Below are 114,533 nucleotides of genomic sequence, written 5' to 3'. Positions count from 1 at the left end.
CGCCCACACGCCAACGATCCAGATCGACAGGGCGCACTACGTCCAACTGCTTTCAATCGTGTACCAAGGGAACGCGATGATCACGCCCGGCGACTGAACAGCGACAAGGCAACGGACCGATCCGGCACATCCAACACTTGCGTTCGACAAACACCTGTGTTCCCGCACGCGGCAGTGGACGACCACAGCGCGTGCGTGAATACGGGGGCCGGTGCCTACATGGCGGAGGAGGTGCCGCCCACGCGGTGCGGGTAACGCGCGAAGATCTCCGCGATCGTCGCGTTGACCCGGGCATCGCGCTCGGCGGGGCTGTTCCGGCCCACCCGGCCAACCGCGATTCCCTCCCACACCAGCCGGTTCTGCCGGCGATCGACGATGTCCACGTTCATCGTGCCCTCGGTATAGCGGTGCACGTGGGTACGCTCGTTCCAGTACGGCACCGCGACGTAGCCGCGGCCGCGATAGCTGTAGTAGTAGGCGTAGTCCACGGTGGGCGTGGTCGAGACGTCGGTGCGACGCTGCAGGTAGGCGTTCACGTTGACCCAGATGTCCGGGTCCTGCGGCTGGTACCGGTAGCCGCGGCTTTCCATCTGCGCCCGGATCGCCGCCTTCGCGACTTCGCTGGTCGCGGTTTCATAGCCATGGCTTTCCAGCGCGAGCGGCGTGTAGAAGGCCCACGTCCGGTACCGCGAGAAGTCGGCGCGCGGATCGGCTTCGGTGCTGACGCGTGGGCCGGTCGCGCAACCGGCGAGCAGCGCGAGCGCGCACAGGCCGAAGAGCCAGGCGGCGAGACGACGGGAGGTACGCATGGCAGGTTCTCCTCGGTGACTGGCAGGGCGGCCACGCCGCTCCGTGGCATGACCGTACCGGTGCCGCCGTCGACTGCATGCGACGGCGGCATGCGACGTTCAGCGCCGGTTTGCCGTCAGCCCGGCTGGTACACCTCGCCGCCGGCGGCCCGGAACTCGTCGGCCTTCGCCTGCATGCCGGCGGTGAGCGCAGCCTGCGCATCGACCCCCTGCGCAGCCGCATAGTCGCGCACGTCCTGGGTGATCTTCATCGAGCAGAACTGCGGGCCACACATCGAGCAGAAGTGCGCTGCCTTGTGCGCGTCCTTCGGCAGCGTGGCGTCGTGGTACTCGCGGGCGCGCTCCGGGTCCAGACCGAGGTTGAACTGGTCCTGCCAGCGGAACTCGAAGCGTGCCTTCGACAGCGCGTTGTCGCGCGCCTGCGCGCCCGGGTGGCCCTTGGCGAGATCGGCGGCATGCGCGGCGATGCGGTAGGCCATCAGGCCTGCGCGCACGTCCTCGCGGTCGGGCAGGCCGAGATGCTCCTTCGGCGTCACGTAGCAGAGCATCGCGGTGCCGTACCAGCCGATCAGCGCCGCACCGATCGCGCTGGTGATGTGGTCGTAACCGGGGGCGATGTCGGTGGTCAGCGGGCCCAGGGTGTAGAACGGCGCTTCGCCGCAGGTGGCGAGCTGGCGCTCCATGTTCTCGCGGATCAGGTGCATCGGCACGTGGCCGGGACCTTCGATCATGGTCTGCACGTCGTGCTTCCAGGCGATGCGGGTGAGCTCGCCAAGGGTGTCGAGTTCGGCGAACTGGGCGGCATCGTTGGCATCAGCGATCGAGCCCGGGCGCAGGCCGTCGCCAAGCGAGAAGGCCACGTCGTAGGCCTTCATGATCTCGCAGATCTCCTCGAAGCGTTCGTAGAGGAAGCTCTCGCGATGGTGCGCCAGGCACCACTTGGCCATGATCGAGCCGCCGCGGCTGACGATGCCGGTCACCCGCTTCGCGGTCAGCGGCACGTGCGCCAGGCGCACGCCGGCGTGGATGGTGAAGTAGTCCACGCCCTGCTCGGCCTGTTCGATGAGGGTGTCGCGGAAGATCTCCCAGGTCAGCTCCTCGGCGCGGCCGTCCACCTTCTCCAGCGCCTGGTAGATCGGCACCGTGCCGATCGGCACCGGCGAGTTGCGGATGATCCACTCGCGCGTCTCGTGGATGTGCTTGCCGGTGGACAGGTCCATCACGTTGTCGGCACCCCAGCGGATCGCCCACACCAGCTTCTCCACTTCCTCGGCGATGCCCGACGACACCGCCGAGTTGCCGATGTTGGCGTTGACCTTGGTGAGGAAGTTGCGGCCGATGATCATCGGCTCGCTTTCGGGGTGGTTGATGTTGCACGGAATGATCGCGCGGCCGCGTGCGACCTCGTCGCGGACGAACTCCGGCGTGACCCGCGCCGGGATCGACGCCCCGAATGACTGCCCCGGATGCTGCGCGGCCAGGCGGGGATCGCCCAGCGCATCCAGGCGCTGGTTCTCGCGGATGGCGATGTACTCCATCTCCGGGGTGATGATCCCGCGCCGGGCGTAGTGCATCTGGGTGACATTGGCGCCCGGCAGCGCACGGCGCGGCCGCGGGCGGTTGCCGAAGCGGATCGCGTCGAGCTTCGGGTCCGCCTCGCGCCGGCGGCCGAAGTCGGAGCTCGGCCCGGGCAGTTCGACGGTGTCGCTCCGTGCGGCGATCCAGCCTTCGCGCAGCCGCGGCAGCCCGCGAGTGAGGTCGATCGATGCTTCGGGATCGGTGTACGGGCCGGAGGTGTCGTACACGGCAAGCGGCGGGTTGTCCTCGCCGCCGAACAGCGTCGGCGTGCGCTCGAGGACGATCTCGCGCATCGCCACGCGCACGTCGGCACGCGCGCCGGTGACGTGGATCCTGCGCGAACCCGGGATGGGGCGTACGACGTCGGCGGACAGCTGTTCGGCCTGGCGGGCCAGATCGGAAGACACGGCATTCATGGCGGGGTCCTGCTTCGAAGGGATGGCCGCGATCGCGGACGCACGAAGCAGGAGCACACGGACCCCCGGCACGGAGGTCGCGCGAAGCTTCCCTACGGCGGTATCAACCGCATCAGGTTCGAAGGGTCTGTCTCAACCGGCGCCATGGCGCCGGTGCCCCCGCTTCGGCGGCGATTGGAGCATGGCGACCGCGCAAAGGCCAGCACGCAGGACGGATGCGAGGGCGCTCCTTCCGCAACGCGGTGTGCAACCGGGACGCCGAACGGATCACACCACGACGGCCGTCGCGCTGGCGCCGGCGGTCCTGCGGATTGCGCAGTGGTATCACGCGCCGAGCCGGTCCTGCTGCGGACCCGCCCCGTGACCTTCAGAATGTGCGCATGACATCCAGCGCATCCCATGCACCCACGCACGCCGAAGCCTTTTCGCCTGGTGGCGTCGGCAATATCGGCGTCGGCTTCGACCTGCTCGGCCACACCGTCCACGGCCCCGGCGACCGCGCCATCGTGCGGCGCGTGCCCGCCGTGGGCGTTCGCATCACCGGGGTCCATGGCGATGCCCATGGCGCGTCCGCGCTGCCGCTGGACGCCACACGCAATACCGCGGGCCGCGCGCTGCTGTCGTTGCTGGAGGCGACCGGCGCCGCGCATGGTTTCGAACTGGAGCTGCACAAGGGGATCGCGCTCGGTTCCGGGCTGGGTGGTTCCGCCGCCTCCGCGGTTGCCGCCGTGGTTGCCGGCAACGCGCTGCTGCAGGCACCGCTGCCGCGCATGGCGCTGTACCCGCATGCGCTCGCCGGCGAGGCGGTCGCCACCGACAGCGTGCAGGGCGACAACGTCGGCCCGATGCTCACCGGCGGCATCGCGCTGGCGACGCCAGACCTGCTGTTGCCGTTGGACGCGCCCGAGCTCTGGTGCGCGGTGGTGCATCCGCATTTCGTGCTGGAGACGCGCCACGCGCGCGCGGTGCTCGCCCAGCCCTACCCGCTTGCCCAGGTGGTCCGGCATGGCACACACCTGGCGCTGTTCCTGACCGGACTGGCACGGGGCGACCATGAGCTGATCGCCGCCGGCCTGCAGGACATCCTGGTCGAGCCGCGACGTGCGCCGCTGGTACCCGGTTTCGCCGCGGTCAAGGCCGCGGCGATGGATCACGGCGCGCTGGGCGCCAGCCTGTCCGGTGCCGGCCCGAGCGTGTTCGGCTGGTTCGCGACCCGCGACCACGCGGCACGCGCGCTGCAGGCGATGCGAGGCGCGTTCGCCGACGCCGGCCTCGACAGCCAAGGCTGGGTCGGGCCGGTCAACGGGCCACGCGCGGAACTGGTCCGCAGCTGGACCGGGGGTTAGCAGGCAGCACGTGCGTGTGCGGGAGCCGTGGCCGGCGCCATATCCGGCGGCTCCGGATGACGGTCCAGGCCTCGTGCGGGCGACGCGACCATCGTGTCGCCGGTATCAAAGCCGCTCCGGCACCGGCACCCGGAACCACGCGGCGTACAGCGCCGGCAGGAAGATCAGTGTCAGCACCGTGGCCACGGTGAGGCCGCCCATGATCGCCACCGCCATCGGCCCGAAGAACACGCTGCGCGACAGCGGGATCATTGCAAGGATCGCGGCCGCCGCGGTCAGCACGATCGGGCGGAAGCGGCGCACCGTCGCATCGATGATCGCGTCCCAGCGCTCGTGGCCGGCGGCGATGTCCTGCTCGATCTGGTCCACCAGGATGATCGAATTGCGCATGATCATGCCGGCCAGCGCGATCGTGCCGAGCATCGCCACGAAGCCGAACGGCACCCGGAACAGCAGCAGGAACAGGGTGACGCCGATGAGGCCCAGCGGTGCGGTCAGCAGCACCAGCAGGCTGCGCGACAGGCTGCGCAGCTGGATCATCAGCAACGTGACCACGACGAACAGGAACAGCGGAAGGCCGGCCTTGATCGATTCCTGCCCGCGCTCGGAATCCTCCAGTGTGCCGCCGGTCTCGAGCAGGTAGCCCTGCGGCAGCTCCGCGCGGATGTCGTCGAGGGTCGGCAGGATCTGCGCGACCACCGTCGGTGGCGTGGTCGCATCGCGGATGTCGGCACGCACGGTGACCGTGGGCAGGCGATCGCGATGCCAGATGATGCCGTCCTCGAACCCGTATTCGAGCGTGGCGATCTGCGACACCGGCACCGGCTGTCCTGACGGTGTCGGCACCGCCAGGCTGCCCAGCATGTCGAGGTCGGCGCGTTCGTCGCCGCTGCCGCGCATCAGCATCTCGACCAGTTCGTTGCCTTCGCGATACACGCTCACCCGCAGGCCCGACAGCGAACCGGAAAGGAAGTGCGCGACCTGCTGCGAGCTCACGCCCAGCGCACGGGCGCGGTCCTGGTCGATCACCAGCCGCACCACCTTGCTGGGCTCGTCCCAGTCGAGGTTGACGTTGGTGGTGTGCGGATTGGCACGCACGCGTTCGGCCACCTCGCGCGCGATCCCACGCACGCGTTCGATGTGTTCGCCGGATACGCGCAGCTGCACCGGATAGCCCACCGGCGGGCCGGTTTCCAGCCGGGTGACGCGCAGCTGCAGTTCCGGGAAGCGCGGTGCGATGTCATCGATCAGCCAGTCGCGCACCTGCTCGCGTGCTTCGGGGTCGGTGGTCATCACCACGAACTGGGCGAAGTTGGCCTGCGGCAGCTGCTGGTCGAGCGGCAGGTAGAAACGCGGTGAACCGGTGCCGACATAGGCCACGTAGTTGGCGATGCCGGGTCGGCCTTCCAGCATCGCTTCCAGCCGCTCGGCCTGGGCCCGGGTGGCACGCAGCGAACTGCCCTCGGCGAGTTCCAGGTCCACCATCAGCTCCAGGCGGGTGGAATCCGGGAAGAACTGCTGCGGCACGAAGCGGAACAGCAGGATGGATGCGACCAGCATGCCCGCGGTCGCGCCGATCACCAGCCAGCGGTGGCTGAGCGACCACTCCAGCCAGCGCCGGAAGCGGCGGTAGAACGGGCGCTGGTAGGGGTCATGGTCGTGCGCGCCAACCGGCTTCGGCGCCAGCATGTCCGCGAACGCCGGATGGCGGTCCGCCGCGCGCTCGCGCCAGGCGCGCACGCGCGCGGCCAGCGAGCCCGGCTTCGGCGGCTGCGGATTGGCGAGGTCGGGCAGCATCTTCTCGCCGAGATACGGGATGAACAGCACGGCCGCGATCCACGACACCACCAGCGCGATGGTCACCACCTGGAACAGCGACCGGGTGTATTCGCCCGTACTCGATGCAGCCGTGGCGATCGGCAGGAAGCCTGCAGCGGTGACCAGGGTGCCGGTGAGCATCGGGAACGCGGTGCTCGTCCACGCGAACGCGGCGGCCTTCAACCGGCTGTAGCCCTGTTCCATCCTGATGGCCATCATCTCCACCGCGATGATCGCGTCGTCCACCATCAGCCCCAGCGCCAGCACCAGCGCGCCCAGCGAGATCTTGTGCAGGCCGATCCCGAAGTAGTGCATCACCGCGAAGGTCATCGCCAGCACCAGCGGGATCGAGACCGCGACCACCAGCCCGGTGCGGAACCCGAGCGACACGAAGCTCACCAGCAGCACGATGACCACCGCCTCGGCGAGCACCTTGACGAACTCGCCGACCGAATCGCGTACCGCCTGTGGCTGGTCGGCCACGCGCCGGAGCTGCATGCCGGCCGGCAGTGTCTGCTCCAGGCGTGCGAATTCCGTTTCCAGCGTGCGCCCGAGGCGCAGGATGTCGCCACCGTCGTGCATCGACACCGCGATGCCGATCGCGTCCTCGCCCATGAAGCGCATCCGCGGCGCCGCCGGATCGGCAAAGCCGCGGCGCACCGTGGCCACGTCGTCGAGGCGGATGGTGCGGTCGCCGGCGCGGATCGGGAATGCGCGGATCGCGTCCACCGAATCGAAGGCGCCATCCACGCGCAGCTGCACGCGTTCGCTGCCGGTCTCGTAGAAGCCGGCGGGCGCCACCGCGTTCTGCTGCGCCAGTGCGTCCTGCACCGCGGCCAGCGGAATGCCCAGCGTCGCCAGCCGGGTATTGCTGATCTCGATCCAGATCTTCTCGTCCTGGAGGCCGATGAGTTCGACCTTGCCGACGTCGGGCACGCGCTGCAGTTGCAGCTGCAGCCGGTCGGCATAGTCCTTGAGCACCGCGTAGTCGAAGCCGGCACCGGTCAGCGCATAGATGTTGCCGAAGGTGTCGCCGAACTCGTCGTTGAAGAACGGGCCGATGACATCGGCCGGTAGCGTCGCGCGGATGTCGCCGACCTTCTTGCGCACCTGGTACCAGAGCGCGGGAATCTCCTGCGAACGCATCGAGTCGCGCGCCATGAACACGATCTGCGATTCGCCCGGCCGCGAGTACGAGCGGATGAACTCGTAGTCGCCGGTCTCCATCAGCTTCTTCTCGATGCGCTCGGTGACCTGCCGCGCGACCTCCTCCGCGGTCGCGCCCGGCCACGCCGTGCGGATCACCATCGCCTTGAAGGTGAACGGCGGATCCTCGGACTGGCCCAGGCGCATGTACGACCACGCGCCGACGATAGCCACGACCAGCATCGCGTAGAGCACCAGCCCGCGGTTGGCCAGCGCCCATTCGGAGAGGTTGAAGCGGCTCATCGGGATGCCCGGCCCGTCACTGGCAGGTGTGAGAAGGAGTCATTGCGTCCACCACCCCATCAATGCGTGGCAACGGGAGACAGCGGAGTGCGCGCCATCGCGGACGGAGCCACGGTGCCCCCACCCCATGCCCTCCCCCGCGGGCGGGAGAGCAGCGGTCGTGCCATGCGGGAGTGGTGTGGGTGGGGTCACGGCGCGGCGTCCGTCGCTGGCTTCGGCTGGACCGGTTCCACGGGGGCGTTGTCGCGATCCACTGGGACGACGGGCTGGCCGTCGCGCAGCAGATGACCACCGGCGGCGATCACCAGCGCGTCGGCGGGCAGGCCGGACAGCACCGCCACGCGCGATTCGCCGTACCCGCCGAGGGTCACCGCGACCGGTCGCGCAACGCCATCCGCAACGATCCACACCCGCGGGCTGCCGTCCTCGCCCCGCTGCACCGCCGAAAGCGGCACGCTGCGGTGGCCCGCATCGCCCGCGGCCAGATGCACGCGCGCGCTCTGGCCCAGCGACACCTCACCCGCGGCGGATTCCAGCTCGACCCGCGCGGCATAGGTGCGCGACTGCGGATCGGCCGCCGGCGAGATCTCGCGGATGCGGCCGGCCATCCGCACACCGGGTCGCGCCCACAACTCCACTTCGACCGGCTGGTCGATGACGAATGCACTGGCGCGTGCCTCGGGCAGCGCGATCGCGACTTCGCGTGCACCGTCGCCGGCGAAACGGTAGATGGTCTGACCGGCGGCCACCACCTGCCCGGCCTCGGCCTCGCGCGTGGCGATCACCCCATCGGCGGGCGCCCGCAGCTGCGCATAGCCGGACTGGTTGCCCGCCACCGCCGCCTGCGCCCGTGCGGCACGCGCCTGTTCCTCCGCGGCACGCAGGGCGGTGGCCTGCGCCTCCAGCGCGGACCGGCTGACCAGTTGCCCGGCCGCCAGCGCCTGGTATCGCGCATGTTCGGAGCGCGCACGCGCGAGTTCGGCTTCCGCCGCGGCGGCCTGCGCACGCGTCGCCCGGGCCTGCTGGGCGAGGTCCGCGGGATCGAGTTCGGCCAGCACCTGGCCGGCGTGCACGCGGTCACCGGCATCGACCAGCCGCCGCACCAGCTGGCCACCGACGCGGAACGACAATGCCGCTTCCTCGCGCGCACGGATCTCGCCGGCGAGTGCCAGGGCCCCAGCGCCGGCCTGCGCCGGTGCGGTATCCACCAGCACCGGGCGCGGCGGCTCCGGCGGCACTTCGGACCGGCATCCGGACAGCACCAGCACCAGCACCATCGAACACCGCAGGTATCGCGAACCCATCGGCCGCCGCCATTAATGAACTGGCGCGTAGAGTATAAATACCGAACCGATTGGTCTAGTATTTATCCGATGCCCCAATCCGCTTCCAGCCCGCCGGCGGTGAAGACCCCCGCCAGCCCCGGCCGCCCCAGGGACATGAACAAGCGCGCGGCGATCCTCCACGCCGCCGAGTCGCTGTTCGTGGAGCACGGCTATGAAGGCACCAGCATGGACCAGATCGCCGCCGACGCCGGCGTGTCCAAGCTCACCGTCTACAGCCACTTCGGCGACAAGGATGCGTTGTTCGCCGAAGCCGTGCGCGCCTACTGCGAGAAGCAGCTGCCGACCTCGGCCTTCAACCCCGACCCCGCGGTGCCGCTGCGCCAGCGCCTGCTGGCCGTGGGCCGCGCGTACTTCGCCATGATCAGCGCCCCGCAGGCGATTTCCGGCCACCGCCTGCTGTGTTCGGCGCAGATGGTCGAGAAGCGCATGGCGCGGCTGTTCTGGGAAAGCGGCCCGCAGCGGGTGCAGGACAAGTTCACCGCGCTGCTCGAGCGCCGGATGGCCGCCGGCGACCTCGCCATCGACGACGTTCCACGCGCCGCCGAACAGTTCTTCGCGCTGCTGCGTGGCGAGCTGTACCAGCGGATGGTGTTCGGGGTGACCGGCGACGCCGAGCGCGACGAGTGCGAGGCACATGTCGCCTCGGCGGTCGACATGTTCCTGCGCGCATACGGCACCCGGCCGTGACGCCGGTCGTGGTGACTTCCGGCACTCGGTGCCCCGTCGACCCGCGGCGATCCTCCTTCCACCACCCGCAACCGCTAAAATGCGCGGTCCCCGCGCTCCAGAGCCCCTGAGATGACGATCGATTACGCCTCCGCCCGCGCCGCCATGGTCGAACAGCAGGTCCGCCCGTGGGACGTGCTCGACCGTCGGGTGCTCGACGTGCTCGCCGCGATGCCACGCGAGCTGTTCGTGCCCGCGCCGTGGCAGTCGGTGGCCTATGCCGACTTCGAGATCCCACTGGCGCACGGCGAGCGCATGCTCAAGCCGGTGGTGGCCGGGCGTGCACTGCAGGCGCTGCTGCTGCAGCCGGGCGAGGACGTGCTCGAGATCGGCACCGGCAGCGGCTATGTCTCGGCCTGCCTGGGCCAGCTCGGCCGCGATGTCATCTCGCTCGAGCGCCATGCCGCCCTCGCCGTCGCCGCGCAGGCGCGGGTGCGCGAGGCCGGCCTCGCCAACATCGACGTGATCCATGCCGACGCCTTCGCCTGGAACAGCGAGCGCCGCTTCGATGCGATCTGCGTCAACGCGGCCGTCGACCAGGTGCCGTCACGTTTCATCGAGTGGCTGCGTCCGGGTGGCCGCATGTTCATCGTGCGCGGCCGCGCGCCGGTGATGGAGGCCGTGCTGGTCCATCGCCAGGGCGAGGACGTCAACGCGCCGCGTATCGAATCGTTGTTCGAAACCGAACTGGACTACCTCGCCGGCACCGAGCCGGTGGCCGAATTCCAGTTCTGATCCAGCAGCCTGCGCCACACCGGCGCGGACTGCAGCGCCGGCGCCCGAAGGCGCCGGCCCTCCACTGACGCCAAGGACCTCCCATGCTGCGCCGCCCCCTCGCCCTTGCCCTGTCCCTCGTGCTGCTGCCCGCCTCGGCCTTCGCCCAGGACCTGGTGCAGACCTATGAACTGGCACGCGCCGGCGATCCGCAGCTGTCGATCGCGGAGTCGCAGCGCGACATCTCGCGCGAGGGCGCGGTGCAGGCACGCGCGCAACTGCTGCCGCAGATCGGCGGCAGCGTGGATCTTTCGCGTCGCTACGCGGCCGGTACCGACGGCGACCAGCGCTCGCGCAGCATCGGCGCCAGCCTCAACCAGACCGTGTTCGACCTCGGCCAGATCTCCAACCTGCGCGCGCAGCGCCAGCTCGACACCGCCGCCGGCTTCGACCTGCAGGCCGCGAACCAGAACCTGATCACCCGCACCTCGGCGGCCTACTTCAACGTGCTGGTCGCGATCGAGACCCTGGCCGCCGCCGAAGCCGCCGAAGAGGCGCTGCAGAAGCAGTTCGACTTCGCCAGCCGCCGGCTGGAAGTCGGCCTGGCGCCGATCACCGACGTGCACGAGGCGCGCGCGCAGTACGACGCCGCCCGCGCCCAGGTGATCCTGAGCCGCAATTCGCTGGAGGATGCCTACCAGGCGCTGGCCGAGATCACCGGCACGCCGGTGCGCAACCTGCGCGCGCTGCCCGAGGACTTCCAGCCGGAGGTCCCGGCCGGTGGCGACGCCGAGAGCTGGGTCAACGCGGCGATCGCGCAGAACCCGTCGCTGCGCGCCGCCGAATACGCGGTGCGTGCGGCCGAGATCGGCGTCACCGGCGCCCGTTCCGGCCATCTGCCGCGGCTGTCGCTGGGCGCCGGCTACAACAACCAGGCGTACTGGGGCGAGCTCGCCGGCGTGAGCGATCCCGAGAACCCGACCGGCGCCCGCCGCAACGAGGGCCATAGCGTTGGCCTGACCCTGACCGTGCCGATCTTCAACGGCGGCGCGACCCAGTCCGGCGTGCGCGAGGCGATCGCCCGCCGCGACATCGCCGAGGACCAGCTGACCCAGACCCGCCGTGCGCTCGAGCGCAATGCCCGCAACGCCTACCAGACCGTGGTCGCCGGTGTCGCCGAGGTCGAGGCCCGCCGGCTGGCGGTGCTGTCGGCGCGCAGCGCCTACGACGCCTCGCAGGTGGGCCTGGAAGTCGGCACCCGCACCGTGGTCGACGTGCTGATCAACCAGCAGACGCTGTTCCAGGCCGAGCAGCAGTTCGCGCTGGCCCGCTACAACTTCCTGCAGAACCGGCTGCTGCTGGAACAGGCCGTGGGCACGCTCGACATCAACGACCTGCAGGACATCAACCGCCTGCTGACCGTCGAGGCCGAGAGCCCCACCACCGCCCCCACCGCGCCGATCAACAGTTCGCAGCAGTAACCCGCCGCGTCGCGCGACACCGCAGGGCCCCCGTTACCGGGGGCCTTTGCGTATCCGGGGCGCTGGCCGCGGCGGGCGGAGTGGTGCCGGCGGCACATCCAGCGCTGCAAGGTCGTCGGCCACCAGTTCCAGCGTGCGCCGCAGCGCGCCGCGACCCTCCTCCACCAGGGTGCGTGCCGCGGATGCCATCGCGGTGCGCGCCGCGGCGTCGTCGAGCAGCGCTTCGAGGGCATTGCCGACGCCGGCTGCATCCTGTTCCACCCGCACCGCGCCGGCACGGCCGAGCTGGCGGGCGATGTCGGCGAAGTTGTGCAGGTGCGGGCCGGTGACGATCGCGGTGCCGGTGGCCGCGGGCTCGAGCAGGTTGTGACCACCGATGTCCTGCAGGCTGCCGCCGACGAACGCCACCTGCGCGCAGCCGTAATAGCGCATCAGTTCGCCCAGGGTGTCGATGACGAACACGGCATCGCCTGCATCCGGCCAGCGGGTGAGCGTGCGCGTCGCGGTGGCGAAGCCGGCGTCGATCGCGGCCTGCACCGCCGCGCGGAAGCGCTCAGGATGGCGCGGCGCCCACAGCAGCAGCAGGTCCGGCCAGCGCTCGCGCAGGCGCGCGTGCAGCGCCACCACGACCGCCTCCTCCTCCGGATGCGTACTGGCGGCGATCCAGACCGGTCGCGCACCCACGCGCCGGCGGAAGTCGCCGGCGAATTCCGCCCAGGCCGGGTCGACGAACATCTCGAACTTCAGGTTGCCGGTCACGCTGACCTGGTCGGCACGGGCGCCGAGGTGGACGAAGCGGCGGCCGTCATCCGCCGACTGCGCGGCCACCCCACCCAGTGTGCGCAGCGCACGCCCGACCAGCGGCCGCAGCAACCGGTAGCCACGCAGCGACCGCGCCGACAGCCGCGCGTTGACCACATACACCGGGATGCCGTGGTCGCGGCAGGCGAACAGCAGGTTCGGCCACAGCTCGGTCTCCACGATCAGCCCCAGCTGCGGCCGGTAGTGATCGAGGAAGCGGCGCACCATGCCACCGAGGTCGTAGGGCAGGTAGACGTGCTCGACACGGTCGCCCCACAGCGCACGTACCCGTGCCGAGCCCGTGGGGGTGATGGTGGTGACGAGCAGGCGCTGGTGCGGGTGCTCGCGCAGCAGCGCGTCGATCAGCGGGGCGGCGGCGTTGACCTCGCCCACCGACACCGCGTGCACCCACAGCGTGCCCGCCAGCGGCGGCGTGGCGTACACGGCGTAGCGCTCGCTCCAGCGGTGCAGGTATTCGGCCTGGCGGAAGCCGCGCCAGATCAGGTGGTAGACCGTGACCGGCACCAGCACGCAGAGCAGCGCGGAATACAGGACGCGCAGGATGCGCTCGGTGCGGTCGACGGACATAGCGTGCAAGGATACCTGCGTGCCACGGCCGCGCCGGCGGGCCGTCGTAGAATGGCGCGATGGCTGCTTCATCCTCCAGCGCCGACGCGCGTCCGCCGCTGGGCCCCCGACAGTGGCCGGCGTGGGCCGGCATCGGCCTCGCCGCGCTCGCCGCGCGACTGCCGTGGCCACTGCAGCGCGCGCTCGGCCGCCTGCTGGGCGACCTGCTGCGGGTGGCGCTGGGCAGTCGCCGCGGGATCGCCCGGCGCAACCTCGAACTGTGCTTCCCGGAACTCGACGACGGGGCACGCACGGCGCTTCTGCGCGCGCATTTCCACGCGCTCGGCACCGGCTTCTTCGAGTTCGCCCGCGCGGGGTGGGGCACCGTCGCGCCGATGCGGCGCGACGTGGTCATCGAGGGCCTCGAGCACCTGGAGGCGGCGCGCGCCGATGGCCGTGGCGTGCTGCTGGTGTCCGGTCACTTCACCACGCTGGAGATCTGCGGGCGGCTGCTGTGCGACCACGTGCCGCTGGCCGGCATGTACCGCCCGCATGCCGCCGGCGCCATGGAATGGGCGGTGCGGCGCGGCCGCCTGCGCTATGCCGAGGCGATGTTCACCAAGCAGGACCTGCGCGGCAGCGTGCGTCATCTCAAGCGCGGCGGCGTGCTCTGGTATGCGCCCGACCAGGACCCAAGCCGCGGCGATGCGGTGTACGTGCCGTTCTTCGGCCAGCCCGCGCACAGCCTGACCTCCACCCACCAGCTCGCGCGCATGGCCGGCGCGGCGGTGGTGCTGTTCCAGCACGAGCGCCGCGCGGATGGTGGCTATACGTTGCGGCTGTCGCCGGCGCTTGCGGATTTCCCGTCCGCCGATCCGCACGCCGACACCGCGCGGGTGATGGCCGGCATCGAGGCGATGGCGCGAACGGCACCCGCGCAGTACCTGTGGATCCACCGCCGCTTCAAGCGGCAGCCGGATGGCAGCGACGTGTATCGGGACGCGGGCTAGGCGCCGGCGGGTACCTGCTGTTGCACGCATGAGGCGCCCTGGCCGCGCTTCACGCCGGGCCCCCCGAGGCCCGAGGCCCGAGGCCGCTTCCGCAGTGTTCGCGCGCTGCAGGAGCGCTCGCGAGATCTTCTCCGCATCCGTGCCGTGGCGCGTTGGGCGCTGGCGCGCTCGAACGGCGCTGACACACCGCTGGCGACGCTAGGCAGGGTCGCCCTGCGGCCGTGCCAGCAGGCTGCCGGCATACAGGGCGGCCAGCAGCAGGGTAAGGCCACCCCAGAACGTGGAATAGAACGCCAGATGGGTGTTGAGCGGGAACACGGTGACCGCCAGCGCCAGCATCGCCGGACGCGCGCGTTCCCGCGCCGCAGCGTCGGCATACCGCCAGGCCCGCCATGCCATCGCCGCACCGGCCAGCCACAGCAGCAGGCCGAGGATGCCGGTCTCCGCACCGACCTCGAGGACGATCTGGTGCGCATGCAGCGCCGGCCCCTCGCCCCAGGCCGGCGCGGTGCCCGATGCCGCATCGCAATCGTCGAAGGCACGGCGGAAGCCGCGCACGCCGACGCCGTTCACCGGCGACTCGCGCACCATGCACACCGCCGCCTGCCAGATGCGCGCGCGTCCCGACAGCGCCATGTCGACGCCCGACTCGTCGGCGGTCAGCAGGTGCGAGGTGCGCTCGACGCGGTCGCGGACCTGCGGCGAGACCGCGGCCAGTACCACCAGCGTGGCCGCGCCGGCCGCCAGCACCAGCAGCAGCCGCTTCCAGCCCAGCAGCTTCCAGCCCGAGAACACCAGCACCAGGGTGTAGGTGATCCAGGCCGCACGCGCACCGGCCAGCACGATCACCACGCCCACCGCCGCGGCGGTCACGATCCACCCGGTCGCGCCGAAGCGCCGACCGGCGACGTACAGCAGGAACGGCGACAGGCTGGCCAGCACCACGCCGATCTTGAGATTGCAGGGGCCGAGCACGCCGCTCAGGCGGTCGACCGCGGCCACGTCCTCGGCACTGCACATCGGCCGCGAGCTGACCAGCTGCTTGGCCGCGTCCAGGCCCCAGAACAGCGGGCTGGTGGCGAACAGGCCCTCGGCCAGCGCATCGAGCGTCCACACGGCCACGATCACCGCCATCCCGGTGAGGGTGATGCGCAGCCCACGCGTATCGGCCACCGCGGCCGCGACCAGCCACAGGAACGGCAGGTAGCGGATGTCCACAAGCGCCTCGCGCATGCTGCGTGCGGGATCCACCGCGCCCACCACCGAGAACACCTCCGGCAGCCAGTACGCCGCGAACAGCACCGTGGTCAGTGCCCAGGCCTGCACGCTCAGCAGGGCCTTGCCGCCGCGGAAGCGCGCCATCAGCAGGCGGCCGATGGCGATCAGCGCGCCCAGCACCATCACCCCTTCCGCATAGCCCGGCATCGGCCACAGGGCCACGAAGGCCAGCACCCAGTGCGGCGCCCAGCGCCAGCCCGGGGTATCGGTGGCGTCGGGTCGGGAATCGGTGACGGCGTCGGTCATGGGCAGAGTTCGGAATAGACGGCGAGCGTGGCGGCCTGCATGGCCGCGAGCGTGTCGGGCATCGTAGCAATCGACGGGCGGGCGGCCGGGTCGAGCAGGGTGGTGGCGGCGCGCGCGAGCGCGTCCGCGTCGAAGGGAGGCACCGCGCCGGCGGGTAGCAACTCGCCCAGCAGATCGCCCACACCGCCATGCGCCCAGCCCAGCACCGGACGCCCGACCGACAGCGCCTCCAGCACGGTGCGGCCGAAGGCCTCGGGCTTGCGCGACAGCTGCAGGACCAGGTCGGACGCGGCATAGGCGCCGGCGATGGCGTCGGTGGGTGCGGTGAGCACCAGCGCACCGCCGACGCCGGCAGCAGCCGCCGCCTGTTCGAGTTCCGCGACGTATCGCTCGCGCCCCGGCTCGCGTGCACCGGGCATCCACAGGCGCGCATCGTTGCCGCTGCCACGCAGCCGGCGCAGCAGCTCGATGGCGTCGCCATGGCCCTTCAGCCGGGTACCGCGCCCCGGCAGCAGCAGCAACGGCCCGCTGCCGGCCAGTGCCGGATGCTCGCGCGCGACCGCTGCCCGCGCGTCGGCGTCGGGCCAGGGGCGGCGCGGAAACGCCGCCGGGTCGATGCCGCGCGGGATCACCCGCAGGATGGCCGGATCGGTGGCCGGATAGTGCGCCAGCACATAGCGGCGCACCGTCTCCGACACGCAGATCACCCGCTCGCCGCGCGTCATCACCGCGCTGTAGCGCGACGGCGAGTTGAGCCCGTGCACGGTGGTCACGAAACGGGCTCGCGCGGCGACCGGCATCGCCTGCAACGCCTGCAACGCGCGCCAGCCCAGCCATGCCGGCAACCGCGAGCGGGCGTGGACGATGTCCGGCCGCATATCCGCGAACAGCCGCCGCAGGCCGCGCGCGTGGCGCAGGGTCAGCAGTGACTTGCGGCCGATATCGAGGGTGATGTGCTCCGCACCCGACGCCTCGAGCGCCGGTACCAGCCGGCCACCGGCCGACACCACCACCGCACGGTGGCCCGCGGCCACCAGCGCGCGGGCGATCTCCAGCGTGGAACGTTCGACGCCACCGGCATTGAGCGCCGGCAGCAGCTGGACCACGGTCAGCCGGCGCATCGGGCCGGACGGCACGCCGCGGTCAGTCGACGAGGACGAAGTGCGCGCCGCAATACGGGCAGTCCGCCTTGCCGCCTTCCGACTCGATCGGCAGGTAGACGCGCGGATGCGAATCCCACACGCCCATCGCCGGCATCGGACAGCTCAGCGGCAGCTCGCTGCGGCTGACTTCGTAACGGCGCTCGGCGTTGGCCTGCTCGGGAAGAGGTTGCCCTGTCGGGGCGTGGGGTGCGGACATGGTGGCGGCATCGACGACGGAACCGGCGCCCAGTCTACCGCGGCGCGCATCGCCGGTCGCGCCCGGTTCGCCCGCACCGGCCTACAGCCAGCCCTTCTGCCGCGCCAGCCGGTACGCCTCGATGCGGTTGCCGACGCCGAGCTTGCCGATCGCCTCGGACAGGTAGTTGCGCACCGTGCCGGCGGACAGGTGCATCCGCGACGCGATCTCGCCGGCCGACAGGCCCTCCCCGGCCAGCCGCAACGCCTGGCGTTCGCGTTCGCCGAGCGGATCCGGCTCCGACCACGCCTCCAGCGCCAGCTGCGGGTCGATCGCGCGGCCGCCGCGGTGCACCTGGCGCAACGCCTGCGCGAGTTCGCTGGCCGGCGCGTCCTTGAGCAGGTAGCCGGCCACGCCCGCATCCAACGCGCGGCGCAGGTACCCGGCCCGCGCGAACGTGGTCACGATCACCACCCGCACCGCGAGCTCCTGGCGCTGCACCCGCGCGGCCAGCTCCAGGCCGGTCAGGCCCGGCATCTCGATATCGGTCACCAGCACATCCGGGCGGTGGCGCTGCAGTTCCACCCAGGCCGATTCGCCGTCCACGCATTCGGCCACCACCTCGAAGTCCGGCTCCATGCGCAGCAGCGCGGCAAGCGCACCGCGCAACAGGGCCTGGTCCTCGGCGAGCAGGATGCGAATGGGCATGGAGGGCACCGGCGACACGTACGTGGTGCAGTGTAGAACGTCGTGTCCGTGGTGGATCCGTCGCCCGCGCGGCTACACCGCCGCGTGCGGCCCCGGCTGCGACCGCGCCGGCTCGCCCTGCGCCGTCGGAATCGCCTCTGCCGGTGACTGCACCAGCGGAACCCGTGCCTGGATCCGGCAACCGCTGCTGCCATCCACCACCAGGCGGCCGCCCACCGCCTGCACGCGCTCGCGCATGCCGGCCAGCCCGTTGCCGGCTTTCAGCGCACCACCGCGGCCGTCGTCCTCGATGCACAGCACCGCGTGCCCGTCCTCGATCGCGAAGGTCGCCCGCGCATGCGACGCGCGCGCATGGCGCTGGACGTTGGTGGCCGCCTCGCGCACGGTCAGCGCCAGCGTGGTTTCAACCAGCGGCGACAGGATCGCCTGCGCCATGTCGGTATCCAGGCTGTAGTCGAAGGCCACGCCATCGGCCTCCAGCAGCAGCCGCGCCGATGCGAGTTCCGCGGCAAGCCCGGCGGCGCGGATGCCGCTGACCGCCCGTCGCACCTGTCCCAGTGCCTCGCGCGCACCATGCGCGACCTCCTCGATCTCGCGCCGTGCCGCGGCCGGGTCGCGGTCCACCAGGCGCGCGGCGAGGTCGGACTTCAGGGCCACCATCGACAGCGTGTGGCCGAGCAGGTCGTGCAGGTCGCGGCCGATGCGTTCGCGCTCGGCGGTCGCGGCCAGCCGGCGCACCTCGTCCTGCGACAGCTGCAGGGCGGCGTCGCGCGCTTCGTTGACGCGCTCGACATGCACCACCAGGCCGACGATCAGGGTCACGACCGGCATCCACACCATCGCCTGCCACGGATAACCGAGTAGCGCCGCCCATCCGAGGAACACCAGGTTGAGCAGCAGCAGCCCGGCCGCCTCCATCCACGAAGCGCGCTTGCGCGACGCCAGCAGGAACACGCAGCCGAACACGAAGTAGCTCATGCCCGAGGGGTACCAGGGCAGCAACACCAGGCACAGCGCGACCATGCCCAGCGCGGATCGCCACGCGATGCACGCCGGTGCCAGCAGCACGCGGGCGTACAGGGCCAGGAACAGCGGATAGGACAGCAGCGTGAGCAGCCACCAGCGCGCGTCGTAACCCTGCGGCGAGAAGGCCGGGGTCACGAACACCCACGCCGACCACAGCACGTGCACCGCTTCCGACCATGCCGGCCGGCCGCGGCGCAGCGTATAGGCCATCACCGAATCGGCAGCCGGGGTGAACCATTTCGATCGCAACGTGGACATGCGGGGACTTCCGGCCGTGCTCGACGCAACGTTTATCAGCGCAGCTCGACCTCGTCGAGGAAGAACTCGAATCGACCGGCCGGTTGCCCGGCGGTGAACGCCACCGCGCGCAGCAGTGCGGGATCGGCACCGGGGAAATCCGCAAGCGGCAGCCGGACCTCGGTCCACTCCGGCCCGGCGACAAAGGTCTGCGTACTGGGCATGCCCTGCATGCTGGGGCCCGAGAACAGCATCGCGCTGTAGCGGCGGCCGTCGCCGCGCACGTGGAACACCAGCGCCTCGCGCGCCGACATGTTGACCGGCTGCATCGGCTCGGCGGCCGGCAGCCAGGTCATCCCCGCCCACGGGAACGCGAAGCCGGGGCGGACCTCGCCGTGGATGCGCAGCGCGCCGGCCGTCCCCCGTGCGCCGCCTTGCACCAGTTCGTGTGCGACATCGGAGTTGCCGCCCGCCATGCGGTCGGTGCTGGGCTGCCAGCTGCCGAACGCCGCGGCGAGCACGTCGCCATCGAAGTCGCCGACCAGCGTCTGCGCCGGTGCTGCGGAGGCCACGGCACCGGCGGCCGCATCGCGTTCGACGCGGTGGCCGTTCTTCCACACCGCGGCGATCGCACGCGTGGCGGTGATGTCGGCGAGCGGGTCGCCATCCACCAGCACCAGGTCAGCGCGCAGACCCGGTGCGATGCGCCCGCGATCGCTCAGGCCGAAACGACGCGCGGGGACCGCGGTGGCCGCCGACAGCGCCTGCGACGGACTCAGCTCGGCACGCACCAGCAGTGCCAGCTCACCGTGCAGGCTGGCACCGTGCGCGGTGCCGGGATTGGGCGCATCGGTACCGGCGAGGATGTCGACGCCGGCGGCATGCAGGCGCCGCACGCTTTCCAGCGCGCGCGCCAGCACCGCCGGATCCGCTTCGCCCGCATGCATCCGCGCATCCAGTGTCGAGCGCTGTTCGGCGGTCAGCAGGGCGCCGACACGGGTGTCGGCAGCGAGCGCCCCGCCCTCGCCGGCACCGGCCACCGAGGCCAGCACCGACAGCGTCGGCACCACGAACGCATCGCGGTCGCGCATCGCGGCGACCAGCTGCGCATCCGCCTCGACGTCGGCGAACAGGTGCACCAGCCCGTCGGCGCCGGCATCGATGGCATGGCGGGCATCGGCCAGCGTGGAGACGTGCACCACCGCCATGCGCCCGTGGCCATGCGCGGCCGCGATCGCAGCGCTGACCTGCGGCGCGGTGAGCGTCGGCAGGCGGCGTTCGATCGCGTATGCCGAGAGGTCCTCGACGATCAGCTTGATGAAGTCCGCGCCCTCGCCGACGCGCTCGCCGATAAAGGCATCGATATCGGTCGATGCATCCACGGTGGGCACCGGGAAGCCGTACTGGGTGCCGTGGCCCTGCGGCGCCGTGATCGCATAGCCCGCGGCCCAGAGGTCGGCCTGCCCGGTCGCGGCCAGTGATTCGCGCTGCGCACGCAACGCCTGCGCGCGTTCCGGCATGCCATGCATGTCGAACGCGGTGGTGACGCCGAAGCGCGCGGCATCGCGCTGGGCATCGCCCCAGGCATGCACATGGGCATCGATCAGACCCGGCAGCAATGTCCCACCGCTACCGTCGACGACCTCGTAGTCCTCCGGCACCTGCAGCTCGGCACCCAGCTGCTGGATGCGGCCGTCGCGCACCAGCACCGTGGCGACGCCGAGGTCGCGCTCGCCATCGAACACCCGTGCGCCGCGGATGGCGACGCCGGCATCCGGCGGGCGCGGCTGCTGCGTGGCCGGGCTGCGGCCGGTGGCCGGCGCCAGCAACAGCACCGATGCCGCAACCGTCGCCACCAGCGCGCCTGCAGCCACCATGTCGATCCATCGTTTCATCAGCGTTCTCCAGAGGTTGCAGGTCAGCGCGGCGACAGCCGGCGCAGGGCGAAGTGGGTGAATACCGCGGCCGGGACCAGCAGGGCGAGCACATGCAGCCACAGCGCCCCGCCGCTGTCGTGGCCGACCACCTTGAAGGCGATCTGGCCCAGGTGCCAGGCCGGCCACACCGGCGCCAGCCGCGCGAAGAAGTCCGGCAGCATCGACAGCGGCAGCCACAGCCCGGACAGGAACACCATCGGCAGGAACAGCACGTTGACCACGGCGATCGCGGCATTGCCCCCGAACAGGCTGCCGATCAACAGGCCCAGCGCCGCGAACGGCAACACCCCCAGCAGGTTGACCACCAGCAGCAGCGCCCATCCGGATGCCGGCAGCGACACGCCACCCAGGGTGCTGCCAACCAGCGCCAGCAGCAGGCTGATCGCCAGCGCGAACGCCATCGCCGCCACCATCTTGGCAAGAAGCCATCCACCCGCGTGCGCCGGCAGCGCACGGCGCAGGCGCAGCAACCCCTGCTCGCGTTCGTTGGCCACCCCCACGCCGATGCCGAACAGGGTCGCGCCGATGGTGCCGAACACGCCGTAGCCGGCGAGCAGGAACGCAGGGGGCGCGCCCATCCCCGACAGCAGCACGCCGAACAGCACGTAGAACAGCACCGGGAACAGCACCGCCGGCAGCACATATGCCGGCTCGCGCAGCAGCCTGAGCAGTTCGCAGCGGATCTCGATCATGCAGGCGCGCAGCGCCGATGCGCGTGCGGCGCCGGTTCTGGCGGTGGACGTGGCAATGGTGCTCATCAGGCGGCCTCGCGGACGGACGGACGGGTGAGTTCGACGAAGGCTTCGGCCAGGCCGGCGCGGGTGACTTCGAGATCCTCGAGCGCGGGGTCGGCTTCGAGCAGGCGCCGCACCACCGCTTCGGCGGCAGCGGCCACCAGCTCCAGCCGGCCCTTGCGGACCCGCACCTCGCGCACCTGCGGCCAGCCGGCCACGGTCTCCGGTGCCAGCGTGGTGATGCAGCGGATGCGCCGCCCACCGACCAGCGCGCGTACCTGCGCGATGGTGCCCTTGGCCAGCACCTGCTCGCGATCGATCACCACCACGCGGTCGGCCAGCGCCTCGGCCTCCTCGAGGTAATGCGTGGTCAGCAGCACCGCGCAACCCTGGGCGGCCATCGCCCGCACCGCCGCCCACACCTGGCTGCGGGCGCCGATGTCGAGGCCGGTGGTGGGTTCATCGAGAAACAGCAGGCGCGGCCGCCCGCACAGCGCGATCGCGAACTGCACCCGCCGCTGCTGCCCGCCGGACAGCCGACCGTAGCGGCGGGCAAGCAGGTCCTCGACCCCTGCCAGTGCCGCGGCTTCCTGCGCCGCCATCGGCTGCGGGTAATGGCAACCGGCCCAGTCGATGAGCTCGCGCACCGTCAGCCGTTCCGGCAGCACCGCGCTCTGCAGCATCACCCCCACCTGCAGGCGCGCTGCCGGGATGCACGGGTCCATGCCGAACAGCTGCACCTTGCCGGCTGCCGGCGTCTTCAGCCCCAGCAGCAGGTCCACCGCGGTGGACTTGCCGGCACCGTTCGGGCCGAGCAGGGCCAGCACTTCGCCGGCCTGCAGTTCCAGGTCGAGGCCATCGAGCGCACACACCGCGCCATGCAGGAAGCGTGCTGCGTGCAGCCATGCCGCGGGAGCCGGAATCTCGGAAGACATGGTGACTGGCATGGCAACGCTCCATCGGGATGGCCACAGCGTGGGCGCGACGACCCGCTGTCGGCAGTCGCCACCGTCAGGCGATCGACATGACAACCGTCACCTGACACCGCGTGCCGCGGACGTGGACACTGCGCGGAACGGAAATGACTTCCGGCCACTCCCGACCGGCCGCACCCCGGTCACACTGTGGCGACTCACCGCGTCTGGGCCCGCATGAACACCAAAGCCGATCTGCTGAAGGAACTGCGCATCGACCGTCGCCCGGAACCGCCGCCGTCGCGTCGCGGCTTGTGGATCGGGCTCGGCGTTGCCGCAGTGGTCATCGTCGTCGCACTTGGCGCCTGGTGGCTGCTGGGCCGCGACCGGCCGGTGCCGGTGCACACCGCACCGGTGGTGGCGACCGGCGGCGCCGGCAGCGCGCCGGCATCGGTGCTCGATGCCAGCGGCTACGTGGTCGCCCGGCGCATGGCCACGGTCTCGTCGAAGATCACCGGCCGCGTGCGCGAGGTGCTGATCGAGGAAGGCATGGCGGTGGAGGAAGGCCAGGTGCTGGCCACGCTCGACCCGATCGATGCCGATGCGCAGCGCGCACTGTCGTCATCGCAGCTGGCCGCCGCGCGCAGCCAGGCCGGCAGCGTGCAGGCGCAGCTGGCGCAGGCGGAAGCCGAGGCGCGACGGCTGGACTCGCTGGTCGGCCAGCAACTGGTGTCGCGCTCGCAGTACGACCAGGCCATCGCCCAGCGCGACGCGCTGCGTGCCCAGCTCACCACCGCACAGCGCAATGCGCGCGTCGCCGCCGACCAGCTGGCGATCGCCGACCTCGGCGTCGACAACACCGTGGTGCGCGCGCCGTTTGCAGGCGTGGTCATCGCCAAGGCCGCACAACCCGGCGAGATCGTCTCGCCGCTGTCGGCGGGCGGCGGCTTCACCCGCACCGGCATCGGCACCATCGTCGACATGGACTCGCTGGAGATCGAGGTCGATGTGGGCGAGGCCTATATCGGTCGCGTGCAGCCGCAGATGCCGGTCACCGCCACCCTCAACGCCTATCCCGACTGGCGCATCCCCGCCGAGGTGATCGCGATCGTGCCCACCGCCGACCGCGGCAAGGCCACGGTCAAGGTGCGCATCGCCATCAGGGAAAAGGACCGCCGCATCGTCCCGGACATGGGCGTGTCGGTGAGCTTCCTCGAACAGGCGGCGGCCGATGCGGACGCGGCGGATGCCGCGCCACGCAGCCTGCGGGTGCCGGCCGGGGCGATCGTGGAACGCGACGGCGCCACCGTCGCGTTCGCGCTGGCCGGTGATCGCGTGGAACGCCGCGTGGTCGGTGCCGGCGCCACCGTGGGTGCGCAGCGCGAAGTGACATCCGGCCTGGTGGCCGGCGAGGACGTGGTGGTGGATCCGCCGACCGACCTCGAGGACGGCAGCCTGGTGGTGCGCCAGTAACACACGCAGCCGTGGCCACCGCCACGGCTCCCCGGCGCGATACGCGCCGTTCGCCCGCATCGCGGGCATGCAGCGAGGTACCGGCATGGCGACCCTGGTTTCGATCAACAACCTCACCAAGACCTACCAGCGCGGCTCGGAGAAGGTGGAGGTGCTGCACCACATCGACCTCGACATCGAGCGCGGCGATTTCGTCGCACTGATGGGCCCGTCGGGCTCCGGCAAGACCACACTGCTCAACCTCATCGGCGGCCTCGACGCACCCAGTTCCGGCGAGATCACCGTCGACGGCGAGCGCATCGACCGCATGAGCGGCGGCCAGCTGTCGACCTGGCGCAGCCGAAACGTCGGCTACGTGTTCCAGTTCTACAACCTGATGCCGGCGCTGACCGCGCAACGCAACGTCGAACTGCCGCTGTTGCTGACGAAACTCTCCGGCGCCCAGCGCAAGCGCAATGCCGGCATCGCGCTGGAGCTGGTGGGTCTGTCCGACCGCGCGAAGCACAAGCCCAACGAACTCTCCGGCGGCCAGCAGCAGCGCGTGGCGATCGCGCGCGCCATCGTCTCGGACCCCGACCTGCTGATCTGCGACGAGCCGACCGGCGATCTCGACCGCCAGTCCGCCGAGGACATCCTCGGCCTGCTGCAGGAACTCAACCGCGAGCACGGCAAGACCATCGTGATGGTCACCCATGATCCGAAGGCCGCCGGCTACGCCTCGCACACCCTGCACCTCGACAAGGGCTCGCTGGTCAACCAGCCCACCTACGCCTGACGGAGGACGCGGCATGAAATACATGCACCTGGTCTGGGCGGCGCTGTTCCGGCGCAAGACCCGCACCTTCCTCACCCTTGCCTCGATCATGGCCGCTTTCCTGCTGTTCGGCCTGCTCGACGGCATCCGCACGACGTTCGGCCAGCTCGGCCAGAACGCCGACGGCGCGCAGCGGCTGCAGACCGGTTCGAAACTGTCGTTCATCGAGACCCTGCCGCTGTCGCTGCGCACGCGCATCGCCCAGGTCGACAACATCGAGGCGGTCACGTACGCCAACTGGTTCGGCGGTGCCTACCAGGACCCGCGCAACCAGATCTTCAGTTTCGCGGTGGCCGACAACTACCTCGACCTGTATCCCGAGATCGAGGTGGCGCCGGAGGCACGCGAGGCGTTCACGCGCAACCGCACCGGCGCACTGGTCGGCCAGGCGCTGGCCACGCGCTTCGGCTGGAAGGTCGGCGATCGCGTGCCGCTGCAGTCGACGATCTTTCCGAATGCAGACGGCACGCTCAACTGGGAGTTCGAGATCGTCGGCATCTTCCGCTCGCGTGATGGCGAGTCCGGGTTCACCGACGGTCTGTTCCTGCTGCGCTACGACTACTTTGCCGAATCCACCCCGTACGTGGATGGTGACGTCGGCTGGTATGTCTCGCGCGTACGCGACGTGCGCCAGGCCGACGCCGCGGCAAAAGCCATCGATGCGCTGTCGGCAAATTCGCCGCACGAAACCAAGACCATGACCGAGCAGGCGGCGTTCGCCTCGCAGCTCAAGCAGATGGCCGACATCGGCCTGATCGTGGGTTCGATCATGGGCGCGGTGTTCTTCACCCTGTTGCTCCTGACCGGCAACACCATGGCGCAGGCGGTGCGCGAACGCACCTCGGAGCTGGCGGTGCTGAAGACGATCGGCTTCTCCAGCACCAGCGTGCTGCTGATGGTGCTGGCGGAGTCGGTGCTGCTGGTGGTGCTGGGTGGCGTGCTGGGCCTGGGTCTGGCGGCGATCGCCGGTCCTGCGCTCGGCCAGGGCAGCGGCGGCGTGCTCAACCTGCCGCCGGTGGGGCTCCAGAGCTGGCTGCTGGGACTGGCGCTGATGGTTGCCATCGGCCTGCTGGTCGGCGCGCTGCCGGCACTGCGCGGCATGCGGCTGAACATCGTCGACGCACTCGCCGGGCGTTGATCCGGGATGGATTCCTCCTTCCCTTGTCTGCCAGTTGAAACCCCTCTCCCGCATGCGGGAGGGGGGCTGGGGTGAGGGCAAGGCGGCATGCCCCCATCCGCCCTTCGGAACTATCCCGACCAGACGCCTTCGAGGCAGGCCTTCCCGCCCGGCGGAGAAGGCTCAAAGTGGAGTAACGCAGATGTCCAGGATCAAATCCCTTCTGAGCGGGCTGCTGTTGGCGATCGTCGTGGTGGCCGGTGTCGCCGCGTGGATCCTGCTGCCGTGGCAGGCGCTGCTTGCGGTCGCGGTGCTGCTGATCGCCTGGATGGTGGCCACCCGCAGCGGCCGCCAGGCCGGCTCGGTCACCCATGTCGGCATCAGCACCCTGCCGCAGCGGATCGGCGCGTCATCGGTGGTGGTGATCGGCATCGCCGGCGTGGTCGGCGTGCTGGTTGCGCTGCTGGCGATGGCCGAGGGCTACCGGCAGACGGTGGCCGCCACCGGCAACGAGGACACCGCGATCGTGCTGCGCGGCGGCTCGGCGGCGGAGGTGATGTCGGTGATGGAGCGCGAGGCGCTGCTGGCGGCTGCGCAGGCGCCGGAGATCGCCCGCGACGCCGACAACCGCCCGCTGGCCTCGGCGGAACTGGTGGTGGCGGCGAACCTGCCGCGCCGGGGCCAGGCCGACGAGGACGGCAGCGTGCAGCTGCGCGGCGTCGATCCGGTGGCCTGGGCAGTGCGCCCGGGCATGCGCATCGTCGAAGGGCGTACGTTCGAGTCCGGCCGCCGCGAGCTCGTGGTCGGCCAGGGCGCGCGGCGTCAGTTCGCCGGGCTCGATCCCGGTGGCGAAATCCGGCTGGGCAGCGACGTGTGGACGGTGGTCGGCGTGTTCGCATCCGGCGACGCGCTGGAATCGGAGATCTGGGCCGATGGCGGCATCGTCGCCACCACCTACCGCCGCGGCAGCAGCCGCAACTCGATCACCGCGCGGCTCACCAGCCCGGATGCCTTCAGCGCGTTCAAGGCGACGCTCGAGGCCGACCCGCGGCTGAAGGTGGAAGCCGACACCACCGCGGAGTACTTCTCGCGGCAGTCGGAAGGCATGACGAAGGTGTTGCGCATCATCGGCATCGTGGTCGGCTCGATCATGGCGGTGGGCGCGGTGTTCGGTGCGCTCAACACGATGTTCGCCACTGTCGCCGCGCGCGCGCGCGAGATCGCCACCCTGCGTGCGATCGGCTTCCGCGGCCTGCCGGTGGTGGTGGCGGTGATGCTGGAAACGATGCTGCTGGCGGCGCTCGGCGGCGCGCTGGGCGGGCTGATCGCGTGGCTGGTGTTCAACGGCTACACCGCGTCCACGCTTGCCGGTGGCGTCGGGCAGCTCACGTTCGAGTTCAGGGTGACCCCCGAGCTGTTGTGGAACGGCCTGAAATGGGCGCTGGCGATCGGCTTCGTCGGCGGACTGTTCCCGGCCGTGCGCGCCGCGCGGCTGCCGGTGACCGACGCACTGCGCGCGGCATGAGCGCGCAAACGGGTGCGTCGGACGATCCGCGCGGCCTGTCGAACGGCGAACTCGAACGCCGCTATGCCGCGCTGCATCGCGAGGTGTTCGCGCTGTATGAGTCAGCGCAGGGCGGCGCGGGTGCCGATACCACGCGCGAGGGAACCGACGCCGCCCACCGCCAGGCACAGGCACGCGCGCAGCCGCTGGTCGAACAGGCGCGCCGGCTGCACCAAGAACGCGTACGTCGTCTGCGGCGGCGTGCACGGCGCTGGTGGTGGGCCACCGGCGCGATCACGGTGACCGGCACCGCACTGGTGCTCTGGCTCATCGCCCGCGGCTGAACGCCGTCCCCCGGACGAGCCAGGCGCTTCCGGCACCCGACACCGCCAGGGCGTCCACCGCGCGCGGGATGCGGCCTCAGCTTTGCGGGCTGAAAGGTTGCGCATGCCGTAGCCCGGCCAGGCGCAGCGCATCCGGGACGGTCGCAGGCAGGCCCTCGTCCCGGCTGCCGGATGCGGCGTCCGGCCCTGCCAGGCTGCCGCTACAGCTGCTGCGCGACGATGCGCCGTCGCGCCTGCAGGTAACCGTCGATCGCGAACACCGCCAGCCCTGCCCAGATAAAGGCGAAACCCGCCGCGCGGTCGATGCCGAACGGCTCGCCGAAGAAGAACACCCCCAGCAGCAGCTGCAGGGTCGGGCCGATGTACTGCAGCAGGCCGACCACGGTCAGCGGCACCCGCCGCACCGCGTAGGCGAAGCAGATCAGCGGGATCGCGGTCAGCGCGCCGCCCAGTACCAGCAGCACGTCGGTCCAGCCGCCCCAGCGCAGCGAGAAGAACCCGCCGCTGCCCGACCACTCCAGCCACGCCAGCACCAGTACCGCCGGGCCGAACACGAACAGGTTCTCGACGCCGAGCCCCTGCACCGCCTCGACCGCGGCAAACTTGCGGATCAGCCCGTAGATGGCGAACGAGCCCGCCAGGCACAGCGCGATCCAGGGGAAGCTGCCGTAGTTGAAGGTCAGCCACAGCACGCCGCCGGCGGCCAGCGCCACGGCCACCCATTGCGGCAGTGAAAGCCGCTCGCGCAGGAACAGCACGCCGATGACCACGTTGAGCAGCGGATTGATGAAGTAGCCGAGGCTGGCCTCGACCACGTGCCCGCTGTTGACCGCCCACACGTAGAGGCTCCAGTTGGCGGCGATCAGCAGTCCCGAAGCGGCAAGCATCGCCACCAGCCGCGGCTGGGCGACCACCTCGCGCAGCCAGCCCCGCCCGCGGCTCACGGTGAGCCACGCGGCGACGAGGATCGCGCACCACACCGCACGGTGGAGCACGATCTGCAGCGAGGGCACGTGCCGGAGCAGATGCCAGTACAGCGGCATCAGCCCCCAGATGACGAAGGCCGCGACCGCGATCCACAACGCGCGGCGGTCGTGGACCGGGGTCATGCCGGCTTCGCCGCGCGCGTGCGCGCCAGGGTGATCGCCACCACGCCGGCGAGGATCACCAGCATCGCGCCGATGTCGTGCGCGCTGAAGCGTTCCGCCGCCAGCCACGCGCCCAGCACCACCGCGATCACCGGATTCACGTAGGCATAGCTGCCGGCAAGCGTCGCGCGCACGTGGTGCAGCAGCCAGATATAGGCGCTGAAGGCGATGATCGAACCGAAGCTCAGCAGGTAGGCCACCGACAGCGTGCCCTGCAGCGTGGGCATCGTGGTGAAGCGCTCGCCCAGCAGCGCGCCGGCCACCAGCATGGCCGCGCCACCGCACAGCATCTGCGCCGCGGCGGTCATGAACGGCGCCGGCAGGTCGCGGCCGCGGCTCCAGACCGAGCCGTAGGCCCAGGCCACCGGCGCGATCAGCAGTGCGATGAGGCCCGTGGGCTCGGCGGTCAGCGAACTGCCGGCGTTGAGCCACAGCACGCCGACGAAGCCGATGCCCAGGCCGAGCCATTCCAGCTGCCGCGGCCGCTGCCCGTGCATGGCCGAGAACAGGCCGATCCACAACGGCGCCGACGCCACCGCGACCGCGGCCAGCCCGGACGACACCGTCTGTTCCGCGATGCACACCAGCCCGTTGCCCAGGCCCAGCAGCAGCACGCCCATGAACGCCACGTTGCGCCATTGCGTGCGGGTGGGTGCCGGCACCCCGCGCCAGCGCAGGAACGCATACAGCACGCTGCCGGCGATGGCGAAGCGGATGCCCGCCATCAGCAGCGGCGGATAACCGCCCTCCAGCGCGAACTTGATGCCGAGATAGGTGGAACCCCAGATCACATAGACCAGAGCCAGGGCGAACACGACGGCGAGCGGGGATACGTCGCGCGACACGAGCGGCGGCGCACTCATGGGAGATCCGGATTGGCTGGGGGAGGGAGGGACCGCACCGGCGTGGCCGGCGCGACATGTTACGCCGTTGCCCGTGCCGAGGGCGGGACACTGCGTACACCGTGACGCGCAAGTTTTTCCGGGAGCGGCCGTTGAATGCCCGTCGTCGCCGGGCAGCGGCCTCACCGACCACCAGACGCGGACGCCGCCCTGCGGCGGCGTCCGGCATCACATCAGCCTGGTGTCAGTGCGCCCAGCTGTTGGGGCGCGTGGATTCCGGCAGCACCTTCGCCTGCAGGTGGCGATCGGTATTGAGCAGGTGCATCGCGTCGGCCAGGATCGCCGCCGACTCGCGCAGCAGCGGATCCGGACGTTCCTCGGCGGCCTTCTCGCGAGCGGTGTCCACCGCAATGTCGCGCTCGTTGGCGAACAGGCCGTCGTCGGTGTCCTCGGCCAGCGGATCCAGCGGCAGGCCGAGTTCACGACGCTGCGCCTGGCGGTCGCGGCGCTTCTGCTCCTGGCGTTCGCGCTCGGCGCGACGCTCGGCCTCGTTGAGCACCACGTACTTCTTCGCCCGCTCGGCACGGAACTCCTCGACGTCCTCCACCCACCAGCTGAATTCCGCGTCCTCGGCAATGCGCGCCTCGTGCAGCACGTTGAGGCGCGGCAGCAGCGGCGCGAAGTCGCCGTAACGGGTGTGCGGCACCGCGGCGATGCGCGTCCACGGCAGCGCGTTGTCGTTCGTGCTCTCGCCGAACTCGCTGGCATCCACGGTCACCGGGAACATCACGTCCGGCACCACGCCGCGGTTCTGGGTGCTGCTGCCACCGGGCAGGAAGAACTGCGCCACGGTCAGCTTCACCGAGCCGAAACGCTGCTGCTCGTTGCCGGGCCAGCGGTCGAGATCAACCAGGTTCTGCACGGTGCCCTTGCCGAAGGTGGTCTCGCCGATCACCAGCCCGCGCCCGTAATCCTGGATCGCGCCGGCGACGATTTCCGACGCCGAGGCCGAGCCCCGGTTGATCAGCACCGCCAGCGGACCTTCCCAGGCCACGCCCGGGTTGCGGTCGGCTTCGACACTCACCCGGCCGCCGGACTCGCGCACCTGCACCACCGGGCCGGTGTCGATGAACAGCCCGGTCAGCTCGACCGCCTCGTTGAGCGAACCGCCGCCGTTGTTGCGCAGGTCCAGCACCACGCCGTCGATGCCATCGGCCTTGAACTGCTCGAGCAGCCTGGCCACGTCGCGCGTGGCCGAGGCGTAGTCGCCATCGCGGTTCCGGCGGCCCTGGAAGTCCTGGTAGAACGCCGGCAGCTTGATCACGCCCACGCGCGTATCGGCGGCATCGCCATTGCCCGGGATCTCGATGATCTCGGACTTGGCGGCCTGCTCCTCCAGGCGCACGCGCGCACGCGTCAGCACGATCTGCACCGGCTCGCTGTCCATGCCGGCCTCGGCGGGGATGACCTCCAGCCGCACCTGGGTGTCCTTCGGACCCTTGATCTTCTCGACCACGTCGTCGATGCGCCAGCCGACCACATCCTCGACCGCCCCATCGGTGCCCTGGCCGACACCGACGATGCGGTCGCCGACGCGGAACTTGCCGCTCAGCGCCGCCGGGCCACCGGCGATCAGTTCGCGGATCACGATCACGTCGTCCTGGCGCTGCAGCTGCGCGCCGATACCCTCCAGCGACAGCGACATGCTCTGGTTGAACAGTTGGGTGCTGCGCGGGTTGAAGTAGTCGGTATGCGGATCGATCGACGCGGTGTAGGCGTTGAGGAAGCTCTGGAACGCGTCCTCGCCATTGAGCTGGGCGACGTTGTTGGCGAGGTTGCGGTAGCGGCGGTCGAGCGTCTCGCGGATCTGCTCCGGCTCGCGGCCTGCCAGCTGCAGGCGCAGCCAGTCGTTGCGTACCGATTGCCGCCACACGGCATCCAGCTCCGCCTTGTCGGCCGGCCACGGCGCATCCTTGCGGTCGTACTCCCAGCGGTCGTCGCCGGTGAAGTCGAAGATGTCCTGCTTGAGCAGCTCGCGTGAATGTTCGACGCGCTCGGCCACGCGCTCCTTGTAGAGCGCGAAAATGGCGAAGGCCGGCTCGAGCTGCCCCTTGCGCACCGCCATGCCCAGTTCCGGCGCCAGCGGCTCGAAACGGGCCACGTCGGCGGCGGTGAAGAACATCTTCCCGGAGTCGAGCGCCTCGAGATAACGGCGCACGATGTCGCGCTCCATCTCGGCATCGAGCGGGCGCGGGCGGTAGGCATAGCGGCTGTCGGACAGCAGGCCGTGCACCAGCTGCGCGGTGCGCACCTGGTCGACGCTGGGCGATGCCGGGATCGCCGACTCGCCCTCGGCCCGGGCCATCAGCGCAAGCGGCACCGACAGCGCGACGGCGATCAGGGCGGCGGAGATCAGGCGACTTGCTTTCATGTATGGACTCGTTCCTGGCCGGCCGCGAGGGCGGTCCGTCACTGCAGTGTGGACGCTCGATAGACGCGATCCAGTGCCGAAAGTTGCAGGCACGGACCCACGTCATGACGCGGATTCACTCTAACCGCGGCCAGTCGCCCGCAGGTGAACGCTGGTTACGCCCCGCAGGGGACACGCGGGGGCGATCAGGCGGCCGCGACGCCTGCTTCCATCGCCTGGCGATCGGCGTGGTACGAGGACCGCACCAGCGGGCCCGACGCCACATGGCTGAAGCCGATCCCCATGCCGTATTCCTCGAGTGCCTTGAACTCCTCGGGCGTCCAGTAGCGCAGCACCGGGTGGTGGTGCGCCGACGGCTGGAGGTACTGGCCGATGGTGACCATGTCCACGTCGTGCGCGCGCAGGTCGCGCAGGGTGCCCTGCACCTGCTCCATGGTCTCGCCGAGGCCGAGCATGATCCCGGACTTGGTCGGTACCGACGGGTGCTGGGCCTTGAACTTCTGCAACAGGGTCAGCGACCACTGGTAGTCGGCGCCCGGGCGCACGTTGCGGTACAGCTCGGGCACGGTCTCGACATTGTGGTTGAACACGTCCGGCGGGTTCTGCGCGAGGATCTCCAGCGCCCGCTCCATGCGGCCCTTGCCGCGGAAATCCGGGGTGAGGATCTCGATCCGCGTTGACGGCGTGCGTGCGCGGATCGCCGCGATGCAGTCGACGAAGTGCTGGGCGCCGCCATCGCGCAGATCGTCGCGGTCGACCGAGGTGACCACCACGTACTTCAGGCCCATGTCGGCGACGGTGCTGGCAAGGCTGAAGGGCTCGGTCGGATCCGGCGGCTTCGGCCGGCCGTGGGCCACGTCGCAGAACGAGCAGCGGCGGGTGCAGACCTCGCCCAGGATCATGAACGTGGCGGTGCCGTGGCCGAAGCATTCATGGATGTTCGGGCAGCTGGCCTCCTCGCACACCGTGACCAGGCGGTTCTCGCGCAGCTTGGATTTCAGTGCCGCGACCGCGCCGTTGGACGGGATGCGCACGCGGATCCACGACGGCTTGCGCAGCACGGGGACATCGGCGAACTGCACCGGCGAGCGGTTGATCTTGTCGCCAGCCAGTTGCTTGGTGCCGGGCTGCAAACCGCTGTCCGCGGGTGCGAGCACCTGCAGGGGGATGGTCCGGTCGGCGGTTTCGGTCATGGCCGTCTCGTGAAGTCGTGGGGGAGTCGGCGGCGTCAGGCCGCCTGGAGGTCGAGCGGGCCCGCGGCGGGCTCCAGCCGCAGGCCGAACTGCGACGCCAGTGCGTCGAGCAGGACCGGCTTCACGGCGTCCATGCCCGAAGGTCCGCCCAAGTCTAGCACCGAGGTCACCTGCAGCCCTTCGTAGCCACAGGGGTTGATGCGCGAAAACGGCTCGAGGTCCATGGCCACGTTGAACGCCAGGCCATGGAAGGTGCAGCCGCGGCGCACGCGGATGCCCAGCGCCGCCACTTTGGCGCCGGCGACGTACACGCCGGGTGCACCCTCGCGGCGCGCGGCACCGATGTTCCATTCGCCCAGGGTGTCGATGACCGCCTGCTCGATGCGCTCGACGTACTCGCGCACCCCGACTTTCAGCCGCTTCAGGTCCAGCAGCGGATAGACCACGATCTGCCCCGGCCCGTGGTAGGTCACCTGGCCGCCGCGGTCGACGTGGACCACCGGGATGTCGCCGGGCATCAGCACGTGTTCGGACTTGCCGGCCTGGCCGAGGGTGAACACCGGCTCGTGTTCGACCACCCACAACTCGTCGCGGGTGTCGGCGTTGCGGGTGTCGGTGAAGCGCTGCATCGCCCGCCACACCGGCTCGTAGGGCTGGAGGCCAAGGTCGCGAAGAAGGGCGGTGGTGGCGGTCAAGGCAGCACGGTCGGGCGGCAAGGTCCGCCATTATCCGGTACCGCGCGGCAGCCCGGGACGGCAACTCCGGAACAGCGTTTCCCGGCACCGCTGCGTGCGGGAGTGTGGCTGCAGCCGCACCGGGGTGCGTCATCCGGCAGGACCATCGCCGGCGCCCGGACCGGCACAGGCGGCGATGGAACTTGCACCGGGTGCAACCGCGGATCAGCCGGAAACGTGGACCCGGTGTATCGCGGTCACAGCGTCCACTTCACTTCGGGGTGCTCACGCAAGGCGGCATGCGCGGCCTCGTATTCCTCCCGCGAGTTGGCACGGAAGCTCAGCTTCACCGAGACGAACCGGCCGCCGCTCGATCCACGGCTGCGTACCGATTCCTCCAGCACCACCAGCCCGGCCGCCTGCAGCAGCCGCGGCATCTCCGTCTCCAGCCCCGCCGATGCGGGCCCCATCGCAGTGATCTCGAACACACCGGGGAACTGGAAGCCGTGCTCGGGGTTGTCTGACCTGATGTCCATCGGCCAATTGTGGGTGCGGCGATGCGGGTTTCCAAGGGAGCCCTGCGCCCCGCGTCCGCGTCTGCGTCTGCGTCTGCGTCTGCGTCTGCGATCTACGGTGCGGCAGCCTGCCGGCGGATGGTCGGCACGATCCGGTCCCAGAGTGCCACCGCGGTCGCATCATCCATCTGCGGTGCTCCACCCGGATCCTCCTCCCGCCCCGTCGTGAGTCTCACGAGAACGCGCGGCGCTGTTGGCACCGCCCTCTGGACGGTGTTCTCCGCATAGAACCCGTGCAGCCGGCGGCCGTCCTCGACGAAGGTCCCCAGCCACTCCTCACCCGGATCGCCCGCGACCAGCACACGCCCGGCACGCAGGCGACGCGGCTTGACGCCGAGCCCCTCGAGATTCGCCTCGCCACGCCGGATGAGCGAAGGCTCCTCTGGCGGCTGTCCGAAGGTGTTGATGTCGAAACGCAGGGTCACTGGCACGCCTTTCACCTGGCCTGAGTACACGAACTCTCCCTCTTCTTCATCGCCACGCAGGCCCACCCGGATATCGCCGATGCAGTAGCCCCCGGTCGCCGTGCCTGCATCGTGCTGTGCCTCGAGTGACCCTTGGAATGCGAGGAGCCGCGCCTTGACGGCATCGATGGCGTCTTCGGAGAACGCGGTCTCCGCGAGCACGACGTGCGATCGACCCCGCAGGGCGTGCAGTTCGATCCGCAACGCCATGGTGGTATCGATACTTGCGTACGACTGGATCATCTGCAGATGTCGGTCGATACGCTGCCGATCGACCAGCATCGGGACGGACGCGGTGAAATGCTCCTGCGTCGCAAGCCTCGCCGCCCGCTGATCGACCGCAGCCGCGTATGCCTCCTCGCTGGCGACGTCGCTGACGGTGACATCCAGCTTGGTCAGGTTCTCGTCCTGCCCGAAGTAGAAGGTCGCGTCGCCGCCTGCGTCCAGCTGCCTGGCATCGCGCCCAAGCGCGGCCGGCACTTCGACAAGGTACGGGCCGAGACACACCTCGTGCATCGGGACATCCAGCTCCTGCGCCGTGTGGCGCTCCATGCTGTTCTGCGTGCAGCCCGTCGCAAGGAAACCGAGAGTGACCCAGCTCGCGGCGTGGATGAGCCTCACGATCAAGCGGCCGGCCTTGTGCGAGCCGCGATTCTTGTGGATCAAAAAAGGCGAGCCTGCATGTAGTCAACGGAGTCGCGAGGCATCAGCAGGGCCGTTGACTCGAGTCCGCCCCGACTCCAGATGGTCGTACCCACGGTACTCCACCACACATCAGTTCAACGCCGGCTCGGGGGTAGCCGTGGACTCTGTATCGACCACGTCGACGGTTCCCGGCGTGTATTTCTGTCGTCCGAAATGGATCGTCCGCCAAACGGTGAGGTCACCAGTGAACCAATGCGAGATGGAGTCATGCCCATAGCCGTCAAAGAACTCCTCGACAGCCGCCGGCAATGGCTCGGGATTCTCCCAGGCCGCGAGCATGACCTGCTCGCTCATCGTCAAACGGCCACCTCGTGCCCGCTTTCGCCGCAGGCTGTCCATACGTCGGGCGAGCGTAGACGTCTCCCTGTCCAGACCGCGGCGCTGCTTTCGCACTTCTGCACGTTGGTCCCGGCGATCCCGGATCAGCGCATCAAGGCGATTCCATTCTGCCTGCTCCGCAGGCGTGGGACGCTGAATCATGGGCTCTGCATACGGGTCAGGCAGGTGCCGCTGCGCACGTGACAACGTGCGCAGTTCGGCATCGAGTGCCGCTTCGCGTTCACGCAGGCGCTGCATGGATCCGGTATTCCCACCGGCATCGACGCGTACCTTCAGCCAGCGATGCAGGAGTTCCATGTGCGCGGCCTGGACGTCCTCCATCCTCCCGCGCTTCCGGGGTACGGCCTGCAGGTAGCCATTGTAGGCAGCGCGCAGGTTCTCGTCGTCCCTGTCGAACTCGGCCCTGATTTCAACGGGCAGATCACCGATGTCTCGCAGCAGCACGCCCCCTGCCCTGGCCATTTCGTACAACTCGTTCAGCGCAAACCGGGCGACGCTGTTCTTGCGCCCTTGGTGGGTGGGGTCGTAGCCCCCGCCGACGTCGGAATGCACACCGGGGTACCAGATCTCGATGGTGTTCGACGGATAGCGAGCGCCGTCGCGGGTCGAGTCCAGCGAGAACTGCGGGCGCAACTCGTGCGCTGCGGTCATGTGCACGCACAGCTCGACCAGCGACGGCAGCGTCACATCGTGCGCCCACAGGTTGTGGCCGTTGTTCTGGTTGATCATCGCGCCGGCCATCAAACGCCATACCGAGCAGACGGTATCGAAGATGCCCAGGAAACCGACCCGCAACGGCACCTGCCGGTACTGGAAGCTGCCGTCGGCCTGCCGTTCGCAGCGTGCGGCCAGATCGCGGACGAACGCGCGCGCCTGGGCAGCGCCGCGGGAAAACCCGAACACCGAGACGTTGACCACAAGGATCCGCATCTGCGCCGGCTGCTTGTCGATCAACTCGTCGAGTTGCTCTAGCGCGTACGCCACGCGCTCCGCACCACCGGTGCCGATCGCCTGCCCCCTGATTCCTCCCTTGTCGCCGACTTCCGAGAAGGGAGTGCCGACCCCAGGCACATAGGGGACAAGAATGTTGTCCTCCTCGTCTATATGTGCTCGGTGCAGTCTTGCTATGTTGGAAAATGCACGCCGATCTACCGGCTTGCCAAGCTCCTTATCACGATTGTTGCCGGTGCCATCAAAGAACACCGACAGGTGCAGCACCTGCGTACAACCCGCTGCCGCATCGTCCGGCCCCACGATCGCGCAGTTCAGCGCCTGCTGGCGGCGTGCCAGTTCCGCATCGCTGAGCGGGCGGGTGCCGCGAGCCATCCGCGCGATGCGGGCATTGGGATCCGCATTTGCAACGGGATCGGGGGACCCCGGCTCCAAGTCGACCTGGCCAGGGATTTCGGTTGGATCGTGGTTATCGACGGCCATGTCTTCTGTGTCCTTCTGGAATCGGAATACGTCTGAAATCGAAAACGTTGTCCTTCCGGTCGATCACTTCCGCCTCAACCCGGCCATCCGGATAGAAATGCAAGACCAGTTCGTCCGGATCATCCGGATAAGGTAATTTCAGGGCAACCCGGGCCTGCTTGCTGACAAGCTCCCCATCATCAACGTACCTATTCGTATCAAGGTCGTAGTAACTTGCAGAGATGTCCCACGTTACGTCTACGAAGTGTTGTGTGTTCCGGTTACGGGGCGGGCGTGGCCCCATGGCCGATTTTCCGTTGGTATAGGCAGACGCGTCTCCCAGCCACATGCCGTCGACCGTGATGTCGAGGATCGCCCGGTCCGTGTAGTTGAATGCAAACAAGGTCAGCGGCCTGGGCTGCTCGCGGTTCTTCGCGAGAGCCGTCGCACAACCCACCAGCAAAGCTGTTGTGACAAGCAGCGCGATCCAAATCAACGCTTTCGAACTATCCATCGACCATCATCTCCTGCGGCGGACTCTCTACTCTCGGCTGTCTGATCACGTCATGTCGTGTGGCCCACCGCTTCCAACTTCCTTCACCCGCTTGGCGCTGACCATCGTGCGTCACGCGCCGATTCGTAATGCGCGACGGTCGCGGTTCAACGGAATAAAGAGAACCCAACTCAGTTCGGGACAGCGTTGCGGCAAACTCCCCCAACATTCGCCGACTTCCAGTCACTCGTCCCACGTCACCTCCTCCTTTGGCCAGACCTCGTCGACGATATCCTTCGTGGTGCGACGTCCGGCCCCCAGGTCGCGCAGGCGCTGCTGCCATGCCGGCTCCTGGTGGAAGTCCTCGCCCAGCAGCAGCGCCCACGTGCAGACCATATGCAGGTGCTGTCCATCGCGCACTCCATAGCTGGCGGCCATACGCATGGTGTCACGCAGAAAGCGGTACTGGTCAGCGGGTGAAACGCGTGCGATCAGACCCGGGTCCGTGAGATTGAAGTGGTCGATGAGCGTGTACGGGTAGCTGTCGTTCATGAGCTGCCGGCGCTGCGGATCATCCAGGGCGAGGGGCGGCACATAGGGATCGACATCTTCTTCGAGCAGATCGATCTTCGCCCATCTACGCTCAGGCATCACGTACCACCATGAGCGTCCCAGCGCGAAGAATGACGCGCGCTGTGCACCGGTCATGACGTTGTGGAGCAGGGGAAGGACCCGCCCGTCATAGAAGCGGGCGATGAATTCCTTCCCGTTTGGCAGGCGTGCATCCAGTCTGCGCGTCAGGCGTCCCGCCAATTCCATCCGTGACAGAGACGTGTCCAGAACCGTGGCTCCTCCGCTGTACTTCGCCAGGCCAGCCAGTTGGCGGAAGAGAGCTCGCAAAGAGACGCCTTCGTTCAGCCACACGAGGAATACGGAGGGATCCGCAGAGCGGTCGGCCAGGAGTCCATCGAATAGTCGGACATAGCCATTGATCAGAGTTGACTGCGTTAAAAACACGGTCAACCCCGTGAACTGCGCCCCATCAAGCAGAAGGAATCTCTGCACAGGCTGTACTACGGGCCACTCCTTATCGGGAAACAGAACGCTCATGCATTTCATCCCTTCGGAGTAAAGGGAGCGGCGCGCCGCGCCGCAAGCAGCAGGCATTCCTTGCAGACGCTCTGCGGGAATACGTGCAACGGGTAGCGCATCTTTGTTGGCCCCACAAAACTCTTCTTCGCCGCATGCACCTTGATGCTGCCCGGACACGCGATGGTGATGTTGCCGCCTTCGATGGTGAGGCTGGCGCCGCCGGCGGTCGCGAGGTGAATGGTCTTGCCGGCGGCGAGGTCGACTTCGGCGTTGGCGCTGATGATCCGGAGCTGGTCACGGCTGCGGATGCGGACCTGGTCGTTCTGGGCCTGCAGGTCGAGCTCGCCCTCGCCGCTGACGAGGCTGAGGGTGTTGACTTCGGTCTGGCCTTCGACGGCTGCGGCAAGCACGCCGATCGCCTGGCCGGTGTGGATGCGCAGGTCGCCGGCGACCGCGAGGTTGCTGTTGCTGCCACTGGCGAGGGTGATGGTTTCGCCGGCGCTCCAGTGCAGCGACTGCCCGGCGATCAGGCCGATGCCGGCAGGTGCGGCGAGGCCGACGAGGGCATCGCCGGTATGCGGGACGCGGTCGGTGCCGGCGGCCGGGCTGCGTTCGCTGGCGGCACCTGCGGCTTCGTCCCATGCGCCGCCGGGCACGGTGGTGCGTACCGATGTGCGCAATGCGACCAGGGGCGACTGGTCGGGGATCAGGCTGGACTGATCGGCGCGCTGCACGCCTTCGTGCGCTGCGAGCTTCACGGTCTGGTGGGTCGTGGCCGCGCGGGAAAAGGTCTCGCCCAATCGCGCAAGCTGGTCGAGCAGCGCGGCCGGTGCGACGGCGGTGCCCGCGGGTGAGGCGCCATCGATGCCGTACGCGCTCAGCCACAGCCCCCGCTCGGCGCGGATCACGCCCCATGCATCGGTGCGCAGTTCGAAGCCTTCGCCACGGAAGCTGCCGCGGAAGTTGTCGGCCTGGTGGATCAGGTGGCCCAGGTTGAGCTGGCTGCAGGCGTGCGTGGTCGACAGCTGCAGGCGCAGCTGGCCATCGCTGTCGTCGAACAGCAGGCGGTTGTGGCCGCTGCCGCCCCACTCCTTCGACTGGATGCCCCATAGCGCGCCCCCATGACGATGCGCATCGTCGCCACCGCCCATGCCGTGCCAGGGCGGTGCATGCCCGCCGGCGAGGTTGGCCTGCGCGCTGGGGCGGTGATCGGAAGCCTGTGCATAGGCGCTGCTGTCGGCCTCGGCGGGCCTGCCGCCCGGCGTTGCCGGCACGCCGGCCTCGCCGCGCCCGTTGTAGAGCGCGCCCACCACCACCGGACGGTCGATGTCGCCATCGAGAAACGCCACCAGCACTTCCTGACCAATGCGCGGCAGGAACTGGCTGCCCACGCCCGGGCCCGCGTAGCGCTGCGCCACCCGCAGCCAGCACGAGGCGCGCGCGGTATCGGCGCCGGCGTTGCCCATGAAGTGGAAGCGCACGCGGATCCGGCCGAGACGGTCGCAATGCACTTCCTGCGCACCGGCAGGTGTGTGGCTGCCCTCGCCGTCGACGACGATCGCGGTCTGGTAGCCCGGCGCGGTCGGGCGGGGATTCAGGCGCGCACCGGTGGCGTCGGCAAGCACAGGACGCCAGGGGAGCTCGCGCGGTACCGCATCGAACTGGGCCGCGTACCCCACCGCCTCGGCACGCTCGCGCAGGGCGGAGGGCAGCTCCGCACTGCCGGCGGCCTCGCCGAGTACATCGCGCAGCTGCTCGCGCAGGTCGACCGGCAGGTTGTTGATGCCGAGCTGGCGGACGCCGGTCAGCACCAGTTCGTCCGCATCGGCGACGCCGGCCGCGGCCTGGGTGAGGCGGAACCAGGTGCCGGCGCGCAGGGTGCGTGCGGTCGCCTGGCCGATCCGGCGATCACGCTGCGCCTCGTCGGCCTGTGCGATCAGGCCTGCGTAGCGCTGCGCTTCCGGCGCGTCCGCGAAGGCGTAGGCGCCGACGGGGTCATAATTCTCGAGCGCGACGTCCGCACCGGTGCCCTGCATGGGCAGTCCGATGCCAAGTGCGCGGTTGCGCTTGTAGTCGTCGGTCAGCAGGGTCAAGCGGTCGCTGCCGATCCGCTGGTGGCGGCCGATCGCGAGGATGCTGTCCTGCGCCTCGGTGGCGTCGCTGCGATGGAAGCGGATGCCGCCGTGCCTGGCCGAGTCCGGGTCCTGCGGGAGCAGCGCACTGTCGGCGAACAGCGCCAGCACGTGCCCGGCGGGCGCTTCGGCGTCCTCCTCGATGCGCCAGCCGAGGCCCTCCTCTGCCAGCAGGCGCGAGACGAATGCGTAGTCGCTCTCGCGGTACTGCACGCAGTAGCTGCGCGGACGCGCATCGGCGAGAAACCCCGACACCTCGTCGCCGATGGTCCAGCGCGCCAGCGGCGCATAGCCCGCGAACACGCTTTCGACGATCTCGACCACGCTGCGGTCCTCGAACACGCGGCTGTGGCGGCCCTGGGTCAGCAGCCAGGTCCACGGCACCAGGTGCAGGCGGTAGCGCGCGAGGCCACCGTCGGCGCCCAGCAGCACCGCTTCGCGCACAAGCCCGCTGCGTACCGCCTCACCGCCATCGGCCAGCCGCGTCAGCAGGCGTGCAGGGCGGCCCAGCCACCCGTCCAGCGCGAGGCCGGCATCGGTGGACAGCACGTCGATCTGCCACTCGAAACCGTCGGACAGACGTTCCTCGCCCTGCCAGCGTTCGACCAGCAGCGGGGCATCGGAAGCGAGATCGAGCCGGTACAGCCGCGTCGCATCGTCGATGCGGGCCAGTCGGGCGAGGGCGGTGCGTGCGGCGATGGCATCCATGCGCGTGACTCCGGGCGGGCATCCTGCCCCCTGCCGCGCATCATGCCATCCGCGGCGGCCAGATCAAGCCGACGCGGTCACGCGCCGGCACCTGCCCGGCAGCCACGCGGGCCACCGGGAAGGCACAGCGGACTTCAGTCGGCGTTCCACCACATCAGGAATTCGTGCCACAGCCGCTTGAAGAAGCCGGCCTGTTCGACCGGCTGCAACGCGACCAGCGGCCGTTCGGCGATCACTTCGCCATCGAGGCTGACCTTCACCGTGCCCACCGCGGCGCCCTGCTCCACCGGGGCCACCAGCGTGGCCGGGATGTCCATGGTCGGCTTCAGCTGCTGGTACTTGCCGCGCGGCAGGCTGACCGTCAGCGGTTCCGCCAGCCCCAGCTGCAGTTCGTCGGCACGGCCTTTCCAGATGCGCTGGCTGCTGATCGCGGTGCCGGCCTCGTAGATGGTGTGGGTCTCGAAAAAGCGGAAGCCCCAGTTGAGCAGCGCCAGCGAATCGGTGGCCCGCTGCGCCTCGCTGCTGGAGCCCATCACCACCGCGATCAGGCGCTGGTCGCCGCGCTTGGCCGAGGACATCAGGCAGTAACCGGCGGCGGAGTGGTGGCCGGTCTTGATGCCATCGACGCTGTCGTCGCGCCACAGCAGCAGGTTGCGGTTGCGCTGGGTGATGCCGTTGACGGTCATCTCCTTGATGCTGTTGTGCGCGTACTCCTCGGGGTAGTCGCGGATCATCGCGCGGCCCAACAGCGCCAGGTCGCGCGCGGTGGAGTAATGGTTCTCCTCGCTCAGGCCATGCGAGTTGACGAAGTGGCTGTTCTTCAGGCCGATGCGCTGCGCATAGGCGTTCATCAGCGCGGCGAACGCGTCCTCGCTGCCGGCCACGTGTTCGGCCAGTGCGATCGCGGCGTCGTTGCCCGACTGCACCGCCATGCCTTTCTCCATCTCCAGCAGCGAGGCTGTCTGGTTGACCGGGAAACCGCTGTAGCTGCCGTCGGTGCGTGCCCCGCCCTTGCGCCAGGCGTTCTCGGTCATCATCACCTGGTCGGTCGCCGAGACCTTGCCGGCCGCCATTTCCGCGGCCACGACGTAACTGGTCATCACCTTGGTGATGCTGGCAGGCTCCACGCGCTGGTCGGCGTTCTCGCCGGCCAGCACCTGGCCGGTTTCGTAATCCATCAGCACCCAGGCCGACGCGTTGATCGCCGGCGGCGGCGGTGCGGGCATGGCGTCGCTGAGTGCGGCCGGTGCCGGCGCAGGGGCCGGCGTCTGCGCGACGGCGAAGCCCAGCGCGGACACCGCGAACGCGGCGGCGAGCACGAGGGTCGGGCGGAAAGAGGGCGACAGGAACTTCATGGACAACAGACTCGTGGAAAGCGGGCTCATGGACTGCAGGGACTCCTGACAGACGGCCCCTGCGGCCGTCCCGGTGGGATGGCGCGAGAGTCTACTCGCGAACGATCTGTGGCTGGCCGAAGCCGAGCCCGGCACAGCGGGCGGTCACATCGGCGACCTGGTGCGAGGCGACGGGGCCGACGCGCAGGCGCCACACCGGCTTGCCGGCAGCCACGCCATCGACCAGTTGCGCGTCACCGACCCCGGCGCCGCGCAGCATCGACAGCGCGCGCTCGGCATTGTCACGGGTGCCGAAGGCGGCGACCTGCAGGGTCACCGCGGCACCGCCGGAGACGGGGGTGACGGCTGGCGACGCGTCTGGCGTGGCGGGCGTGGCTGGCGCGGCCTGGCCACTCGACGGCGGCGTGGCTGGACGACCGGTGGCGACACGGATCTGCCGCTCCTTCATCCAGGCATCGAACTCGTCGGCGGTCATCGCGCGGCCGTTCTGGTGCATGTCGAAGCGCCATTCACCGGCCGGTGCCGGCGCGACCCCGGCGCTGGCGACGGGTGCAGGCCGTTCGCCCGCATGCGCGCTGGCCATCGGCAACGCGGCGACCACGCGGTCGATCGCACTGGCAGCCGGCGGTGCGGCGGTGGCGGGGGTGGCCAGCTCCGGCGCGGCCGGGGGCAGTGCCTGTGCGTAACGGCCGGCCTCGTGGCGCGCGTTCTCGCCCGGGCTCAGCGCGACCACCTCGACCTCGGCGGTGCCGGCGCGGTGCATGTCGAGCTTCACCGCCGCCGCCCAGCTGAGGTCGACCACCCGGCCCTCATGGAACGGCCCACGGTCGTTGACGCGCACCACCACCGAGCGCCCGTTCTGCAGGTTGGTCACCCGCGCGAAACTCGGCAGCGGCAACGACTTGTGCGCCGCGGTGAAGGCGTACATGTCGTACACCTCGAGGTTGGAGGTGCGCCGGCCATGGAACTTGTTGCCGTAGTACGACGCCCGGCCACGTTCGCTGAAGCCTGTGGTGTCTTCGAGCACGTGGTAGGACTTGCCCAGCACCTGGTAGGGGCTGCGGTTGCCGTAGGCCGAGCGCGGCTCATCGACCACCTCCGGTTCCGGGATCGCGTCGACGTCGGGGATGTAGTCCGGGGCGCTGTCCTGGATATGCGGCGCGTACAGGCCGCCAGCGACGTAATCGCCGCGCTTGCGGGGGTCCTCCTGCGCCGGTGCGTACGGCGAGCGGCGCGCGCTGCCGGAGGGCGCTGCCACGGGGCCCGTGCTGGCCCCGGCATCCGGGGCCGCGGCCTTGCGCGGTGTGCCGCTGCAGGCGCCCAGCAGCAGCACCGCGCCGGCAGCCGCCAGCCACCTCATGGCCCGGCGGCTCCCGCGCGGATGGACTGCGCAAGCTGGTGCACGGCCAGCGAGTACATCGGCGAGCGGTTGTAGCGGGTGATCACATAGAAGTTGCGGTAGCCCAGCCAGTACTCTGGGCCGCTGTCGCCGTCGAGACTGATCAGCGTCGCGCCCTCGGCCACCGGCTCCCCGGCACGCGGGGTGTAGCCGCGCTCGGCCAGCGCGGCCAGCGGATGCACCGGGTCCATGGTGTCGGGGCGGAAATCCTCGGCACCGGGGGCGCGGTCGGCGCGTGCCACCACCGGTGCGCCGCGCTCCCATCCGTGCACGACGAAGTAGTTGGCGATCGACGCGAACACGTCCGGCAGATGGGTCAGCAGGTCGCGACGGCCATCGCCGTCGCCATCCTTGGCCCACAGGCGGTAGCTCGACGGCATGAACTGGCCCATACCCATCGCACCGGCGTAGCTGCCCTTGAGGGCAAGCAGGTCGAGCTGCGGCTCCGCCTTCTGCAGCGCGAACAGCTGCGCGAGTTCGCCGGCGAAGAACGGTGCACGCCTGGGGAAATCGAAGGCCAGCGTGTAGAGGGCATCGACGACCCGGTAGTTGCCGGTGACGCGCCCGTAGCTGGTCTCCACGCCGATGATCGCGACGATCATCTCCGCCGGCACACCGGTTTCGGCCGCCACCCGGTCGAGTGCCGCGCGGTTCTCGCGGTAGAAGCGGATGCCGCCGTTGATGCGCTGATCGTTGATGAAGATCGGGCGGTAGTCGCGCCACGGGCGTACCGCTTCGGCAGGGCGCGACATCGCATCGAGGATCGGCTGGCGCAGCTGTGCCTGGGCCAGCACCTCGCGGATGTGCCGTGGCTCGACACCGTAGGTACTGGCGGTGTAGTCGACGAAATTGGCGATGCGCTGTTCGCGCGGGATCGCCGGATCGGTGACCGACTCCGGTGCCACGGGGCGCTCCGGTGGCTGCGGTACCGGCGGCAGCGTGGTCGGGCCGGCCGCACTCGCGGTCGCCGGCGGCGCGCTGGCCGACACCTGGTCGACGGGCGGTGGATTGGCCTGCGTCGCACAGGCGACCAGGGCGAGGGGCAGCAGGCTCGCGGCAAAGCCGCGGAAAACAGGGGTGCGTCGGGTCATCGGCGCGAGGTTAGCACGCACGTCGCGGGCGTCGAACCGGGGATGCGCGCGATGTTCAGGCTGCTCCCGCGATCGCGCCGCGGTCAGGCCCGGCGTGCGCCGGCGTGCGCTCGCACCGACATCACCACGCCCATGCCCGCCAGCAACGACACCGCCGCGGTGCCGCCGTACGACAGCAGCGGCATCGGCACGCCGACCACCGGCAGCAGCCCGGAGATCATCCCGCCATTGACCAGCACGTAGACGAACAGCGACAGCCCGAGTGCGCCGGCCACCAGCCTGCCGAAGCCATCTCGCGCCTGCGCGGCAATCCACAGGCAGCGCGCGACCACGAACAGGTACAGCGCCAGCGTGACCATCACCCCCAGCCAGCCGAACTCCTCGGCCAGCACCGCGAAGATGAAATCGGTGGTGTGTTCGGGAACGTAGTTGAGATGCGACTGGCTGCCCTGCCCCCAGCCCATGCCGCGCAGGCCGCCGGCGCCGATCGCGATCTTGGACTGGATGATGTTCCAGCCCGCGCCCAGCGGGTCCTGCTCGGGATCGAGGAACATCAGCAGGCGGTCCTTCTGGTAGGGCATCAGCAGCCAGAACCACGCCACCGGCGCCGCGGCCGCCAGTGCGCCGAAGGCGGCCACGAACCACCACCACGACATCCCCGCGAGATACAGCACGAACAGACCACTGGCCGCCACCAGCACCGCGGTGCCCAGGTCGGGCTGCAGCATGATCAGCCCGGTCGGCAGGCCGACGATGGCCAGCCCCACCAGCACCCCGGTGATGCTCGGCGGCAGCGGCGCGCGGTTGAGATACCACGCGGTCATCATCGGCAGGCTGAGCTTCATCAGCTCCGACGGCTGCAGGTAGAACACGCCGAGGTTGATCCAGTGCTGGCCATGGCGGCCGGTGCCCATGAACAGCACCGCCACCAGCGGCAGCAGCGACAGGCCGTAGCCCAGCGGGGTGATTGCGCGCAGGGTCAGCACCGGCACCCGCGACAGCAGCCACAGCGCGCCCAGGCCGACGCCGTAGCGTAGCGCCTGCGCGGTCAGCATCGCCTGGCTGTGGCCGCCGGCGCTGTAGAGCACCGCGAGGCCGATGCCCATCAACGCCAGCAGCGCGCCCAGCAGCGGCCAGTCGAGGGTGCGGGTGAAACGCTGCAGCAGGTCCAGCAGCCAGCGCAGGATGACGTTCATGGTGCACCCGCCTCCGCGCCCGCGGTGGCACCGGGCGCGCCGATCGCATCCGTCGCGTTGCGCAGGACCCAGGCATCGAAGATGCGCCGGGCGATCGGCGCCGCGGTGGCGCCGCCGTAGCCGCCGTGTTCGACCACCACCGCCAGCGCGATGGTGGGGTTCTCCGCGGGCGCATAGCCCACGAACAGCGCCTGGTGGCGCAGGTGGTACGGCAGCGCGCGCGGGTCGAGGTTGGCGCTGCCACGGCGGCCGATGCGCTGCGCGGTACCGGTCTTGCCGGCCATGCGGTAGCTGGCGCCCTGCGCCATGCGTGTCGCCGTGCCGCGGCCGTGGATGGTCGCCTCCATCCCCTCCTGCACCGCGCGCAGGTGTTCGACGTTGTCGGTGATGCGCGGCGCAGGCTCCGCCGGTACCGCGCGCCACGGCTGGTCGTATGCGGTCTTGCGTTCGGCCACCAGCCGCAGCGGATGCAGCACGCCGCCGTTGGCGATCGCCGCGGTGCCGCGCGCAAGCTGCAGTGCGGTGGCGATCCAGTAGCCCTGGCCGATGCCGGCGATCACCGTCTCGCCGGCATACCAGGGCTCGCGGCTGCGACTGGCCTTGTAGGCCAGCGATGGCACCACGCCGGTGTTCTCGCCGACCAGGTCGATGCCGGTCGACTGGCCGAAGCCGTAGCGGTGCATGTAGTCGGCGAACCGCTCGATGCCCATCTCGTAGGCGAGCTTGTAGTAGTAGTAGTTCACCGACCGCGAGATCGAATCGCGCAGCTCGGTCCAGCCGGCGCCGCGCGAGGCGTCGCGATAGCCGCGACGCTGGCCCGGGATGAAGAACTCGCCGGTCGAGAACACGCCGTCGCCGGGCGTACGCAGGCCGCTGTCGACGCCGGCCAGCGCCACGAACGGCTTGATCGTCGACCCCGGCGGGCCACCACCCAGCACGTTGCGGTTGAACAGCGGCCGCGCCGGGTCGTCCATCAGCTGGCGGTAGTCGGTGTGCGAGATCCCGTTGACGAACAGGTTGGGGTCGAAGCTCGGCAGGCTGACCATGCCCAGCACCTGGCCGCTGGCGGGATCCACCGCCACCGCGGAGCCGTGCATCTCGCCGAAGGCATCCACCATCGCCTGCTGCAGGTCGAGGTCGATGCTCAGGCGCAGGTCGGCACCGGCAGTGGCGGGCACGCGACCCAGCGTGGCGAGCGCGCGGCCCTCGACATTGGTTTCCACCTGTTCGTAGCCCACCACGCCGCGCAGCGCGTCCTCGTAGGAGCGCTCCAGCCCGGTGCGCCCGGTATGCGGGAACAGCACCTGGTTGGCGCCGTAGCGGCCGACGTCGTCCTCGTCGGTGCGCCCGACATAGCCGATGACATGCGCGAACAGCGCGCCGTACGGATAGCGGCGGTTGAGATAGGGCACCACGTCGACGCCCGGGAAGCGCCAGCGGTCGACCGCGAAGCGCGCGGCCTCGTCGTCGGTGACGCGCAGCTTCAGCGTGAGCGCACGGAACCCGCGGTTGACCCGGCGCTCGGCGCGGAAGCGCTCCACCTCGGCCGGATCGAGCTCGAAGATCTCGGCCAGCCCGTCGAGCAGGCGGTCGATGTCGCCGGCCTGCTCGGGGGTGACCTCGAGCCGGTAGGCCGGCACGTTGTCGGCAAGGATGCGGCCCTGGCGGTCGTAGATCAGCCCGCGCCCGGGCACCACCGGCCGCGGCTTGATGCGGTTGGCCTCGGAGCGGCGCGCGTAGTCGCCGTGGTCGATCACCTGCAGCTTGAAGTACCAGCCGGCGAGCCCGGCCATCGCCAGCACCACGCCGATGAAGCCGATCAGCGCACGGCGGCGGAACTGCTCGGCTTCCGCGCCCGGGTTGCGCACACGGCGCTGGCGGCGCACGTCCATCATCTCAGCCGGCCTTCCGCCGGCTCAGGCGAAACGAATCCAGCAGCACGAACAGCGGCGGCCACAACAGCATGCCGATCACCGGCGCCAGCCAATAGCTCCACGGCAGCTGCGGGATGCCCATGGCCAGATGCACCGCGGCATTCACCACGCGGTCGTTGAGCAGCAGCCCGCCGATCGCCAGTGCCTGCTGCGGCACCGGGAAGAAGCGCAGCTGGTTGCGGAAGCGCTGCAGGATGAAGGCGAGGATCACCAGCCGCATCGCCTGCTCGCCGAGCAGGCTGCCGAAGGCGAGATCGGCCAGCAGACCGACGCCGAACGCGAAGCCCAGCCCCTGGCGGCCCTCGCCCTCGATCACCCAGTAGGCCACCACCAGTGCCAGCCAGTACGGGCGCAGCGGCTGCAGCAGCTCCGGCAGCGGCAGCAGGCCCAGCAGCAGCGCCAGCAGCACGCTGACCGGCAGCACCCAGCTGTTGCGCGCACGCCTCATGGCGTGGCCTCCGCCGGTGCGTCGGCGGGCAGCGCGGCGGCGGCGGTGGCGGGGCTGACATCGCGACCACGCACGACGCCGGCACCGATGGCCGTCCACTCGGCCGCGCGACGCGCCACCGCCGGCAGCGGGCCGCGGCCTTCGCGCAGCAGCAGCACGTCGCGGCCGCGATCGATCTGCGCGGTCGGCATCACCTCGCCGACCAGGAACGCGCGGCTGTCGTCGGGCGCCAGCGTGGCGATGCGGCCCACCGGAAACCCCGGCGGGAAGCGCCCGCCCAGGCCCGAGGTCACCAGCACGTCGCCGGGCTCGACATCGCTCGACAGCGGCACGTTCGGCAGCCCCAGCAGGTCGGCGCGGCCCTGGCCGTAGACGATCAGGCGCACGCCTGTGCGCACCACTTCCACGGGAATCGCATGGTCGGGGTCGGTCAGCAGCAGCACGGTGGCGGTGGTCGGCGTGGTGGCGATGATCTGGCCGAGCACGCCGCCGGCATCGATGACGCTCTGGCCCACATGTACGCCATCGCGGCTGCCGGCGCGCAGGGTCAGGCGCTGACGGGTGGGATCGAGGTCGATCTCGAGGATCGGCGCGAGCTGCACATCCATGCGGCCGTCGTCGGTGGCTTCGAGCATGGCGCGTAGTCGCTGGTTCTCGGCGGCCGCGGCCTGCATCCGTGCCAGTCGTGCATTGACCACCAGCAGTTCGTTGCGCAGGCGGTGGTTGTCCTCGGCCAGCAGGCTGCGGGTGACCGCATCCTCGCGCACGCTGCGGCCCAGCCGCGACGGCAGGCCCGCCAGCCACCACAGCGGCTGCATCGCCACGTTGGCCTGCGCGCGCGCGCGCGACAGCCACTCGCCATGGTGGTCGGCCACCAGCAGCCCGACCGAAATGGCGAGGAAGGCGAGAAGACGGAGCGTGCCGGCAACATCGCCGGAGCGGGGCGCAGCAGGACTGTAGGACACCCCAGAAATACCTGACCAGTTCAACAAAGTGTTTCAGAACGCCGCTTGCGAAGGTATCCGAAGCGACTCCCGCGTGGCACGAACTCCCCCTCTCCCGCCCGCGGGAGAGGGATGGGGTGAGGGGAAACGCGCGTAACTTCCGCCCTCACCCCAACCCCTCTCCCGTCAACGGGAGAGGGGCTCCAGAGCACGACGCGGGAGAGCGCCTCCGGAACCTGACGCTCGCGCCATGAACGCCGATCGATGCTGCCGCACCGCCATCAATCCGCGGTAAAGAACTCGTTGCCGTGCAGGTCGAGCAGTTCCAGTGCGCGGCCACCGCCGCGGGCCACGCAGGTCAGCGGGTCGTCGGCCACCTGCACGTGCAGGCCGGTCTCCTCGCTGATCAGGCGGTCGAGGTCGCGCAAAAGCGCGCCACCACCGGTGAGCACGATGCCGCGCTCGGCGACGTCGGCGCTCAGTTCCGGCGGGGTCTGCTCGAGCGCCTGGCGTACCGCGGCGACGATGCCCATCAGCGGCTCGCGCAGCGCCTCGAGCACTTCGTTGGAGTTGATCTTGACCATCTTCGGCACGCCCTCGGCGAGGTGGCGGCCGGAGATCTCGGTCTCCTCCACCTTCTCCTGCGGGTAGGCGCAGCCGAGTTCGATCTTGACCCGCTCGGCGGTGGCCTCGCCGATCAGCATGCCGTGGTTGCGGCGCACGTAGTTGATGATCGACTCGTCGAAACGGTCGCCGCCGATGCGTGCCGACTGCGAGTACACGATGCCGTTGAGCGCGATCACCGCGACCTCGGTCGTCCCGCCGCCGACGTCGACCACCATCGAGCCGCGCGCCTCGGTGACCGGCATGCCGGCGCCGATCGCGGCGGCCATCGGCTCCTCGATCAGCGAGACGTCGCGTGCACCGGCCTCGAGCGCGGAATCCTTGATCGCGCGCTTCTCCACCTGGGTGGAACCGGCGGGCACGCAGATCAGCACCCGCGGGCTGGGCCGCAGCAGGCGCGACTTGTGCACCTTGCGGATGAAGTGCTTGAGCATTTCCTCGGTGTAGGTGAAGTCGGCGATGACGCCGTCCTTCATCGGCCGGTGGGTGGTGATGTTGCCCGGCGTGCGGCCCAGCATCTGCTTGGCCTCGCTGCCGACCGCCGCCACCACCTTCTGCCCGCCGGCACGGTCCTGGCGCACTGCGACCACGGACGGCTCGTTGAGCACGATGCCCTGGCCACGCACGAAGATGAGGGTGTTTGCGGTGCCCAGGTCGATGGACAGGTCGTTGGAGAACAGACCGCGGAACTTTTTGAACATCTGGGAAGAGGGTCCGTGAGGGTGGCGCGGCGGGGAAGGCGCGCGTCAAGGGGGCGTCAAGCCTAGCAAAAAAGGGCCTGCCGCAGTGGCCGGTGATGGCCGGAAAACCGTGCTGCTGCCATGGTTTAGCGCCGACGGGCAGGCTTTCCGGCAAGGCACAACGGGGCCCGTGGCGCAACTGCGGTGTACCCTATGCGGCTTTACGTCGCCCGAGCGCTTGCCGATGTCCGTCCTGATCTGCGGATCCCTGGCCTACGACACCATCATGGTGTTCCCGGACCAGTTCAAGAACCACATCCTGCCGGACAAGGTCCACATCCTGAACGTCTCGTTCCTGGTGCCCAGGATGCGCCGCGAGTTCGGCGGCTGCGCCGGCAACATCGCCTACAACCTCAAGCTGCTGGGTGGCGACCCCGTGCCGATGGCCACGGTCGGCCAGGACTTCGGCCCCTACCGCGAGTGGTTCGAGGAAAACGGCATCCGCCTGGACCAGGTCAAGGTGCTCGACGACCTGTTCACTCCGCAGGCCTTCATCACCACCGACCTCGACAACAACCAGATCACCGCCTTCCATCCCGGCGCGATGATGCGCAGCTACGAGAACCACGTGAAGGATGTGGCGGGCGTGAGCTTCGGCATCGTCAGCCCCGACGGCCGCGAGGGCATGCTGCAGAACGCCGTCGAATTCGCCGCGATGGGCGTGCCCTTCATCTTCGATCCCGGCCAGGCGATGCCGCTGTTCAACGGCGAGGAACTGCGCAACTTCATCGAGCTGGCGGACTACGTGACCGTCAACGACTACGAGTCCAACCTGCTGCAGGAGCGCACCGGCTGGAGCGAGGGCGACATCGTCAAGCGGGTCAAGGCCTACATCACCACCCGCGGCCCGAAGGGTTCGGAGATCCACACCGACGGCAAGAGCTACCACGTGCCGCCCGCGCACGAACGCCGCGTGACCGACCCCACCGGCTGCGGCGATGCGTTCCGCGCCGGCCTGCTGTTCGGCATCCAGAAGGGCTACGACTGGGAAACCATCGGCCGCATCGGCAACCTGATGGGCGCGCTGAAGGTGGAGCACCCGGGCACCCAGAACCAGCGCTTCGACTACGACGAGTTCGCCGAACAGTTCCGCCAGCAGTTCGGTTACTCGCTGGCCTGAGGCCAACCGGCAAGCGGGCCGCGCACGACGCGGCCGGCTTCAGCGTATGCAGGCCGCGGCTGCAGCCGTGGGGGGCTTACCCGGACCACGTTGCTACCGGTGACCGGGATAGCGCGGCGCAGCCTCGATCATGTCGCCGCGACGAGCCGATCGAGCAGCGCCTGCCTCAGTCCCAGCCCGGCATGCGCGTACGGTCGAGGCCGCCGACCTCGAACCCGGCGGCGCGGGTGCCGCCGGCCTTGACCGGGAATTCGATCGACAGCGTCTCCGCGCCATCGAGCAGCCGCCACAGCGCGCGCTCGTCCTCGATGAACATCGCGATGGCCTCGTCGGTATCCGGGCGGCTTGCCGCCATCCGCCGCGGCTCGCCGCCATCGATGGCGACGTTGACCCGGCAGCCGCGGTAACAGTCGAAGTCGCCGGCCTTGAGCACGAGATAGCTGCTGCGCCCCCATTCCGGATGGTCGCGGAAGATCAGCTGGACCGGCCCGGTGCCGCTGCCGTCGGTGTCGACCGCTTCGCGCGCATCGATCGCGGCCGAGCGCTGCTCGCCACCCTTCACCGCGATCGACTGGTAGCTCCACAACGCCGCGGTGCGGGTGGCTTCGCGGGCCGCCTGGGCTTTCGCCGCGACCTCGTCGAAGCGTTCGCGCACGCGTGCGGCAGCTTCGGTATCGGGCCAGCGCATGAACAGCACGTCGCCCTGCGCCTTCGCCAGCGCCCAGTTCTCCTCGGCGACCGCCTTCCCGAAGCCCTGCTCGGCTTCCTGTGCCTGTTGTTCCGCGGCCGCGGCGCGCGCCTCGGCCTGTGCCGCCGCTGCGGCCTCGCGGTCACTGCAGGCGGTCAGCGCGAATGCGCCGAGCAGCACGGGAACGAGAAGGCGGAAGCGGGGCATCGCAGGGATCCGGCCGTGGAGACGATGCAAGCTTAGCGGCTGTGGCGGACAGGCGGCGACACCGTGGGCGCTGATGCCGGCAACAGCGGCGCTCGCGGCGATCCGCAGTGTCGGGCGACGGGCTGCACGGATTTCCTGCGGCGGAGATTCCGGGATCCGCATGGACTGTCGCCCTCATCCCTGGAAATCCCTCTCCCGCAGGGGAGAGGGATCAGGGCACGCCATCCGGCTGGAGGGGCTTAACGTGCCGGAGCGCCGGAAGCGGGCTGCTTACCCAGCCCGGTCGTGGCCTGCGCCGGATCGACCGGCGCCTGTCTCGGCCTGGCCTCGTCGATGATCCGCTGCACCGAAGCCGCAGTGATCGGATGGCTGCCCGGCCGTGCGCGCTCGAACACCTGCCTCGCAAGCGCCAGGCCTTCCGGGGTCTGCACCAGCGCGGTGTAGATCGGCAGGATCAGCTTGCGCCGGCCGACCGTCTGCAGGAACTCGGTCATCGGCTCGAACGCGAGCATGTAGCCGCTGCGCACCGCCAGCGGATACCAGCGCATCGCCAGTTCGCCGTTCGGCGTGCCGGTGAAGCGGTAGGCGGTGTCGAGCTGCGCCATCTGTTCCTGGGTCAGGGTCTGCGGCATGCCCTCGAGGAAATGGATCCATTCCTGGGTGGTCCATTCCGCGGTGAGCTGCTGCGGTGGCAGTTGCGCGCTGCCCAGCCATGCCAGGCGCGCCGAATCGACCAGGCCGAGCTTCGGCGACAGCACCTGCGGTGCGGATGCAGGAATACCCGGCGCGTACAGCCACTCCTGGATCTCGGCCTCGGTCACCGCGTCGGGATGGGCGTTGAACAGGTGTTCGCGCGCGTAATCGAGGAACTGTTCGGTGGTGATCGACTGGAACGCGAAGTGGTCGAAGTAACCACGCAGGAACGCATCGAACACCTCGCGGCCGAAGCGCTGTTCGAGAAACTGCAGGAACCACGCGCCCTTGTCGTAGGACACCGCGCTCAGCGCGTCGTCGGCGTCGAGTTCGGTGCCGGGCTTCACCGCCAGCGCCTGGGTGGCCTCGGGCATGTCGCCGATGCCGGACTTCAGCGCGTCACGGGCGATGACGAACTCCATGTCGCTGAATTCCTTGCCGTACAGCGACTCGACGATGCGGTTCTCGACGTAGCTGGTCATGCCCTCGTTGAGCCAGCCATGCTTGGCGCTGGCAAACGTCACCAGGTTGCCCGACCAGCTGTGCGCGAGTTCGTGGGCGATCAATGACACCAGCGAGCGGTCGCCGACGATCACAGTCGGGGTGATGAACGACAGCCGCGGATTCTCCATGCCGCCGAACGGGAACGACGGCGGCAGCACCAGCAGGTCGTAACGCTCCCAGCGGTACGGGCCGTACAGCGCCTCGGTCACCTCGATCATCTTCTCGGTGTCGGCGAATTCCGCCACCGCGCGTTCGACCATCGCCGGTTCCGCCCACACGCCGGCGCGTGCGGAGATCGGCTGGAACACCAGGTCGCCGGCAGCGATCGCCATCAGATACGAGGGAATGCGCTGCGGCATGCGGAAGCTGTATTCGCCATCGCGCTGCGCGCCCGGGTCGTTGTCGGCGCTCATCAGCACCATGACGTCGGGGCGGGTGCGGATCGTTGCGGAGTACGTGTAACGCACTGCCGGCGTGTCCTGCAGCGGCACCCAGCTGCGCGCGTGGATCTGCTGCGACTGGCTGAACATGAAGGGCAGCTGCTTGCCCTCGGTCATCTCCGGGGTCAGCCACTGCAGGCCCGATGCGCCGGGGGCGGTGCGATAGGTCACGCGGATCTTCGCGTTGCGCTCCGGCGCCTGCACCACCAGCCGGCTGCCGAGGCTGGCGTGCGCGTCGTCAAGCGCGAACTCCAGCGGCTGCCACTGGCCGTTTGCCTCGCCGTCCACGCGCTCGATGGTCAGCTCACGGGTATCGAGCGCGAGCTCGGTGGCCGCGTCGTCCTTCCACTCCAGGGTGTAGGTGGCGGTGCCGGCCAGCGTGCGGCTGTCGAAATCCAGGTCGAGGTCGAGCGCGAGGTCGTCGATGACCACGCGGGTGGGCTCGGCATACGAATGTTCGTCACGGTCCGCGGTGGCCACCGGGGCCTCCTTCGCGGGGACGGGCGTGGACGCGTCAGGCGTGGGTGCGCGGTTGCAGCCGGCAAGTGCGAGCGCCGCCAGCGACAGCGCGCAGGCGATGGAACGGAGTGGGCGCATCGGGGGTTTCCGTGCAGGGGGACCGCACGATTCTACCCGCCGACCGGCGACGACCGGCCCGGCCTGTTCAGGCCTTGCAGCCATCGTGCACCGCGACGATCCCCGCCGACAGGTTGCGGTAGCGGGTGCGGGCGAAGCCGGCGCCATCCATCATCGCCTTGAGCTCGTCCTGCGGCGGATGCTTGCGGATCGATTCGGCCAGGTAGCGGTAGCTGTCGGCATCGTTGGCGAACAGCCTGCCCAGCCGCGGCAGCACCTGGAACGAATGGAAGTCGTAGATCGGGCGGAACCATTCCGGCTTGACCTCGGAAAACTCCAGCACCCGCGCCTGCCCGCCCACCTTCAGCACGCGGTGCATCTCGCGCAGCGCCGCGTTCTTGTCGGTCACGTTGCGCAGGCCGAAGGCGATCGTCACCAGGTCGAAGCTCGCATCGGGAAACGGCAGCGCCTCGGCATTGCACTGCACGTATTCGAAACCGCGCACGCGGCCGCGGTCGGTCATGCGGTCGCGGCCCACGCGCAGCATCTCGCCGTTGATATCGCCCAGCACGATGCTGCCGGCCTCGCCGACGCGATCCTTCAACAGCGCGGCGATGTCGCCGGTGCCGCCGGCGAGGTCGAGCACGCGGTCGCCTCGCTTGACCTGCGCGGTGGCGGTGAAATAGCGCTTCCAGACCCGATGGATGCCGAGGCTCATCAGGTCGTTCATCAGGTCGTAGTTGCGCGCGACCGAGGAGAACACCTGGCCGACCAGCTTCTGCTTCTCGCCGGTGGGCACGTCGCGGAAGCCGAAATCGGTGGTGCCGGGCTTGTCGGATTCGTTCATGGGCGGATTATCGCACCGCCGGCGGCGATCGCCGTGCATGCGACACTGCCCGCCCCTTTGCTGCCCTGCCCCGCCATGACCACGCCCGACTACCGCGCCCTGCTCGACACCGCCATCGCCGAAGCCCGCCAGGGCCTGGCCGAGGGCGGCATCCCGATCGGCGCGGCGCTGTTTGCAGGCGACGGCCGCGTGCTGGGCTGCGGCCACAACCGCCGCGTGCAGGAGGACGACCCGTCCATCCACGGCGAAACCGACGCCTTCCGCAAGGCCGGCCGCCAGAAGAGCTACCGCAACGCGATCATGGTCACCACGCTGGCGCCGTGCTGGTACTGCAGCGGGCTGGTGCGGCAGTTCAACATCGGCACGGTGGTGGTCGGTGAATCGGTGAACTTCGGCGGTGGCATCGAGTGGCTGCGCGAGGCCGGCGTCAACGTGGTCGACCTCGCCGACGAGCGCTGCATCACGATGATGGGCGAGTGGATCGCGGCCAACCCGGCACTGTGGAACGAGGACATCGGCGAGGACTGAGCGCGCCGCCGCTGTAGAATCCGCGCCGTTGCGCCACCGCGTGCGGCACCTCTGACGATGAGGACCACCGCGCGCTGAAGGCTCTGCCCGGCAGCGCCCGCGGCGGCCGCGTGATCTGCGCCTGTCATCGTCCGCGGGCCGCACCGTCCGCTTCTCCCGGAAATTCCCATGACCCCCTATCCCCCGCTGCGCGAGCAGTGGTTCGGCAACGTGCGTGGCGACCTGCTCTCGGGCCTGGTCGTGGCGCTGGCGCTGATCCCCGAAGCCATCGCGTTCTCGATCATCGCAGGCGTCGATCCGCAGGTCGGCCTGTACGCTTCGTTCTCGATCGCGGTGGTGATCGCGTTCGCCGGCGGGCGCCCCGGCATGATCTCCGCCGCCACCGGTGCGATGGCACTGGTGATGGTCGGCCTGGTGCGTGACCACGGGCTGCAGTACCTGCTGGCGGCGACGATCCTGGCCGGCGTACTGCAGGTGGTGGCCGGCGCCACCGGCCTGGCCAGCCTGATGCGTTTCGTGTCGCGCTCGGTGATCACCGGCTTCGTCAACGCGCTGGCGATCCTGATCTTCATGGCGCAGCTTCCGGAGCTGATCGACGTGCCGTGGGCGGTCTACGCACTGTGCGCCGCCGGCCTGGCGATCATCTACCTGTTCCCCTACGTCACCCGCAAGGTGCCGTCGCCGCTGGTGGCGATCGTGCTGCTGACCGCGGTCGCGGTCGGTTTCGGCATCGAGGTGCGCACCGTCGCCGACATGGGACAGCTGCCCGACAGCCTGCCGGTGTTCCTGCTGCCCGACATCCCGCTCACGCTCGACACGCTGTGGATCATCCTGCCGGTGTCGGCGACGCTGGCGGTGGTCGGCCTGCTGGAGTCGCTGCTGACCGCGCAGATCGTCGACGACCTCACCGACACGCCCAGCAACAAGCACCGCGAAAGCGTCGGCCAGGGCGTGGCCAACATCGCCACCGGCTTCCTCGGTGGCATGGCCGGCTGCGCGATGATCGGGCAGTCGGTGATCAACGTGAAATCCGGCGGCCGCGGGCGGCTGTCGACGCTGGTGGCGGGCGTGGTGCTGCTGATCCTGGTGGTGTTCGCCGGGCCGTGGGTGGGGCTGATCCCGATGGCGGCACTGGTGGCGGTGATGATCATGGTGTCGATCGGCACCTTCGACTGGCGCTCGGTGCGCGACCTGCCGCGCAACCCGCGCAGCTCGGGCGTGGTGATGCTGGGCACGGTGGCGGTGACCGTCGCCACCCACGACCTCGCGAAGGGCGTGCTCACGGGCGTGCTGCTGTCGGCGCTGTTCTTCGCGCGCAAGGTCGCGCGCGTGCTGCACGTCGACTCCGCACTGGCGGACGACGGCCACACCCGTCGCTACACGGTGACCGGCCAGGTGTTCTTCGCCTCCGCCAATGCCTTCGCGTCCGCGTTCGACTTCCGCGAAGTGGCGGAAACGGTCGTCATCGACGTCTCGCGCGCCCAGTTCTGGGACCTCAGCGCGGTGGGCGCGCTCGACAAGGTGGTGCTGAAATTCCGCCGCGAGGGTACGTTGGTGGAGGTGGTCGGGCTGGACGCCGCCAGCGCCACCCTGGTCGACCGCCTCGGCGTGCACGACAAGCCCGACGCCCGCACCACCGGCCCGCACTGAGGAGCTGCACGATGTCGACATCGCCCATTCCCACCGACGGCCACGTGCTTGCCGCGGTCGACGGCTCCCCCTCCACCGGCGCGGTGGTCTCGCTTGCCGCGTGGGCCGCGCGCCGGCTCGGCACGCCGCTGGAACTGCTGCACCTGCCCGACGATGGCGGGCCCACGCCGCTGGATGCCAGCGGCAGCATCGGCCTCGGTGCGCAGGACGCGCTGCTGCAGGAACTGGTCGAACTCGACGCACGCCGCGCGCAGCTTGCGCAGGCGCGCGGACGGCAACTGCTGGAAGCCGCGGCATCCAGCGCCGACAACAGTGGTGTCGAGATCATCACCCGGCAACGCCATGGCCGCCTGCGCGATGCACTCGTTGAGGCTGAAGCCGACACCCGGCTGTTCGTAATCGGGCTGCGTGGCACCCGTGGTGGCGGCTCCGGCCAGGACATCGGCGGGCAGGTGGAACCGGTGCTGCGCACGGTGCAGCGCCCGGTGCTGCTCGCCCAGGCACTGCCCCCGGAGCGGCCCATCACACGCGTGCTGATCGCCTTCGACGGCAGCGAGACCTCCCACCGCGCGGTGGAACGCGTGGCCGCCAGCCCGCTGCTGCGGGGCCTCGAATGCCACCTGTTACTGGCCGGCGGCGACGCCGCGCAGCAACGCGGGTTCGAGGAGATGGCGGGCACCCTGGCTAGCGCCGGCTTCGCACCGCAGCTGCATCGCGCCGGCCTGCCTGCCGACGATGCGATCGTGGCGCACGTCGACAGCCTCGGTATCGACCTGCTGGTGATGGGCGCCTACGGCCACTCACGGCTGCGCGAATGGTTCCTCGGCAGCACCACCGGCCAGGTGCTGCGCCGCAGCCCGGTGCCGCTGCTGGTCCTGCGATAGCGCAACGCGCGGCGGGTCCGGTCGTCGGCCCGCGACGGCCGACGTTCCGTCAACTGCGCGGGCGGTCATTGCGGAACGTGCGGGTCAGCGCGTCGCGTGCAGGCCTGCTTTCCCCGGGGGCCGGCACAGGCCCGCGTGCTCATGCCCGCGCACGCAGCAGCCACGATGCGACCGCCACGCAGGCCAGCGCCACCAGCGCCCCCGGCCACGCGCCCAGCAGCAGCGCGGCACCAAGCCCGGCAAACAGCGCGGCGCCACCAGCCACGATGGCTGCCGTCGCCGCGGTCGCGGCCACATCCCGGCGGCGACCCATCTCGTAGCGCACCACCGCCACCATCACTGGCGCCAGGCATGCCGCACACAGCAGCAGCCAGCACAGCCGGCCGAGCCAGAAGCCGGGTGTTCCGGGATCGCCTGCATCGATCGGCAGCCCGGTGCGCTCGCCGATCCACGCCGCCGGCAGTTCCGCCAGCTTGTGCCAGAGATACAGCGGCATCCCGAGTGCACCCAGCACCGCCACCATCCGCGGCAGCGGATGCCGCTCGAGGAACCGGCGCGCGGGCGCTTCCGTCAGCAGTACCGCACCCACCTGCAGCCACACCACCCCGACCAGTGCCAGCGTCGGCGGCAGCATGTTGTTGCCGGCCAGCTGCACGCCGACCATCGCCACCGGATAGCCGCTGGCCATCGCCGCCGCCAGCCACACGGCCGCCAGCGCAAGCAGCCACGCGCCGTGACGCGCGCCGACAAGGCGCCCACTGCGCCACGCGATGCCCAGCTGTTGCGGCAGCAGCCACACCGCCAGCAGGTTGATCCAGCCGATGCCTCCGGCGCTGGCCTCGACACGTGCACCCAGCTGCAGCAACTCCGCGGGATGCCGCACACCCGCGCGCAGCAGATCGGCCAGCACCGCAACCACGAGCAACGCAACGACGGCCTTCAGGCCGAAGCGGCGGTCGGCGCGCACGCACAGCGGCAGCAGCGCCTGCACCGCCAGCAGCATCACCAGGAACCACAGATGGATGGTCAGCGAACTGTTGAAGGCCTGCAGCAGATGGCCATCGGCCAGTCGTGCGAACAGCGCAATCGCCGCCAGCACCACCAGATAGGTCAGTGTCGGCCGCGCCAGCCCCAGCGCGCGTCCGGCCCACCAGCGCCGCTGCGAATCACCCTCCCCCAGCCGGCGCAGCACGCCACCGGTACTGACCGCCGCGGAGACGAACACGAACAACGGCACCACCTGCACCAGCCAGGTCAGCGCACCGGCGAGTTCCCAGTTGCGCAGCAGATGGTCGGTGCCGACCAGCCGTCCGCCCTCCACGCGCGGCAGCGTCGCCATCCAGTGGCCGAACACCACCACCAGCAGCGCGCAGGCGCGCAGCGCGTCGGCGTAGATGTCGCGTGTGGGACTGGTCCGCGCAACGTCCTCGCCCGGCGGCGCCGCAGCAGGATGGGGAGTCGGACGTTCGTGTGTGTGCAGCGGCATGCTTCGGAGCATAGCGGCCCGTCCCGACCTGCTTTCAGCTGCCGGACTGCAGCGCCGCCTCCACCAGCGGTCGCGCCCACTCCGGCGTGGCCGTCAGCGCCCGCAGGTCATCTGCCGACGGCCAGACGGCACGGCCGGCGGACATCTCCAGCAGCAGCACGGGATCCGGCACGCGCGCACCCGGCGCGACATCCGTGCTGTTGTCGTAGACCTGCAATCGCGCCAGCCGCGGCATCAGCGCGATGAGGTTTTCGCGCGCGCGCATCCAGCGCGCGCGGATCATCGCTTCGGGGATGTCATGGCCGCCAGCGGCCACGCGTGCCTGCACGCGGGCGACGTGCTGTTCGGGCGAGGCTAGCCCGCAGTACCACATCAGCACGTCGTGGCTGCGCGCGGCCTCGGCGATGCGCAGGGCGACGGTGGTGCCGCCGAGCGTGGTCTCGAACGCGTGGTGGTGTCCGGCGGCGAGCGCGGCGTCGAGGCGGCGCACGCCTTCCTGCCAGGCGGCGGCATTGGCGTCGGCAATCGCGCAACCGGTGCGCTGCGCGAGTTCGCGGGCGAAATCGTCGGGATTGAACCAGTCCAGGCCGGCGCGCTGCAGCAGATGGCCGCCGATCGAACTCTTGCCGGCGCCGTTGACGCCGGCCAGCACGTAGAGGACGGGACGCGGCATCGTCAGCCGCGGCGTGCGTCGTCGACGGGTGGCCCGCCGTTGCGCGCGTTCAACGCGGGCGGCCCGCGCGCACCCTGCCGCCGAGCGTCGCCGGGGCATCCATCACCGCGCGCAGGCGTGCACCGGCATCGTCGGCCTGGAGTGCGGCCAGGCGCTCATCGAAACGCGCGCGCAGCTCTTCCAGCGCCCCACGTTGCGGTGCGCCGGCGGCGGCCAGTGCACGCAGCATGGCGTCGTATTCCTGCGCCGACAGGATCACCGCTTCGGGCGTGTTGTGGTTGGTCACCGCCAGCCGCCCTTCGCGGGCGACCGTGCGCATCACGCCGCGCCAGCCGAGCTTCTTGACGTCGGACGCGGGCGCGCGCGGGAGGTCGTCGAGGCTGTCGAGTTTCAGGGGCAGGGACATGGGGCACCTCCGGGGAGGCGCCCATAATACCCATATTTCCCTTTTCGGGGATTCCGCAGGATGCCGTCAGAGGATGTAGCGGCTCAGGTCCTGGTCCTTTACCAGCTCGCCCAGGTGGGCATCGACGTAGTCGCGGTCGATGGTGACGGTGCCGCCCTTGTCGGGTGCCTCGAAGCTCAGGGTGTCGAGCAGCCGCTCGAGCACGGTATGCAGGCGGCGCGCACCGATGTTCTCCTGGGTCTCGTTGACCTGCGCGGCGATCTCGGCAAGGCGGTCGACGGCGCCCTCGGCGAACGTCAGCTCAACGCCTTCGGTGCGCAGCAGTTCGACGTACTGCGTGGTCAGCGCGGCCTTCGGCTCGGTGAGGATGCGCACGAAGTCTTCCTTGGTCAGCGCACTGAGTTCCACGCGGATCGGGAAGCGGCCCTGCAGCTCCGGCACCAGGTCACTGGGCTTGGCCATGTGGAACGCGCCGGAGGCGATGAACAGGATGTGGTCGGTCTTCACCGAGCCGTACTTGGTACTCACCGTGGAGCCCTCCACCAGCGGCAGCAGGTCGCGCTGCACGCCTTCGCGGCTGACATCGCCACCACCCACCGCCTCGCTGCGGCGCGCGACCTTGTCGATCTCGTCGATGAAGACGATGCCGTGCTGCTCGCAGGCCTCGATCGCGGCCTCGCGCACGTCGTCCTCGTTGACCAGCTTGCCGGCCTCTTCCTCGACCAGCAGCGGGCGCGCCGCCTTGATCGTCAGCTTGCGCTTGTGCGTCTTGCCGCCACCGAGGTTGGCGAACATCTGCCGCAGCTGCTGGCCCATTTCCTCCATGCCCGGCGGGGTCATGATGTCCATGCCGGCAGCGGACGCGGCAAGGTCCAGCTCGATCTCGCGTTCGTCGAGGTCGCCGGCGCGCAGCTGGCGTCGCAGCTTCTGGCGGGTCTCCGATTCCTTTGCCGATGGCTCGGCGCCGATGTCGACGGTGGTGCTCGGTTGCGCACCGAAGCCGAACGCCGGTGCCGGTTGCTCGCGACGCGGCAGCAGTGCATCAAGGATGCGGTCCTCGGCGCGGTCCTCGGCCTGGGTGCGCACGCGCTGCTTGGCCTGTTCGCGGTACAGCTTGACCGCGGTATCGGCGAGGTCGCGGATGATCTGCTCGACATCCTTGCCGACATAGCCGACCTCGGTGAAGCGCGTGGCTTCGACCTTGACGAACGGCGCGTTGGCGAGCGTCGCCAGCCGCCGCGCGATCTCGGTCTTGCCGACGCCGGTGGGGCCGATCATCAGGATGTTCTTGGGCATGACCTCGTTGCGCAGCTCTTCCGGCAGCTGCGCGCGGCGCCAGCGGTTGCGCAACGCGATGGCCACCGCGCGCTTGGCCGCGTTCTGGCCGACGATGTGGCGGTCGAGCTCCTGCACGATCTCGCGCGGGGTCATGGTGGACGAGGTGGTGGCGTTCTGGGGCATCAGAGTTCTTCGACGACGATGTTGCGGTTGGTGTAGATGCAGATGTCGCCGGCGATGTTGAGTGCCTCGGTGGCGACCGTGCGCGCGTCCAGTTCGGTATGCGCCAGCAGCGCGCGTGCAGCCGACAGTGCGAACGAGCCGCCGGAACCGATGGCGATGATGCCGTCGTCGGGCTCGATGATGTCGCCGTTGCCGCTGATGATCAGCGAGGTCTCGCGGTCGGCCACCGCCAGCAGCGCTTCGAGCTTTCCGTAGCGGCGATCGGTGCGCCAGTCCTTGACCAGTTCCACCGCCGCGCGCACCAGCTGGCCGCCGTGCTGCTGCAGCTTGATCTCGAACAGTTCGAACAGGGTGAAGGCATCGGCAGCGGCACCGGCGAAGCCGGCGAGCACCTTGCCATCGCCCAGCCTGCGCACCTTGCGCGCATTGCCCTTCATCACCGTGTTGCCAAGCGTGACCTGGCCATCGCCGGCAACGACCACGCGATCGCCCTTGCGGATCGACACGATGGTGGTGGCGTGGAAGACATTGGGGTTCTGGCTGGGATCCATGCGGCGCTCCGGGGTCGAATCCCCTGAGTGGGGCCGCTCGCGCGCGCTTCAAGCGCCACCGGCCGCAGGCATCCCGCCACGGGTTCAGCTGCGTGCCTGGTCCAGCAGCGCACGCGCGCGTTGCTGCAGCGCAGCCCACGAGGCGTCGAGCTGGTCCGGTTTCGGGGTGACGCGCGCGATCAGCGCGAGCGCCGCCTCCAGCTGTTCCACCCGCCACGCGAGTTCGGCGTAGTCGTGGGCCAGCACCAGCTCCACGCGGCGATCCTGGCAGATGCCGATGCACGGCGCCGGCGCATCCACCTTGCCGCAACCGATGCAGCGCCAGCCTTCAATCGTCTCGACCATGCCATGCATCGTGCCGCGGACAGGTGCCGTGCGCCCTGACGCGGATCAAGACACAACGTACGAACGCGCCGGCCGGTCAGCGGCCGCGCCGCTTCGCGCGCGGGTGCGCGGCGTCGTACACCTTCGAGAGGTGGCCGAAGTCGAGGTGGGTGTAGATCTGGGTGGTGGCGATGTCGGCGTGGCCGAGCAGTTCCTGCACGCCCCGCAGGTCGCCGGAGGATTCCAGCACGTGGCTGGCGAACGAATGCCGCAGCAGGTGCGGGTGCACGCGCTTGAACAGGCCCTGGCGCTGGGCGAGCTGGCGCATCCGCAGCTGCACCGCGCGCGGGGTGATGGTGCCGCCGCCACGTCCGGGAAACACAGGAGCGTCCGCGTTGGCACCACCCTCGGCAGCCCACTCGGTGAGCGCACGCACCGCGTACGAGCCCACCGGCACCAGCCGCTGGCGGCTGCCCTTGCCGAGCACGCTCACCAGCCCATCCACCAGGTCGAGATCACGCCAGCGCAGGGCGCACAGTTCCGATACGCGCAGGCCGGAGGAATAGAACAGCTCGAGCATCGCGCGGTCGCGCCGCCCGAGCGGCGCGTCGGTGTCCACCTCGACCAGCGCCTTGGCTTCGTCGGGGTCGAGCACTTCCGGCAGCCGCCGTGCGGCCTTCGGCGCGCGCACGCCGGTGCAGGGGTCGGCTTCGATACGGCCATGGCGCAGCAGCCAGCGGAAGAAACTGCGGCAGGCCGACAGCCGCCGCTGCAGGCTTTTCGGCGACAGACCGCGGCGATGCTCCGCCGCGACGAACGCACGCAGGGCTGGGTTGTCGACGGCCGCGGGCGCGAGGTCCTGCGCCTGCGCCCAGGTGGCCAGCGCCTGCAGGTCGCGGCGGTAGGCATCGAGGGTGTGCGCGGAGACGCGCTTCTCGACGCGCAGGTGGTCGAGGAACGCGGCCACGTCGGCCGGCAGCGGCACGGGTGTGGCGGCGTCCTCGCGCATCCGCGTGCGCCTCAGCCCGCGAAGCGCTGCATCGCGGCGGCGAAGGCCTCGCCCATCATGCGCAGGAACAGCGTGCCCATGCCGGGGTAGAAGCGGTTGGCCTCGCGGCTGCCGACCGCGATCAGGCCGACGCCTTCCAGCGGCAGCAGCGCGGTGGACTGCACGTCCTCGACGCGCGCGCCGTACAGCAGCGACTGCTTGTCCGGATGCAGGCGGCCGCACAGCGGTTCGCCCTCGCGCAGGGCATCGACGAACGGGCGCAGCAGCGCATCCTCGCGCGGCACCACCTGCACCCAGTCGCTGCCCTCCAGCCCCGCGACGGGTTCGAACAGCACCACCCGCACGAGGTCGCCGTTGAAATCCTCCGCCAGCGATGCCGCCAGTGCGCGCACGGTGTCGGCAGGCGTGGCCTGACGCATCAGCGCCAGGGTCAGCTGGTGCGTGCGCACCGCCAGCCTTTCGTTCTCCTGCGAGATCGCGAACAGGTCGTGCAGGCGACGCGACAGCTCGCGGTTCTTGTCGCGCAACACTTCCAGCTGGTAGCCCGCCAGCGAGGCCGCGGGGCCGTCCTCGCGCGGCACCACCATGGTCATGGCGAGGTCCGGGAACTGCTGCAGGAACTTCGGATGGCGGCGCAGCCAGGCCGCCACCTCGTGCGCGCTGATCTTCTCGACGGTGTCGCTCATGCGATCCACTCCCCTTCGAATACGAATGCGGCCGGTCCGGCCATGGTCAGTTCGGCGTCGTCACGCGGCCATTCGATCCGCAGCGTGCCGCCGGGCAGTGCCACGTCGACGGCGCGCTCCACGCGTCCGCGACGCATCAGCACGGCGGCCGCTGCACTGGCGCCACTGCCGCAGGCGCGCGTCTCGCCGGCACCGCGCTCGTACACGCGCAGGCGCACGTGGCTGCGGTCGAGCACCTGCGCGAAGCCGATGTTGGCGGAATCCGGGAATGCCCGCTGGCGCTGCAGCCGCGGGCCCAGCGTGCGCACCGGGGCGACGTCGAGGTCCTCCACCTCGATCACCGCATGCGGATTGCCCATCGACACCGCACCGAACTCGATGCGCGTGCCATCGACGTCCAGCCAGTAGCGGTCCGCGCATGTGTCGAAGCCGGCCAGCGGCACCTCCGCCGGCTCGAAGCCGGGCACGCCGAGCGCGACGCGGAACCTGCCTTCGCCAAGGTCGTCGACGACGTGGCTGCCGGCAGGGCTGTCGAGCAGGAAGCGCGTGGACGAGGCCGCACCATCGCGACGCAGCCAGGCGGCCACGCAGCGCGCGCCGTTGCCGCACTGGCGCGACGGCGACCCATCGCTGTTCCAGATGCCGTAGGCAGCGACCGCGTCGGGCGTGCGCGGTGGCTCGATGGTCAGGATCTGGTCGCAGCCGACGCCGGTGTGGCGGTCGGCCAGCGCGCGGCACAGTGCGGCGTCCGGCGGCGGGCCGCCATCGCGCAGGTCCAGCACCACGAAGTCATTGCCGGCCCCGTGCATCTTGCTGAAACGCAGGCCTGTCATTGCTGCAGCCGGCGCGGTCACCCGCCGCGCGCGGCATCCCCGGTCGGCGGTGCGGTATCGCCCTCGGCCGCGCCGGTGGGCACCGGCACCGTGCCGCTGCCATCGACCGGCGGCGTGGCGCCATCGCCGTCGACGGGTGGCATTCCGTCATCAGCTTGCACGGGCGGCAGGTCGTCGGCGTCGTCTGCCGGCGGCGGGCTGGGCAGGGTGTCGGCATCGTCGACCACCGCCGGCTCCGGCGGTGGCAGGAACAGGTCGCCCTTGTTGCCGCAGGCGGACAGCGCCAGACACAGCGCCACGAGGCAGGCCGCGGACGGCGGCAGGAGGCTTCGATTCATGGCCGCAGTGTAGCGGCACCCGGCACGCCGAGGAACGCATGCGACCGTGCGCGGCGGCGCGCGAGACCGGCGATCGTCAGGACTGCGGAGGCGGCGCCGGCGGTTCCGGCCGCGCCCACAGCCAGGCCGCCACGCAGGCCATGCAGGCGATCGGCAGCGCGGTCATCCACCAGCGGTGCGCGGCGAACAGCGGCATCACCACCAGCAGCACCAGCGCGCACACCGCCATCATCGCGGTGGCCATCCACTTGCCGCGGCGGGCGACCGCGCCGTGCAGTTCCCAGTCGACGATGGCGGGGCCGAAATGCGGATGCGCGAGCAGGCGTTGGCGCAGGCGTTCGGAACCGCGCGCGGCGGCCCAGGCCGCGATCAGGATGAAGACGGTGGTCGGCAGCCCCGGCACGAACACGCCGACCAGTCCGAGCCCGAGGCTGACATAGGCCAGCAGCCACCAGGCCCAGCGGAATCGGGTGCGTGCTTGCATGCCTGCATGATAGGCCGCGCCCGCGGACGGCCATGTGGCGGGCGCGGGCGTGCCGGACGCGTGCGGTCAGTCCTCGACGTGCAGCTGCGCCAGCAGGAAGGCGTACATCTCGGCGAGCTCACGGTAGCGGCGGAAGCGGCCCGACTTGCCGCCATGGCCGGCGTCCATGTTGGTGCGGAACACGATCGGGCCGTTGCCGGTATCGAGGTCGCGCAGCCGTGCCACGTACTTCGCCGGCTCCCAGTACTGCACCTGCGAGTCCCACAGCCCGGTGCCGATGAACATCGATGGATAGGCCTGCGCGCTGAGGTTGTCGTAGGGCGAGTACGACAGCATGTAGTCGTAGTAGTCCTTCTGCTCCGGGTTGCCCCACTCGTCGTATTCGTTGGTGGTCAGCGGGATGGTCGGGTCGAGCATCGTGGTGACCACGTCCACGAACGGCACCTGCGACAGGATCACCCGGTAGTCCTGCGGCGCCATGTTCGCCACCGCGCCCATCAGCAGGCCGCCGGCGCTGCCGCCGTAGCCGGCCACGCGATCCTTCGCCGCATAGCCACGCGCGACCAGGTCGCGGGTGACGTCGATGAAGTCGGTGAAGGTGTTGACCTTGTTGAACAGCTTGCCGTCGTCGTACCAGCGGCGGCCCATCTCCTGGCCGCCACGGATGTGGGCGATGGCATAGACCATGCCGCGGTCGAGCAGGCTCACCACCGGCAGGTTGAAGCCCGGGTCCATCGACATGCCGTAGCTGCCGTAGGCGTACTGCAGCATCGCCGCCTCGCCGTTCTTCTCGAAGCCTTTCCGGTAGACCAGCGACACCGGGATGCGGGTGCCGTCGCGGGCCTCGCTCCACAACCGCTCGGTGACGTACTGCGACGGGTCGTAGCCGATCACCGGCTGCTGCTTGAGCATCCGGCGCTCGCCGGTGGCGACGTTGACCTCGTAGGTCGTGGCCGGCGTGGTCAGCGAGGTGTAGCTGTAGCGCAGCCACTGCGAATCGGGCTCGGCGTTGACGGCCAGGCCCATCGAGTACGCAGGCTCGTCGGCGGCGACATGTTGCTCGCTGCCATCGTCCTTGAGCACGCGCACGCGCTCGAGTGCGTCGGAGCGCTCGCCGATCGCGGTGAAGCCGTCGAACAGTTCGAAACCCTCGATGAAGACGTCATCGCGATGCGCGACCCGGTCGGTCCACTGCGCACGCGAGGTCGCGCCGCTGGGCGCCGTGACCAGCTTGAAGTTGGCCGCGCCGTCGGCATTGGTGCGGATCACCCAGCGCCCGCCGTGGTGGTCGGCGTCGTATTCGAGATCGCGCTCGCGCGGCGCGAGCACGGTGAAGCTTTCCGGGTTGTCGGCCGGTGCATAACGCAGCTCGTCGGACACCGTGCTGCCCACGCCGATGACGATGTAGCGGTCGTCGCGGGTACGGTCGATGCCCATGTAGAAGCTGTCGTCCTCCTCCTCGTACACCAGCACGTCGTCGGCCACCGGCGTGCCCAGCACGTGCTTCTTCACCCGTACGGTGAGCAGCGTTTCCGGGTCGTTCTCGACATAGAACAGGGTGCGGTTGTCATCGGCCCAGACCAGGTTCGCCGAGACCCCGGTGATGGTGTCCGGGTAGTCCTCGCCGGTCTCGAGGTTGCGGAAGCGCACGGTGTACTGGCGGCGGCCGTTGGTGTCCTCGGCATAGGCAAGCAGGCGGTTGTCCTGGCTGACCACGTAATCGCCGACGTTGTAGTAGTCCTTGCCTTCGGCGAGCACGTTGACGTCCAGCAGCACCTGCTCGCCGTCGAAACGGCCAGCATCGTTGGCTGCCAGCAGGCCGGCGGCATCGAGGCCCTCGCCATCCGGCCGCCGCGCATACACCGGGTAGTCCTTGCCGGTCTCGAAGCGCGAGTAGTACCAGAAGCCGCGCTCGCGGTACGGCACCGAGCTGTCGTCCTGCCTGATGCGGCCGACGATCTCGTCATACAGGCGGTCCTGCAGGCCCTTGAGCGGGGCCATCACCGCATCGGCATAGGCGTTCTCGGCCTGGAGGTAGTCGATGACCGGTTTCGCCTCGCGCTTGTCGTCGCGCAGCCAGTAGTACTCGTCCGCGCGCACCGCGCCGTGGGGAGCACGCACTTCGTGCGGCTGGCGCTCGGCGTCGGGCGGCGTGGGCAGGTCGGCGGCATTGAGGTTGGCGGTCATGAGCAGGGCGGTGGCCAGCAGGGAGAGATGCTTCATGGATGGGGATCCGGCGGCGGAATGCAACGCGGCCGCCCCGGAGGACGGCCGCGCAGGGGAGTGGCAGCGCCTACTTCAGGTGCTGCCAGAGGAAGGTGTAGTACAGCGCGTCCATATGCGCGGCCTGGCGGTTGTTGGCCGCGCCGCCGTGTCCGCCCTCGATGTTCTCGTAGTAGCGCACGTCCTTGCCGGCCCCGCTCATCAGCGCGTGCATCTTGCGCGCATGGCCGGGGTGGACGCGGTCGTCGCGGGTCGAGGTGAGGATCAGCGTCGGCGGGTAGTCCTTCGCGGCGTCGAACAGGTGGTACGGCGAGAAGGTGCGGATGAATTCCCACTCCTCGGCCACATCGGGATTGCCGTATTCGGCCATCCACGAGGCACCCGCCAGCAGCTTGTGGTAGCGCTGCATGTCCAGCAGCGGCACCTGGATCACCACCGCGCCGAACAGCTCCGGGTACTGGGTGAGCATGTTGCCGGTGAGCAGGCCACCGTTGCTGCCACCGCGGATGCCGAGGTGCGCCGGCGAGGTGACCCTGCGGTCGATCATGTCCTGCGCGACCGCGGCGAAGTCCTCGTAGGCCTTGTGGCGGTTGGCCTTCAGCGCCGCCTGGTGCCAGCGCGGTCCGTACTCGCCGCCGCCCCGGATATTGGCGACCGCGTACACGCCGCCCTGCTCGAGCCAGCCCTTGCCGACGCCGCCGGAATAGCCGGGCGTCAGCGAGATCTCGAAACCGCCGTAGCCGTACAGCAGCGTCGGGTTGCTGCCATCGAGCGCCATGTCCTTCGGCCGCACCAGGAAGTAGGGCACGCGGGTGCCGTCCTTCGAGGTGGCGAAGTGCTGCTCGATCTCATGCGTGGAGGCATCGAAGAACGCCGGCATGGTCTTGAGCGTTTCCGGCGCCCTGCCCGGCTCCACCAGGGCCAGCGTGCTCGGGGTGAGGTAGTCGGTGACGGTCATCCACAACGCGTCGGACTCGTCGCTGTCGACCGCCGAGACCGCCACGGTGCCGAACTCCGGCGCGCCCTCGAACTCGCTGCGCGTCCAGCCGTCGGGGCCGGCGGTCAGCACGCTCAGCCGGTTCTTGACGTCGTCGAGCACGTTGAGGACGACGTGGTTGCGGGTGAAGGTGGCACCCGCCAGCGAGGTGGTGTCGGTCGGCTCGAACAGCACCTCGAACTCGCGCCCGCCGGCCATGTAGTCGTCGAACTTCGCTGCCAGCAGCGAACCCGCCGGATAGCTGCGGCCACCGGCCTCGAGCGGCTCGCGCAGTTCCAGCGTCAGCCACTCGCGGTGCACGCGCTTGTTGGTGGAGTTCGGCGCATCGATCTTCGTCAGCGTGCCGTCCGCGTTCCGCAGGTACAGCTCGTCGTTGTAGAAGGCCAGGGTGCGGCTGACGAAATCACGCTCGAAGCCCGGCGTGTGGTCGCGCATGGCGGCGATGTACATGTCGTCGGCGCGACCCTCGTACACCACGGTGGCCTGCTCGATCGGGGTGCCGCGCGTCCACTGCTTGACGATGCGCGGATAGCCCGACGTGGTCATCGAGCCGTCGCCGAAATCGGTGTAGACGTAGACGGTGTCGCGGTCGATCCAGTTCAGCCCGCCCTTGGCCTCCGGCCGGAAGAAGCCGCCGTCCACCCACTGCTTCGTCGAGAGGTCGAACTCGCGGGTGACGTCGGCATCGGCACCGCCGCGCGAGAGCGCGATCAGGCAGCGGCTATAGTCCGGTCGCAGGCAGTCGGCGCCATGCCAGACCCAGTTCTCGCCTTCGGCCCTGTTGAGGGCGTCGAGGTCGAGCAGCACTTCCCATTGCGGCTGGGGCTTGCGGTACTCATCGAGCGTGGTGCGGCGCCAGACACCGCGCTCGTGGTTCCGGTCGCGCCAGAAGTTGTAGTAGTACTCGCCCTGCTTGTAGACGCCGGGGATGCGGTCGTCGGAGTCGTAGATCGCCAGGAGGTCGGCTTCCAGGCGCTTGAACTCGGGGGTCGCGGCCAGCTCGGCCTCGGCCTTTGCGTTCTGCTCGCGGACCCAGGCCAGGGCGCGGTCGCCCTCGACCTCTTCCAGCCATTGATGCGGATCGGCCACGTCGGCGCCCTCCTGTGCGTGCGCGCCAGCGGCGAGTCCAAATGCCAGGCCGGCAGCCAGGCAGAGTCGGGAGAGATTCGGCATGTACAACACCCCGGAAGCGGTCAAAGCGCGCACGCTATCACAGCGGTCGCGGCGGCCGGGGTGCCGGAAGTCCCGTGGCTTGGCGCGTACTCAGGCGGCCTGCACGCGCGGGCGCGGACGGGTGGCGCGGGTCGCCCGGCGCCGCTGGGCCTGCTGCAGCGGGCGGCGACGGGCCGCTCCGGTCGCTGTGATCGGCGATGGCGCGAGCAGGCGGTCACGCACCAGCAGCGCAACCAGCGAGGCCGCGGGCAGCACCAGCAGCCAGAGCGGCAGCAGGCCGATCGCCGAGCCGCCACGGGCGGCGGGAAGCGAGAGCATGGCCACCACGGCCAGGAACATCAGGCCCAGCAGCGCGGCGTACAGCAGCGGCGACGACGCGGGATCACGGTGGCTTGCAGGGCGCATGGCGGGCTCCGGAGGAAGATGACGTGGCCATCGTCCGCCGGGGTGGTCGCACAGGCTGCGACGTGCTCAGTTCTCGTAGTTCGACAACGCCAGGGCCAGCAGCGAGCGCGCCTGCTCACGCAGCGAGGCGGGCTCGACGATCTCGGCGTCGGCGCCGTAATGCAGCACGTCCATCAGCAGTTCGCGCGGGGAGCTGTAGGGCACCCGCAGTTCGTAGCCGCCATCGGGCAGCGCGCGGCCCTGCTGCTGGGAGTGCCAGTGCTCGTCGGCCACCCAGCGCGCGGCGCGGGCGTTGAAACGGATCATCGCCCAGCCCTTGGGTTCGCCGGAGAAGATGCCGTAGCTGCCGGCGAGGTGGCGGTCCAGCTCGGCCTCGTCGATGTCGCTGGCGGCGCCGTCGAGTACCCGCGCGCCGCTGACGCGGTCCACCGAGAAGCTGCGCAGCGCCTCGCGGCCATGGTCCCAGGCATCCAGGTACCAGTTGCCGCGGTAATGGGTGATGCGCTGCGGCGACACCGTGCGCCGGGTCTTCTCGTCGGTCGAACGCGCGCGGTATTCGAAGCTCAGCTGCTTGCGCTCGAGCACCGCCGAACACACGAAGCGGAACGCCTGCTCGTCCATGCGCCGCGAGCGGTGCGGAATCACCCGCACGCGGTCGACCGGCCACTGACGGCCCGAGGAGTGCTCGTCGAGCAGCTTCTCGATGCGCTGCTGCAGCGGTGCCAGCGCGTTCGAGAGCATCCCGCCGCCGCTGCGCGACAGCAGCTGCTGCGCGGCGAGCAGCGCGTGCAGCTCGTCGGAGCTCAGCCACAGGCCGGGCAACTCGAAGCGGTCGGCCTCGGCGACGTCGTAGCGGAAGCCGGCCTCGCCATCGCCGACGATCGGCGCCATCAGCGCGTCGCGCAGGAAGGCGAGGTCGCGGTAGACGGTGGCGCGGGAACAGCCGAGTTCGTCCTGCAGCCGCGCCACCGTCACCGGGTAGCGCGAGTTCCTGAGCGTGCGGTGCAGGGCGAGGATGCGTTCGTATCGGTCCATGGCCGGATTATGCGTTGCCGGGGTCGACGCCGTGCAACGAAGGTTTAACCGGGCACCGGCTAGCCTCGCCGCGCACTGAGGACATGCACATGGATCGGGAATGGCCGTAACGCAGGGAACGCGTGGCACCGGGGTGGCGGCGGCGCTGATCACGGCGGCGCTGCATGTCGTGGTGATGCAGTGGCTGCTGGCGCAACGGGTGACAACGCGCACCGTGTCGACGCCGGCCTTGCAGGTGACGTGGATCGAGCCCGTCGCAGCGCCGACCACCGACGGCGCACCCGAAACCAGCAGGTCGCCACCTCCGGTTCACGTGCAGGCGCGCAACCGCAGCGGCATTGCCCCCACCACGTCGAGGGACACGCCCGACGCGGCGCCTGCAGAAGCCGGCGACACACCGGCACCCGGGCGCGGCCATGACCTCATGCGCGAGGCGCAGGCCTGGTCCCGGCAACAGCCGCTGCAGGCGGAGTTCCTGCCCGATCCGCTGCGCCACCGCGACGTCGCCACCGACGGGCCCTTTGCGATGCGCGACCCGGTCACCGTGGCCGACGTGGCCAATGCCATCGGCCAGCTGATGGGTGGTCCGGGCTACACCACCGACCCCTGCCCGCGGGTGCGCCAGAACATCGGCGCGCTCGGCAGTGGCGGCCGTTCCGAGCTGCTCGACGAGGAATTACGGCGCCTGCGCAAGCTGTGCCTGTGACTCAGGCACGGGAGTTGCCAGCCGCGCGCGCACCGCCTCGGCGACCTGCAAGGCCTGGCCGCGCAGCTCCGGCATGGCGATGCTTTCCCACAGGCTGCCGGCACGCAGCGCGCCCAGCGTCCACAGGCCCGGCAGCGGGCGGCCATCGCGATCGTGCAGCGCGCCATCGGCGGCGGTGTCGAGCCCGATCCCGTGCGGCCCCGGCCGCACCAGCCCCTGCGCCAGCAGGTCCTGCAGCAGCGGGCTGCGCGCGCGGGTGACGCGCTTCTCCATGCCGGTGGCGTTGACCACCACATCGGCATCGATCACCGCTTCGGCACCGTCTCCCCGGCGCCGATAGCGGATCCGCGGACGCGCGCCGGGCTCCAGCGCGCGGGCGCGGCCGGCATGCAGCACGAAGCGGCCATCGGCGGCCAGCATCCCGAGCACCGCCGCGACCTCGGGGGCAATGCGATGGCGGTGGATGTCCCACTGCCGCACCGCGTGGCGCAGAAAGCGCCGCTGCTCAACCTCCGGCCACGCGGTCCACAACGCCTGCACGTGCGGACGCAGCGCATCCAGCACGCCCTGCCACGGGCGGCCCGCTTCCGCTTCGTGCGCCGCCCAGGCGCGCAGGGAACGCAACCGCGCACGTACGCCGAGCGGCAGCAGTGCCGCCCAGTCGCCGGCCGCCGGCGCCGCCACCGTGTGCGCCAGGGGCAGCAGGCCATTGCGCGACAGCGCCACGATCCGACCGCGGTGGCCGTTGGCATGCAGGGTGACCACGGCATCGACCATGCTCAGGCCGGCACCGACGATGCAGACGTCGGCATCGCCATCGATCGCCGCGACCGCCCCGTAATCCCAGGCCTCGACCACCTGCTCCGGGTCCAGCGCGTCGGCACCGGCCAGCGGCAGCGGCGCGGCGAGGTTGCCGATCGCCAGCACCACCGATCGCGCATCGAGGCGCCCTCCGTCGGCCAGGCTGATGCGGTAGCCGGCAGCGGCCGGCGTGATCCCGTCGGCCATCGCGGCCACGCGCTGCAGGCGATCGGCCGCCGGCGCGGCCTCCAGCAACGCGGCGAGGTAGGCGCCGTACTCGCGGCGCGGCATGAAGCGCGGTGCCAGCGCCGCCGGTTCCACGCCGGCGTGCGCCGGCTGGCGCTGCAGCCAGGCGACGAAATGGCCCGGGTCGGCGTTGAGCGCGCTCATCCCCGCCGCGCGCACGTTGAGCAGGTGTTCGTCGCGGCCGGTGGAGTACGCCGCGCCGCGTGCCAGCGCCGTGCGCGGTTCCACCAGCGCCACCGACGGTGCTGCGTCCACGCGGTCGAGCAGGTGCGCGGCCACCAGCGCACCACTGGCACCACCGCCGAGGATGGCGACGTCGACCTGGCGTACGGAAGAACTGGACAAGGCGTGACCTGCGCGGTGCTGCGGGCCGCGCAGTATCCCATCCGCCACGCCCGCGGCGGCGGCCTGCACGCGGCATCGGGCATGCTTCGCACTCCTTCGGCCATCCGCGGACGCAATGCCCAGCCTGGAACTCTGGATCACCCTCGCCGTGATGGCCGCCGCCATCTGGCTGTTCATCACCGAGAAACTGCGCGTCGACGTGGTCGCGCTGCTGGTGATGACCGCGTTGCTGGTGGCCGGCGTGCTCACCCTGCCCGAGGCGTTGTCGGGCTTCAGCAACCAGGCCACGGTGATGGTGGCGGCGATGTTCGTGCTGAGCGGCGCGCTGCAGCGCAATGGCGCGCTGGTGGCGGTGGGCGAGCTGATCTCGCGCATCCGCTACCGCTGGGTGTTCCTGCTGGTGATGATGGGGCTCACGGTCTCGGTCGCGGCGTTCATCAACAACACCGCGACGGTTGCGGTGTTCCTGCCGCTGATCATCGCCGCCACCACCGCCAACCGCTGGGCGCCGTCGAAGTTCCTGATCCCGCTGTCGTACATGGCGCAGACCGCCGGCGTGTGCACGCTGATCGGCACCTCGACCAACCTGCTGGTCGATTCGATGGCCCGGGAGAGCGCGGGCGTGGGCTTCACCATCTTCGAGTTCGCGCCGCTGGGGATCATCTTCGTGGCGATCGCCGCGGTGTACCTGCTGACGGTGGGCTGGTGGCTGCTGCCCGACCGCGGCACCCCCGACAGCGATGAAAGCCACCACATCGGACGCTACGTGGCCGAACTGGTGGTACCCGAGGAGGCGACGGTGGTGGGCAAGCGCGCCAACCTCGCCGTGCCCGAGGGGTTCGACAGCGTCGACCTGGTGGAGGTGCTGCGCCGCGGGACGCCCGTGGCCGACCCGCAGGCCGCCATCGAAGCGGGCGACCGGCTGCTGCTGCGCGGCGAGTGGAAGCACATCCAGGCCGCGCGCAAGGCGATGAAACTGGCCTTCGACCGCAATACCCGCGACATCGACGACGGCGCCCGCGATGGCCGCATGCTGATGGAGGCGATGGTCTCGCCCGGGTCCCATCTCGTCGGCCACACCCTCGCCGGCATGCGCTTCGGCCATACCTATCGCGCCCGCGTGCACGGCATCCACCGGCGCCGGCTGACGATCCGCCAGCCACTCGACCGGGTGCAGCTCGCGGTCGGCGACGTGCTGCTGATCGACGCGCCTGCCAATGCGGTGGAGGCACTGCGCGTGGACCGCGGCCTGATCGTGCTCGACGAGCGCGAGCAGCCCAAGGTGGACGTCCCGCGCGCGGTGGCATCGGCGGCGATCATGGCGGTGGCGATCGGCATTGCCGCGCTGGGCTGGCTGCCGATCGTCGCCTCGGCCCTGCTGGGCTGCCTGGCGCTGGTGGTGTTCCGCCTGCTCGATCCGGACGAGGCATATGCCGCCATCGACTGGCGGGTGATCCTGCTGCTGGCCGGCATCATTCCGCTTGGCATCGCGCTGCAGAAGACCGGCGGCGCGGCCATGGCCGCCGACGCCATCCTCGGCGTGCTCGGGCCCTACGGGCCACTGGCGACGCTGGCGGCGATCTACCTGATGACCGCGCTCCTCACCGAGTTCATGAGCAACAACGCGTCGGCGGTGCTGGTGGTGCCGATCGCGCTGGCCACCGCGGCATCGATGGGCATCGACCCGAAGCCATTGCTGATCGCAGTGGCGTTCGCCGCCTCCACCAGTTTCGCCACCCCGATCAGCTACCAGACCAACACCATGGTCTACACCGCCGGCGGCTACCGCTTCAGCGATTTCGTCCGCGTGGGCATGCCGCTCAACGTGATCTTCTGGATCGCCGCGATCCTGTTGATCCCGCGCTTCTTCCCGTTCCACCCCTGACGCCGCGGCACCGCGCGGCAACTGTGACCGCCAGCATTGGGGAAAGCGGGCGCGGACGGGTATCGTCGCCGGGCCGCGCGGCAGGGGCGACACGGGGACGCGGCCCACCCGACGATGCGGATCCGATACGGCGCCATGCCGGCCGACCACGCGTGCCCACGCCCGGAGAGCTTCGATGCGCCCATCAGTGGCACTGCTGTTTCCCCCGCTGGCTGCCGCCGGCACCGGCCTGCTCGCCTGGCTGGGCATTTCGGTGGTGCTGCTGCATGCCCGTGCCGACCTGATGCCCGCGCTCTATCCGCTGCAGGCCAGTGCGCTGCTGCTGGGCGGCGCGCTGGTCGTCATCGCGCTGGTCGGCCGGCGCATGCATGCACGCGACAACGCCGCGCTTTCCGCGCCGGCGTGGACGCGCCGGGCCGACCTTGCCGCGGTGACCGCGCTGGCGATCGCCGCGGCGCTGTTCGTGGTGCTGCGCTGGGTCCCCGCCGGCCCCAATCGGGCGCTGGTACTGGGCCTGCTCGGGCTTGCGCTTGCGGCGGCCGCGCTGCTGGCGATCGCCGGCGCTGCACTCGCCACGCGCGAGGATGGCGCGGACCCGCTGCGGATCCCCGCGCGGATGCTGCTCGCGCTGACACTCGGCCTGGCGCTGCTGTTCTGCCTGATGGCCTGTCAGCTGCCGTCCGGTCGCGGCAACGCCGGAATGCTGCTCACGCTCGCCCTGCTGGGGCTGCTACTGGCGGCCTCCGCGCTGGTGCGCTGGCGTGAGCACGACCGCAGCGCCACGCCGATGCGGGAAGCGCGACGCGCGCGGCTCATCCACGCCGCCCTGCTTGCGGCGCCGCTGGCGTGCTGGGTGCTGGCCACTGTGGCGCCCGCGATGGTGTGGCTGCTGGTTGCGACGGCCGCCCTGGTACTCGCCGGGATCCTCGAACACGCACCGCCGGCGCGGTTTGCAACTGAATACGGCGCCGGGTGATACTGTCGGCATGTAAACGCTTCCACTGAGGACTGCCGATGTTCCCCGGCTGGTGGCTCGCCGTGGTCGGGCTACCTGTATTCACCCAGCCACTTCCCGAAGCGCCGCTGCAGCCGGCGCCGATCGCGCTGGTCGGTGGCCAGGTCTCCGTGCGTTCGCTGTGCCTGCAGCTGGTGTGTTCCGACGCCGAATGGCAGGGCACGCGTCCCCGTGTGCTGCCGCCCCCGCCAGCGCCCGGCACCCGGATCAGCGTGCGCCGCCAGCAGGCGGCCGCCCAGCGTCTGCGCAACCGCCGCCTGATCGGCCTGTACGCGCCTGCCGTAGCGCGCGACCGGGTGATCGCCTATGCGCGCAACTGGCGCGTCGACACCACCTACCGGCTGGACGCTGTGCGCGAGCAGGACACCAGCCTGCGCGTGGAACTGGGCACCGGCTACCGCATCGAGCCCTATACCGACTACGGCACCGCGGTACCCGGGCTGGTCGCGCGCGGTGGCTTCAGCCTGCAGCAGCGCTTCGGCAACCGGGCGCTGTGGAACCAGCGCGTGCTGTTCGAGGCCGGCCGCGAGAACACCTACGTCCGCCAGAGCGTCGGCCTCGACCTGCGCCTGGCGGACGACTGGATGCTGCACTCCAGCCTGGAGATGTGGCACGACACCGCCGCCAACGGTGGCGAGGGACGCACCGAGAAGACCGGCTCGCTGCGCCTGCGCTATGCATTCTGAGATCCCCGCCCCGCATCGTTTCCTCCCGGAGTTTCCACCGCCATGTCGTACCTGCTTTCCATGCTGCTCGCCGTCGCCACGCCCCCGCCCGACCACACCGTCGAGGCCGTGACCGAGGATCGCGGCTGGACCGGCACCGGCGAACTCGGCATGGCGATGGCGCGCGGCAACACCCGCTCCGAAAGCCTCAACACGCGCTTCGTGTTCCAGCGCGAGACCGCGCATCGCAAGCACCAGGTGCGCGCGTCGGGGCTGCGCACGCGCAGCGAGGTGACCGCCGTCTACGAGGAGGGCGGCGAGCCGGAGACGCGCGCGCAGATCACCGCCAATCGTTTCGACATGGGCGCGTCCACCTCGATCAAGTTCGACCCGCGGCGCTACCTGGTGGGCGCGGTGCGCTACGAGAACGACGACTTCTCGTCCTACGACTACCAGGGCACCGCGTCGCTGGGCTACGGCCACCACTTCATCCGCAACGACACCACCACGCTGCTGACCGAGATCGGCCCGGGCTACCGGCGTGCGGACACCCGCTCGGGCGGTGTGGAGAACGGACCGCTGCTGCGCGGGCTGTTCGACTTCAGCACCCGCCTGACCGATACCACCACGCTGGTCAACACGCTGCTGGTCGAAGCGGGCGACGACAACACCTACGCGCAGAACGACTTCGGCGTGTCGGTGGCGATGAACGCCTCGCTGGCGCTCAAGGCCGGCTTCCAGGCGCGCCACAACACCGAGGCCAGCGATGCCGACATCAGCCGCACCGACCGCCTGACCACGGTCAACCTGGTCTACACCTTCAGGTAGCCGCCGGCAGGAACTCCCCAGCGCCGCCATCAAGCAGCGCGCGCGCGACCGCGACCCCCACCGCCTGCGGATCGGCCACGTCGCCTTCGGCTTCGGCACGCACGCAGCGGCCATCGGCGGCATCGCCCACCATGCCGCGCAGGTGCACGCGATCGCCGCGCAACGTGGCCAGACCCGCGACGGGCACATGGCAGCTGCCGTGCAGCGCGCGGTTCATCGCCCGCTCGGCCTCGATGCAGATCCGCGTCGGCGCGTCTTCCAGCGGTGCCAGCAGCGCATTGATGCGGGTGTCGCCGATCAGGCTTTCCACCGCGATCGCACCCTGCGCCGGCGCCGGCAGCCAGTCCGGCGCATCCAGCCGCGAGCGGATGCGCGACTCCAGCCCGAGCCGCTGCAGCCCGGCACAGGCCAGCACGATCGCGTCGTACTCGCCGGCATCCAGCCGGCCCAGCCGGGTGTTGACGTTGCCGCGCAGGTCGCGCAGCACAAGGTCGGGGCGCCGCGCACGCAGTTGCGCCTGGCGGCGCAGCGACGAGGTGCCCACGCAGGCCCCCTGTGGCAGGTCGGCGATGCCGTCGTAGCGGTTGCTGATGAAGGCATCGGCATGGTCGGCGCGCGCCAGCACCGCCGGCAGCGCGAAGCCGGGTTCGAGCTCCATCGGCACGTCTTTCAGCGAATGCACCGCGCAGTCGGCGTCACCGCGCTGCATCGCGAGTTCCAGTTCCTTGAGGAACAGGCCCTTGCCGCCGATCGCCGCCAGCGAGCGGTCGAGTATCTCGTCGCCGCGGGTGGACAGCGGCACCAGCACCACCTCGAGTCCGGGATGCAGCGCCTGCAGGCGTTGGGCGACGTGTTCGCTCTGCCACAGCGCGAGCGGGCTCTTGCGGGTGGCGATACGCAGGGTGTTGTTCATGCCGCGCATTATCGCAGGCCATGCGACCCCGACTGCCGACCCCGCGTGAACAGCCCCACACGCAGCCCCCACGCGATGGTCTGCCGCCCACGCTGCGCCACGGACACAGCGGCTCAGAGCGTGCGGATCGCGTCCCTGACCTGCGAGACGCAGCGGCGGCTGACCTCCAGCGGCTGCGGCACGTGGCGCAGCACCGCATGCACCTGGCCATCGTGGCTGCGCCGCAGTTCCACCAGTTCGTGCCGCGACACCAGGCAGTTGCGATGGATGCGCATGAAGCGCTCGCCGAACTCCTGTTCCAGCGACTTCAGCGATTCCTCGATCAGGTCCTCGCCACGCGCGTGGTGCACCACCACGTACTTCTCCTCCGCCTGCAGGTAGCGGATGTCCTCGACCGGGATCAGCCGCAGGCTGCCGCGCAGGCGTGCGCACAGGTGGGTCCGGGCGCGCGCGCCGCCCTCGCCGTCCGACTGCCCGCGGCCCAGGGTGAAGGTGCGTGCGCGCTCGAGCGCCACGTGCAGGCGTTCCGGGCGCACCGGCTTGACCAGGTAGTCGACCGCGGCGGCATCGAACGCCGACAGTGCATGTGCGTCGTAGGCGGTGCAGAACACCACCGCCGGGCGTGGATCGAACGCGGCCAGGTGGCGGGCGACCTCGAGCCCGTCGATCCCGGGCATCGCGATGTCGAGCAGCACCAGGTCGGCGTCATGGGCGGTGCAGGCCTCGAGAGCGGCCTGCCCGTCGCCGACCTCGGCAACCACCTCGACGGCCGCTTCCTGCGCGAGCAGTGCGCGCAGGCGCTCGCGTGCCAGCGGTTCGTCATCGGCAATGACGACCTTCATGATCACGACCGCGCTCCTTCGCTCCCCAGCGGCAGATCCAGCGTGCAGACATAGTAGCCCTCCGCCCAGCCGGAGGTCATCCGCGCGCGTTTGCCGAAGGCCCAGGCCAGCCGGTGGCCGATGCTGCGCTGGGCATGGCCGGCGCCGCGGGTGAGCTGCTGCTGCGGCGGCAGCGACGGATTGCGCACGCTGATGTGCAGGCGGTCGCCATCCACGCGCAGCACGATGGCGACGGTGCCGCCCGCGGGCAGCCGCGAGATCCCATGCAGCACGGCGTTTTCCAGCAGCGGCTGCAGCACCAGCCGCGGCATCGGCAGCGTCCACGGCAGCGGCTCGGTGCGTGTCCAGGCCACCTGCAGGCGCTCGCCCAGGCGCAGCTGCTCGATGGCCAGGTAACGCTCGGACAGCTCGACTTCCTCCGCCAGGGTCGCCTGCCCCTCGCCCGCCACCAGCGCGGCGCGGAACAGGTCGGAGAGGTCGAGCACGGCACGCTCGGCGACCAGCGGATCGCGCCGCAGCAGGGTCGCGATCATGTTCATGCTGTTGAACAGGAAATGCGGGCGGATGCGTGCCTGCAGCGCATCGGCCTCGGCACGCGCATTGGCCTGCACCTGCGCCTGCCAGCCATCGATGACGTAGAAGTAGCGCAGCGCCAGCGCCGCGATCAGCGAGGTGACCGCCGCCGAGCCGATGGTGAAGCGCCAGAACCCCGGCCACTCGCCGGTGGCCCCCACGCTGGCATACAGCCCGTGCACGACCGCTGCCGCCAGCCACGCCACCCCCGCGGCCAGTGCCACCGCAGCCAGTGCCCCGCTGCGTGGCGGCAGCCTCGACAGCGCACGTCGCGACACGCACAGCAGCACGCCCACCGCCAGCGCCAGCCACAGCGCGTAGCCGCTGATGGTGAGGAACTGCGGCAGGCTCCAGCTGCGGCTGCCATCGGGCACCAGCGCCACCACCACGACCACCAGCTGGGCCAGGCCCAGCAGTGCGCCCAGCCGGCGCAGCCGGCACAGGTCCGGCAGCCAGGGGTCGCGTACGGGGTCGGTCATGCCTCCATGCTGCCTGCGTGGGCCGCCGGTCAGCCGGTGAAGCGCGCGGTCAGCCAGTCGCCGAGGTCGACGATCTCTTCCATGCTCACCGAATGCGGCATCGGGTAGGTGCGCCAGTCGACGTCGAAGCCCAGCCCGCGCAGCAGCTGTGCGCTCTGCAGGCCGCCCTGCAGCGGCACCACCGGGTCCTGGGTGCCGTGCGCCATGAACACCGGCTGGCGCGTGGCGCCGTCCACGAGCGCGGCCTGGGCGCCGTTCGGTGCCGGCAGGTAGGTCGACAGCCCGACCAGCCCCGCCAGGGGTTCGCGACGGCGCAGCCCGGCCGCCAGTGCGACCGCACCGCCCTGCGAGAAGCCCGCCAGTACGATGCGCGACGACGCCACCCCGCGCGCGTTCTCGCGTGCGATCAGCGTGTCGATCTCCGCCACCGACGCCAGTACGCCGGCCTCGTCGGCGCGGTTGGCGAGGTCCATCTCGACGATGTCGTACCAGGCGCGCATCGGCACGCGGTTGTTGATGGTGACCGGGCGCACCGGGGCATGCGGGAACAGGAAACGCAGCGCCGGCCAGTCGCGGCGCACCAGCTCCGGGACGATCGGCACGAAGTCGTGGCCGTCGGCGCCCAGGCCGTGCAGCCAGATGACCGACCATTGCGGATCGGCGGCGGTTTCGCGTTCGAGTACTTCGAGGGGCATGTCGGTTCCGGTTCGAGGCCTGCGGCAAGGGTAATCATTCGGCTGCCGCGCGGCACGGGCGGCACGGGCGGTAAACGCCCTACCCGCGGACGCGCCTGCGCCGGCTGGCATCCGACGGGTGCGGTTCGGCACGCAGTTCGCTGGCGCGCACCAGCACCGTCGGCGGCGACAGCTCCTCGGGGGTGGCGAAGATGCGGCGGCGCTGCAGCCACTGCCCCGCCGCGCGCGACGAGGTCAGCATCACGATCGGAATCGAGAACAACAGGCCGGCGATCACCGGTGACATCCACGCCGCAAGCCCGGGTGAGACCCCCAGCGCCATCACCAGTGCGACCAGACCCACCACGCTGGCGCCGCCATAGCTGCGCAGCAGTGCCGACAGCGGCTGGCTGCCGTCATCGCGCTGCTGCGAATCCCAGCCCGAGTCCTTGCCGGCCAGCACCTCGGCCACGCCGCGGCACTGCACGTACATCGTCACCGGCGCCATCAGCGCGGCGAGCACGGTCTCCAGCAGCACGCCCACCGCGGCGCGTGCGGCACCGCCGCAGCCACGGCGCATGTCGCGGTCGAGCATGGTGGCGAGGTAGCCGAACAGCTTGGGCGCCAGCAGCATCGACATCGTCAGCGCGAACACCCACAGGAAGCGGTCCGGGTCCTGTTCCATCCAGTAGCGCCCGGCCGAGTACTGCTCGCCCGGTGCCAGCGCCAGCAGCGGCAGCGCAAGCCCGACCAGCATCAGCATCGCCCACAGCGGTGCGGTCAGGTAATGGCCGATGCCGATCAGCATGTGCCAGCGGCTGACCCAGTGCAGGCCCTTCGCCGGCAGCACCCCGCCATGCTGCAGGTTGCCCTGGCACCAGCGGCGGTCGCGCACCAGCATGTCGGTGAGCGAGGGCGGGCCTTCCTCGTAGCTGCCACCGAGCCCCGGCACCATGTGCAGCGCCCAGCCACCGCGGCGCATCATCGCCGCCTCCACGAAATCGTGGCTGAGCACGTGGCCGGAGAACGGGGTCGGGCCGTCGAGTTCCGGCAGGCCGCAGTTCTCGGCGAACGCGCGCGTGCGGATCATCGCGTTGTGGCCCCAGTAGTTGCTCTCCGCGCCGTGCCACCAGGCCACGCCATAGGCGATCACCGGCCCGTACACGCGGCCGGAGAACTGCTGCATGCGCGCGAACAGCGTGCGCCCGTTGACGATCACCGGCAGCGTCTGCACCAGTGCGACGTCGTCGTGGCGCTCCACCGCGTCGGCCAGCCGCACCAGGGTCTCGCCGGTCATCAGGCTGTCGGCATCGAGGATCAGGAACTTCGGCCACGCCGCGCCCCAGCGGCGCACCCAGTCGGCGATGTTGCCGGCCTTGCGCTCGCGGTTGTCCTCGCGCAGGCGGTAGTACAGGCGGATGCGCTCGCCCAGGCGCGCACGCAGCGCCTCGAACTCGATCAGCTCGGCCTGCTGCAGCTCGGGCCTGCGGGTGTCGCTGAGCACGAACACATCGAACATGCCGGCATGGCCGGTGTCGATCAGCGATTCGCAGGTCGCCTGCAGCCCGGACATCAGCCGCACCGGATCCTCGTTGTAGGTCGGCATCAGCAGCGCGGTGCGCTCGCGCGGTGCCGGCAGCGGCGCGCGCGGATCGAGGCCCAGGCGCGCCGGGCGCCGCTGCAGCATCACCAGGAAACCGGCGAAGGTGCCGACGAACGACTGCACGATCCAGGCGAACAGCGCGATGAAGATCGCGATCAGCAGGCCTTCCGCCACGCTGATGCCGCCGCCGCGCAGCAGCCACCAGATCTGGTAGGCGGCCACCAGCGTGAGCAGCGCCGCACCACCGATCACCGCCGCACGCCGGCTGGCCATGCCGCGCGGCGTGGTCGGCAGGCGGCTGACCGGACGGGAACCGGTGCGCAGCGACTGCACCGGCATCGGCAGCGGTGCATCCGGCGGCAGCGGCGGCGCGGTGGCGGTGAGGCCGGGGGCGTTGTCGGTCGTCATGCGCGATGCGCCACGCACGCGTACGGCACGGCAGGTGGACGCATCACGCCGTCCACCGGTAGAGCCAGGTCTCGCCGAGCGCGCGGCCGCCGGCATGCAGGCGTGCGCGCAGTTCGACGGTGGTCGCCGTACCGGGCACCAGTTCGAAACTGCTGCGCCAGCGCCCGTCCTCCGGATTGCGCTGTACCACCACGTTGCGCACCTCGCCGGCACTGGCCGACAGCTCCAGTTCCGGCGCGGTGGCGGCATCCAGCGCATCGAGGGCGCCACCCTGCCAGTCGAGCACGAACAGGCGCACGCCTTCCTCGAACGCCGCACCCGCGCGTGTCGCGCTCACCAGTGCCAGCGCCGGGTCCCAGCTGTGCATCGCTTCCCAGTGCAGCACGTAGCGCCAGCGCGATTCGCGGCCTGCGGCCAGAGGCTGCGCCGGCCGCCACGCGGCCACGATGTTGTCGTGGAACTCGTCGGCGGTGGGGATCTCGACCAGGTGCACCTCGCCCTCGCCCCAGCCATCGCGCGGCTCCACCCACAGGCTGGGGCGACGCTCGTAGTCGGCCTCGGCGTCGAGGAAGTCTTCGAAATCGCGCTTGCGCTGCATCAGCCCGAAGCCGCGCGGGTCGCGGTCCTGCAGGCCGCTGACCTGCAGCGTCGACGGATTGGCCAGCGCGCGCCAGACCTGTTCGCCGCTGCCGGTCCACAGCGCAAGGCCGTCGGAATCGTGCACGGCGGGGCGGTAATCGTCGACGCCCACGCGGTCGCTGGCATCGAACGCGAACATGCTCGTCAGCGGGGCGATGCCGACCGCGCGCAGCTCCACCCGCGGATACAGCCGCGCGTCGACCTCGATGCGCGTGCGCGGGCCGTCCGCGGTGATCGCAAAGCGGTAGGCACCGGCAACGCTGGGACTGTCGAGCAGCGCGTGCACCACGGTCGACGGGCTGCCGGCCTGCGGGCGCTCCAGCCAGAACGCACGGAACACCGGAAATTCCTCCGGACCCGGATCGCCGGTGCCCAAAGCGAGGCCACGCGCCGACAGCCCGTAGGCCAGCCCCTGCGCCACCGCGCGGAAATAGCTCGCGCCGAGGAAGGCGCACAACTCGTCGCCATCCGCACGGCCGCCGCCGGCCACGTGCAGGCGGAAGCCGGCGAACCCGAAATCCTCGTCGGCATCCACCGGCGCCTGGCGGCCGTAGTCGAACAGGTCCGGCGAGAACGCGATCGGCTCGGCCTGCCCATCCGCCACCTCGTACATGTCCACGCGCTGCGGGAACAGGAAGCCGCGATGGAAAAACTGCGCGGTATACGGCACTCCGCGACCGGCCCACAACGCGCGGTCGCCGCGGTAGCGCAGGTCGCGGTAGCCGTCGTAGCCGAGTGCCCCGAGCGAGGCCGGCAGCGTCTGCGGGGGCGGCTGGTACGCCGCCGCCGCGGCTGCGCGGGCCAGTGCAGGCACGGTGTCGTCATCGAACGGCCGGGCGCCGGCGGTGGCGGCGAATGCATGGCCACCGCGGCCGGCGAGCACGGCGGCCATCGCGGTCGCCAGCAGGAAGTCGCGTCGCTGCACGTGGGTCGGATCCGGAACCGGGAAGCCGCGCATGATGCACGCATGCGGCATTACATTTCGATAACACCCGGCCGATGCCGCGCACCGCCATGACGCCGTCCATGCATCGCCACTGCTACACAGGCCGGCATGGACACGATCGGACGCAGGCGATGGGCCATCGCCGAAGGCTATATCCCCGGCCAGAGCACCGGCCCTGCCCCGGAACTGGAAAGCCACGAGGCCTGCTGCATCCTCAATGCCGGCGACCAGACGGCGCAGGTGCAACTGACCCTGTACTTCGAGGATCGCGACCCCGCCGGGCCCTACCGCGTGGAGGTGCCGCCGCACCGCACGCTGCACCTGCGCTTCAACAACCTCGAGGACCCGGAACCGGTGCCGCGTGACACGCCGTACGCGAGCATCTTCGAGTCCGACGTGCCTATCGTGGTGCAGCACACACGTCTTGACTCGCGCCAGGCCGAGAATGCGCTGATGACGACGATGGCGTTCCCCTGCGACTAGAACCGGAGCCGGCCCGCATCAGCTCATTCGAGTCGAAGCAACGGCTCCGGCAGCGCGCCCGGTTGCGGCCGCGCGTAGAAATAGCCCTGCTGCAGGTCGATGCCGAGGTCGCGCAACGCCGCCGGTTCGTCGCGGGTCTCGACTCCTTCGCCGACCACCGCCACGCCCAGTTCCACGCACATCCGCACGACATGGTCGACGATGGTGCGGCGCGCGCGGTCGGCGTCGATGCCACGCACGAGCGCCATGTCGAGCTTGACGAGGTCCGGCTGGAACGCGGCCAGCAGGTTGAGGCCGGCGTAACCGGCGCCGAAGTCGTCGATCGCGGTGCGGAAGCCCATCGAACGGTAGGCATCGAGGATCCCGAGCAGGTGCTCGGGGCGCGACACGTGCTCGCGTTCGGCGACCTCGAACAGGATCCGCTGCAGCGGCCAGTCGGCACGGCGCGCGGCGGCAAGCGTGCGGCGGATGCAGTTCTCCGGCTGGTACACCGCATTGGGCAGGAAGTTGATCGACACGGTCTGCCGCATGCCCAGTGCGGCCGCGGTCTCGATCGCGGTCACCCGGCAGGCCTGGTCGAAGGCGTACAGGCGGTCATCCGGAATCGCGGCGATCACCGCGCCCGCGGAGGCGCCGCTCGCACCGCGTACCAGCGCTTCGTATGCAAACACCTCGCCGCGGCCGAGGTCCACGATCGGCTGGAACGCCATCGCGATGGCGACCGGCAGATCACGGCCGTCGCCACAGGCCTCGCAGGCGGACTGGCTGGACATGTCGGCTCCGGAAATGACGGGAAGACAGGGGTTATCGGCCGCCGCCACCGGCAATGTAGGCCGCATTGGCAACGCATGACACCGATGCAGGAGCTTTCCATTGGACGGCGAGCGCCGGGTGCGGCGCCGGACGCTGGCGGTGCCGATGCGGACGGGCACCGCTGCGCATCCGGAGGTCGCCCGCGAGAGCCGACGCCGGCGCGGGTGCCGGCGGACGAAGCAGCGCAATGCCGACCGGCGCTCAGTCGGCCAGCCGTTCCAGCAGCCCACACAGGCTCCTGAGGTCCTGCGCATTGTGGTCGCCGACGCGCCGCAAGGTTGCCGCGCTGCCGCCACGCAGGTACTGCAGCCACGCGGCGGGTGCCTGCGAGCCCGGCAGGTCGTCCTCGCGCACCACGCCCAGCAGTTCGCGCTCGGCGGTCGCAAGCCGGCAGTTCGGCCACACCGTGCGGTAGCGACGGCGCATCGGATGCAGCAGGTCGATATGCCCGCACGCCGGCAGCGGATCGGTCAGCCGCGCGAGGCGGTAGCGCGTCGTCAGCAGCGGGCGGTCGTAGCTCTTGCCGTTGTAGGACAGCAGCACCGTGTCCTCGCCCAGCCAGCCGGCAAAGGTGCGCAGCATCGCGGTCTCGGCGGCCAGGGTGGCGATCAGCAGCTGGCGCAGGCGCAGGCCACCGGCATGCCAGTCGGCGGCGCCGATCATGAAGGCGCGGGTGCCGGTCCCACCGGCCAGCCCGGTGGTTTCGGTGTCGAAAGCAAGCACGCGTTCGCGCTCGACTTCGCCCTGGCCGATGCCATGCAGCAGCAGCGCATCCTGCCGCGGCCACGGCGTCCAGGCCTCGGTGTAGTACAGGCCGGGTGCGATCTCCTCGCCCTCGAGCCGGCGATCGGCGGCCGGCGCCGCCCGCAATGGCGCCTGCGGGCGCAGGTTGAGGAGGCGGCGCAGCTGCGCCGCCGGATCGGCGCGGCGTGCGGGTGCGGTGGCAGGCGCCGCGCGATGCGTGGACGAGGCGATTGGTGCCGCTGCAACCTGCTCCGCTGCTGCAATGCGCTCCAGCCCGGCCGGTGCGAAGCCACCGGCAGCCCGACCCTCCACGTCATCTCCGCCACGCCTGCCTACGTGCCCATCAGCTGCGCCACGCATGCCCGCAGGCACGTCGTCCCCGCGAAGGCGGGGGTCCACGGACGTCGAGCCCGCCTGCCGGCGCAGTCCGGCCAGCTTGCGTGCCAGCGCGCTCATGCGTCGGCCGCACCCAGCAGGGCGAGCACGCGTTGCGCGGTACGTTTTGGCGAATCGGCGCCCTCGCCTTCCTGCGCTTCCAGCACCGGGCCGACGCAGGCCGGGCAGCCGCCGCGGCAGCCGCAGTCGCGCACCAGTTCCACCGCGCGCGCGTGCAGTTCCGCGCGGCGCTCGAACAGCGGCAGCGACAGGCCGACGCCGCCGGGATAGTTGTCGTAGAGGTACAGCGTCGGGGTGAAGCCGCGCACGTCGTCCGGCGACCCGGGCTGGCCGTCGGCATTGCGCCATTGCCCGCGGCCGGCACCGTCGGCGCTGGCGAACCAGGCACCGTCGCCGCTGCCCACCGCCTTCTGCAGGTCCTGGGCCTCGGCCATCACCAGCAGCTGCGCGACCAGATGCAGCGCGTGCGCGGCACCGAGGAAACCATCCAGCGCGTGCTGGCGGCTGTCGAACGCGGCATCCAGTACCGCCTGCGGCAGCTGCCACCACGCCGCGGTGGTGTGCAGTTCCTGGTCGGGCAGGTTCACCGGGCCGTAGCCGATGTTCTCGTGGGTGTGGAAGCGGATCTTCTTGTAACCGGATACCCGACGCACCACGTGCACCTCGCCATGCCGCGCGAGCCCCGCACCGGACGGCGCGCTCTCGGCCTCGTCGAGCACCTTGAGCTTGGTGTAGTCGATGGCGTCGGTGTAGTAGTCGACATGGGTGCGGCGCACATAGGCCTTGCGGCCTTCCCAGTCCAGGCGCTCCACCTGGAACGGTTCGGACTGGATCATGTGGATCGCACCCTCGTAGAGGGTGAGCGCGGCGGCGGAATAGTCGACCTCGGCAATGATGGTCTGGCGGCCATCGGTGCGGTCGACGACGACGAAGTTGCCGTCGGCCACCGAGCGCAGGTTGACCGCCTGCGCGGGATAGCTGTCGGCGATCCATTCCCAGCGCGCGGCCTCGTGGTGCAGCACGCCGGACTCGGCCAGCACCTCGAGCCACGGCGCCGGCTCCACCGGGCCGAAATAGTCGCCATCAACGAACGGCAACTCGAACGCGGCGCAGCGGATGTGGTCCATCAGGATCAGCGGCTGGTCGGGCTCGATGCGCGCCTGCTCGGGGTTGGCACCGGCGAAGAATTCCGGGTGGCGCACGATGTACTGGTCCATCGGCTGCGAGCTGGCCACCAGCACGCCCAGCGAGGGCTGCTGGCGACGGCCGGCGCGGCCGAAACGCTGCCAGGTGGCCGAGACGCTGCCCGGGTAGCCATTGAGCACCACCACGTCGAGGCTGCCGATATCGACGCCGAGTTCCAGCGCCGAGGTACTGACGATGCCGTCGATATCGCCGGCACGCATTGCGCGTTCCACCTCGCGGCGCTCGGTGGGCAGATACCCACCGCGGTAGGCGCGGATGCGGCGCGGCTTGCGCGGGTCGTGGTCGAAGACCTCCTTCAGGTACTTCGTCAGCACCTCCACCATCAGCCGGGTCTGGCAGAACACCAGCGTCTTCAGCCCCGCCTTGATGGCCAGCCGCGCGATGCGGTTGGACTGCGAGCGTGCCGAGGCCCTGAGCCCGAGGTCCGGGTTCACCACCGGCGGGTTCCACAGCAGCACGTGCTTGTCGCCCCTGGGCGCGCCGGATTCGAGGATCGCGGTCACCTCGTCCTCGATCAGCGCACGGCCGTGGTCGGCCGCATTGCCGATCGTCGCCGAGCACAGGATGAACTGCGGACGCACGCCGTAGAACGCGCACACGCGCTTGAGCCTGCGGATCACGTTGGCCACGTGCGAGCCGAAAACGCCGCGATAGGTGTGCACCTCGTCGATCACCACGTACCTGAGGTTCTCGAAGAACTGCGCCCACTTGGTGTGGTGCGGCAGGATGCCCTGGTGGAGCATGTCGGGGTTGCTGACCACGATGTCGCCGTTCAAGCGGATCGCCTGGCGTGCATCGCCGGGGGTGTCGCCATCGAAGGTCGCCGCGCGCAGGCCGAGTTCGCCGGCGCGGTTCAATTCCAGCAGCTCCGCGACCTGGTCCTGCGCCAGTGCCTTGGTCGGGAACAGGTACAGCGCCTTCTTCCCTTCGGCCAGCGCCGCGGCCACCACCGGCAGCGTGTAGCACAGCGACTTGCCGGAGGCGGTCGGCGTCGCCACGACCAGATGCTTGCCGTCGCGCGCCGCCTGCCAGGCACGCGCCTGGTGGGCATAGAGCTGGTTGACCCCGCGCGTACGCAGCGCCGCCGCCAGTGCCGGTGGCAGGTCGTCGGGAAACGGCGCGAAGCTGCCCTCCTGCCCCGGCACCACGAAGTGGCCGGTGATGCGGTCGCCGTAGCGGCGGGTCAGGCGTGCGGCGAGTTCGCCGCCGCCGGGCGCGGCGAGGGCCCGGGTGCCGGCAGGCGTGGCGATCGGGTGGTCGGAAGCGCGGAGGATGGCGTTCAAGCGGGCACGTCGGTTACGTCGGCGGGCGGTCGTTGTACGCGATGGCCGTCTCGCCTGGTGCGACTGGCGAGAAAGCGTCACGTAGTCGGGCTTGGGACCCCTCTCCCGCCTGCGGGAGAGGCGCAGGGGTGAGGGCAACGAGCGCGGATGACAGAGCGCTGAAGCACCCTCATCCGCCCTTCGGGCACCTGGACTCGCGACATCCATGTCGCTCGCCCTCCGGGCGCTTCGCCGTCCAGATCGACAGTCCCGTGATCTGTCTCCCGCGGGCGGGAGACGGGTGGCTCTTTACTCCACCCCCGGCCCCAGCAGCTCGAACTGCACCGCCTCGCCGGCAACCGACGAGGGCGCCAGCCACAGGTCGAACGCGCCCGGCTCGGCTTCGGACTGCATCTCCGGGCCGGTGAAGGCCAGCTGCCTACGGTCGAGTTCGAAGCCGACCTCCACCGTCTCGCCCGGGCCGATCGCGACCTTGCGGAAATCTTTCAGCTCGCGCACCGGGCGCACCCGGCTGGCGACGCGGTCGTGCACGTACAGCTGCACCACTTCCTCGCCCGCGACGCTGCCGGTATTGGTCACCGCCACCGTTGCGGTGAGCGTGCCGTCCCACGTCAGCCGAGACGTCGACAACCGCGGTGCGCCGTAGTCGAACGTGGTGTACGACAGCCCGTGGCCGAACGGATACAGCGCGGCGTTGGTGCACTCGCGCCAGCGGTTCTTGAACTCGGTGACGCCCGGCAGTTCCGGCCGCCCCGAGCGCGGATGCGCATAGAAATACGGCTGCTGCCCGGAATGCTGCGGAAAGCTCAGCGGCAGCCGCGCCGACGGGTTGTAGCCGCCGAACAGCACGTCGGCGGTGGCAGGGCCGGTCTGGCTGCCGAGGAACCAGCAGGCGGCGATCGCGGCGGCATCGCGCACCCCGCCTTCCAGCGCCAATGCGCGGCCGTGGCGCAGCAGCACCACCACCGGCGTGCCGCTGGCCACCACCGCATCGGCCAGCGCCTGCTGTGCCGGTGGCAGGGTGATCGACACCCGCGACTGCGCCTCGCCGCTGTAACGCTGCGGCTCGCCGAGTGCCAGCACCACCACGTCGGCGGCGCGCGCGGCCGCGACGGCGGCGTCGATGCCGCCGGGGAGCGCCTCTTCCAGCCCGCTGCCGGCGCACACGGTGAGCGCATCGGCGTCCTCGAGCGCGGCACGCAGGCCCGTCACCAGGTCCACGTAGCGCTCGCGCTCGCCGAACAGCACCCAGCAGCCTTCGAGGTTGTCGCGGTCCTCCGCCATCGGGCCGATCAGCGCGATCCGCTGCCCCGCCCTGCGCAGCGGCAGCACGTCGCCGTCATTCTTCAGCAGCACGATCGAGCGGCGCGCGGCATCACGCGCCAGTGCCTCGTGGGCCTCGCGGTGCGAGGTGTCGGCCTCGCGCTGCGGATCGAGCGAGCGGTACGGGTTGTCGAACAGGCCCAGCCGGTCCTTGAGCTCCAGCACCCGCCGCACGGACGCATCGAGCTGCGCCCGGTCCACCACGCCAGCGGCCACCAGCGCCGGCAGATGGTCGCGGTAGAAACCGCTCTGCATGCTGATGTCGAGGCCGGCGGTGAACGCCAGCCGGGTGGCGTCGCGCTCGTCCTCGGCATAGCCGTGGGCGATGAGTTCCATGTCGGCCGTGTAGTCGCCGATCACCAGCCCGTCGAAGCCCCACTCGGTGCGCAGCAGGTCGGTCAGGAGCCAGCGGTTGGCGCTGGCCGGGATGCCGTTGATGTCATTGAAGGCGCTCATCAGCGTGAGTGCGCCGGCCTCGATGCAGGCGCGGAACGGCGGCAGGTGCACGTCGCGCAGGGTCTGCGCGGAGATGTCGACCTGGCTGTAGTCCAGCCCGGCCGCCGCGCCACCGTAGGCGGCGAAGTGCTTGGGGGTCGCCAGCAGCGCATCCTCCGCACGCAGGTCATCGCCCTGGAAGCCGCGCACGCGCGCCGCGCCGAACACGCAGCCCAGCAGCACGTCCTCGCCGGAGCCTTCGGCCCCGCGGCCCCAGCGCTGGTCGCGGGCGATGTCGACCGCCGGCGCGAAGGTCCAGTGCAGGCCGGCGGCGGTGGCCTCGATGGCGGCCGCGCGCGCGGTACGCCGCGCCAGCTCCGGCTCGAAACTCGCCCCCTCGCCCAGCGGGATCGGAAACACCGTGCGCATGCCGTGGATCACGTCGGCGGCGAACAGCAGCGGGATGCCCAGCCGCGACTCCTCCACCGCGATGCGCTGCGCCTCGCGGCCCAGCGCCGCGCCGACGCCGTTGAACAGCGTGCCCACGCGCCCGGCGCGCACCTCCGCCAGCACCTCGGACGCACTCTGCGCGGCGACTTCCGGATTGACGTCGGCCGCGAACGGCCGGTGCATGTCGGCGAAGCAGCCGAGCTGGCCGACCTTCTCCTCCATCGTCATCCGCGCCATCAGGGCGTCGATACGGTCCGAGCGCTCCACTTCCACTCCGTTGAAAACGGTTACAGGCGCGTATGGTGCCATGGCTGGAGGCCCGCGGCGGAGTGGGGCCGCCACGGGTTGCGAAGTGGACGATGCGATGGCAGCAGCGCCTGCTTCCGGGTCGAGGACGCCAGCCCCAATGCACCTGGCGTGTCCGGGCATCTCGCCGGCTACGGCGTCAGCCGAGGGCGACGATCTCGATGTCGGTGCGTGGTGGGGCGGGCGCGGCCAATGCCGCGGCCGGGGTGCCGCCGAACGCGTGCCATGCAGCGCGCTTGCGGGCGACGAGGTCGGGGTCGAGTTCAAAGCGCCGCAGCTGGCGCGACGCCAGCAGCGAAGGCGCGGGCCAGCCGTCGTGCAGTGGGACCCCGAGGCGCACGCATCCGCTGCAGGTGGCGGCGGCAGCCACCGCGTGTGCCACGGCCGCCTCATCTCCCGTGCCATCGGAGGGCTGCGGTGCCAGCACCACGTCGCCGGGCTGCAGCTGGCGACGCAGGCGGTCGCCGAGCACGTCCCGTTCGGCGTGGAGGCTGCCGACCGGCAGGCGGAAGCGTTCGATGCCACCGCTGCGCACGTCGAGGGCATCGAGGGCGCTATCGAGCCGTGGCCGCCAGCGCGCGGCGCTGGCGTGGCCCTCGCCATCGGTCAGCACCCAGACCCACACCGGCAGTGCGCGCCGGGCCGCGGCGGCGAGCAGGCCACCGGCCGCCTGTACGCCATCGCCCGGCCGGGGCGCGACCAGCACCAGGCGGGTGGCCGACGCGAACAGGCGATCGGCATCGAGCTGCGGCAGCCCGTCGCACCACGTGGGATGCGCGACCACGGCATCGGCGCTGCGCGGCCCCGCCCGGGTACGCAGCTGTTCCTGCGCAGGCGCCACCAGCCCGGTACCGACGGGCGCGGAAAACACCTGTGGGATGGCTGCGTGCATGGCGCGGTGTCGGGGGACGGGGTGGCAACGGTAGGCGCGCCGCGGTGAGCGCCGCGCCAAGAACCGGCATCGTTGCGACAGCGTCGCGGCGCAAACCGTGCGTTGAGCGGTCGGCCAACCCGCGGCGTGCGAACAGCGGTCAGGGCGCTGCGGGTGGAGTCCGGCGCTTCACGCGCTCAGTCGGCGTGCACCCGGTAGCCGTTGCGGCCGGCATCCTTGGCCGCATACAGCGCGGCGTCGGCCTGCGCCATCAGGGTGACCGCGTCCACCGGACCGGTGGCATAGGCGATGCCGATGCTGGTGGTGATGAGCAGTGCGGTGCCGCCGGCATCGAGCGCCTGCGCGTTGCTGGTCTCGATGATCTTGCGGGCGATGGTCTCGGCGGTGCCGGGCGCGGCGTTCTCCACCAGGATGGTGAACTCGTCGCCGCCGAGGCGCGCCACCAGGTCGGTCGCCCGCACCGCAGCGGACAGGCGCTGCGCGAACTGCTGCAACACCGCGTCGCCTGCGGCATGGCCATGGCCATCGTTGATGCGCTTGAAGTGGTCGATGTCCATGCACAGCACCGCCAGCGGCGTGCCGTGCCGCTGCAGCCGGCCGAGCGCCTGCTCGAAGCGCTCATCGAACTGGCGGCGGTTGGCGAGATTGGTGAGTGCATCCACGCGCGCCAGCCGTTCCAGTTCACGCCGGCTCTCCTCGAGCGCCTGTTCGGCCGCGACCCGCGCGCTGACGTCGCGTGCGTTGAGCATGACGTCGACACGGTCGCTGCCGTCATCGGCGGGGATGGGACGCCAGACACCCTCGACCCACACGAAGCGGCCATCGCGATGCTGCACCCGGTAGACGTCGGTGCGCGGCTCGCCGCTGGCCAGCACCGCGGCCATCGCCTCCTGCTGCAGCGTGCGGGCCTCGGGATGCAGGATCTCCCAGCGCGAGCCCAGCATTTCCTCCGGTGTCCAGCCGAACATCTCGGCGGCCGCCGGTGACGCGTACAGCAGCTCGCCATCGGCGCGCACGCGGGCGATGAGGTCATGCGAATGCTCGGCGAGCATGCGGTAACGGCGCTCGCTTTCCGCAAGCTGGCGGGCCAGGCGCTGGCGCTCGGTCATCGCCAGGCTCATCGGGATGGTCATCAGGCAGCCACCGGCCAGGTACAGCTGCAGCAGCGCGATGCGGCCGTCGTCGTCGAGGCCGGGCAGCCACAGCGCGCCGAAGCCCAGATGGGTGGCGTACGCACCGATCAGCCCCAGCGCGATCACCCCCAGCGCCACGCCGACGAAGCCGTGGCGCACCGCCACCAGCAGCAGCGCCGGATAGGCCAGGAACAGCACCGGATACGGCAGCAGGAAGACCACGGTGGCGACCACCACCAGCACCGCCATCGTCGCCGTGAGGCTCCAGCCGCCGCCCATGGTGAACATGCCGCGACCGCGTCGTTGCGCGACCAGCGTGGTGGTGCCCACGATCACGATGCCCAGCACGTGCGCGGCATACCAGCCTGTGAACGCGGCCGCGAAGGGCTGGCCGTGCATGCCCTGGGCCACCGTCGCGGCGGCCAGCCCCGAGACCGCGCAGGCCCCCAGCGTGGCGGCGGTGGAAACGCCACCCAGCCGCATCCAGTCACCGGGGTCGCGGATGTCGGGCACCCGGCTGCGGATGACGCCGGCCACCAGCAGCGCCTCGCCCGAATTGCACAGCGCGATGAGCGTGGCATACGCGAGCTGGTCTCCGGCGAGCAGCCGCGCCGGCAACTCGGCGGCATATGCCACGGCCAGGTAGCCGGGCCAGGTGCGGGTGCGCCGGGTGAGCAGCCAGCCCGCGAGCAGGCCGTTGCCCACCCACACCGCGGCCAGTTCACCCGGCCCGCGTGCGAATGTCAGCGCCAACCACGCGGTGGCCGCGATCAGCACCGCCAGCACGGCGCGATCGACGCGATAGGTACGTGGCAGTTGCAGGCGTTGCAGCATGGCGCGGGCGTGATGGTGGACCACGACTCTAGCGCAGCCCGCCGTGAGGCCGCTGCACTGCGCAGGCAGCGCGGCTCGGCTATGCCGCCGGCAGATGCGTGCCTGCGATCTGCGCGATCATCCGGAACGAGCGCAGCCTCAGCTCGAAGTCGTACACGTCCGACACCACCATCAGCTCGTCGGCACCGGTGCGCTCGGCCAGCGCCTGCATGCCGGCGCGCACCGTCTCCGGGCCGCCGATGATGCTGTGCGCGAGCATCTGCGAGGCCTGCGCCCTCTCCATCGGGGTCCAGTAGTCGTCGATGTCGTCGATCGGCGGCCGGGTCAGGTTGCGTGCGCCACGGAAGATGTCGGCAAACGACATCTGCTGGCTGGTCGCCAGGCGCTTCGCCTCGGCATCGGTGGGCGCGGCAACGATGTTCACGCCGACCAGTGCATAGGGCCGGTCGAGCTGCGGCGAGGGCTTGAAGCCTTCGCGGTAGATCGCCAGCGCCTGGTCGAGCGCCTGCGGTGCGAAGTGCGAGGCGAAACCGAACGGCAGGCCGAGCTCGGCGGCGAGCTGCGCGCCGAACAGGCTGGAGCCGAGGATCCACAGCGGCACCTCGGTGCCCGAGCCCGGCACCGCCTCGATGCGCTGGCCCGGCTGCACCGGCCCGAGCCACGCCTGCAGTTCCTGCACGTCCTGCGGAAAGTTGTCGGAGTTGCCCGGGGGACGGCGCAGCGCGCGCAGGGTCAACTGGTCGGTACCGGGAGCACGCCCGAGACCGAGATCGATGCGGCCGGGAAACAGCGTGGCCAGCGTGCCGAACTGCTCGGCGATGACGTAGGGCGCATGGTTGGGCAGCATCACCCCGCCGGCACCCACGCGGATGCGTTTCGTGCCCGCAGCCACGTGCGCGATGACGATCGAGGTAGCCGCAGTGGTGACCGCCGGCATATTGTGGTGCTCGGCGATCCAGAAGCGCTCGTAGCCCCAGTCTTCCGCCTGGCGGGCGAGCTCGCGCGCCTCGTCGAGCGCGGTGCGGCGGTCGCCACCCTCACGGACGCGGCCCAGCTCGAGGATCGACAGCCGTGGCATGGCACGCGCGCTCATCGCCGCATCTCCGAGCGTTGCCTGGGGCCCGGGCGGGCGCGGCGGACGGCGGGACGCTGGATCGGCAACATGGCAGAGCTCCGGATTCCACCCCGTCGGCGCGGACGCGCTGGAGTGCGATACCGGAGGGATGGGGGCTGCGATGGCGCGGATCAACCGTGGGGATGAAGCCGCCGGATGGCAACGCCCTGGCATCGCGCAGCGTGCCCTGTAGGTACGGGCGGCTGGCATGGGCGCTGGCCCCTGCTTCGCGAAGCCGGTGCCGATGCAGCCGCTGCGGCGCTTGATCGGTGCCGCACACGACGGCCGGCCGAGATGCCGCCATGACGCCACGGGTCACACCGCTGTCAAGCCGGGCCGTGATGATGCCGGGTGCCGCCATCCGCTGGAGTTGACGATGTTCCGTTGCCTCGCGCTCGGGTTCGCCCTGGTTGCCATCTCCGTCCACGCCGCAGATGTGCCACGAAGCAATCCTGCACAACCCACCGCGAAGCCGCTGGTCATCGCCCATCGCGGCGCCAGCGCCAGCCTGCCCGAGCACACGCTCGCCGCCTACGCACGCGCGATCGGGGAAGGCGCCGACTACATCGAACCCGACCTGGTCGCCACCCGCGACGGTGTGCTGGTGGCGCGGCACGAGAACGAGATCGGCGGAACCACCGACGTGGCTGCACACCCGGAATTCGCCAGCCGCAGGACGACGCGCACGGTGGACGGCCACGAGCTGGAAGGCTGGTTCGTCGAGGATTTCACCCTGGATGAGCTGCGCACGCTGCGCGCCCGCGAGCGCCTGCCGCAGCTGCGCAGCACCGCCTTCGACGGCCGTGACCCGGTGCCGACCTTCGACGAGATCGTGGACCTGGTGGCGCGCGAGGCCACGGCGCGCGGCCGGGTGATCGGCCTGATCCCGGAAATCAAGCATTCCAGCTACTTCATCGCACGCGGGCTGGCCATGGAGGAGCGCCTGCTCGACGCACTGGCCGCGCATCCCTACACCCGCACCGCGCCGGTGGTGATCCAGTCGTTCCAGACCGCCAACCTGCGCGCGCTGCGCGCCAGGCTCGGCGACGGCCGCGCCAACATCCGCCTGATGCAGCTGCTCGGCGCACCCGACGCGCTGCCGGCCGATCTCGCCGAAGCGGGCGGCCCGACGTATCGCCAGATGCTGACCGCCGACGGCCTGCGCGACATCGCGTCCTATGCCGACATCCTCGGACCGCACCTGGGCTATGTGGTCGACGTGGACGCCGATGGCCACCTCGGCGGGCCGACCCCGCTGGTGGCTGCGGCGCATGCCGCCGGGTTGCAGGTGATGCCCTACACCTTCCGCCCGGAGAACCACTTCCTGCCGCGCAGCCTGTGGCAGGGCGAGGACCCGCGCAGCCGCAGCGAGGACGGCGCGGTGGCGCACATCCGGGCGCTGCTGGTGGCCGGCATCGATGGCTTCTTCACCGATGACGTCGTCATCGGCCGTCGGGCTGTGGACGCAGGGTCATGGTCTGGCGATCCACGCTGAAACGTTGCCGTCGCAGGCGCGCCTGCACCGCGGCGCGGTCGTCGTAGAGACGCTGGCGGCAGGCATCGGCCGGCAGTTCGAGGAACTCGACCGTGACATGGTCGCCATCGATCGCCAGCACGCTCGCGCCGTGGCGCCCGCTCTGTGCATAACGCATCGGGCTGAAGGCCGCAGTGAACATCGCGTCGAGGTTGGCCACCATGCGCTCGCCGGCGGCCCGCACCGCGGGGTCGTCGCCCTGCACGGTGCGCGCGATCATGCCCTTCAGCGGCTCGGACGATACCGCCGGCGTGGTGAACTCCACCGTGGCCGCCGAATGCTGGGTGGCGAACCCGGCATGGATGTCGCCCGACAGCAGGATCACGCCGCCGGCCGGGTCGAACACCTCCCTGAGCAGCTGGTCGCGCTCCACCGGGAAGCCGTCCCAGTGGTCGACGTTGAGGTAGAAGCGGTGGCGCATCGCGGCGGGTGCACCGATCGCCTCGTCGCGCAGGTCGAGCACCAGTGAGGTGAAGGAGACGGAGCTCGCCACCACGCGGAAGCGGGCATCCGGCGCCTGCAGCCTGGTGGCCAGCCAGTCGCGCTGCTCAGCGCCATAGGCGCTGGGCGCGCCGTCGAGCGCACGCAGGGCCGCGAACAGGTCGTAGCTGTCCTTGACCACCATGTAGCGCGAGCCCATCGAACCGAACAGCGCGGTCTTGCCCAGGCCCAGCCAGGCAAGGCCACGGTCCAGGCTTGCGGCATCGGGCGCCTGCAGCTGTCGCTCTGCCGGCGCGGCCGAGTTGTAGCCGGCCAGAAAGCGCTCCACCACCGGCAGCGCCATGAGCCCGGACGTCGCCGCGCGGGCGCGCTCGACCGCGTCCACCTGCGCCTGGCCCGCGGCCACGTAGGCGCCGGTGACCACGGCGCGCAGCGCTTCTCGCAAGGGCGCGTGTTCGTCCCGCGCGAGATCGACATAGGGCATCAGCGATGGCGCGAGCCGTGCGTAGTCCATGCCGAGCTTCGGCAACCGGGCCTCCAGCGCGGGACGGTCATAGACGACCTGGCCCGGGAACGCGTCCTCCGGGATCGGATGATCCGGCCGCGCACTGCGGTAGTCGGTCAGCAGCAGCTGCAGCGCGCGGCCGAAGCGCAGCTCGCGCCACAGCGAGAGGTTGGGGTGCAACCGCCCGCGCTCGACCGGCAGACCGTCGCCGCCGCCGCTGTCGAGATCCACCGGCATGTATTCCAGGTACGCCTGCTCGGCGTTGCGACGACGCTCGCGGTCGCGTTCGTCGCCCGCACCGTCGCGGTAGGTGCCGACGTCCTGCCAGCAGTCGTCGGAGAACTCGTGGTCATCCCAGATCGCGACCAGCGGCGCGTGCTCGAGCAGCGCCTGCAGCGCCTCGTCGCTGCGGAAGCTGCGGTGCACCTGTCGGTAGTTCGACAGGCTGCGCGCGGCGAAGTAGCGGCCCGCGCCTTCGCCCAGTGCAAGTGCGCCCCGGGCGTCGTCGAACACGATCCGGCGCTCGCCGCTGGTCTCCTGGAAGCTGGGGTCGCCCACGGTCTCGTAGATGAAGTCCCCCAGGTGCAGCACGAAGTCCAGATCCTGGTCGAGCAGCGGCAGCAGGCTGTTGTACCAGCGCCCGCCGAAGTCCTGGCAGCTCAGGAACGCAAAGCGCAGCGGCACGTCGGCATCCGCCGCGGGCGCCGTCCGGGTGCGGCCGTATGGCGACGACACGAAGCCACCGCCGTCGTCGAGCAGGAACCGGTAGTGGTAGCGGCTCCCCGCATCCAGTCCCGCCACGCGAACCTTGATGCAGCCGTCGCTGTCGGCGGGCACCGCCACGTCGCGGTCGACCCTGAGCGCGGTGAAGCCCGCATCCTCGGCGACCTGCAGGCGCAGCCGCACCGGCCTCGCGCCATCGGCATCGGCCGCGACGCGCGTCCACAACAGCACGCGGTCAGGGCGTGGATCGCCGGACGCAACCGACTGCGGAAAGCGCAGGCGCGACACCGTGATGGCGTCGGCGGCCATGGCAGCCAGCACGCGTCCGGCAGGCACGGTCGCCGCCGCCGCGGACACGGCGATCACCTTGAGGAAGTTCCTGCGTCCCGTCGACTGCATGCGCACACCCCGTTTGATGAAGCCGACATGCTTCCCGCCGGTAATGACGCGGCGTTGACAGTACGGTGCCGCGTGGGCGTCATCGTGCTGACATTTGCGGCGGCGAAGGTGCGGGCCTTCAACGCCCGGCACACGCCGGGCCATTGCCGGAGATCCGCATGTCCTGCCGCCGCCATCCGCTCGCCCTGTCCCTGCGCCTTGCCCTGGTTGCCGCCTGCGCAGCCCCGCTGACCGCCAACGCGCAGGACGTCGCACCCGATGGTGTCGTCGAACTCGACCGGATGATCGTCACCGCGCAGAAGCGCGAGCAGCAGGTGCAGGAGGTGCCGATCGCGATCAGCGCCTACTCCGGCGAGTTCCTGCAGGACTACAACGTCCGCGACTTCACCGACATCGGCAACGTGGTACCGGGCCTGGTGGTGCAGGAACAGAGCCCAAACAACCCGGGCTTCGTGATCCGCGGCATCACCTCGGACAGCGGCGAGGCCAACGTCGAGCCGCGCGTGTCGGTGTTCCAGGACGGCGTTTCGATTTCCAGGTCGCGCGGCTCGATCGTGCAGCCCTTCGACCTCGAACGCGTGGAAGTGCTGCGCGGCCCGCAGGGCACGCTGTTCGGCCGCGGCGCGCAGATCGGCGCCGTGCACCTGATCCAGAACAAGGCCTTCAACGGCTACGAATCCGGCTACACCGTCGGCATCGGCAACCACGGCGCGACCCAGGCCAGTGGCTACGCCAACGCTCCGCTGGTCGGCGACACGCTGTATGCGCGCATCGCACTCTTCCATGAGAAGCGCGACGGCTTCATCGAGAACCTGTCCGGCGGCGACCTCAACGGCAAGGACACGCTTGCGCTTCGCACCAGCTTCCGGCTCGACCTGCGCGACACCGATTCGCTCGACCTGATCTTCAATTTCCAGAAGGATGCACCACCCGGCACCGCGTTCCGCAGCGGCACCATCCCCACGCGCCGCGGCAGCCTGGACGTGCTCGATGGCACCGCGGACCTCAACCGGGGTGACCAGCTCGGTCTGGACCGCACGGTCAATGGCGTGACCCTGCTCGGCAACTTCCACCTGTCGCCGTCGTGGTCGCTGTCGACGATCACCGGATGGCGCGAGTTCGACTCGCACGAGGAGTTCGACGGCGACGGTGCGCAGGTGTTCGTGGCCGAGTTCGCCGAGGATGCGCGGGGCAAGCAAACCAGCCAGGAATTCCGCTTCAACTACGACGGCGGCGGCCGCTTCACCGGGTTCGGTGGTGTGTCGTACTTCCAGGAGCAGGGCAGCCAGCGCGTCGTGCTGCGCACCAACGAACGCAGCCTGGTGACCATGCCGGTGCTGGGCCTCGGCATCCCGCCGCTGCTGCCCGATGGTCGCCCGAACGAGATGGTCACCGCGCTGCCGATCGCCCCGGGCGTGGTGGTGCCGCTCAAGCCCTACCACGAGGAGCAGTACATCAACCACGGCGACACCACCGCCTGGGAACTGTTCGCCGACGGCACCTGGGCGGTGAACGACCGCCTGAACCTGACGCTCGGCCTGCGCGGCACGCATGAGGACGTGACCGCCGGCTACCAGTCCGACTTCCTCGGCGTACCCAGCATGCTCGGCATGATGCCGGTCAACGGCCCGGCCGCCTTCCCGAACCTGCTGTACCTGCCCTCGCCCCTGGTCGAGCGCAGCGAAAGCTTCAGGTCCCTGGTCGGGCGTGCAGTGGCCGACTACGCGATCAACGACGACCTGACCGGCTACGCCTCGATCTCACGCGGCCGACGCCCGAACGTGGTCAACGTGGACGCGCTGTCGAGCGAGATCATCGACGACGAGATCGTGATCAGCGGCGAGCTGGGCCTGAAGGGCGCGTTCGACGGCGGCCGCTTCGTCTACGACGTCGCCGCGTACCGCTACGAGTACAGCAACTTCCAGACCACCGTGCGCGACGACGACAGCCTGCGCTACGTGCGGGCCAACGGCGGCAACGCCACCGCGTGGGGTGCCGAACTGTCCATGAGCTGGCGCGCCAGCGACCGGCTCTCGGCGTTCCTCAACTACGGCTACATCGACGCCAGCTTCGACGACACCGACGACGACGGCAACGTGCAGGAACTCGCCGGCAACCGCTTCCGGCTGACCCCCGACCACACGGCATCCGCCGGCGTGGACATCCGCTTTCCGGCCGGCGCGCACGAGTGGTACCTGCGCCCGAGCTGGAACTGGCGCTCGCACGTGTACTTCGAGGACGACAACTTCGAGGGGATCGAGCAGGCCGGCTACGCGCTGTACAACCTCAAGGCCGGCGTGCGCACGGCCGACGGTCGCTGGGACCTCGGCGTGTACGCGTCCAACCTCACCGACAAGGCCTACCTGATCGACGGCGGCAACACCGGCCGCCTGTTCGGCACGCCGACCTTCATCCAGGGCAGCCCGCGGCTGTACGGGGTCACCCTCACCGGGCGTTTCTGAGGTCTCCCGGGCCTGCACCTTGGCCCGGAGGGGGACAGGGCCGGCGCACTGCGGGGCATGGATGCCCCCACCGGAGATGTCGCCGTGCATGTCATCGCAACGGCGAAGACTCCGGGCTGGACGTGGTGGCCGAAAAGGCGGCGCCCGCCCCGCCGTACTCAGGATGCGTCGGTGGTGGCCGCAGTGGTCGGCAGGCGCAGGGTGAAGGTGGTGGTGTCGCTCCCGGAGCGTACGGTGATCTCGCCGTCGTGCGCCCTGACCACCTCGCGCACCACGAACAGCCCCAGGCCGAGGCTGGCGTCGTCGTCCACTCCGTCGTATTCGGCACCGCGGCGCAGTGGATCGAACATCGTCGACAGCGTGGCCTCGGGGATGGTGGCGCCCCTGTTCTCGACGGTCAGCACCACGCCGTCGCCATCCTCGCCGAGGGCGATCCGCACGTCGCCGCGCGCATCGCCGTGCTTCACCGCGTTGTTGACCAGGTTGCACACCGCCTCGCGCAGCCGTGATGCATCGACACGGGCCTCGAGCCGTTCGGGGGCATCGAGCCTGATCCGCGTATCCGGCCACGCCATGCGCAGCATCTCGACCTCGTCGCGCAGCTCCCGGGTGAGGTCCGCATGCCTGCGCGTGATCCGGATGCCCATGCCCAGCGAGGTGCGGCTGAAGTCCAGCAGGTCGTCGAGCAGGGTGGACATGCGCTCGCCACTCATGATCAGGCGCCTGGCCAGGCGCGACAGCGGCGCGTCGGTCGTCATCTTCGACATCAGGTTGGATGTCAGCAGGATCGCGGTGAGCGGGCCACGCAGGTCATGGCCGAGGACGCCGAGGAAGATGTTGCGCCAGCGTTCGACTTCGGCCGCGTAGTAGGCCACGGATTCGGCGATCGCCTGGTCGATGGCCTGGTTGAACCGCGTCATGTCTTCGAACGTTTCGGCACTCACCGGCTCCTGCTCGCGCCACAGGCGCAACACCGCCGCGCGCAGCACACGGTACTCCGCCACGAGGTGCTGGATACTGAAGCCGGATTTCGCGCGCAGCTGGCCGTGCCACTGCGCCGGCGACATCGGCGAGGTGGCCGGGGTGTCGTGCTCGCCCTCGGCCTTCTCGCGTTCACGCTGCGCGGTCTGGCTGCCGCGCAGGTCGGTGACGATGATCGCGAGGATCTGCGGCAGGTGGTCACGCAGTGTCTCGCTGTCCAGCGCCACACGGCCGGCGAGCTGGCTGCCGGCGAACTCTTCCGCCGCGTCCACGATCGCCGTGGCGTTGTGTTCGATGTAGTCCGCTAGCCGCATCCTCTACCCGTGCTCGTCGGCGCCGCCGCCACTATGGCGGAGTAATACATGCCGGGCGACGCTGGAAAAGTGAATGGGTCAGCAGGCCGTTTGCGGGCGCCGAAGGACGGGGCCGTCCCGGCATCCAGCGCGTCACATTCGGCCGTTCAGAGAAAAAGCTCGCGGACGATCGCGGGCACCAGCGGCGATGCCGGTGTCCGGCCCGCGGCCGTCGTGGCGGGTGCGCGTCATCGCGCACGTCCAGACCGGAATGGTGGGCCCACCAGGATTCGAACCTGGAACCAAAGGATTCGCTTTCCCGGGCGTTTCCGCCCGGCGCGGACTATCTCATCACCCGCAGCCTGCGCTGGTGGGGTGCGGGACGCTCTAGCCTGTCATCAAGGGCACTGCAGCCCCCAGGTAGTCTCTGCACCTTCCGGCGGTGTACCGCCGGCTTGGCTCAGGATTGCCACCGTCCGGCCAATGCGGCCGCCGCTGCGGTTTCCCTGAATTCATCCCGTTTTTCCGCCGGCCCTTCCGATGCCGGGGTCACCTTTCGATGAGTCCTCTGCTCTAACCGTTGAGCTATAGGCCCGTTGCCAGTGCGATCTTACCTAATTCAAAGTCTCATCGACCTGCCGGATCAGGAAGGACCCCATGGACACCAACGCGGGATGCGTGGTCTGTCAGCAGCCGCTGCGTGGCCGTCAGCGTCGATTCTGTAGTTGCTCATGCAAGAACGCGGACACCAATCACCGCCATCAGAGCTACCGTGCCCAGCAGGCCCGTGGCACGAGACGCAAGCTGCAACTGGTCAGCGAAGCGGGGGGATGCTGCAGCCGCTGCGGATATCGCCGCAATGTCGCTGCATTGACCTGGCATCACCTTGACCCCGGTGCGAAGCGCTTCAATCTCGATCTTCGCGCGCTTTCGAACAGGACCGAAGCCGATATCCGCATCGGACTCGCGAAGTGCATTCTTCTCTGCGCCAACTGCCATGCCGAGGAACACTTCCCCGCACTGGCTTTACAGGACTGATCCGCGCGGCCTGTGCGGCAGCGTGTTGTGGGCGTGGGTGGCGGCGATGGCGGCCTGCCCGAAGGCCACGGAGATCTGGTTGAGGCCGCTGACCACGTCACCGATGGCGTAGAGGCCGGGGATGCGGGTCTGCTGGTGGAGGTCGACCTTGAGTTCGCCCTCGTCGGCGGGCAGGCCGAGGCCGCGCAGCAGGTCGGCATAGCTGTGGTGGCCGAGGTAGGGGTAGATGGTGTCGAAGGTCTCGTCGCCCTCCGGCGTGCGGTAGTGGCAGCGCTCGCCGTCGAAGTCGAGCGTGCCTCCCGGTGGCAGCACGCGCACGCCCAGTTCGCGGGCGGTGGCTGCATCGGCCCCGGCGAGCGCGTGGTCGGTGGGCAGCAGCGCCACGTCGGGCGAATAGGCGCGCAGGAAGCGCGCGTGGCCGATCAGTCCATCGGCCGGGCCGTGGATGCCGATGCGCTGGTCGCGCGCCTCGTAGGCATCGCAGACCGCGCACAGCCGCAGCGCACCGCGGGCGATCGCGTCCTCGCACCAGGGCACCTCGGGCAGGCGGTCGGCCACGCCGGTGGCGAGGATGACGTTGCGCGCATGCCAGCGGCGCTCACCGGCGCTGACGGTGAAGCCTTCCCCGCTGTTCTCGATGCGCTCGACACGGGCCTCGACGATCCGGGCCTCGAACGTTTCGGCCTGCGCACGCATCCGCGCCAGCAGCTCGCGCCCGGAGACGCCCTGCGGAAAGCCCGGGCAGTTGTGGCTTTCGGGGATGTAGCGCGCACGGCTGTGGCCGGCGTCGATGACCACGCAGCTGCGCAGGAAACGCCGCAGATAGGTCGCCGCGGTCAGCCCCGCGGGGCCGCCACCGATGATCGCCACGTCCACCTGGTCTGCCATGCCGGTCTCCTGCGCCGTCGCGGGAGGATGCGCGGGACAGGGTGATCGGCGCGTGGGGTTGGCGCGGTCGCCCTCATCCCGTGCTTCGCGCCACCTTCTCCCGCACGCGGGAGAAGGATTGCAGCTACGCAGGTAGCGCACGGGCACTCAGCCGGCAGACACGAAAAAGCCCGCGCGAGGCGGGCTTCTCCGGGTGAAGCGGTGACGCGGCTTCAGTCGATGTCGAGGAAGCTGCGCAGCTGCTCCGAGCGGCTGGGGTGGCGCAGCTTGCGCAGCGCCTTGGCCTCGATCTGGCGGATGCGCTCGCGGGTGACGTCGAACTGCTTGCCGACTTCCTCGAGGGTGTGGTCGGTGTTCATGTCGATGCCGAAGCGCATGCGCAGCACCTTGGCTTCGCGCGGGGTCAGGCCGGCCAGCACGTCGTGCACCGTTTCCTGCAGGTTGATGTTGGTGGTGGCCTCGACCGGGGACTCCACGTTGGTGTCCTCGATGAAGTCGCCCAGGTGCGAATCCTCGTCGTCGCCGATCGGGGTTTCCATGGAGATCGGCTCCTTGGCGATCTTCATCACCTTGCGGATCTTGTCCTCGGGCATGTCCATCTCCCGGGCCAGTTCCTCCGGCGTCGCCTCGCGGCCGTACTGCTGCAGCATCTGCCGGCTGATGCGGTTCAACTTGTTGATCGTCTCGATCATGTGCACCGGGATGCGGATGGTGCGCGCCTGGTCGGCGATCGAACGCGTGATCGCCTGGCGGATCCACCAGGTGGCATAGGTCGAGAACTTGAAGCCGCGGCGGTGCTCGAACTTGTCGACCGCCTTCATCAGGCCGATGTTGCCTTCCTGGATCAGGTCGAGGAACTGCAGGCCGCGGTTGGTGTACTTCTTGGCGATCGAGATGACCAGGCGCAGGTTGGCCTCGACCATTTCCTTCTTGGCCTTGCGCGCCTTGGCTTCGCCGTAGGCCATCGCACGGTTGATTTCCTTGAGGTCGGTGAGCGTCACGCCCATCGCCTTCTCGGTGGCGATGATGGCTTCCTGCTCGGCGACGATCTGGTCACGCACGTCCTTGAGCGCCGACGACCACTTCTGCTTGCGCTTGATCATCTCGTCCGCCCAGTCCGTATTGGTCTGGTTGCCGTCCCAGGCACGGATGAAGTCCTTGCGCGGCATCTTGGCCACGCGGGTGGACAGGTCGAGGATGCGGCGCTCGTGGTCCTTGATCTCGTTGACCACCTCGCGCAGCTTGCGCACGAGGGTGTCCATCAGCGGCAGCGGCAGCTTGAAGGTGACGAAGATCTCCGCCATCTCCTCGCGCAGCTTCAGCACCGCCTTCGCATTGGCGCCGTTCTTGGCGTAGGACTTCTGGAACTTGGTGTAGATCGCGGCCATCGCGTCCATGCGGCGCGCGACCTCGGCCGGATCCGGGCCGGACGGGCCGGCTTCCTCGGTCTCGGACGAATCATCGGCCTCGTCCTCTTCGGTCTCCTCGGCATCCGCATCGGCCGGCGGCGCGTTGGCGGCCTCTTCCTCGGCAGCGGCGGCGAGCGCGTCCTGCTCCTCGATGAGGTCGTTGAAGCCGACCACGATCTCCGGCAGGCGCTTCTTGCCGGCCTTGTGCAGCTCGAAGTCCTCGAGCAGCAGCTGGACCGACCACGGGAAGCTCGCCAGCGCGGCAAGCATCTGGTTCAGGCCTTCCTCGATGCGCTTGGCGATGGCGATCTCGCCCTCGCGGGTCAGCAGCTCCACCGTGCCCATCTCGCGCATGTACATGCGCACCGGGTCGGTGGTGCGGCCGCCCTCGCCGTCGAGCGCGGTCAGGGTGGCGGCGGCTTCCTCGGCGGCGGTGTCGTCGACATCGCGGTTGCCACTGGCTTCACCGGCCAGCAGCAGGGTCTCGGCATCGGGCGTGGTCTCGTGGACCTGGATGCCCATGCCGTTGATCATGCCGATGATGTCTTCGATCTGCTCCGGATCGACGAGGTCGTCGGGCAGGTGATCGTTGACCTCGGCGTAGGTCAGATAGCCCTGCTCCAGGCCCTTGCTGATCAGCTGCTTGATGTCGGACTGCGGCGCCGCCTGACGTTCGTTGGCCATAGAATCGCGCTACCAGAAGATTGGAAAAAAGTGAACCCGTAATTATACCAGCAGCGGTCCGTTTCCCGGGGCAAAACCGGGCATGGACGCCGCGCGGTTCAGGTACGCGGCGGGACGCTTGAGGGGCCTGTGCAACCGGCCCGGAGATGGATATGGGGCTGCTCGCGTGGATTTCCACCCGCCCCGCACTCCGGTGGCCCGGCCTGTGGAAGCAACCCCGCCGCGATGCGTTGCGGGGGCCTGATCGGAAGCGTCGCACGCAGGCGCGCTCCCACCGGACGTTGGCGGCCCGACCGCGGGCTCACGCCCTGAGCAGGAACGTCACCGGGCCGTCGTTGACCAGGCTGATCTCCATATGGGCACCGAAGCGGCCGGTTTCCACCACCGGATGACGTTCGCGGCACATCGCCACCAGGCGGTCGAACACCACCTCCGCCTCGGCGGGCGCCGCGGCGGTGCTGAAACCCGGGCGCATGCCCGACCGGGTGTCGGCGGCGAGGGTGAACTGGCTGACCAGCAGCAGCCCGCCGCCGGTATCGGACAGCGCGCGGTTCATGCGCCCGGCGTCGTCGGCGAAGACCCGATAGCCGAGCAGCCGCGTGGCCATGCGTTCGACCTGCGGGGTGTCGTCGCCCGGCTCCACGCCGACCAGGGCCAGCAGGCCCGGGCCGATCGCGCCGATGGTGTCGCCGTCGACGGTGACGCTGGCGCGGGTGACGCGCTGGATCAGGCAGAGCATCCGGGACGTGGGCAGTGGCGACCGCGGAAGGTTAGCGCGTCGCCGTGCCCGCCCGGCGGCCTGCAGGCTTGCGGGGCCCTCTACACTCGGCGCATGCACGAGTTCGCCGCCCGCCTGCTGTACGCGCTTGCCGCCCTGTTTTCCCGCCTGCCGTGGCGCTGGCAGCGCGCGGTCGCGCACGCGCTGGCGACGGCGTGGAACCGGCTGGATGCGCGCGAAAGCCGGGTGGCACGGCAGAACCTCGCCATCGCCTACCCGGACGCGCTGCCGGCCGAACGCGAGATCTGGCACGCGGCGGTCCTGCGCACCACCGCGCTGCAGTTGGTCGAGACCCTGCGCTTCTGGACCCGGCCGGCGGCCGCCAATCTCGCGTTGATCCGCGAGACGCACGGCGTGCAGCTGTTCGACGCCGCGCTCGCCTCGGGCCGGGGGCTGATCGTGGCCGCACCGCATTACGGGAACTGGGAGCTGCTCAACCAGTGGCTGGCCACGCGCACGCCGATCTCGGTGCTCTATCGCGCGCCGGAGTCGCCGGTGGGCGAGGCCTTCCTGCGACGGGTGCGCGCCAATGCCGGCGAGCGGGTTACCCAGATCCGCGCCGATGGCGCCGCGGTGCGCCAGCTGGTGCGGCTGCTGCGCGGTGGCGGCGTCACCGGGATCCTCCCCGACCAGCAACCCAAGGCCGGTGAGGGCGAATACGCGCCGTTCTTCGGCACCGGCGCGCTGACCATGACCCTGCTCGGGCGGCTGGCCGCGAAGACCGGCGCGACCGTGCTGTTCGCCTACTGCGAGCGCATCGGCGACGGCCCGGACTTCGCGCTGCGCATCGAGCCGGCCCCGCCCGGCCTCACCGACGCCGATCCGCGTACCGCGGTGGCCGCGCTCAACCTGGCGGTGGAACGCATCGCCCGGCGCGATCCGGCGCAGTACCAGTGGACCTACAAGCGCTACTCGATCCGCCCGCCAGGCAGCGGCGAGCCCTATCCCTACCCCAAGGCGCACGAGGAAGCCGCCCGATGATCGATCTCGACGACCTCGGCCCGGCGGCGCGCGATGCCGGCGACGACGACGGCTGGAACGCACTGCCACCGCGTGCGCGCTGGCTGTTCGCGCTGTCCGGGGCGATCGGCATTGCGATACCGGCCGCGGTGGCGCTGGTTGCGCTGGGCGTATGGATCGGTGGCGACGCCGCGCGCCTGGGCGCACTGGCCGCCTGGCTGGGGCTGGTGCTGCTGGGCGGCTGGATGGGCCTGCGCCGCTACCGCTGGACGCGCTGGCGGCTGGACGAGGACGGCTTCGGCCTGCAGCGCGGGCGCCTGTGGTTCACCGAAACACGGGTCCCGGGCACGCGCGTGCAGCACATCGACCTGCGTCGCGGGCCACTGGAACGCCAGGCCAACCTGTCGACGCTGATCGTCCACACCGCCGGCACCCGCGACAGCGCCGTGGCGGTGCCCTGCCTCGATGCCGGCGATGCCGAACGCCTGCGCGACCGCCTCGCGGCCTGGACCGGGCACGATGACGACGACGCCTGAGACCGGCGGCAGCGGCGGCCCGCCGGGCGCGGCGGACGACGGCGCGCCTGTCAGCGACAGCACGCCTGGTCCGGGCGCCGGGCCTGCGCCGGACATGACCCCGACCGCCGGTGGCGCGGACGCGGCCGGCAACACCGGCACGCCGCCGCCGGCCGGCACCGCCGCCCTCGCCACGGCATCCACGGCCGAAACCCTGCTGCCCACGGACGACGAGCGCCGGCTGCATCCGCTGTCCTGGCTGTTCGTGCTGCTGTCGCAGATCGGGCAGATGGTGGTGCCGCTGGTGGCGATCGCGATCTTCGGCGCCCGCGGCGATGACGGCATGCGGCTGGGCGTGGTCGCGATCGCGCTGGTCGCGCTGCTGGCGGCGGCGGTGTGGCGTTACCTCACCTTCCGCTACCGCATCGGCGCCGACAGCGTATTCGTGCGCAGCGGGCTGTTCGAACGCAGCCTGCGGCAGATCCCGTTCTCGCGCATCCACGATGTAGCGCTGCACCAGACGCTGCTGCATCGCCTGTTCGGCGTGGCCGAGGTGCGGCTGGAATCGGCCGGTGGCAGCAAGCCCGAAGCGCGGATGCAGGTGCTGACGCTGGCCGAGGCGATGGCGCTGGAGGAGGTCGTGCGCAGGCGTGCACCGGTGGCGACGGCAGCCGGCGGGCTGCCGGAGGCCGAAGCCGCTGCCATGCCCGCGACGCGCACGTTGCTGGCGCTGTCCACCGGCGAGGTGGTCCGCCTGGGCCTCGTATCCAACCGCGGCATGGTGGTGGTGGCCGGTGCCGTGGCGCTGGCGATGCAGGTGCTGCCCGACAACATGGCCGGTGACCTGCTGACCCGCGTCGCGCGCGAAGCCTTCGGCCGCGTGAGCGTGGCCGGCGGTGCCTGGCAAGGGCAGCTGCTGGCGGCTGCGCTGCTGCTGGTGCTGGCGGTACTTGCGCTGCGGTTGCTGTCGGTGGTGCTGGCGCTGGTGCAGTACCACGGCTTCCGGCTGGTCGAGGACGGTCGTCGGCTCGGCGTCGAGCGCGGCCTGCTGACGCGACTGCGCAACAGCGTGCCGCGCCGACGCATCCAGGCCTGGACGCTGCAGGAAAGTCTGCTGCACCGGTTGTTGCGGCGGCGCAGCCTGCAGGTGGACACCGCTGTGGTCAGCCGCGGCGAGGACCAGCGCAGCCTGTCGGAACTCGCGCCGATCGCCCCGGCAGAAGCCTGCGATGCGCTGGTCCGCCACCTGCTCGACGCCGGCGACTGGCCGCCCGCGCAGTGGCAGCCGCTGCACCGCCGCGCATGGTTGCGCCTGCTGCTGCCCGGGTTGGTGTTCGCACTGCTGCTGGGCACCGGCCTCGGCTGGTGGTTTGGCGCCTGGGGCCTGCTCGGCCTGCTGTGGCTGCCGTGGGCGATGTTCGCCGCCGCGCAGCACGCCCGCCGCGCGGGTTATGCCGTCGACGGCCGGCTGCTCGCGGTGCGCGAGGGCTGGTGGTCGCGGCACTGGCGCTTCGCCGAGATCGACAAGCTGCAGGCGCTGCGGTTGCGTCGCTCGCTGCTCGACCGCTGCACCGGGATGGCCTCGCTCTGGCTGGATACCGCCGGCGCCGGTTCGATGGCGCCCGCGCTGCGGATCCGCTTCCTGCCGCATGCGGAGGCGCGCGCCCTGCTCGACCGCCTCACCCGCGAGGTCGCGCGGCGGCCGCTGCGCTGGTAGCGACCGGCGCCACCTGGCTGCGGTGTCGGGGACACATGCGTCCGGTGGCGGCGCCCGATGACAACGTCGTCCAGCGGCATATCCGCTTCACCCTCACCGCGTAGCCGGGAGAAGCCGCACGCACCGCATCCGGGATCCATATCCGTCCGGGTTCCGCGTCGCGGATGCGCCCCGGCCGTGTCCGCCACGGCTACCGCACATCCGCGGATACGGCCGGCCTTCTCCGGGTCAGGGCGACTGCGTCTGCTGCGAGCGCAACGGCGGCTGGGAAGCGAGTTCCAGAAACAGCGCCTCGTAGCGCGCATTCATCCGCTCACGTGCGTATTCCGTGACC

The 114,533-nt window shown here is 70.3% G+C and carries 95 protein-coding genes, 1 pseudogene and 1 riboswitch (1 of these 97 only partly in view); of the genes and pseudogenes, 26 read left to right on the top strand and 70 right to left on the bottom strand.

Annotated elements, in window-relative coordinates:
• Positions 1-215 precede the first annotated feature (215 nt).
• Positions 216-809 carry a DUF4136 domain-containing protein gene (locus LDO11_RS01520; protein ID WP_232139974.1) on the bottom strand — a complete coding sequence of 198 codons (594 nt, stop codon included), beginning with the start codon at positions 807-809 and terminating at the stop codon, positions 216-218.
• Positions 810-925: 116 nt separating this feature from the next.
• Entirely contained in the window at positions 926-2,803 is a 1,878-nt protein-coding gene (thiC, locus tag LDO11_RS01515) for a phosphomethylpyrimidine synthase ThiC (protein ID WP_232139973.1), read from the bottom strand.
• A 71-nt stretch (positions 2,804-2,874) separates the two neighbouring features.
• A riboswitch (TPP riboswitch) is annotated at positions 2,875-2,974 on the bottom strand.
• A gap of 209 nt (positions 2,975-3,183) precedes the next feature.
• On the opposite strand from thiC, the gene LDO11_RS01510 reads away from it, so the two are divergent.
• The gene (locus LDO11_RS01510) at positions 3,184-4,149 is read left to right on the top strand and encodes a homoserine kinase (protein ID WP_232139972.1); all 966 of its coding nucleotides are present in this window, start codon (positions 3,184-3,186) and stop codon (positions 4,147-4,149) included.
• Positions 4,150-4,254: 105 nt separating this feature from the next.
• Here LDO11_RS01510 and LDO11_RS01505 read toward each other — a convergent pair whose 3' ends face one another.
• Positions 4,255-7,416, bottom strand: a complete 3,162-nt coding sequence (locus LDO11_RS01505) for an efflux RND transporter permease subunit (protein WP_232139970.1) — start codon at positions 7,414-7,416, stop codon at positions 4,255-4,257.
• 188 nt (positions 7,417-7,604) lie between these two features.
• Positions 7,605-8,720 carry an efflux RND transporter periplasmic adaptor subunit gene (locus tag LDO11_RS01500; RefSeq protein ID WP_232139968.1) on the bottom strand — a complete coding sequence of 372 codons (1,116 nt, stop codon included), beginning with the start codon at positions 8,718-8,720 and terminating at the stop codon, positions 7,605-7,607.
• A gap of 69 nt (positions 8,721-8,789) precedes the next feature.
• Here LDO11_RS01500 and LDO11_RS01495 point away from each other — a divergent pair, with 69 nt between their 5' ends.
• The 3 genes from LDO11_RS01495 (at position 8,790) to LDO11_RS01485 (ending at position 11,683) form a co-directional block, all read left to right on the top strand.
• A complete protein-coding gene (locus tag LDO11_RS01495; RefSeq protein ID WP_232139966.1) occupies positions 8,790-9,449 on the top strand; it encodes a TetR/AcrR family transcriptional regulator in 660 nt (219 codons plus the stop codon).
• A 111-nt stretch (positions 9,450-9,560) separates the two neighbouring features.
• Positions 9,561-10,223, top strand: coding sequence for a protein-L-isoaspartate O-methyltransferase family protein (locus LDO11_RS01490; RefSeq protein WP_232139965.1), 663 nt, complete (start codon positions 9,561-9,563; stop codon positions 10,221-10,223).
• Positions 10,224-10,306: 83 nt separating this feature from the next.
• Positions 10,307-11,683, top strand: a complete 1,377-nt coding sequence (locus tag LDO11_RS01485; protein WP_232139963.1) for a TolC family outer membrane protein — start codon at positions 10,307-10,309, stop codon at positions 11,681-11,683.
• Positions 11,684-11,716: 33 nt separating this feature from the next.
• Here LDO11_RS01485 and waaA read toward each other — a convergent pair whose 3' ends face one another.
• Positions 11,717-13,072, bottom strand: coding sequence for a lipid IV(A) 3-deoxy-D-manno-octulosonic acid transferase (waaA, locus tag LDO11_RS01480; protein ID WP_232139961.1), 1,356 nt, complete (start codon positions 13,070-13,072; stop codon positions 11,717-11,719).
• A gap of 59 nt (positions 13,073-13,131) precedes the next feature.
• Between waaA and lpxL the strand changes: the two genes are divergently transcribed.
• Positions 13,132-14,061, top strand: a complete 930-nt coding sequence (gene lpxL, locus LDO11_RS01475) for an LpxL/LpxP family Kdo(2)-lipid IV(A) lauroyl/palmitoleoyl acyltransferase (protein WP_232139959.1) — start codon at positions 13,132-13,134, stop codon at positions 14,059-14,061.
• Between the two features lie 198 nt (positions 14,062-14,259).
• Here lpxL and LDO11_RS01470 read toward each other — a convergent pair whose 3' ends face one another.
• From LDO11_RS01470 to LDO11_RS01435, 8 genes are all read right to left on the bottom strand, one after another.
• Positions 14,260-15,585, bottom strand: coding sequence for an O-antigen ligase family protein (locus LDO11_RS01470; RefSeq protein WP_232139958.1), 1,326 nt, complete (start codon positions 15,583-15,585; stop codon positions 14,260-14,262).
• A complete protein-coding gene (locus tag LDO11_RS01465) occupies positions 15,582-16,706 on the bottom strand; it encodes a glycosyltransferase (protein WP_232140317.1) in 1,125 nt (374 codons plus the stop codon). Before LDO11_RS01465 ends, LDO11_RS01470 begins: the two co-directional genes overlap by 4 nt.
• A gap of 22 nt (positions 16,707-16,728) precedes the next feature.
• Positions 16,729-16,944, bottom strand: a complete 216-nt coding sequence (locus LDO11_RS01460) for a zinc-finger domain-containing protein (protein WP_232139956.1) — start codon at positions 16,942-16,944, stop codon at positions 16,729-16,731.
• 81 nt (positions 16,945-17,025) lie between these two features.
• The gene (locus LDO11_RS01455) at positions 17,026-17,631 is read right to left on the bottom strand and encodes a response regulator transcription factor (protein ID WP_232139955.1); all 606 of its coding nucleotides are present in this window, start codon (positions 17,629-17,631) and stop codon (positions 17,026-17,028) included.
• A 72-nt stretch (positions 17,632-17,703) separates the two neighbouring features.
• Positions 17,704-18,915 carry a sensor histidine kinase gene (locus LDO11_RS01450; protein WP_232139953.1) on the bottom strand — a complete coding sequence of 404 codons (1,212 nt, stop codon included), beginning with the start codon at positions 18,913-18,915 and terminating at the stop codon, positions 17,704-17,706.
• Positions 18,916-18,950: 35 nt separating this feature from the next.
• On the bottom strand, positions 18,951-20,789 hold the full coding sequence (locus LDO11_RS01445; protein ID WP_232139952.1) for a CIA30 family protein: 1,839 nt from the start codon (positions 20,787-20,789) through the stop codon (positions 18,951-18,953).
• 23 nt (positions 20,790-20,812) lie between these two features.
• Positions 20,813-21,589, bottom strand: coding sequence for an ABC transporter permease (locus tag LDO11_RS01440; RefSeq protein WP_129134950.1), 777 nt, complete (start codon positions 21,587-21,589; stop codon positions 20,813-20,815).
• The gene (locus tag LDO11_RS01435; RefSeq protein WP_232139951.1) at positions 21,589-22,500 is read right to left on the bottom strand and encodes an ABC transporter ATP-binding protein; all 912 of its coding nucleotides are present in this window, start codon (positions 22,498-22,500) and stop codon (positions 21,589-21,591) included. The genes LDO11_RS01440 and LDO11_RS01435 overlap by 1 nt, the downstream gene beginning before the upstream one ends.
• Before the next feature lie 216 nt (positions 22,501-22,716).
• On the opposite strand from LDO11_RS01435, the gene LDO11_RS01430 reads away from it, so the two are divergent.
• The 5 genes from LDO11_RS01430 (at position 22,717) to LDO11_RS01410 (ending at position 27,731) form a co-directional block, all read left to right on the top strand.
• The gene (locus LDO11_RS01430; RefSeq protein ID WP_232139950.1) at positions 22,717-23,952 is read left to right on the top strand and encodes an efflux RND transporter periplasmic adaptor subunit; all 1,236 of its coding nucleotides are present in this window, start codon (positions 22,717-22,719) and stop codon (positions 23,950-23,952) included.
• 85 nt (positions 23,953-24,037) lie between these two features.
• Positions 24,038-24,727: an ABC transporter ATP-binding protein gene (locus LDO11_RS01425; protein WP_232139949.1), complete on the top strand. Its 690-nt coding sequence runs from the start codon at positions 24,038-24,040 to the stop codon at positions 24,725-24,727.
• Between the two features lie 13 nt (positions 24,728-24,740).
• Positions 24,741-25,904, top strand: a complete 1,164-nt coding sequence (locus LDO11_RS01420; RefSeq protein WP_232139948.1) for an ABC transporter permease — start codon at positions 24,741-24,743, stop codon at positions 25,902-25,904.
• A 181-nt stretch (positions 25,905-26,085) separates the two neighbouring features.
• On the top strand, positions 26,086-27,408 hold the full coding sequence (locus tag LDO11_RS01415; RefSeq protein WP_232139947.1) for an ABC transporter permease: 1,323 nt from the start codon (positions 26,086-26,088) through the stop codon (positions 27,406-27,408).
• Entirely contained in the window at positions 27,405-27,731 is a 327-nt protein-coding gene (locus tag LDO11_RS01410) for a hypothetical protein (RefSeq protein WP_232139945.1), read from the top strand. The genes LDO11_RS01415 and LDO11_RS01410 overlap by 4 nt, the downstream gene beginning before the upstream one ends.
• Positions 27,732-27,931: 200 nt before the next feature.
• On the opposite strand, the gene rarD is transcribed toward LDO11_RS01410, so the two are convergent.
• The 19 genes and pseudogenes from rarD to LDO11_RS01315 all read right to left on the bottom strand — a co-directional run bounded on the left by rarD (position 27,932) and on the right by LDO11_RS01315 (position 51,632).
• A complete protein-coding gene (rarD, locus tag LDO11_RS01405) occupies positions 27,932-28,840 on the bottom strand; it encodes an EamA family transporter RarD (protein WP_232139943.1) in 909 nt (302 codons plus the stop codon).
• Positions 28,837-29,742 (bottom strand): drug/metabolite exporter YedA, encoded by a 906-nt coding sequence (gene yedA, locus LDO11_RS01400; protein ID WP_232139941.1) that lies wholly within the window; start codon positions 29,740-29,742, stop codon positions 28,837-28,839. Before yedA ends, rarD begins: the two co-directional genes overlap by 4 nt.
• A gap of 223 nt (positions 29,743-29,965) precedes the next feature.
• Positions 29,966-32,152, bottom strand: coding sequence for a carboxy terminal-processing peptidase (locus LDO11_RS01395; RefSeq protein ID WP_232139939.1), 2,187 nt, complete (start codon positions 32,150-32,152; stop codon positions 29,966-29,968).
• Between the two features lie 185 nt (positions 32,153-32,337).
• Positions 32,338-33,345 carry a lipoyl synthase gene (lipA, locus tag LDO11_RS01390; RefSeq protein ID WP_232139938.1) on the bottom strand — a complete coding sequence of 336 codons (1,008 nt, stop codon included), beginning with the start codon at positions 33,343-33,345 and terminating at the stop codon, positions 32,338-32,340.
• Between the two features lie 35 nt (positions 33,346-33,380).
• The gene (lipB, locus tag LDO11_RS01385) at positions 33,381-34,061 is read right to left on the bottom strand and encodes a lipoyl(octanoyl) transferase LipB (RefSeq protein WP_435574574.1); all 681 of its coding nucleotides are present in this window, start codon (positions 34,059-34,061) and stop codon (positions 33,381-33,383) included.
• Positions 34,062-34,276: 215 nt separating this feature from the next.
• Positions 34,277-34,555, bottom strand: a complete 279-nt coding sequence (locus LDO11_RS01380) for a DUF493 family protein (RefSeq protein WP_129134941.1) — start codon at positions 34,553-34,555, stop codon at positions 34,277-34,279.
• Positions 34,556-34,647: 92 nt separating this feature from the next.
• Positions 34,648-35,724 (bottom strand): T6SS immunity protein Tli4 family protein, encoded by a 1,077-nt coding sequence (locus LDO11_RS01375; RefSeq protein ID WP_232139935.1) that lies wholly within the window; start codon positions 35,722-35,724, stop codon positions 34,648-34,650.
• 108 nt (positions 35,725-35,832) lie between these two features.
• On the bottom strand, positions 35,833-37,536 hold the full coding sequence (locus tag LDO11_RS01370) for a T6SS phospholipase effector Tle1-like catalytic domain-containing protein (RefSeq protein WP_232139934.1): 1,704 nt from the start codon (positions 37,534-37,536) through the stop codon (positions 35,833-35,835).
• On the bottom strand, positions 37,523-38,029 hold the full coding sequence (locus LDO11_RS01365; protein ID WP_232139932.1) for a DUF3304 domain-containing protein: 507 nt from the start codon (positions 38,027-38,029) through the stop codon (positions 37,523-37,525). Before LDO11_RS01365 ends, LDO11_RS01370 begins: the two co-directional genes overlap by 14 nt.
• A 222-nt stretch (positions 38,030-38,251) precedes the next feature.
• On the bottom strand, positions 38,252-39,118 hold the full coding sequence (locus LDO11_RS01360) for a DUF4123 domain-containing protein (protein ID WP_232139930.1): 867 nt from the start codon (positions 39,116-39,118) through the stop codon (positions 38,252-38,254).
• Between the two features lie 5 nt (positions 39,119-39,123).
• Positions 39,124-41,940 carry a type VI secretion system Vgr family protein gene (locus tag LDO11_RS01355; RefSeq protein ID WP_232139929.1) on the bottom strand — a complete coding sequence of 939 codons (2,817 nt, stop codon included), beginning with the start codon at positions 41,938-41,940 and terminating at the stop codon, positions 39,124-39,126.
• Between the two features lie 134 nt (positions 41,941-42,074).
• Positions 42,075-43,295, bottom strand: a complete 1,221-nt coding sequence (locus LDO11_RS01350) for a D-alanyl-D-alanine carboxypeptidase family protein (protein ID WP_232139928.1) — start codon at positions 43,293-43,295, stop codon at positions 42,075-42,077.
• Positions 43,296-43,386: 91 nt separating this feature from the next.
• The gene (locus tag LDO11_RS01345; protein ID WP_232139927.1) at positions 43,387-44,655 is read right to left on the bottom strand and encodes a septal ring lytic transglycosylase RlpA family protein; all 1,269 of its coding nucleotides are present in this window, start codon (positions 44,653-44,655) and stop codon (positions 43,387-43,389) included.
• On the bottom strand, positions 44,652-45,785 hold the full coding sequence (gene mltB / locus LDO11_RS01340; protein ID WP_232139926.1) for a lytic murein transglycosylase B: 1,134 nt from the start codon (positions 45,783-45,785) through the stop codon (positions 44,652-44,654). Before mltB ends, LDO11_RS01345 begins: the two co-directional genes overlap by 4 nt.
• Positions 45,786-45,868: 83 nt before the next feature.
• On the bottom strand, positions 45,869-46,981 hold the full coding sequence (rodA, locus tag LDO11_RS01335) for a rod shape-determining protein RodA (protein WP_232139925.1): 1,113 nt from the start codon (positions 46,979-46,981) through the stop codon (positions 45,869-45,871).
• A 62-nt stretch (positions 46,982-47,043) separates the two neighbouring features.
• Positions 47,044-48,867 (bottom strand): annotated as a pseudogene (gene mrdA, locus LDO11_RS01330) (penicillin-binding protein 2); the annotation flags it as partial.
• A 10-nt stretch (positions 48,868-48,877) separates the two neighbouring features.
• Complete coding sequence (gene mreD, locus LDO11_RS01325) at positions 48,878-49,363, bottom strand: rod shape-determining protein MreD (RefSeq protein WP_232139924.1); 486 nt, start codon at positions 49,361-49,363, stop codon at positions 48,878-48,880.
• Positions 49,360-50,328 (bottom strand): rod shape-determining protein MreC, encoded by a 969-nt coding sequence (gene mreC, locus LDO11_RS01320; RefSeq protein ID WP_232139923.1) that lies wholly within the window; start codon positions 50,326-50,328, stop codon positions 49,360-49,362. The genes mreD and mreC overlap by 4 nt, the downstream gene beginning before the upstream one ends.
• A 260-nt stretch (positions 50,329-50,588) precedes the next feature.
• Entirely contained in the window at positions 50,589-51,632 is a 1,044-nt protein-coding gene (locus LDO11_RS01315) for a rod shape-determining protein (protein WP_100323310.1), read from the bottom strand.
• A gap of 223 nt (positions 51,633-51,855) precedes the next feature.
• On the opposite strand from LDO11_RS01315, the gene LDO11_RS01310 reads away from it, so the two are divergent.
• A complete protein-coding gene (locus LDO11_RS01310) occupies positions 51,856-52,791 on the top strand; it encodes a carbohydrate kinase family protein (protein WP_232139922.1) in 936 nt (311 codons plus the stop codon).
• A 166-nt stretch (positions 52,792-52,957) separates the two neighbouring features.
• Here LDO11_RS01310 and LDO11_RS01305 read toward each other — a convergent pair whose 3' ends face one another.
• The 3 genes from LDO11_RS01305 to ubiE form a co-directional block, all read right to left on the bottom strand.
• Complete coding sequence (locus LDO11_RS01305) at positions 52,958-53,686, bottom strand: hypothetical protein (protein ID WP_232139920.1); 729 nt, start codon at positions 53,684-53,686, stop codon at positions 52,958-52,960.
• A gap of 239 nt (positions 53,687-53,925) precedes the next feature.
• The gene (locus LDO11_RS01300; protein WP_232139918.1) at positions 53,926-55,920 is read right to left on the bottom strand and encodes a M1 family metallopeptidase; all 1,995 of its coding nucleotides are present in this window, start codon (positions 55,918-55,920) and stop codon (positions 53,926-53,928) included.
• Positions 55,921-55,987: 67 nt separating this feature from the next.
• Entirely contained in the window at positions 55,988-56,746 is a 759-nt protein-coding gene (gene ubiE, locus LDO11_RS01295; RefSeq protein WP_232139916.1) for a bifunctional demethylmenaquinone methyltransferase/2-methoxy-6-polyprenyl-1,4-benzoquinol methylase UbiE, read from the bottom strand.
• 75 nt (positions 56,747-56,821) lie between these two features.
• Between ubiE and LDO11_RS01290 the strand changes: the two genes are divergently transcribed.
• From LDO11_RS01290 to LDO11_RS01280, 3 genes are all read left to right on the top strand, one after another.
• Positions 56,822-57,274, top strand: a complete 453-nt coding sequence (locus tag LDO11_RS01290) for a nucleoside deaminase (RefSeq protein WP_232139915.1) — start codon at positions 56,822-56,824, stop codon at positions 57,272-57,274.
• Between the two features lie 168 nt (positions 57,275-57,442).
• Entirely contained in the window at positions 57,443-58,924 is a 1,482-nt protein-coding gene (locus LDO11_RS01285; protein ID WP_232139914.1) for a SulP family inorganic anion transporter, read from the top strand.
• Positions 58,925-58,935: 11 nt separating this feature from the next.
• Positions 58,936-59,808 carry a universal stress protein gene (locus LDO11_RS01280; protein WP_232139913.1) on the top strand — a complete coding sequence of 291 codons (873 nt, stop codon included), beginning with the start codon at positions 58,936-58,938 and terminating at the stop codon, positions 59,806-59,808.
• A gap of 139 nt (positions 59,809-59,947) precedes the next feature.
• On the opposite strand, the gene LDO11_RS01275 is transcribed toward LDO11_RS01280, so the two are convergent.
• From LDO11_RS01275 to LDO11_RS01205, 15 genes are all read right to left on the bottom strand, one after another.
• On the bottom strand, positions 59,948-61,294 hold the full coding sequence (locus LDO11_RS01275) for an acyltransferase family protein (protein WP_232139912.1): 1,347 nt from the start codon (positions 61,292-61,294) through the stop codon (positions 59,948-59,950).
• A gap of 34 nt (positions 61,295-61,328) precedes the next feature.
• Complete coding sequence (locus LDO11_RS01270; RefSeq protein WP_232139911.1) at positions 61,329-61,967, bottom strand: ATPase; 639 nt, start codon at positions 61,965-61,967, stop codon at positions 61,329-61,331.
• A 49-nt stretch (positions 61,968-62,016) separates the two neighbouring features.
• Positions 62,017-62,373: a type II toxin-antitoxin system prevent-host-death family antitoxin gene (locus tag LDO11_RS01265; protein WP_232139910.1), complete on the bottom strand. Its 357-nt coding sequence runs from the start codon at positions 62,371-62,373 to the stop codon at positions 62,017-62,019.
• 66 nt (positions 62,374-62,439) lie between these two features.
• On the bottom strand, positions 62,440-63,834 hold the full coding sequence (gene hslU / locus LDO11_RS01260; protein WP_494337143.1) for an ATP-dependent protease ATPase subunit HslU: 1,395 nt from the start codon (positions 63,832-63,834) through the stop codon (positions 62,440-62,442).
• On the bottom strand, positions 63,834-64,385 hold the full coding sequence (gene hslV / locus LDO11_RS01255) for an ATP-dependent protease subunit HslV (RefSeq protein WP_129134916.1): 552 nt from the start codon (positions 64,383-64,385) through the stop codon (positions 63,834-63,836). Before hslV ends, hslU begins: the two co-directional genes overlap by 1 nt.
• 84 nt (positions 64,386-64,469) lie before the next feature.
• Complete coding sequence (locus LDO11_RS01250; RefSeq protein ID WP_129134915.1) at positions 64,470-64,730, bottom strand: hypothetical protein; 261 nt, start codon at positions 64,728-64,730, stop codon at positions 64,470-64,472.
• Positions 64,731-64,806: 76 nt separating this feature from the next.
• Positions 64,807-65,718, bottom strand: coding sequence for a tyrosine recombinase XerC (gene xerC / locus LDO11_RS01245; RefSeq protein WP_232139909.1), 912 nt, complete (start codon positions 65,716-65,718; stop codon positions 64,807-64,809).
• A gap of 11 nt (positions 65,719-65,729) precedes the next feature.
• Positions 65,730-66,404, bottom strand: a complete 675-nt coding sequence (locus LDO11_RS01240) for a DUF484 family protein (protein WP_129134913.1) — start codon at positions 66,402-66,404, stop codon at positions 65,730-65,732.
• Entirely contained in the window at positions 66,401-67,237 is an 837-nt protein-coding gene (gene dapF / locus LDO11_RS01235) for a diaminopimelate epimerase (RefSeq protein ID WP_232139908.1), read from the bottom strand. Before dapF ends, LDO11_RS01240 begins: the two co-directional genes overlap by 4 nt.
• A 17-nt stretch (positions 67,238-67,254) precedes the next feature.
• Positions 67,255-67,575, bottom strand: coding sequence for an LPS translocon maturation chaperone LptM (gene lptM, locus LDO11_RS01230; RefSeq protein WP_232139907.1), 321 nt, complete (start codon positions 67,573-67,575; stop codon positions 67,255-67,257).
• A gap of 76 nt (positions 67,576-67,651) precedes the next feature.
• Entirely contained in the window at positions 67,652-68,059 is a 408-nt protein-coding gene (locus LDO11_RS01225; protein ID WP_232139906.1) for a YbaN family protein, read from the bottom strand.
• 66 nt (positions 68,060-68,125) lie between these two features.
• Positions 68,126-70,282: a S9 family peptidase gene (locus LDO11_RS01220; protein WP_232139905.1), complete on the bottom strand. Its 2,157-nt coding sequence runs from the start codon at positions 70,280-70,282 to the stop codon at positions 68,126-68,128.
• Between the two features lie 70 nt (positions 70,283-70,352).
• Positions 70,353-72,452, bottom strand: coding sequence for a prolyl oligopeptidase family serine peptidase (locus LDO11_RS01215; protein ID WP_232139904.1), 2,100 nt, complete (start codon positions 72,450-72,452; stop codon positions 70,353-70,355).
• A 90-nt stretch (positions 72,453-72,542) separates the two neighbouring features.
• On the bottom strand, positions 72,543-72,857 hold the full coding sequence (locus LDO11_RS01210) for a hypothetical protein (protein ID WP_129134909.1): 315 nt from the start codon (positions 72,855-72,857) through the stop codon (positions 72,543-72,545).
• 66 nt (positions 72,858-72,923) lie between these two features.
• Positions 72,924-73,892 carry a helix-turn-helix transcriptional regulator gene (locus tag LDO11_RS01205; RefSeq protein ID WP_232139903.1) on the bottom strand — a complete coding sequence of 323 codons (969 nt, stop codon included), beginning with the start codon at positions 73,890-73,892 and terminating at the stop codon, positions 72,924-72,926.
• Between the two features lie 100 nt (positions 73,893-73,992).
• Here LDO11_RS01205 and LDO11_RS01200 point away from each other — a divergent pair, with 100 nt between their 5' ends.
• Positions 73,993-74,598 carry a hypothetical protein gene (locus LDO11_RS01200; protein WP_232139902.1) on the top strand — a complete coding sequence of 202 codons (606 nt, stop codon included), beginning with the start codon at positions 73,993-73,995 and terminating at the stop codon, positions 74,596-74,598.
• Here the strand turns inward: LDO11_RS01200 and LDO11_RS01195 are convergent.
• On the bottom strand, positions 74,569-75,990 hold the full coding sequence (locus LDO11_RS01195; protein ID WP_232139901.1) for an FAD/NAD(P)-binding protein: 1,422 nt from the start codon (positions 75,988-75,990) through the stop codon (positions 74,569-74,571). The genes LDO11_RS01200 and LDO11_RS01195 overlap by 30 nt on opposite strands.
• Before the next feature lie 115 nt (positions 75,991-76,105).
• On the opposite strand from LDO11_RS01195, the gene LDO11_RS01190 reads away from it, so the two are divergent.
• The 4 genes from LDO11_RS01190 to LDO11_RS01175 all read left to right on the top strand — a co-directional run bounded on the left by LDO11_RS01190 (position 76,106) and on the right by LDO11_RS01175 (position 80,383).
• Positions 76,106-77,875 carry an SLC13 family permease gene (locus LDO11_RS01190; protein WP_232139900.1) on the top strand — a complete coding sequence of 590 codons (1,770 nt, stop codon included), beginning with the start codon at positions 76,106-76,108 and terminating at the stop codon, positions 77,873-77,875.
• Positions 77,876-78,050: 175 nt separating this feature from the next.
• A complete protein-coding gene (locus LDO11_RS01185; RefSeq protein WP_232139898.1) occupies positions 78,051-78,851 on the top strand; it encodes a hypothetical protein in 801 nt (266 codons plus the stop codon).
• A gap of 38 nt (positions 78,852-78,889) precedes the next feature.
• Positions 78,890-79,576, top strand: coding sequence for a DUF481 domain-containing protein (locus LDO11_RS01180; protein ID WP_232139897.1), 687 nt, complete (start codon positions 78,890-78,892; stop codon positions 79,574-79,576).
• A 42-nt stretch (positions 79,577-79,618) separates the two neighbouring features.
• On the top strand, positions 79,619-80,383 hold the full coding sequence (locus tag LDO11_RS01175; protein ID WP_232139895.1) for a DUF481 domain-containing protein: 765 nt from the start codon (positions 79,619-79,621) through the stop codon (positions 80,381-80,383).
• On the opposite strand, the gene hemC is transcribed toward LDO11_RS01175, so the two are convergent.
• From hemC to LDO11_RS01145, 6 genes are all read right to left on the bottom strand, one after another.
• Positions 80,376-81,296: a hydroxymethylbilane synthase gene (hemC, locus tag LDO11_RS01170; RefSeq protein WP_232139894.1), complete on the bottom strand. Its 921-nt coding sequence runs from the start codon at positions 81,294-81,296 to the stop codon at positions 80,376-80,378. The genes LDO11_RS01175 and hemC overlap by 8 nt on opposite strands.
• 113 nt (positions 81,297-81,409) lie before the next feature.
• Positions 81,410-82,138, bottom strand: a complete 729-nt coding sequence (locus LDO11_RS01165) for a LytR/AlgR family response regulator transcription factor (RefSeq protein ID WP_232140315.1) — start codon at positions 82,136-82,138, stop codon at positions 81,410-81,412.
• A gap of 2 nt (positions 82,139-82,140) precedes the next feature.
• Positions 82,141-83,190: a sensor histidine kinase gene (locus LDO11_RS01160; protein WP_232139892.1), complete on the bottom strand. Its 1,050-nt coding sequence runs from the start codon at positions 83,188-83,190 to the stop codon at positions 82,141-82,143.
• A 29-nt stretch (positions 83,191-83,219) separates the two neighbouring features.
• A complete protein-coding gene (locus LDO11_RS01155; protein ID WP_232139891.1) occupies positions 83,220-83,885 on the bottom strand; it encodes an alpha/beta hydrolase in 666 nt (221 codons plus the stop codon).
• 79 nt (positions 83,886-83,964) lie between these two features.
• Positions 83,965-85,875 carry a glucans biosynthesis glucosyltransferase MdoH gene (mdoH, locus tag LDO11_RS01150; protein ID WP_129134899.1) on the bottom strand — a complete coding sequence of 637 codons (1,911 nt, stop codon included), beginning with the start codon at positions 85,873-85,875 and terminating at the stop codon, positions 83,965-83,967.
• 43 nt (positions 85,876-85,918) lie between these two features.
• A complete protein-coding gene (locus LDO11_RS01145; RefSeq protein WP_232139890.1) occupies positions 85,919-87,439 on the bottom strand; it encodes an OpgD/OpgG family glucan biosynthesis protein in 1,521 nt (506 codons plus the stop codon).
• A gap of 129 nt (positions 87,440-87,568) precedes the next feature.
• On the opposite strand from LDO11_RS01145, the gene LDO11_RS01140 reads away from it, so the two are divergent.
• Entirely contained in the window at positions 87,569-87,943 is a 375-nt protein-coding gene (locus tag LDO11_RS01140) for a sensory rhodopsin transducer (protein ID WP_232139889.1), read from the top strand.
• A 23-nt stretch (positions 87,944-87,966) separates the two neighbouring features.
• On the opposite strand, the gene LDO11_RS01135 is transcribed toward LDO11_RS01140, so the two are convergent.
• From LDO11_RS01135 to LDO11_RS01105, 7 genes are all read right to left on the bottom strand, one after another.
• On the bottom strand, positions 87,967-88,716 hold the full coding sequence (locus LDO11_RS01135; protein ID WP_232139887.1) for an EAL domain-containing protein: 750 nt from the start codon (positions 88,714-88,716) through the stop codon (positions 87,967-87,969).
• A 241-nt stretch (positions 88,717-88,957) separates the two neighbouring features.
• Positions 88,958-89,812 carry a ribonuclease H-like domain-containing protein gene (locus tag LDO11_RS01130; RefSeq protein WP_232139885.1) on the bottom strand — a complete coding sequence of 285 codons (855 nt, stop codon included), beginning with the start codon at positions 89,810-89,812 and terminating at the stop codon, positions 88,958-88,960.
• A gap of 140 nt (positions 89,813-89,952) precedes the next feature.
• Positions 89,953-92,352 (bottom strand): DEAD/DEAH box helicase, encoded by a 2,400-nt coding sequence (locus tag LDO11_RS01125; RefSeq protein WP_232140314.1) that lies wholly within the window; start codon positions 92,350-92,352, stop codon positions 89,953-89,955.
• A gap of 321 nt (positions 92,353-92,673) precedes the next feature.
• Positions 92,674-94,830: a beta-glucosidase BglX gene (bglX, locus tag LDO11_RS01120; RefSeq protein ID WP_232140313.1), complete on the bottom strand. Its 2,157-nt coding sequence runs from the start codon at positions 94,828-94,830 to the stop codon at positions 92,674-92,676.
• 208 nt (positions 94,831-95,038) lie between these two features.
• Complete coding sequence (locus LDO11_RS01115) at positions 95,039-95,791, bottom strand: hypothetical protein (RefSeq protein WP_232139883.1); 753 nt, start codon at positions 95,789-95,791, stop codon at positions 95,039-95,041.
• 176 nt (positions 95,792-95,967) lie between these two features.
• A complete protein-coding gene (locus tag LDO11_RS01110; RefSeq protein ID WP_232139881.1) occupies positions 95,968-97,758 on the bottom strand; it encodes a sensor domain-containing diguanylate cyclase in 1,791 nt (596 codons plus the stop codon).
• A gap of 79 nt (positions 97,759-97,837) precedes the next feature.
• Complete coding sequence (locus LDO11_RS01105) at positions 97,838-98,836, bottom strand: LLM class flavin-dependent oxidoreductase (protein ID WP_232140312.1); 999 nt, start codon at positions 98,834-98,836, stop codon at positions 97,838-97,840.
• A gap of 412 nt (positions 98,837-99,248) precedes the next feature.
• Between LDO11_RS01105 and LDO11_RS01100 the strand changes: the two genes are divergently transcribed.
• A complete protein-coding gene (locus LDO11_RS01100) occupies positions 99,249-100,367 on the top strand; it encodes a glycerophosphodiester phosphodiesterase (RefSeq protein WP_232139880.1) in 1,119 nt (372 codons plus the stop codon).
• On the opposite strand, the gene LDO11_RS01095 is transcribed toward LDO11_RS01100, so the two are convergent.
• Positions 100,315-102,474: an alkaline phosphatase D family protein gene (locus tag LDO11_RS01095; RefSeq protein ID WP_232139879.1), complete on the bottom strand. Its 2,160-nt coding sequence runs from the start codon at positions 102,472-102,474 to the stop codon at positions 100,315-100,317. The genes LDO11_RS01100 and LDO11_RS01095 overlap by 53 nt on opposite strands.
• A gap of 158 nt (positions 102,475-102,632) precedes the next feature.
• Between LDO11_RS01095 and LDO11_RS01090 the strand changes: the two genes are divergently transcribed.
• The gene (locus LDO11_RS01090; protein WP_232139878.1) at positions 102,633-104,936 is read left to right on the top strand and encodes a TonB-dependent receptor; all 2,304 of its coding nucleotides are present in this window, start codon (positions 102,633-102,635) and stop codon (positions 104,934-104,936) included.
• 158 nt (positions 104,937-105,094) lie between these two features.
• Here LDO11_RS01090 and LDO11_RS01085 read toward each other — a convergent pair whose 3' ends face one another.
• The gene (locus LDO11_RS01085; protein ID WP_232139877.1) at positions 105,095-106,231 is read right to left on the bottom strand and encodes a sensor histidine kinase; all 1,137 of its coding nucleotides are present in this window, start codon (positions 106,229-106,231) and stop codon (positions 105,095-105,097) included.
• Positions 106,232-106,867: 636 nt separating this feature from the next.
• On the opposite strand from LDO11_RS01085, the gene LDO11_RS01080 reads away from it, so the two are divergent.
• A complete protein-coding gene (locus tag LDO11_RS01080) occupies positions 106,868-107,248 on the top strand; it encodes a hypothetical protein (RefSeq protein WP_232139876.1) in 381 nt (126 codons plus the stop codon).
• Here the strand turns inward: LDO11_RS01080 and LDO11_RS01075 are convergent.
• The 3 genes from LDO11_RS01075 to dtd form a co-directional block, all read right to left on the bottom strand.
• Entirely contained in the window at positions 107,237-108,136 is a 900-nt protein-coding gene (locus LDO11_RS01075) for an NAD(P)/FAD-dependent oxidoreductase (RefSeq protein ID WP_232139875.1), read from the bottom strand. The two genes, LDO11_RS01080 and LDO11_RS01075, sit on opposite strands and share 12 nt — an antisense overlap.
• 212 nt (positions 108,137-108,348) lie before the next feature.
• A complete protein-coding gene (gene rpoD, locus LDO11_RS01070) occupies positions 108,349-110,229 on the bottom strand; it encodes an RNA polymerase sigma factor RpoD (RefSeq protein WP_232139874.1) in 1,881 nt (626 codons plus the stop codon).
• A 301-nt stretch (positions 110,230-110,530) separates the two neighbouring features.
• Complete coding sequence (gene dtd, locus LDO11_RS01065) at positions 110,531-110,968, bottom strand: D-aminoacyl-tRNA deacylase (protein WP_129134887.1); 438 nt, start codon at positions 110,966-110,968, stop codon at positions 110,531-110,533.
• Positions 110,969-111,061: 93 nt separating this feature from the next.
• Between dtd and LDO11_RS01060 the strand changes: the two genes are divergently transcribed.
• Genes LDO11_RS01060 through LDO11_RS01050 form a run of 3 tightly spaced genes read left to right on the top strand, consistent with a single transcriptional unit; the run spans position 111,062 to position 114,199 of the window.
• Positions 111,062-111,988: a lauroyl acyltransferase gene (locus LDO11_RS01060; protein WP_232139872.1), complete on the top strand. Its 927-nt coding sequence runs from the start codon at positions 111,062-111,064 to the stop codon at positions 111,986-111,988.
• Positions 111,985-112,503 (top strand): PH domain-containing protein, encoded by a 519-nt coding sequence (locus LDO11_RS01055; protein WP_232139870.1) that lies wholly within the window; start codon positions 111,985-111,987, stop codon positions 112,501-112,503. The genes LDO11_RS01060 and LDO11_RS01055 overlap by 4 nt, the downstream gene beginning before the upstream one ends.
• Positions 112,487-114,199, top strand: a complete 1,713-nt coding sequence (locus tag LDO11_RS01050) for a PH domain-containing protein (protein WP_232139868.1) — start codon at positions 112,487-112,489, stop codon at positions 114,197-114,199. The genes LDO11_RS01055 and LDO11_RS01050 overlap by 17 nt, the downstream gene beginning before the upstream one ends.
• Before the next feature lie 228 nt (positions 114,200-114,427).
• Here LDO11_RS01050 and LDO11_RS01045 read toward each other — a convergent pair whose 3' ends face one another.
• Positions 114,428-114,533, bottom strand: partial view of a glycosyltransferase gene (locus LDO11_RS01045; RefSeq protein WP_232139867.1) — the 3' end only. It continues 1,097 nt past the right edge of the window; the window shows 106 of its 1,203 coding nt (coding positions 1,098-1,203); its start codon lies off the right edge, out of view; its stop codon occupies positions 114,428-114,430.

Source organism: Alterluteimonas muca (assembly GCF_021191595.1).
GTDB classification, from domain to species: Bacteria; Pseudomonadota; Gammaproteobacteria; order Xanthomonadales; family Xanthomonadaceae; genus Luteimonas; species Luteimonas muca.
The sequence above is the reverse complement of the archived record's forward strand: the minus strand, read 5'-3'. Positions and strand labels throughout refer to the sequence as shown.

Bases quoted from the DNA above. Each gene is read 5' to 3' on its own strand.
- LDO11_RS01315 (WP_100323310.1), bottom strand. From the start codon at position 51,632: ATGTTCAAAAAGTTCCGCGGTCTGTTCTCCAACGACCTGTCCATCGAC.
- LDO11_RS01060 (WP_232139872.1), top strand. From the start codon at position 111,062: ATGCACGAGTTCGCCGCCCGCCTGCTGTACGCGCTTGCCGCCCTGTTT.
- LDO11_RS01050 (WP_232139868.1), top strand. From the start codon at position 112,487: ATGACGACGACGCCTGAGACCGGCGGCAGCGGCGGCCCGCCGGGCGCG.
- LDO11_RS01085 (WP_232139877.1), bottom strand. From the start codon at position 106,231: ATGCGGCTAGCGGACTACATCGAACACAACGCCACGGCGATCGTGGAC.
- LDO11_RS01380 (WP_129134941.1), bottom strand. From the start codon at position 34,555: ATGGACATCAGGTCAGACAACCCCGAGCACGGCTTCCAGTTCCCCGGT.
- hslU (WP_494337143.1), bottom strand. From the start codon at position 63,834: ATGCCCCAGAACGCCACCACCTCGTCCACCATGACCCCGCGCGAGATC.
- LDO11_RS01345 (WP_232139927.1), bottom strand. From the start codon at position 44,655: ATGAGGTGGCTGGCGGCTGCCGGCGCGGTGCTGCTGCTGGGCGCCTGC.
- LDO11_RS01160 (WP_232139892.1), bottom strand. From the start codon at position 83,190: ATGACCGACCCCGTACGCGACCCCTGGCTGCCGGACCTGTGCCGGCTG.
- LDO11_RS01440 (WP_129134950.1), bottom strand. From the start codon at position 21,589: ATGAGCACCATTGCCACGTCCACCGCCAGAACCGGCGCCGCACGCGCA.
- bglX (WP_232140313.1), bottom strand. From the start codon at position 94,830: ATGGCGCGGATGACGATGGAGGAGAAGGTCGGCCAGCTCGGCTGCTTC.
- LDO11_RS01470 (WP_232139958.1), bottom strand. From the start codon at position 15,585: ATGACCGACGCCGTCACCGATTCCCGACCCGACGCCACCGATACCCCG.
- LDO11_RS01220 (WP_232139905.1), bottom strand. From the start codon at position 70,282: ATGAAGCATCTCTCCCTGCTGGCCACCGCCCTGCTCATGACCGCCAAC.
- LDO11_RS01270 (WP_232139911.1), bottom strand. From the start codon at position 61,967: ATGCCGCGTCCCGTCCTCTACGTGCTGGCCGGCGTCAACGGCGCCGGC.
- LDO11_RS01420 (WP_232139948.1), top strand. From the start codon at position 24,741: ATGAAATACATGCACCTGGTCTGGGCGGCGCTGTTCCGGCGCAAGACC.
- LDO11_RS01165 (WP_232140315.1), bottom strand. From the start codon at position 82,138: ATGAAGGTCGTCATTGCCGATGACGAACCGCTGGCACGCGAGCGCCTG.
- LDO11_RS01200 (WP_232139902.1), top strand. From the start codon at position 73,993: ATGGCCGTAACGCAGGGAACGCGTGGCACCGGGGTGGCGGCGGCGCTG.
- LDO11_RS01285 (WP_232139914.1), top strand. From the start codon at position 57,443: ATGACCCCCTATCCCCCGCTGCGCGAGCAGTGGTTCGGCAACGTGCGT.
- LDO11_RS01215 (WP_232139904.1), bottom strand. From the start codon at position 72,452: ATGCCGAATCTCTCCCGACTCTGCCTGGCTGCCGGCCTGGCATTTGGA.
- LDO11_RS01105 (WP_232140312.1), bottom strand. From the start codon at position 98,836: ATGCCACGGCTGTCGATCCTCGAGCTGGGCCGCGTCCGTGAGGGTGGC.
- hemC (WP_232139894.1), bottom strand. From the start codon at position 81,296: ATGAACAACACCCTGCGTATCGCCACCCGCAAGAGCCCGCTCGCGCTG.
- LDO11_RS01460 (WP_232139956.1), bottom strand. From the start codon at position 16,944: ATGTCCGCACCCCACGCCCCGACAGGGCAACCTCTTCCCGAGCAGGCC.
- LDO11_RS01175 (WP_232139895.1), top strand. From the start codon at position 79,619: ATGTCGTACCTGCTTTCCATGCTGCTCGCCGTCGCCACGCCCCCGCCC.
- lpxL (WP_232139959.1), top strand. From the start codon at position 13,132: ATGGCTGCTTCATCCTCCAGCGCCGACGCGCGTCCGCCGCTGGGCCCC.
- LDO11_RS01140 (WP_232139889.1), top strand. From the start codon at position 87,569: ATGGACACGATCGGACGCAGGCGATGGGCCATCGCCGAAGGCTATATC.
- LDO11_RS01430 (WP_232139950.1), top strand. From the start codon at position 22,717: ATGAACACCAAAGCCGATCTGCTGAAGGAACTGCGCATCGACCGTCGC.
- LDO11_RS01115 (WP_232139883.1), bottom strand. From the start codon at position 95,791: ATGCACGCAGCCATCCCACAGGTGTTTTCCGCGCCCGTCGGTACCGGG.
- LDO11_RS01155 (WP_232139891.1), bottom strand. From the start codon at position 83,885: ATGCCCCTCGAAGTACTCGAACGCGAAACCGCCGCCGATCCGCAATGG.
- rodA (WP_232139925.1), bottom strand. From the start codon at position 46,981: ATGAACGTCATCCTGCGCTGGCTGCTGGACCTGCTGCAGCGTTTCACC.
- ubiE (WP_232139916.1), bottom strand. From the start codon at position 56,746: ATGAACGAATCCGACAAGCCCGGCACCACCGATTTCGGCTTCCGCGAC.
- LDO11_RS01190 (WP_232139900.1), top strand. From the start codon at position 76,106: ATGCCCAGCCTGGAACTCTGGATCACCCTCGCCGTGATGGCCGCCGCC.
- LDO11_RS01090 (WP_232139878.1), top strand. From the start codon at position 102,633: ATGTCCTGCCGCCGCCATCCGCTCGCCCTGTCCCTGCGCCTTGCCCTG.
- mdoH (WP_129134899.1), bottom strand. From the start codon at position 85,875: ATGACGACCGACAACGCCCCCGGCCTCACCGCCACCGCGCCGCCGCTG.
- LDO11_RS01355 (WP_232139929.1), bottom strand. From the start codon at position 41,940: ATGGATGCCATCGCCGCACGCACCGCCCTCGCCCGACTGGCCCGCATC.
- LDO11_RS01450 (WP_232139953.1), bottom strand. From the start codon at position 18,915: ATGTCCACGTTGCGATCGAAATGGTTCACCCCGGCTGCCGATTCGGTG.
- LDO11_RS01395 (WP_232139939.1), bottom strand. From the start codon at position 32,152: ATGAAAGCAAGTCGCCTGATCTCCGCCGCCCTGATCGCCGTCGCGCTG.
- LDO11_RS01465 (WP_232140317.1), bottom strand. From the start codon at position 16,706: ATGCGCCGGCTGACCGTGGTCCAGCTGCTGCCGGCGCTCAATGCCGGT.
- LDO11_RS01310 (WP_232139922.1), top strand. From the start codon at position 51,856: ATGTCCGTCCTGATCTGCGGATCCCTGGCCTACGACACCATCATGGTG.
- LDO11_RS01110 (WP_232139881.1), bottom strand. From the start codon at position 97,758: ATGCTGCAACGCCTGCAACTGCCACGTACCTATCGCGTCGATCGCGCC.
- LDO11_RS01510 (WP_232139972.1), top strand. From the start codon at position 3,184: ATGACATCCAGCGCATCCCATGCACCCACGCACGCCGAAGCCTTTTCG.
- LDO11_RS01485 (WP_232139963.1), top strand. From the start codon at position 10,307: ATGCTGCGCCGCCCCCTCGCCCTTGCCCTGTCCCTCGTGCTGCTGCCC.
- LDO11_RS01360 (WP_232139930.1), bottom strand. From the start codon at position 39,118: ATGAGCGTTCTGTTTCCCGATAAGGAGTGGCCCGTAGTACAGCCTGTG.
- LDO11_RS01490 (WP_232139965.1), top strand. From the start codon at position 9,561: ATGACGATCGATTACGCCTCCGCCCGCGCCGCCATGGTCGAACAGCAG.
- LDO11_RS01225 (WP_232139906.1), bottom strand. From the start codon at position 68,059: ATGCAAGCACGCACCCGATTCCGCTGGGCCTGGTGGCTGCTGGCCTAT.
- LDO11_RS01505 (WP_232139970.1), bottom strand. From the start codon at position 7,416: ATGAGCCGCTTCAACCTCTCCGAATGGGCGCTGGCCAACCGCGGGCTG.
- LDO11_RS01455 (WP_232139955.1), bottom strand. From the start codon at position 17,631: ATGCCCATTCGCATCCTGCTCGCCGAGGACCAGGCCCTGTTGCGCGGT.
- LDO11_RS01075 (WP_232139875.1), bottom strand. From the start codon at position 108,136: ATGGCAGACCAGGTGGACGTGGCGATCATCGGTGGCGGCCCCGCGGGG.
- LDO11_RS01445 (WP_232139952.1), bottom strand. From the start codon at position 20,789: ATGAAACGATGGATCGACATGGTGGCTGCAGGCGCGCTGGTGGCGACG.
- lptM (WP_232139907.1), bottom strand. From the start codon at position 67,575: ATGAATCGAAGCCTCCTGCCGCCGTCCGCGGCCTGCCTCGTGGCGCTG.
- xerC (WP_232139909.1), bottom strand. From the start codon at position 65,718: ATGCGCGAGGACGCCGCCACACCCGTGCCGCTGCCGGCCGACGTGGCC.
- hslV (WP_129134916.1), bottom strand. From the start codon at position 64,385: ATGGATCCCAGCCAGAACCCCAATGTCTTCCACGCCACCACCATCGTG.
- LDO11_RS01435 (WP_232139951.1), bottom strand. From the start codon at position 22,500: ATGTCTTCCGAGATTCCGGCTCCCGCGGCATGGCTGCACGCAGCACGC.
- rarD (WP_232139943.1), bottom strand. From the start codon at position 28,840: ATGACCCCGGTCCACGACCGCCGCGCGTTGTGGATCGCGGTCGCGGCC.
- LDO11_RS01500 (WP_232139968.1), bottom strand. From the start codon at position 8,720: ATGGGTTCGCGATACCTGCGGTGTTCGATGGTGCTGGTGCTGGTGCTG.
- LDO11_RS01290 (WP_232139915.1), top strand. From the start codon at position 56,822: ATGACCACGCCCGACTACCGCGCCCTGCTCGACACCGCCATCGCCGAA.
- LDO11_RS01240 (WP_129134913.1), bottom strand. From the start codon at position 66,404: ATGAGCGACACCGTCGAGAAGATCAGCGCGCACGAGGTGGCGGCCTGG.
- LDO11_RS01495 (WP_232139966.1), top strand. From the start codon at position 8,790: ATGCCCCAATCCGCTTCCAGCCCGCCGGCGGTGAAGACCCCCGCCAGC.
- LDO11_RS01205 (WP_232139903.1), bottom strand. From the start codon at position 73,892: ATGGACCGATACGAACGCATCCTCGCCCTGCACCGCACGCTCAGGAAC.
- LDO11_RS01055 (WP_232139870.1), top strand. From the start codon at position 111,985: ATGATCGATCTCGACGACCTCGGCCCGGCGGCGCGCGATGCCGGCGAC.
- dapF (WP_232139908.1), bottom strand. From the start codon at position 67,237: ATGACAGGCCTGCGTTTCAGCAAGATGCACGGGGCCGGCAATGACTTC.
- LDO11_RS01210 (WP_129134909.1), bottom strand. From the start codon at position 72,857: ATGCGCCCTGCAAGCCACCGTGATCCCGCGTCGTCGCCGCTGCTGTAC.
- mltB (WP_232139926.1), bottom strand. From the start codon at position 45,785: ATGACCCGACGCACCCCTGTTTTCCGCGGCTTTGCCGCGAGCCTGCTG.
- yedA (WP_232139941.1), bottom strand. From the start codon at position 29,742: ATGAGTGCGCCGCCGCTCGTGTCGCGCGACGTATCCCCGCTCGCCGTC.
- LDO11_RS01370 (WP_232139934.1), bottom strand. From the start codon at position 37,536: ATGGCCGTCGATAACCACGATCCAACCGAAATCCCTGGCCAGGTCGAC.
- LDO11_RS01185 (WP_232139898.1), top strand. From the start codon at position 78,051: ATGCGCCCATCAGTGGCACTGCTGTTTCCCCCGCTGGCTGCCGCCGGC.
- LDO11_RS01265 (WP_232139910.1), bottom strand. From the start codon at position 62,373: ATGTCCCTGCCCCTGAAACTCGACAGCCTCGACGACCTCCCGCGCGCG.
- LDO11_RS01135 (WP_232139887.1), bottom strand. From the start codon at position 88,716: ATGTCCAGCCAGTCCGCCTGCGAGGCCTGTGGCGACGGCCGTGATCTG.
- thiC (WP_232139973.1), bottom strand. From the start codon at position 2,803: ATGAATGCCGTGTCTTCCGATCTGGCCCGCCAGGCCGAACAGCTGTCC.
- LDO11_RS01080 (WP_232139876.1), top strand. From the start codon at position 106,868: ATGGACACCAACGCGGGATGCGTGGTCTGTCAGCAGCCGCTGCGTGGC.
- LDO11_RS01425 (WP_232139949.1), top strand. From the start codon at position 24,038: ATGGCGACCCTGGTTTCGATCAACAACCTCACCAAGACCTACCAGCGC.
- LDO11_RS01350 (WP_232139928.1), bottom strand. From the start codon at position 43,295: ATGAAGTTCCTGTCGCCCTCTTTCCGCCCGACCCTCGTGCTCGCCGCC.
- LDO11_RS01300 (WP_232139918.1), bottom strand. From the start codon at position 55,920: ATGCGCCCACTCCGTTCCATCGCCTGCGCGCTGTCGCTGGCGGCGCTC.
- rpoD (WP_232139874.1), bottom strand. From the start codon at position 110,229: ATGGCCAACGAACGTCAGGCGGCGCCGCAGTCCGACATCAAGCAGCTG.
- LDO11_RS01100 (WP_232139880.1), top strand. From the start codon at position 99,249: ATGTTCCGTTGCCTCGCGCTCGGGTTCGCCCTGGTTGCCATCTCCGTC.
- lipA (WP_232139938.1), bottom strand. From the start codon at position 33,345: ATGACCGAAACCGCCGACCGGACCATCCCCCTGCAGGTGCTCGCACCC.
- LDO11_RS01410 (WP_232139945.1), top strand. From the start codon at position 27,405: ATGAGCGCGCAAACGGGTGCGTCGGACGATCCGCGCGGCCTGTCGAAC.
- LDO11_RS01520 (WP_232139974.1), bottom strand. From the start codon at position 809: ATGCGTACCTCCCGTCGTCTCGCCGCCTGGCTCTTCGGCCTGTGCGCG.
- LDO11_RS01275 (WP_232139912.1), bottom strand. From the start codon at position 61,294: ATGCCGCTGCACACACACGAACGTCCGACTCCCCATCCTGCTGCGGCG.
- LDO11_RS01415 (WP_232139947.1), top strand. From the start codon at position 26,086: ATGTCCAGGATCAAATCCCTTCTGAGCGGGCTGCTGTTGGCGATCGTC.
- LDO11_RS01305 (WP_232139920.1), bottom strand. From the start codon at position 53,686: ATGCCCCGCTTCCGCCTTCTCGTTCCCGTGCTGCTCGGCGCATTCGCG.
- waaA (WP_232139961.1), bottom strand. From the start codon at position 13,072: ATGTCCGTCGACCGCACCGAGCGCATCCTGCGCGTCCTGTATTCCGCG.
- dtd (WP_129134887.1), bottom strand. From the start codon at position 110,968: ATGCTCTGCCTGATCCAGCGCGTCACCCGCGCCAGCGTCACCGTCGAC.
- LDO11_RS01280 (WP_232139913.1), top strand. From the start codon at position 58,936: ATGTCGACATCGCCCATTCCCACCGACGGCCACGTGCTTGCCGCGGTC.
- LDO11_RS01180 (WP_232139897.1), top strand. From the start codon at position 78,890: ATGTTCCCCGGCTGGTGGCTCGCCGTGGTCGGGCTACCTGTATTCACC.
- LDO11_RS01095 (WP_232139879.1), bottom strand. From the start codon at position 102,474: ATGCAGTCGACGGGACGCAGGAACTTCCTCAAGGTGATCGCCGTGTCC.
- LDO11_RS01250 (WP_129134915.1), bottom strand. From the start codon at position 64,730: ATGGTCGAGACGATTGAAGGCTGGCGCTGCATCGGTTGCGGCAAGGTG.
- LDO11_RS01365 (WP_232139932.1), bottom strand. From the start codon at position 38,029: ATGGATAGTTCGAAAGCGTTGATTTGGATCGCGCTGCTTGTCACAACA.
- mreD (WP_232139924.1), bottom strand. From the start codon at position 49,363: ATGAGGCGTGCGCGCAACAGCTGGGTGCTGCCGGTCAGCGTGCTGCTG.